Below are 115,343 nucleotides of genomic sequence, written 5' to 3'. Positions count from 1 at the left end.
ATAAATATTCTGAAAATTTTTTATATTAAATTAATTCCTCTAAATGTTGAAAAAAGTTCGGATAAGATACATCGACAGCTTCAATTTCATCTATTTCTACTGGTTGATTAGCCACTAGGCCGGCAATAGCCATAGACATTCCAATTCTGTGGTCCCCAAAACTTGCTACTTTCCCACCCGACAATAGCGTAGGTCCGTGGATAATCATCCCATCCTCGGTTGCTTCAATGTTTGCACCCAATAATTTCAACTGATTTACCACAGTATCAATTCTGTTTGTTTCTTTGACTTTTAGCTCTTGGGCATCTTTAATAATAGTCGTCCCATTTGCTTGTGTAGCTAAAATAGCGATAACTGGAATTTCGTCGATTAGGCGTGGAATGATCTCGCCACCAATTTCAATACCGTTTAGTTTTGATGTCCTAATGGTTAAATCAGCCATTCTTTCTTCGTTAATGATCTTTTCATTCGTTATTTCAAGTTCAGCACCCATTTGAAGTAGTACATCAATAATTCCAGTTCGTGTTGTATTTACACCAACATTCATTAATTTGATTTCACTATTAGGGATAATCGCACCAGCTACTAAAAAGAAAGCTGCTGAAGAAATATCTCCAGGCACAACAACATGTTGTCCTTGCAACGCTTGTCCACCACGAACCGAAACAGAAAGTTCGTTTTCTTCTAACTCGACTCCAAACGCCTTCAACATTCGCTCCGTATGATCACGAGATTTATGTGGTTCCGTTACAGTTGTCACCCCTTCACTTTGCAAACCAGCAAGTAGGATGGCAGACTTTACTTGAGCACTTGCGACAGGTGACATGTAGTTAATCGCTTTGGTTTGTCCCCCCCGTATGGCCAGTGGAGTAAAATCCCCTTCATTGCGACCATCTATTTGAGCTCCCATTTGTTTTAGGGGTGCTGTGACTCTGGCCATTGGCCTTTTGGCAATTGAAGCATCTCCAATTACAATAGAGTGAAAAGGTCGTGTGGCTAAAATCCCTAACATTAAGCGAGTTGTCGTTCCGGAATTCCCTACATCTAATATTTCAGAAGACTCTCGTAGTCCTTCCCAACCTTTTCCATGAACAGTCACACTTTCTTCTTCCTGCTCGATTTTAACACCAAGTTTTTGAAAACAGGAAATCGTACTTAAACAATCTTCACCCGGCAAGAATCCTTCTACCGTTGTTGTCCCATTTGCAATTGCACCAAACATAACAGCCCGATGTGAAATCGATTTATCACCAGGAACTTTAATTGTTCCTTTTAATTGTTGAACACGTTCGACAACTTTTTTTGTCATGATTGACCACCTCTCTATATTTCGAATAATCGATACCATCTATCATTCATTTTCAACTATGTATTTGTGCTGAAAATCATTTTTTATACTATGCTTTACGTTCATACAATAGATTGTCGTTTAATGGAGAAGCTTTAAGAACTTATGTAGCCCTCGTATAAATGCTCCTGTAAACAAGATAATGCACGATCCCGGTCTTGGTCAGATCTAAAGCTCAGTCGGAGCACACCCATAATATCCTCACGAGTTTCTAAAATCCGAATGTTCGTAATACTAATTTCTTGTCTAGCTAATATTCCTGTTACATCAGAGATAACCCCAGGGTGATCAGGAACATCTACATACAAATCATAAAAAGATGGAATTGCTCCTTTTTGTTTTACTGGTAGTTCGTCTCTAAACGTTTTGGCCGCTTGAAAATACTCAAAGATCTGCCCTGCTTCAGCATTATCTATTAATTGCTTCACATAATCCATTTCCTCTTGCCAACGAGTTAAGAGCTTTAACAAGGTCTCTTTGTTATGAATTAGGATGTCTCGCCACATAATTGGACTAGCGGAGGCAATTCTTGTAATATCACGAAAACCTCCTGCAGCTAGATTTGAGAGCTCAGGTTGCTCTTCCTCCATTTTCGCTACTTGGTGTACTAAGCTAGCTGCAATAATATGAGGAAAATGACTAATAACACCTGCAAGTTCGTCATGTTGTTTTGGAGACATTTCTATAAATTTTGCTTTGGTTCCTTTCAGCCAATTTTGAAGCTGAATAATTTTGTTCATATTTGTTTGTGGTGAAGGAGTCAAAATGTAAAAGGCATTTTCAAAGAGATGAGCCCTAGCAGCGTCAACCCCTGTTTTATGGGAGCCAGCCATTGGATGACCACCAATAAATGCCACTTTTTTGTCATTAAAAGCTCTTGCCTTTTCAACGATTTTTTCTTTTGTACTTCCTACATCTGTAATAATCGCTGATGGTTTCAACTCACAGTTTACCAATATGTCAATAAGTTCTTCTGTTTTTGTAACAGGAGTTGCTAATATAATTAAGTCAGCATTGGTAGCTCCTTCGTTTATATCTTCTACATATTCATCAATAACTCCTAAGGATTTTGCCATTTTCAGTTGATCTTCTTTTATATCATAACCGAATACTAGGGCATTGGAATGTTCTTTTTTTATTGCTAAGGCGATTGAACCACCTATCAATCCTAATCCAATGACAAACACTTTCCTAATCAATGTTTCTTCTCCCCCATTTCAATCTATAAATGATAGAGTGTAGAGTTAGTTAAGAATCGGAAACACCAATTCCTTACACCCCACACTCTACACAATTAACTATTTAAAAAATTTTTCAGTTCTTCAATGATAGCATCATTTTGCCTTGCATTCCCAACTGTTATTCTAAGTGATGTAGGAAATCCTAATGCTTCACCTGAGCGAACAATAAAACCTCTAGCTAACAAATAATTAAAACTATCATTTCCTGGTTTCTTTAAATCAATTAAGATAAAATTTCCTTGCGAAGGATAGTAGTCTAACTTATATTCATTGCAAAACGAATAAAACTGTTCAAGCCCTTCACGATTTTGAGACTTACAAGAACTAATAAATTGCTGATCCCCTAAAGCAGCACTTGCAGCAACCTGTGCAAGTAAAGAAGTATTAAACGGTTCTCGTGCCGGTTCTATTTTCTCAATGAATTGTGGATTTCCAACTCCATAACCTATTCGTAACGAAGCCAAACCGTAAGCTTTAGAGAACGTCCTTAAAACCATTAAGTTTTCGTACTCTTTTAGTAAAGGGATCGTTTCCGGGTAGTCTTCAGCCACGACATACTCATAGTAAGCTTCGTCACTCACAACTAGGACATCTTTAGGGACCCTCGCAATGAATTCTTTAAACTTTTCGGCAGATACATATGTACCAGAAGGATTATTAGGGTTACAAACCCAAACGATACGGGTATTCTCGTCAATTTGTGCGAGCATCCCCTCTAAATCATGAACTCCATTAATCAAAGTAACTTCGCGAACTTCTGCACCTTCAATTACTGCATTATGTTTATACTGGGGAAAAGAAGGAACAGCGCATACCGTATTTGTTTCAGGACTTAATAATGCCCGACATAGAATTTGAATAATCTCATCAGAGCCATTTCCAAATATAAGCTGGTCTTCCTTTACTTTCAAGACATTGGCAACATCAGTGCGAATCGTAGCTGCATAACCGTCTGGATAGATCGCTAAATTATCTAATGCTTCGCTAATTGCTTGTTTTGCAAATTTCGAACATCCAAAAGGATTTTCATTTGAAGCAAGTTTAATGACTTCTGCTAATCCAAACTGTTTTTTTACTTCTTCAATCGGCTTTCCAGGTTTATAAGGAGGGAGCCCGATAAGTTGCTGTTTCACTTTCATCTTTTACACCTCAATTCACGAAATTTGATCCTACTTTTCCATCGAGCTTTCTTGTCTAGCTCCCCTGACTAGCCTCTCGGGCAAATAACCTGCCGGAGAAAAAAGGGAAAGTTCACACTTTTTCACCGTCAGAACATTTGCTATTCGGGGCTTTCAAGTCAGGTGAGCTTTTCTTGTCTAGCTCCCCTGACTAGCCCCTCAGGACAAATAACCTGCCGGAGAAAAAAGAGAAAGTTCACACTTTTTCCCGTCAGAACATTTGCTATTCGAGGCTTTCAAGTCAGGTGAGCTTTTCTTTCCATGTTACGACGAAATGAGTGAATAGACAAATGTTTTTATTTCAGAAAACGCTTTCTCTTTCAAATTATTGTCTAACATTTCAGTCTTTTTTGATTCTATCATTTTTACAAGCGCACTACCAACAATAATTCCATTACAGTATGGTTTTAAATTTTCTATCTGTTCACGGTTAGAAATTCCAAATCCTACAGCCACAGGTACCTTACTATGTTTTTTTACCTCATTTAAAAACTGATATATTTCTGCTCCTATTTCTTTTCGGACTCCTGTGACCCCAAGTGATGAAACACAATATAAAAACCTTTAGCTTCCTTGGCAATTTTTTTTACTCGCTGCTCCGACGTTGGTGCCACTAAAGAAATAAGTGGTAATCCTTTTTGATCACAGAGTTCACTAAAATGTCTACTTTCTTCATAAGGTAAATCTGGTATGAGGATCCCATCAAGGTCGTTTTGTTCCATTAATAACAGAACGTTTTCTTCGCCGAATTGCAAGACTGGATTATAATACGTAAATAAAATAACAGGAATGGTTAACCCCCGCGCCCTCATCTCTGGAACTAAATGTATCGCTTTTTCTAAATTCATTTGATATTGCAAGGCTCTTAATGCTGCTTGTTGTATAACTGGACCATCTGCTAATGGATCAGAGTAAGGGACACCCAACTCTAATATATGGGCACCGGCTTCTTCCAACAGTAAAGCTAACTCAATCGTTAGTTCGGGTGAAGGGTCTCCGGCCATAATAAATGGAATAAATAATTGTTCCGTTTTATCCAAAATTTCTTCTAGCCGTCTTTTAACCATTAGCGTTTCCCCCTATTGTTTCCATTAGCGTGTGTACATCTTTGTCACCTCTGCCAGATAAACAAACCAAGATTGAATGCCCAGTCGATAGTTCTTGCGCGTGTTTAAACGCATAGGCTATTGCATGGGCGCTTTCAATAGCTGGAATAATTCCTTCTAGTTGAGACAACAATTGCAGCGCCTCAAGAGCTTCACTATCGGTCACACTTTCATATTGAACTCTTCCAATATCTTTTAAGTGTGCATGCTCAGGACCTACCCCAGGGTAATCAAGACCTGCTGAAATAGAATGTGGTTCAATAATTTGCCCGTCTTCCGTTTGTAATAAATAGGTTAACGATCCATGAATGACACCTTTTGTCCCCTTCGTTAAGGTGGCTGCGTGTAAATTCGTCTCCACACCTTTTCCTGCCGCTTCTACCCCGATTAGGGTAACATCGTCTTCAAGGAATGGATAAAAAATCCCCATAGCATTACTTCCCCCACCGACACATGCAATTATTGCATCGGGGAGTTTCTCTTCTACCTGTTTAAATTGTTCCTTTGCTTCATCACCAATGACTCTTTGGAAATCCCTCACCATTTGTGGATAAGGGTGTGGTCCAACAACAGAGCCTATTAAATAAAACGTATCTGTTACATGGGTAACCCAATAACGTATTGCTTCATTTGTAGCATCTTTTAACGTCTTACTGCCACTGCTAACTGGGATTACTTCTGCACCTAATAACTTCATTCGAAAAACATTTAACGCTTGTCGTTCGATATCTTTCTCACCCATAAAGACTTTGCACTCTAAGCCGAACTTTGCTGCTACTGTAGCCGCCGCTACACCATGTTGTCCAGCACCTGTTTCAGCGACAATTTTTTTCTTACCCATGCGTTTTGCGAGGAGAGCTTGCCCAATGGCATTGTTGATTTTATGAGCACCTGTATGATTTAAGTCTTCACGTTTCAAGTAAATTTTTGCGCCACCGAAATGATTTGTACTATTCTCTGCAAGCGTCAACGTCGTTGGCCTACCAGAATACTGTTTCAGTTGTTTCATATATTCAGAAACAAAACTTTCCTCATTTATGGCATCTTTGAATGATTTTTCAAGATCATGTAAAGCATACATTAAGGTTTCAGGGACAAATTTTCCACCAAATTGGCCAAAGCGCCCGTTATCGTCGGGAAATTGATAGTTCATAGAAATAACCTCGCTTCAAATTGATTTTTAACCTTTTCTGACTTCATTCCATTCACCTCAATCCCGCTAGAGAGGTCTACTCCTAGGGGCTTATATTGTAGAAGGTCTCGAACAGAATTTACGTTTATTCCACCAGCTATAAAGCATAGGACATTTTGCAGGCTTGCCTCTTCTTGATAAAGTGGAATCGCCTCCCACTCAAAGGGCATACCCGTCCCACCTCTTTGTCCTTCCACTTTACTATCGATAACGAACCCGTCAACTAGGTGACGATATGATTTCATCTTTTTTACACCTGACTCACTGTGATGAATGACTTTCCAAACGTTTATTTGAAAGTATTCTTTTATGCGTGCCACAAAATCCGGGGGTTCATCGCCATGGCACTGGATGACATCTAATGGAACATAATTCAACACACGTTCCATTTCTTGTAATGTTGAATTTACAAAAACTCCTACAAGCTTTTGTGTAACGCTTTGTTCAAGTAGCCATTCTTGTACTTCTAAAGGGTCAACACAACGCTTACTAGGCGCAAAAACAAATCCTAAGTATTGTGCTTGACTATTAGCTGTTACAACAATGTCTTCAAAACTTTGATTTCCACAATATTTAAGCAAAGGTTTCATGGTCTACTTCTCCAAATAACGTTTGAATTCCTATTAGGGGAGTTTTCGCCCGCATAAACGTCTCTCCAACTAAGACTGCCCTTACATAGTCTTTTACTTGTTGTAGGTCATCCAAGGTTACAATTCCGCTCTCGCTAATTACAAACTGATCTTTAGGTAACTGTCTACCTATTTCGATGGTTTGGGTCAGGTTTGTCTCAAACGTTTGCAAATTCCGATTATTAATTCCGAGCATCTGTGGCTGAAACTTTGAAAATACATTTTCAAGCTCTTTTTCAGAGTGAACCTCAACAAGACATTCCAGTCCTTTTTCATACGCTTCTTGATAAAATTCATGTAATTGAGTCCTATCTAAAATTGCTGCAATGAGTAAAATTGCATCGGCTCCCATCCGGACACTTTCCTCAATTTGCTTCGAGTCAATAATAAAGTCTTTACGTAGGAGTGGAAGATTTACATCTTTTTTTATCTCCGTTAAAAATGAATGATGACCTAAAAAAAATTTTTGATCGGTTAATACTGACAAAGCGTCAGCACCACCTACCTCATATTGTTTAGCTATTTCTAGTGGATTAAAATTTTCTTTAATAATCCCTTTTGAAGGTGAAGCCTTTTTCACTTCAGCAATGAGTCCTATACTTCGATTTGGATTACTTAGCCTTTCAAATAAGGAATATCGAGTAACATCTTCTTTTTCTCTTAATTTCAAATCAAGAACTTCTTGTTTCTTCACTTCGACGATTTTGTCTAGCATGATAACGCCCCCTTATTTGTTTGCAGTAAGCGTAATTGCTCTAGTCCCCTACCACTTGAAAGGACTTGTTTTGCTTTTTCTACTCCCTCTTTGATCGTTTCTACCTCACTTGCAACGTAAAGTGCCGTTGCACTATTAAAAACAACAATATTTTCAGCCGCTATATTGGCTTTTCCTAAGAAGATTTTTTCGATTAACTCTGCGCTCTCCGCTACACTCGAAACTTGAAGATCTCGTAATTCCCCTCGTTTTAATCCCACTTCCTCTGGCGTAATTTGGTAACGAACAACTTTCCCGTTTACAAGTTCAACAACCTCTGTATAAGACGATATTGAACATTCATCTAACCCTTCGCCACCAGTTACAAATAAAGCTCGCTCAGTTCCTAATTCCCTTAGAGTTTCAGCCATTTTTAACGCATAAGAAGAATTAAATACACCAATCATTTGACGATCTGCTCTAGCAGGATTTACTAGTGGACCTAATAAATTAAAAACCGTTTTAAACCCTAGTTGTTTTCTGACATCACCTACATGTTTCATCGATTGGTGATAAAGTGGGGCAAATAAAAAACAGAGCCCCTTCTTTTCTAAAGCTTCGATAGCTTCTTGAGGAGAAGATTGAACTGGAATATTTAACTGTTCTAAAACATCTGCACTCCCACTTTTTGAAGACACTGCTCGATTACCATGTTTAGCAACTTTCACATTGCTTGCAGACAGTAAAATTGCAGTTGCTGTGGAAATATTAAATGTAGCTAATCCATCTCCTCCAGTTCCACAAGTGTCCAATAATTTCCGCTCGTTATGCTCAACCAAAACACCATGTTCCCTCATCGCTAAGGCGAACCCTACCATTTCATCAACCGTTTCCCCACGTAGACGTAGCATGGCTAACAAACTGGCAATCTGAACTTTCTCAACGTTCCCCATCATCATTTCATTCATAATTTCTTTCGCCTCAGACCTAGTTAACGTCTTTCCTTCGGAGCATTTCTTTAAGATATACTTAAACATTGCTTGCTGCCTCCCTTCCATAAGCAAACATGGTCTCGGCGATAGTAATGGCTTTAAGTAATGCTTTAGCTTTGTTCCGAGTTTCTTCCCATTCCATCTCAGGAACTGAGTCAGCAACAATTCCTGCACCTGCCTGTAGGTAGGCTTTGTTCCCTTTAATCACTAAAGTTCGTATAGCAATACAAGAGTCGATATTGCCATCAAAACCAAGGTAAGCAATAGCCCCAGCATAATACTCTCGTTTAGTTGGTTCAAGCTCCTGCAATATTTGCATAGCTCTAATTTTTGGGGCACCTGAAACCGTTCCAGCTGGAAACGAGGCAAACAAAGCATCGATTGGGTGTACTTCCTTTTGAAGGCGCCCAGTGACTTTTGAGATCATGTGCATAACGTGGGAAAACTTTCCAACCTCCATTAGAACTGGAACTTCTACTGATCCATATGTTGCGACACGCCCAATATCATTTCTAGCTAAATCTACTAGCATATAATGCTCAGCCCGTTCTTTTTGATCTTGTAAGAGCTCTTCTGCAAGAGCTTCGTCTTCTTCTTTTGTATTTCCACGTTTTCTAGTCCCTGCAATGGGGTGAATTTCAATGTGTTGGTCCTGAATTTGTACCAACCGCTCAGGGGAACTCCCTACTATTTCTATATCGTTAAGCTTTAAATAAAATAGGTAAGGTGATGGATTAATCATCCGTAAGATACGATAAATTTCCATTCCAGTAACGGTAATATCCATTTCAAAACGTTGTGAGAGAACACATTGAAAAACATCCCCAGATCCGATGTACTCTTTAATTCTCTCAACGTCACTTATAAATTTGCTTTTTTTATAGTTAGAACGAACCTTGTCAAAGGTTACTTCTTCCTCGGGTGGAGGCTGATAGAGCTTAGACACCACGTTCGTTTCAGTCACCTTCTGAATAAGCAACTCAATCTTTGCTTTGGCAACGGAATAACAATTCCTTAGCTGGGCTTGGGTTTCTTTACCGGTAACATTCACATGATGAATTAAAAATAATTCTTTTTTATGATGATCGTATGCAAGAATGGTTTCACAAAAAATAAAGCTCATTTTTTCATTTTCATCACCACGATCTAGCTTAGGCTCGATAGTTTCTACAACATCATAAGTAATTGCTCCTACAGCACCTCCACGAAATGGAATCGGAATTTCTGCTTCTTTTACTTTTAAGTAAGTAAGCGCATCTTGAAAAGCTTCTTTAAAACTAGGAGTTGTAAAAACGATTTCTTTTCGTTCGTTAAGAAATTGATATTGTTTCTGTTTTTCTATTAAATAAAATTTAGGTGTTAATCCAATAAAAGAAAACCTTGACCAAGGTGATTGCTCATCTTTACTTTCTAGTAGAAAGACAGCATCATCTTCAAGTTGTTGAAAAATTTGTATGGGAGTTAAAGTATCTGCAAAAAAATGGGAAGTAAATGGAATTGTTTTATACTTTGTAGCAGCGTCTAAAAATTGTGCTAATGTTTGGGTTATCATTTTTTTCACCTCTTATGATTAGGTGAAGAAAATGAAACAGAATTATGAGGGTGAGTTGTTAAAACTTCAAAATGTTTTAACATAAAACGGGGTATTTAAGTAAGACGTTCTACACACTGATTGTTGTTTCTTCATTGAAAGTAGTAAGATAAACCTAGCTCTCTGGCTTATTAAACTAAAGTATGTGTCCCCAAAAAGAGTACGGTACACCTGCTTTTCAATTTACAACAACTTCGCCTTAAATAAAAAAGCCTATAACTGTACAGTTATAGGCATAATTAAATAACATACCTCTGCTCAGCTCATCTCAACTATTTTCATTCTCTTCTCTTCTCGACTCTTCTCAATTAACTAAACTATTCTAAACATTCTAAACTATACTAACTCTTATCGGTTATATTACACCTCTTGATGATGATCTGTCAATTGTAAATCCGGCCTTAGATTTACTGCTTCTTCTAAGTAAATATGTTTAATTTCATTTTGTGCAACGTCAGTGTTTACAGTAAGCATAACTCGAATACACATAGGCAAACTGTCTTGAACTGGAATTTCCCGTGAGCACATGACCGGAACATAGGTCCAATCAGCAAATGAACGTAAGGCTTTAGCAGGAAATGCAGCGTTTAAATCTTCTGTAACAGTAATAAATACATGGGCAACCACATTAGGTTCAATTTGATTTTTACTAATCATTTCTTTTAAAAGTCGTTCTGTAGCTATCAAGATTTCTTTCTCATCATTTTTGGTCACTGTAATCGCACCACGCACTCCTCTAACCATGAAACCCCTCCGTCGTTTCTATATTTTAGAAAAACTTGGCTTATGAAAGCAAAGTCCTGATCCTTGATCCTTACACTTTTGGTTTAACTTTCATTCATTACCTAAAGTATAAAAATCGCTTAATATAGCATTTAATCGCTCTTCCGAAACTGAAACGACCTCTACTTTTCCAATCTCACTCAATAACACCATACGTACTATACCCTCTTCTGACTTTTTATCTTTTTTCATTGCCTCAATTAGTTCATTAACACCTAATTGAGAAGGTAATAATACATCATATTTATATTTCTTTAACCACTTGATAATGCTTGGTACATTTAAATCTATTTTATAATGATCTTCACTTACTCTTAAAGCAAATATCATCCCAATTACGACTGCTTCACCATGAGTTATGTTGCCATAGCCAAGCTTTGCTTCAATTGCATGACCCAACGTATGGCCAAAATTTAAAAATGCACGAATTCCTTTTCTGTTTCATCTACTTCAACAATCGCTTTTTTTACGGAAATCGACTTAATTAATAATTGTTCGGCCAAAGCACCTCTAATTTCTGAGAAACTATTAATAGAATCATTTAACCAATTAAGGAACTCAGGATCCCAAATAAATCCATGCTTCAAAACTTCCGCAAATCCTGAGCGCCACTCATGCTCTGGCAATGATTGCAATGTAGACGTATCATAAAAAACTGCTTCCGGTTGATAAAAAGCACCAATCATATTTTTCCCTAAGGGATGATTAATGGCAACTTTTCCACCAACACTGCTATCATGAGCAAGCAAAGTCGTCGGAACTTGAACAAAAGCAATACCCCTCATAAATGTGGCTGCAACAAAACCTGCTAAATCACCAACAACTCCACCACCTAGAGCAATGATTAGCGAACGACGATCAAGCCCTTTTTCCAAGGCAACCCCTTGAATATCATAGAAGTTTTGAAAAGATTTTGAAGCCTCCCCACTTGGAATGACATACTCATAAACATTCTCAAACTCAGTAAGAGACTTTTTCACATCATTTAAATATAATGGTGCAACTTTATCATCGGTAATTATTAAAATGGATGTTACCTTATTTTTTAAAAGATTACCCAAAAGGCTCCCAAGTTTAAAGCGAATGTTCTCACCAATATATAATGGATAATGCTTGGTACTAGTTTCTATTACCATGGTTTCCATTAAAAGTCTCTCACCCGTTCCTTGTAACGCTCAATATTCTCACTAATTTCATCAATAAAATCACTTCCGAATTTATCCAATAAGGCTACTGCAACTTCCCATGCCACACAGGCCTCTGCAACAACAGCCGCAGCTGGAACCGCACAACTATCAGAACGTTCAATCGATGCTTCGAAAATTTCTTTCGTCTCAATATCAACACTTTGGAGCGGCTTATAAAGTGTTGGAATCGGCTTCATAACTCCACGAACAACGATTGGCATACCTGTGGTCATTCCACCTTCAAATCCACCCAAATTATTTGTCCGACGTTTATAACCCGTTGCCTGATCCCAGATGATTTCATCGTGAACTTTACTTCCTGGTTTGCTAGCAGCTTCGAATCCAATTCCTACCTCTACACCTTTAAAGGCGTTAATTCCCATAACAGCACCAGCAATTTTTGCATCTAATTTCTTATCATACTGTACATAGCTCCCTAAGCCAGCTGGTACCCCTTCGATCACAACCTCAACAATTCCTCCGATAGAATCGCCATCTTTTTTCGCTTGGTCAATCGCTACCATCATTTTTTGTTCAGCAATGGGATCTAAGCAACGAACCGGAGAATTTTCCGTTTTCTCTTGGAGTTCTTCAATTGATTCATAGTGTGTAGTTTCTGCTTTAACTCCGCCAATTTCTAGTACATGACTACCTACTTTAATTCCAAAAGTAGCTAATATCTTTTTAGCGACTGCGCCTGCAGCAACTCTAACCGTTGTTTCTCTAGCAGAAGATCTTTCCAAGACATTCCGCATATCACGATGATTGTATTTCATAGCGCCAACCAAGTCGGCGTGGCCAGGACGAGGTCGTGTTATTTTTCGTTTGACGTCCTCTTCTGTCATGGTATCATCTAATGGTTCAATTCCCATGATCGTCGTCCAATGCTTCCAATCATCGTTTTCAACAATCAAAGTTATCGGTGCACCTGTGGTTTTACCGTGTCGGACACCACTTGTGATCTTCACTTGGTCCTTTTCAATTTGCATTCGTCTGCCACGACCATGTCCCTTTTGGCGTCTAGCTAAATCTACATTAACATCCTCTTGTACTAAATTTAAGTGGGCAGGAACCCCTTCTATTATTGTCGTTAATTGTGGGCCATGTGACTCACCAGCAGTTAAATATCTCATTTCTTGGTTCCTCCTAATTTCTTTAGCGCTTTTATGTGCTAAATTATATCATGGTTTACTTCTTTTGTCTTACTTTTACAAAAACTTTTTCATTTTGCAAGCTTTTTTCATAATTTCCTCCAATAAAAAATGCACAACTGTCCTGCATAACACTCTTCTAGCTTTGGACTTATTAAATTAACGCTCTTATCTAAAGGCTCTTTTCGTAAACATTGCTCCTGCGGTTACTCGTCGCACAAAAAACTTGTTGCTATTTATCCAAAGATAATTAGATAAATCCCTTAGTTGAAGAATTCACCCATTAAAATAAGTAAGAAAAGAGCAATGCTTACTAAATAAATAGTGAAATCTTAGTGTTCATGAGTAAAAATCCGGCTTTTGGGATTTTACGAAAGCAACAAAGTTTACGGAAACAGCCTAAATTAAACAAAAGGTAAATCATTAGATCAACCTTTTGAGTATGTATATATACTTATGTGTTGCACTTGATTTAAATCAAGTATTATTTTGTAAAAAAAGAAGCAACTATCTTTTTAACGGGTTCCGTTTCCTGTCGCAAAACCCGAAAATGCAATCGAAAATGTAGCACAATTTGTAGGTTCTTGAAAAAAGGCTCAGTTTACTATTCTGAGCTTTTTTTGGGTGCCTGTTGAAGAACCGCCCCATCCTTTGCTCCTTCCCCAACCATAAAAGAACGGAACCAGTTGAGGGAATTGGCAGGGGTTCATAAATAAGCGGAGAAATTTCCCTTATTTAAAAAATAGCACTAAAAATAGCTTAAATAGTAGGAATAATTCCGACTATTTACTCAAAAAACGTGAAAATGGGTGATTTTGCTTTGCTTAACCGGAAAATCTCCGCTTATTTCCCCTGAACCGAACTCTATTTGCAATTTAACCGGAAAATCTCCGGTTATTTTTAAAATTTTTGTAAGATAAATTGTATCAACTTGAGGCTAAAATTGTAGGGGTACAACAGCCAGTGTACCCCTACATTCTGGTGTGCATTTCACTATACAAAATTTAATGTTATTCCCACTCAAATGGCTTTACACCAATAAAAAATGAGTGCCAATTTCAAGTGTAAATTTGCACTCATTTTGATCTGAATTTTTAATGTTTGTGATAGGAAACGGAACCTGTTACTATCTTTTCAGGTTTTTCGATAAGCCTGTTCTCTCATAAATTGTTTTTTTCATTAGGCCATTACATCAAGTTAGGCGGGTATCTTTTCTAACTTGCCATTCAACAATTAAATAGCAACAAAGTTTACGAAAAGGGCTTTCGATAAAAAAAAGTATCCTCGTTTTCAAATCCATATTCACCTGGGTTAAAGATTTGTTCTGTACTTCCTACGAAAAGAGTTCCACCCGGACGCAATGCTCGACTAAATTTGTGGTAAAGTTCGTCTTTTGCTTCCTCAGTAAAATAAATCATCACGTTTCGGCAAATGATGAGATCAAAGTTCTGCTCAAATTTATCAGCTAATAAGTTCCCTTGTTTAAAAGTTATCATGTTCTTTATCTCATCTTTGACTCGGAAGCCCATGCCATCATTTAAAAAGTACTTTGCAAGCATTTCTTTCGGTACATCTTTCATAGAACGATCTGTATAAATACCAGCCCTGGCTCGATCCAAAATAGATCGATCTATATCTGTTGCAATAATTGTAGTATTATCCGCAACCCCTTGCTTATTCAAAATCATCGCTAACGTGTAGGGCTCTTCCCCTGTAGAACATGCTGCACTCCAGACCCTCAATCGTCTATTCGATTGTAAGAGACGTGGTAGCACTTTTCTCTCAAGTACTTCCCACCGTATTGGATTCCGATAAAATTCTGAAACGTTAATCGTCATCCTTTCAAGAAATTCATCAAATAATTCTTGACTTCTAATCATTGCTTGAAAATAACTTAAAAAATCATTAAACCCACGTTTGTCTCTTAAAGAACTTAATCTCCGCTTCATTTGTGCTTCTTTATATAATGACAAATCGATGCCAGTCTTACTTTTTACATTTAAGATAAAACCCTGATAATCATCCATTAATTTTTCCCCTTAAATCAGTTAGCTTTTTCTTTCTTTATAACATATTCTTCATTTTGTTACTAGATAGTCTTTTTCTTATTCCTTGTTACCATCGCTTTGAAAATACTAGATCTAATAGAGGAAACATCCGGTAGATCATCATTAGTAACGATTAACAACTACTTTTACAAAGATTAACCACAGGAGCAGATGGTGCTTGTACTAGACATCATCATAAATTCAATTCCCTATCTTACTAAAAACACAATATAAAAAGGCTAAGCAACAATGCCTAGCCTTCTAAATAAATTCTATATTATACCCATGTACCAATCGTTTTTTCATAATTATTTAGTTCTTCTTCTTTAAAGAAGATGCCAATCTCACGAGTAGCACTTTCAAGTGAATCGGAACCATGAATAACATTCATGCTTAATTTTGCAGCATAATCTCCACGAATTGTTCCAGGAAGAGCATCCTTAGGATTTGTCGCACCCATCATTTGACGAGCGATACTAATAACGTTTTCACCTTCCCATACCATAGCAAATACTGGACCTGAAGTAATGAAATCAACAAGTTCCCCGAAAAATGGACGTTCTTTATGCTCAGCATAATGAGTTTCTGCCATTTCCTTTGTAACCGTTAACAATTTTGCACCTACTAATTGAAAGCCTTTTTTCTCAAAACGAGATACGATTTCTCCTACCAAGTTCTTTGTACACCATCTGGCTTTACCATTAAATATGTTCTTTCCATTAAAATAACCTCACTCTCAATTATGTATCTATTTGTTGGATATTTCGGCAAGAAATAGCAAACCAACACTGAAAATTATAACAAATATTCTAAACTTATTCAATATTAATAAAAATAGTATCCGTGTTGTTAATTCACAAAAATAAATTTTATGAATGATAGATTTATGAAAATAGAACGCTCTTTTCTAAAAGCAAACAAAATTTACGAAAACAGCCCAATAGAAAAGCAAACACTCTAAAGTATTTGCCTAAAAGTTCCATTTTTATAAGTGGATTTGATTATTTTTTTTAATACTTTCTTGTTCCAATATACTTAGCTATTTGATAGAAGGATTCTTTAGCAGGGATATCAGGAAGCTTTTCAAGTTCTTTAAATGCTTTATTTAAATAACGATCACTGATCTCAAACGAATGGTCAACTCCACCAGTCGCTTTAATCCCTTCAATAATCTCACTCATCACTTTTTTATCAGCACTCTCACTATTAATCAAGCTAACGATCTGCTGACGTAACTTCAGATTGTGACACATACTATATAAGGCTGGTAAAGTTACATTCCCCTGTTGTAAATCACTGCCAGCAGGCTTTCCTAGTTCTTTTTCTGTAGCGATAAAGTCTAAGATATCATCGGTAATTTGAAAGGCCATTCCAACATTGTAGCCGAAGCGATACAAGCTAAGTTGTACATCTCTTGGTGCATCAGCAGCTAATCCACCTAACCTACAACTTACTGCAATAAGAAGTGCAGTTTTTCGCTTTATTCTGCGTAAATACAATCGGAAGTTTTGATTCCAATTATATTGGTCTCGTATTTGTTCTACTTCCCCAATACACATTTCTACCATCGCATCTGATAATATTTGGTGAACTTCTGGTTTCTCACAGTTTGTTGCCATTTCAATGGCTCTTGCAAAAATATAATCACCTGTATACATAGCCACACGATTATCCCATTTAGATTTAATCGTTTTCTTACCTCTACGTAAATCAGCATCATCAATTACATCATCATGAACAAGGGAAGCCATATGAATCAGTTCTAACGGTACAGCAACTTGCTTAATTTTTTCAATATCATAGTTACCAAATTTAGCAGCAAGCAAAACAAATACTGGCCTAATTCGCTTGCCTCCAGCCTTTAGTAAATGAGCCGAGGCTTTCTTCAAGATGGGATGCTTAGCATCAATTGTCGCCTCTAATTCTTTTTCAATTTTTGCTATATCTGAGCGTAAATGCCAATATATATCTGTTAACTTCATGCTTTCCACCTTAAATTAAATGGAATGACAATGATCTAATGCACTCCATAATGATATTTTGTTAACTTTCTTAAGCAACCCTAACTCTGTTGCTTTATCATAAAAAAGATAAAGCCCCTCAATATGTTTGTCAGTTAAGTCATGGTTCAAACCTTGAAAATAATTTTCCCAATATGTTTTTGAACCACTTAAGTCTTTCCTGATTGAGGAAATCATTTCTGAATAATTGTTTTCAAGACATTTATTCTTACTTGTCATAAATCCATCATATAAAATACTGATTCTTTCATTTTCTCTTTCCAAGATCTCATTACGAACAGCTAAAACAGCAAATGTCATCGGTAATTTGGTATGTTCATACCAAATTTGCCCTAAATCATAACGATGGAAATCAGGTGACAATCCCCATAATGTTACAATTGCATCATCGCCAATTAACAAACAAGCATCATGGTCTTTTAACATTTCATTAAAATCAGGCTTCATCACCGTATAACTTACATCCATCTGATAAAATGTTTGCAATATGATTTTCAATAAATTTACAGATGTAGCTGAACTTGATGTTAATGCTACTTTTTTTCCGTCCAATTGGGTAATTGGTACCTTAGAGAAAAGAAAGATAGATCCAACATTTTTGGGTGCAGATACAGACAAATTAGGTAAGAGAGTATACTGATCTACATGTTCACCGTAAGAAAACGAAGATATCCCCCCAACATCTATGGCCCCTTTTGACATAGCCTCATTCAACTGCGCGGGTATTTGTGGAATGAACATGCATCCAATACGATTTAAATAATCCCGATCCAAATAATAATAAAGTGGAAGCATGTTTGTATAGGAAATTTCTCCAATAACTAAACCCATAAGTTAATCCCCCCATCGGGTAAAGAGTTGATGATCAACACCGATATTATCTAGTACCTTACCAACTACAAAATTAATTAGATCATCCATTGACTTAGGTAGCTGATAAAAACCTGGCATAGCTGGAATGAGCTTTCCTCCTACCTTAGAAACTTTTAGCATGTTTTCAAGATGAATCTGATTAAATGGGGTTTCTCTAGGAACAAGAATAAGTTTTCTACTTTCTTTTAGCATTACATCTGCAGTTCGCTCTAAGAGGTTCCCAGAAGCCCCATTCGCAATACCTGACAAGGTCCCCATCGAGCAAGGAATAATGACCATTCCTTCATTACGATAAGAACCACTAGCTATTGGTGCTGTAAAATCACGTAATGTATGATAATGAAGCTTTCCTACAGCATGAGGAAAAAGTTCGTTTAAGAGTTTTTGACGATCACTGGTCTCTAAAAGAAGTTCTTCTTTAAATACCTGCCATCCTGCTTCAGTAACAATTAAATGAACTTTATAATCGGCTTTTAATAGTTCTTGAACAAGTCTTACACCATAAATTGCACCGCTAGCCCCCGTAATTCCTACTGTAAAAATCTTCTCTGTTGATATCATAGAATTAAATCTCCAATCGTGAAGACTAGCATAACCACACTTAAAATACCGTTCATTGTAAAGAAGGCAACATTTACCTTCGAGAGATCATGCGGTTTTACCAAAGAGTGTTCATAAACCATGATAGCTCCTGAAATCAAAACTCCTATTAAATAAACCCACCCTAGTGGTGAAATAAAAAACAGACTAATAAGAGAAATAAAACTTAAAATATGAATGCCTTTTGCTATGATCAATGCTTTTGCTATTCCAAAGTGACTTGGAATGGAATACAATTTCACTTTTTTATCGTAATCTGCATCTTGTGTTGCATAGATGACATCAAATCCTGCTGTCCATAAGGCTACACCTAGAAATAAAATGAGTGCATCAATTGTTAACGTTCCAGTTGCACCTACCCAACCACCTAAGGGAGCTAGTCCTATCGTAATTCCTAATACCAAATGACACGCCCATGTAAAACGTTTCGTATATGAGTAAATAACTAAAAGAAAACAGCTAGTGGTAATAAATATACTGCTAACATATTTAACTGGTATGCTGAATAAAAAAGTAAGGCAAAAGAAACAATAATAAAAATGGCTGATTCAAAAGTGGAAATTAGCCCTGCTGGTATTGCACGGTCTTTTGTTCTTGGGTTGGCTCTATCAATCTTCGCATCAATGACACGATTTAAGGCCATGGCAGCGCTTCTAGCTCCAACCATAGCCAACGTAATCCAAATCCATTGAGAGGCTGTTGGCCATGTATTGTTAATCAATAGACTTCCTAACACTGCCCCTAAAAATGCAAACGGTAATGCAAAAATCGTATGTTCGAACTTTATCATCTCAAGTATAATTTTTATTTTTCTAATCACAGTCCGCTCTCCAGTCTATCTCGTTATTTCACTCCAAGATGCATGGCAGCAACTCCGCCTGAATAAGATTGATTTGAATATCTTTAAATCCTGCTTCTTTAAACATCTCTGCTAGTTTTTCTTTATTTGGAAAGGACATCGTTGACTCCTGCAGCCAAGAATACTCCTCATAACTCTTCGCAAACAATTTACCAAATAACGGCATTACGTTTTTGAAGTAAAAATTGTACAGTTGTTTAAAACCAAAAGAAGTAGGTTGTGAGGTTTCTAAACAAACAACTTTCCCACCAGGTTTTAAGACACGATGCATTTCCCTCAGCACCTGCATATAATCTGGTACATTTCTTAATCCAAAACCAATCGTAACAAAATCAAACTGGTTATCAGGAAAAGGTAATTCCATTGCATTTCCGTGAATAAGTTCGATTGAGGTATTGTTCGCACTTTTTCTTTTCCTACAGAAAGCATATTTTTACTAAAATCTAGGCCGTAGACCTTGCCTTCTTCCCCTACAGCTTGTCCTAAAGCAATCGTCCAATCCGCAGTTCCACAACACACATCTAATGCTTTATTTCCTTTTTGAACATTCATTCGTTTCATCGTATCTTTACGCCAAGCAATATGACGTTGAAAACTTATAATCGAGTTCATCGTATCGTACTTTTTATAAATGGTCTCAAAACTTGATGTACTTTTTGCTCTTTTGATTGCGCCATTTTCTAACCTTCTTCCGCAACTTTTTCTTTTAAAAGATCAGCCTCAATAAGCATTTGATCCATTCTCACTAAAATAAATGAATTTAATGGAGACGCTTGCTTACATAACGAATGTAGCTTACTTTTTGAAAGATAAACATATTTATCACACATTTCTAAGCAGTGTTTCAACCTTGCTTCTTCGGTTAACTTTAAGAAGCTTGAACTGTTACCATTAACAATCATATTAATTAATGGGACATCTTTACCTTGCAAGAGAGATTCTCTGTCAGTCATCAACCGCTTAAAAAAGAAAAACTCACTAGCGATAGCCTTCCAATTTGGTAATTTAAAATGGTCAGCAATTTTTTGAATAAGCGACGATTCAATAATCTTTATATCTTCGATTGATTGTGATATGTTTCCATGAGTACTTTTGTAAAAACTCATCTTTGACTCGTTAATTTCTTGAATAGAATTAGCTAACAAGCGGATCATTGTTATATCATTAATTTTTGCGAGCAAAAATAATAAAGACTACTGTAGTAATCTCCCGCTAATACTGATAACTGCCGTTCTTTTTTCACTCTATCTGAACTAACACTTGACGTTGATACTGTTTCATGAGTATCTAATGCCGCTTGAACAAGAAGAGTCGTAATAATATATTCATTTAAACTTTTCTTAGCAAGCTTTTGTTCTTCAAGCATCGAATAAAGAAGAAATAAACGGTCCTCATCTAAATTAGGGTCTTCGATAAACTTATTAATATAAGGATGCTTAATCCGTTCGTAAAACCGTTCTTTTATTTGTTTTATTTCTTCGTTTATATAATTAATCAAAATCATCTTAAGTCCCCCAGAAAACAAAACAATTTTCCCCTGCAAATTACATCATGAGTAGATCTAAATAAAAATCACCATACTTGAAGTTATACTTTCTCAAGTGTAAAAAGAACATTACTAGTATAACATAATATTAAAAGAAGGTTAAAGTGCGACATTTGAATTAGAAAAACTTGGTTTGACAATAAATGATAAAAAAGCAGGCTTCGCCCTGCTTTTTAGCTATCAGTCTCAACTTCACCGTGTTTCGTTTGGATGATTGCTTTGCCTCGAATTTTTATAGCAGAAGTATGGTCTGTAAATTGGGCGATCATAACCTCACCTTTATCTAATTTCTCTGAATGGTGAAACCGTGTGTCTGAACCCCTAGTTAAGCCGATAACATTGACGCCGTTTTCTTTTGCTTTAATAACAATAAAATCATCATTACTTGTCATCGTAATCCTCCCCCTGTAACCGCCGTTAATTAAAGTCTCTCTTTACTATTACCTAAGGATAAATGATTGTCAATAAGGTACTACATGATCATTATGTACGCTACATAAACCCCGATTAAAATGATTACCATTGGAATGATCCAACTTAAAAGTTGAGTTTTCGTATTATTTCTCATTAAGATCACCTCTACATTAAGTTATCCATTTATTGAAAAGAAAATGTAGAATGAAAATTGCTTATCATTCGCAATAGTTTTATCTTGCATTAATTAATGATAACACTTCTGCCCGCGCAGCTGGATTGTTAGCAAATGCTCCACGGACTGCAGAAGTCACTGTTGATGAGCCTGGCTTCTTAACTCCACGCATTGTCATGCACATATGCTCAGCTTCTACGACAACTATGACACCAAGTGGTTGCAAGGTTTCAACCATTGCATCAGCAACCGTTGACGTAATTCTTTCTTGTAGTTGTGGGCGCTTGGCAACTGCTTCAACGGCTCTAGCTAATTTACTTAAACCAGTTACCTTTCCCCCTTTAGGAATATAACCAACGTGAGCTTTACCAAAAAAAGGAACCAGATGGTGTTCACACATTGAATAGAATGGAATATCTTTAACAAGAACTAACTCTTCATGATCTTCACTAAATACTGTAGCAAAATGTTCTTTAGGATCTTGTTGTAACCCTTGAAAAACTTCTTCATACATTTTTGCTACTCGTTTAGGTGTATCCAATAATCCTTCTCTGCTAGGATCTTCTCCAATCGCTTCTAGGATCATGACAATCGCTTCTTCAATTTTTTTGTGATCAAATTTTTCAAAACAAATATCCTCCAGTCAATACAAAACTTCGTATAAAAAAAAGCATAGCATAGCAAACATTACCAAAGCAATTAAAAAATTGGATATTCTTCGCTAATAGGATACCCAGATTGTATTTCTTTACTAACTTCAGAAACATTTATTATTACTGGTGAAAATTTTACAGCAATTACTTTATGAGTCTCGCCTAACATTATCATTCAAATACATAAGTAAGACATTCCTTACATTCTTAAAATAGCCAAAGTTTACGAAAGATAACGAAAAAAAAAAGAAGAGATGTTTGCACATCTCTTCTTGCCCCATATGTATGAGATTATTTTACTGCATCCTTAAGGGCTTTACCAGGTTTGAATGCTGGTACTTTGCTAGCAGCGATTTCAATTTCTTCACCTGTTTGAGGGTTACGTCCTTTACGAGCCGCGCGCTCACGCACCTCAAAGTTACCGAATCCGATAAGTTGTACTTTATCCCCACTTTGAAGAGAGTCAGTAATTGCTTCGAATACAGCATCAACTGCATTAGTTGCGTCTTTCTTAGAAAGACTTGACTTCTCAGCAACCGCATTAATTAATTCTGTTTTGTTCATGGAATTCACCTCCTCCCAAAATTTCACGTTATTCAATTTCTTGCACATTTTCACAAATTTTATACTTGTTTTACGGAAATACTTGAATAACAAGCCTTATATTAAACGATCATCAGCAATAATTCAATATGTTTTCATCAATTCTTTGCATTTTTAAGACTTTTTTCCCTAAATTTTCATCAAATCCCTTAAGAATTTTATTACAGTTTAGGGAATTTTATCATATCTGCCAAACATTAGCAAATAATATATAATTTTATGTTTTTTCGTAGTATTTTGTCATTATCTCACTTCTACTAATTCTTCGCCATTCAATAGTGACTACTTCTTAACTGATTGATCTTCAATTCAACTCTTTTGGAACATAAATTTTATAGTTCTTACTGGTTTTGGTTCCAACCACCACTATTGGAACATATTTTTATAGTTTCTTACTGATTTGTGTTCCAACCCGATTACCGAAACCACCCTGCTTCTCACTAATTCCACGTTCCGCTCTTTGATACTTAAATCTTACATTCCCTTGCAAAACACACTTCTTTAACAACTTTATAAACTCAGCTTTCATCTCAAGATTGAATTCCATGAGCGGTTCCATACAGAAGAAAAAGCCCCACAGATAACGAAAAATACCATAAACAAAAATAAAGCAAAAAACTCCCTAAGAGAGTTTTTTGCTTTATTGTGAACAACTATAAAATGATGGCAATTAAACCGCCTGAGCCTTCATTAATAATTCTTTCTAAGGTTTCTTTTAGCTTATATCGCGCATTTTCTGGCATCAGTGATAATTTTGCTTGAATGCCTTCACGCACGATTGAATTTAATGAACGTCCAAAGATATCAGAGTTCCAAATTGATAATGGGTTGTCTTCGAAATCTTGCATTAGATACCTTACAAGCTCTTCACTTTGCTTTTCAGTACCTATGATAGGTGCAAACTCTGATTCGACATCAACTTTGATCATGTGAATTGAAGGAGCAACAGCTTTTAAACGTACTCCAAATCTAGAGCCTTGGCGAATAATTTCCGGTTCATCTAAACTCATATCGCTAATTGTTGGTGCAGCAATACCATAGCCTGTTTGCTTAACCATCTTTAAGGCTTCTGCTACTTGATCGTATTCCGATTTCGCATGTGCAAAATCTTGCATTAACTGTAAGAGGTGATCTTTCCCTCTTATTTCGACGCCTACGACTTCTTTTAAGATTTGGTCATATAGATCGTCTGGAGCGTATAAGTCGATTTCAGCAACTCCTAGGCCCATTTCAATGCCAGCTAAGCCAGCGTGATCAATGAACTCAAATTCACCGAATAAACCTACCACACGGTCTACATCACGAAGACGCTTGATATCCTTAACAGTGTCACGTACAGCTTCCTCATAGTTTTGTCGTAACCAGTGTTCTTCTTTTAACACCATTACCCAGCTAGGAAGGTTAACGTTTACTTCGTGAACAGGGAATTCAAACAACACTTCACGGAGAACACTATTAATATCTTGCTCATTCATACTTTCAACACTTAAAGCTATAACCGGTACATCATGTTTTTCCATGAGTGATTGTCGGAGAGCTTCCGTATCAGGATGTTGCGGGCGTACTGAGTTAATAATAACGATAAACGGTTTTCCTACTTCCTTTAACTCATTAATAACTCTTTCCTCAGACTCAATGTAGTTTGAGCGTGGTATTTCACCAATTGAACCATCAGTAGTAATCACAACACCTAATGTTGAATGCTCTTGAATACTTTTCTCGTTCCAATTTCAGCTGCTTCTTGGAATGGAATTGGCTCTTCATACCAAGGAGTACTAATCATTCGAGGTCCATTTTCATCTTCATATCCCGTTGCTCCTGGGACTGTATAGCCCACACAATCAACGAGGCGAATATTTACATCTAGACCTTCATCAACATGAATTGTCGCAGCGTGATTTGGGACAAACTTTGGCTCTGTCGTCATAATTTGTTTACCAGCAGCACTTTGTGGTAATTCATCTTTCGCTCTAGCTTTTTCAGATTCATTCTCAATATTTGGAATGACCACTAGTTCCATAAACTTTTTAATAAAGTCGACTTACCCGTTCTAACGGAGCCCACCACTCCTAAATAAATATCGCCACCCGTTCTTTCAGCGATATCTTTAAAGATATCAACTTTTTCCACGTGATCCCCTCCCGAATCATTTGTTTAAATTATTTCATCCACGATATTAGGAATGTTGCTTAATCTATTAGTACATCAATTAATCGTGGAAGCTTCCAATTGCCGTTGTTCTAATCTCGGACATTATATACTTATGATGTTGTCCAACAAATATGACACTAGTTTCCAAAAGTTATTAGATTAAGTTCAATTTGGTAAACTTTTTCATGTTTTTACACTCATCACCTACTCATTTATATTAATTTTTCATAGAGTTTGGCTTTATGTATCTTAAAAGTGAACACAAAAAAGCCCCTTCCTTTTTGTATATATATGTGGAGAGAGGCTTTATATAACTATTTATTTAAAAATATTTAAAATTAACTTTCAATAAAGATAGCGTTACCTTCAAAAATCGTATATGGAACAGAGTAAGCTGGAACAAACGGAAAATGCTCTACTAGCAGCCCACGAATATCATCCCCTGGTTTAAAGTTATGCTCAAATTTACTTAAAGCATAGTTTAAATCAATTGTATAATCTACAATTACTTGGCCAGCTCCATCGATATATAGCGGGAGACGGTGGTCAGGATGGAATGGACTTTTCACAGTTGGCGGTTCTTTTAACCTAATTTTTTCGTGATCGACCAAAAACACTCCATTGGCAATGACTTCTTGAACTGGGGCAAACCGGTGTTTTCTTCGGTAGTCATTAACAGTCCTCTGAAACTCTTGGATTGCCCTTGTCATTGTTAAGTCAATAAGCTTAACTTGGGGATTTTCTTCAACGTCAACCAAGACATATTGATAAACCCCACCACTTTCAAAGGAATTACCTGGTGGTTGCTGTAAATATCTTGGTACGAGTTTTTGGAAATCTACTAAGTACCTTTGAAAACTATTTGGTTCTGTTTCCTTATAATGAACAGGTAACGCTTGATTATCAAGTCTAAACTGAACAATCGCATGTTGGACAGAAAGGATTTGATCTTCATAGGGAATTTGATTTTCTACTTTTTTCTCATCTGGATAAAGACATCCTGTCAATAATAATAACAAAAAAGTAATCGGTAATAACCTCTTCATACAATCAACCTCATTATCCAGTTTTTTAGACGGTAGGAACATTTACGACTAGTAATAAAATAATAATGCCCGCAAAAACGATACATATAAAAGCTATTCCTAATACTATTTTCTGGAAAATACCTGATAATTTTTTTCTAGCAAAAACTGAACCAAAAACAGCAAAAAACATTAAACCCATAGCTATAAACGAAACCCACATTTTTAACAACCCTTCAGTCATAGTTATCCTCCATTTATTTATATAATAGAATTAGCAATAAGACAATTGCCGGATTATTATAGCACAAAATAAATCCACTTTACATTAATAACACCTCCACGGTATTAATATATTACTTTCACAAAAACGAAAAAAAATGGTCACTCTACTTGAGCAACCATAAAAATGAAGCATTTTCGTTGTATCCAACTAACAATTATTAGACTACGCAGCCTATACATGAGGTTTTAAGGACTACTATTGACTAACGTAAGAAGGGGCATTTCCTTAAGTTAGCTAGCTAAATACTAATTCCCTAAAAAGAGCCCTTGTTAATGTTGGTTCCGTTTCAGTATATGCAAATGTAAATTAAAGCGTAGATAGCACTAGCCTAGAAATTCACTATTTTTTCCCAAACATTTTTGCAAGAGATGCGAAATCTACTGGCATGTTATTATTTACAATTGTCTTAACAAGTTCATCCTCTTTTTCTTTTGGGACCGATCTATTTGCTAATTTCGCTACTTGTTGAATCAGGTTACGTACTGTTTGTTCATCCTTAAAGTTAGCACCGCTAACTGAATTTGCCAAATTAAAGATATCCTGTTGTTTTACGTTTGTTTTCTTTTCCAAGTTATCAAAGAAGTTGTTGTTGTTTCCCACAGTGATGTCCTCCCTAAAAGTAAGTTTCAACATATCATATGCGGGAGGGGGGCTATTGTGAAAAACTATTGTATTTATAATAGGCTTTTTTCGTAAACTTTGTTGCTTTTAGGTCGTCTATTAAGAATAAATAAGCTTTTTAGGACAAATTTATTTGTCCCAATGGCTTATTTATTCTCAAAAGCTTCACGCAAAGCGTGAAGAACCAAGCATTCAATTGGTTACGACCTAAAAGCTAATAGCAACTATCTTTTAGATAGGCTGTTTTCGCAAAGTTTGTTGCTTTCGTAAAAATCCCAAAAGTCGGATTTTTACACAAAAATACTAAGATTTCACAACTTATTTAGCAAGTAGCGCTCTTTTCTTACTAAATTTATTGAGTGATATCTTCATCATAAGGAATTTTTCCAATTATTTTACGTTAAAAAGCCACAATGTTTACGAAAAGAACCTTTAGAAAAGAGCGTAATAATAAGAAAAGCACAAGGCGCCCTAGGAAAAAGCGTAGTGCTTTTTCCTAGGGCGCCTGAAGGTAGACATCAACTACTAAAAACGTTTAAATATTTTAGTCTTTCTAGAAAAGTCAAAATAACTCGTCTTACAAACGCAAATCTTCTACCTCATGAGTTTTCACTCGCCCCATAAGCTCATCAACAGCTACCTGTGGCTGTTTATTATTAAACAATACATCATAAAGAACAGTTGTAATTGGCATTTCTACACCCTCACGAATGGCTAATTGGTAAGCCGCTTTAGTTGTTCGGACACCTTCTACTGCCATTCCCATATTCTCTAGTACCTCGTCTAGTGACTGCCCTTGTCCCAATAGATTACCTGCTCGCCAATTACGGCTATGAACACTCGTACACGTTACAATTAAGTCTCCTAACCCCGATAAACCTGCAAAGGTTAATGGGCTAGCTCCTAATTTTATTCCTAAACGAGCAATCTCAGCTAAGCCCCTTGTCATTAGCGCCGCTTTTGCGTTATCTCCAAAACCCAAACCATTTGTTAAGCCAGCTCCAAGAGCTATTATATTTTTTAACGCACCTCCGATTTCAACTCCAATTAAATCTGGATTTGTATAGACGCGAAAATGCATATTCATAAATAAATCTTGAACATATTCAGCTGCTTCCATTTGCAAAGAAGAACTAGTAACTGTAGTTGGTTGACGCAGACTTACTTCTTCCGCATGGCTTGGGCCAGATAAAACGACTACAGACTTTCTAAATTTTTCAGGTATTTCCTCCTCTATCATTTCAGAAATACGTTTCAAACTGTCAGGTTCAATACCCTTACTAGCATGAATAAACGTTACTGATGATTTAAGAAAAGGTCTTATTTCCCCTAAAACCTCCCGCATTGCTTTCGTAGGGACTACTAGTAAAATCGCTTCGACTCCAGCAATTGCTTCTTCTATATTTGTAAAGCCTAAGATATTTTGAGATAAGGTAATTCCAGGTAGATACTTTTCATTTGTATGATTTTCGTTAATTTCGCGCATCTGCACTTCGTCACGTCCCCAGAGACTAACCTGGTGGTTATTATCAGTCAAAACTATACTTAAAGCACTTCCCCAACTTCCTGCACCAATAACTGCAACTTTTGCCATCTATTTCCCTCTCCCTATTATTTTACTTTTTTCCCAATCTTACTTTCATTTCCTTTACTAAGTCTTACTATATTTGCCCGATGTCTCCATATTGATAAAATGGTAACAATGATAAGTAAATATACATACTCAATTGGATAAATGAAATAATCACGAAACATACTCGTTATTAAGGTTGTTAAAAGCAAAAATAGTAATGAACCAAGAGACACAAAACGTGTAATTGCAATACTGATAATCGCAAGAACTCCAGCAATTAGAGCCGGCCAGAATACAAGGGTTGCAAGTACTCCTATTGTCGTTGCAACCCCTTTTCCACCCTTAAAACGTAAGAATACAGGCCAATTATGCCCCACAATAGCTGCAAGACCAGCTAAGGCAGGTGCAATTCCTTCACCAACTAAATAAAAGCCTAGTAAGACCGCTAGAATTCCTTTTATTGCATCTAACAGCAAAACAGCAATCGCGGGACCAACGCCTAAAACCCTTAGTGTGTTTGTCGCTCCTGCATTTCCACTTCCATGTTGACGAATATCAACCTTTTTCAGTCTTTTTCCAAATATATAACTAAAACTAATTGATCCTAGTAGGTATCCTACTAAGACGGAAACAAATATAGCCATCTTTTCTTCCCCCATTTATACCTTTTTAAGATGCTTTGCATTAGGAGAAAACGTTTAGTCGTTCTTTTTCCTAGGAATGATTTTAATTGGTGTTCCTTTAAACTCAAATGTAGCTCTGATCCGATTTTCTAAGAAGCGTTCATATGAGAAGTGCAGCAATTCCGGTTCGTTAACAAAAAGTACAAACGTTGGTGGTTTAATAGCCACTTGAGTAACATAATTAATTCGTAAACGTTTGCCTTTATCAGTTGGCGTAGGATTCATAGCAACAGCATCCATGATTAAATCATTTAGAACGTTTGTCGGTACACGTAAGCTATGATTTTCTGCCACAACATTAACCATTGGTAGGATTGTATTTAACCGCTGTTTAGAGTGAGCTGAAACGAAAAGGATAGGTGCATAGTCTAAAAATAGGAAGTGATCTTTAATCTTCTGCTCAAACGTTTGTAACGTTTTATCATCCTTTGTGATTGCATCCCATTTATTAACTACGATAATGACCGCTCTTCCGGCTTCATGTGCGTAACCAGCGATTTTTTTGTCTTGCTCTAAGATCCCTTCTTCTGCATTTAAAACAACTAAAACAACGTCTGAGCGTTCTATTGCCTTTAAAGCTCTTAGTACACTATACTTTTCGGTACTCTCATATACTTTTCCTCTTTTTCTCATTCCGGCTGTATCAATTAATACATATTGTTGGTCATCTACGGTAAATGGAGTATCAATCGCATCTCTCGTTGTCCCGGCAATGTTACTAACAATGACTCGTTCTTCCCCTAACAATGAGTTTACTAAGGACGATTTCCCAACATTTGGTCGACCAATTAGTGATACACGAATGGTATCTTCATCATACGCATCTTCCTCACCCTCTGGAAAATGTTTGATGACTTCATCTAATAAATCCCCTAAACCTAAACCATGGGAACCAGATATCGCAACTGGATCACCCATTCCTAATGAGTAAAACTCATAGAGTTGCTCGCGCATTTCAGGATTATCAATTTTGTTGACAGCTAAGACAACAGGCTTTTTTGAACGAAACAAGATCTTTGCAACTTCTTCATCTGCATTAGTGATTCCTTCACGGCCGTTTACGATAAAGACAATCACATCTGCTTCTTGTATCGCTAACTCTGCTTGATGTCTCATTTGCGTTAATAACGGCTCATCACTTATTTCAATACCACCTGTATCAATTAAGTTGAAATCTTTATTTAACCATTCTCCAGAGCTATAAATTCGATCTCTTGTCACTCCTGGCATATCTTCAACAATTGAAACTCTTTCTCCAACAATTCTGTTAAAAATTGTAGACTTTCCTACGTTTGGTCTTCCTACAATTGCTACTACTGGTTTTGTCATAATATAATTACCTTCCTTTTTCTTACCTATTAATTTGTTATAAAAATGAGTGAATTTCATAATCACCTTAATCAAGCTATATATTGAACATATCGCGGAAGTAATGAATGATGAAATCCATAAGAGTGTAAAAAAAACACCTTTGATTATTTTTCACACAATTTCACTCGGGAAAAATTTAACGAAAATTATAGCAAAACCCTTCTATTTAGATAGAAGGGTAAAGTTTCCTTTAAATCTTAGCTTATCCATTTTATCAAAAAACAATAGAAAGAAACAAGATTTTTCTAAAAGAAAGAGAACAAGGTTGCTACTCAGCCAATAAATGGAATATTTTTAACACTTTCCCTAATAAAATGACTCCGCTTATTCATTATGGTCTTTTTGTAGAACCGACTACGGCAGTTCTTTGTTTTACATATTCATCTAACATAGCTACAAATTTTTCAAAGGCAAACCACACAAAGCAAATGCTTGCAGTAAATGCTACAATGTCCAAGCTTTCTAATTGCCCTATCACTGGTTGGGGAACGATACTGTTTAAGAAAACCGTATAGAAAATTTCCCCCTGTGCGATCGCTATAAATAATAAGCCAATTCTAATTAATTGCTCTCTTATCAAAAAAATTGTCATTAGGCCTAATATTAAAGATAATTTCAATGTGGGATGGAACATCACCCAAACAGGGTCATACAATTGAAACAATCTAAAAGTTACATAAGATGTCGTTAATATTAAGCTAATACTTAAAGAGTAGAGAATTGACTTCTTTTTAATATGAGAGATTAGATAATAACCGTATCCTAGACAAAATAAGATGCCACTATTTACTTCCATAGCACCAACATTAATATACTTATTTGAAAATATTATGAGCAATAATAGTGCAATTGTAATCCTTATACGCTTCTTCGTTTTATCTAACATAAAGGTCGTATAAATCCAACCTATCCAAAAGATCCAGTAAAAGTAAACACCTTCCATAATGCAACTCCTCCACATCCATTATAGGAAAATAATAGAGAAAATAATCAAAGTAATAAAAATTTCTGATAATTCATGGTTTTTACTCATTAATCAACTGTATAGACTCCCTAATATTACAAACTATAGATAATGGAAGGATGGTGATAAAATGGGTAAAGATCGTCAAGAGAAAAAATTGCGGAAAGCAGGAAATGTTGAATCCGACCGTGATCAAAGTCTCGAAAATGCAGGTGCTACTAAGTTAGAGGGACCAGAAACTGCAAAAAAACGGCAACGCTAACTGCATTTAAGAAAAGCGCCTATCGGCGACAAGCCAATGTTCTGTCAGATTAAAAGTACGCTCTCCACTTTTATATCGAGGAAAAAGTGGTGTTACTTTTTCTCTAGCAGGATATTTGACCTCGAGTCTACTCCTTTACACCTTTTGACGAGTAACCGCAGGAGCAGATAGCGCCTGAAGCTAAACATCAACTACTAAAAACGGTTATGCTCTTTTTAAAAAATGCAAAAAAAGAGGTAGACAACGTCGTCACCTCTTTTTTTTGATATGCTTACCCAAAAATGCATACTGTATTTTCTAATGTGGATAGACTCTTTGAGCGTAATTTTTTGTAGGGATTCCTCTTTGTTTTAACCAATGGAATGTTTCTCCACTAATTATAAGTGGCACTTTTCTTAGATCATCAATTTTCTTTATCCCTAAGGCAGCCATTACCATCTTTAATTCGTAATGTAATTGCTCCACTGTAAACTGTAACCCTTCAGGACCATTTTGATGTAACTCTTTTAAAAACATACCAGCTACACCTACCGCAGACGAGCCTAAACTTAGTGCTTTTGCAATATCTAAACCAGTCTTAATTCCACCTGTCCCGATAACAGAGATAAACGGTTGTGAAGTTTTCACTTCACAAATCGATGCTGCAGTTGGGATGCCCCAATCGTTAAAGAGTTCAAAGGACTGCGCTCGGCGATGGTTTTCTATTCTGGCAAAATTTGTTCCTCCAGAGCCACCAACATCGATTATATTTATTCCAATGTTAGCTAGCTTTGTCGCGGTTTCTCTACTCATTCCAAAACCTACTTCTTTTACGATAATTGGAACAGAGAGGTGCTCGACAATATCCCTCAGTCTATCTAGCACACCAGAAAAATGACGGTCACCTTCAGGCATAACAAGCTCTTGAACGACATTTAGATGAATTTGCAAAGCATTAGCCGCAACCATTTCTACTGCTTCAATCGCTTGACTAACTGTTGTCTCACTTCCAATGTTACTTATTACAATTCCAGAGGGATTTTCTTCTCGTACTACTTCAAAGCTAGCCCGTTCCTTAGAGTCTTTAATCGCCGCCATTTGCGAACCAACAGCCATTGGCATATTATACTTCCGGGCAACCTTTGCAAGCTCACGATTAATATCACTTGTACGTTCGCCGCCCCCACCCGTCATCGCATTGATAAAAATTGGCGAACTCAGGAATAGTTCGCCAACTTTTGTCTCAATTTCTACGTTATCAACATCAATGTTAGGTAGGCTTTGATGAACAAACTTAATATCATCGAACGAATGAGACTCCTCGCAGGAAAGCTTTAAAGTATGCTCAATATGTTCAATCTTTCTTGATGTTCTATCCAAAACATTCACCTACTATTTAAACTTTTTTAGTTGGTCCCCAATGACATCAGCTAGAGAAAAGCCACTAGTTTCTTCATCACGCTGGTAATTTTCTGTAGGAATATCCGCCTTTTCCTGAGCTTCTAAAAGTTCACGAATACTCAAAGAAATTCGTTTTTCGCCAACATTTACATCTAAAACCTTTGCTTTAACAACTTCACCTTCTTTTAGCGCTTCACTAGGAGTCCCGATGTGACGGTTAGCAATCTGAGAAATGTGTACCAGACCCTCAACCCCTGGCGCCACCTCTACAAAAGCGCCAAAAGAAACAAGGCGTTTTACTTCTCCCTCTACAACATCTCCAGGTTTGATATTTTGGGCAACTTCTTCCCATGGACCTGGCAACGTGTCCTTAATAGATAATGAAATACGGCCATTATCAAGGTCTATCGATAGTATCTTTACATTAACTTTATCACCCTCGTTAAGTATTTCTGAAGGAGATTCAACACGGCGATGTGCCATCTGGGAAATATGTACTAGCCCATCAACTCCACCAATATCAATAAAAGCACCAAAATTAGTTAAACGTTGTACAGTACCTTCGACAATCTGACCTGGCTTTAATTGCTCTACCGCTGATTTCTTTTGTACTTCTACTTCTTCATCTAAAACTGCACGTTGCGATAAATCAACTTATTAGCATCTTTTTCTAATTCAACAACTTTCAACCTTAACGTTTTCCCTTTATAATCTGAAAAGTCTTCTACAAAATGCCTTTCTACCATGGAAGCTGGAATAAATCCTCTAATTCCTACATCGACAACCAGACCACCTTTGACAACATCAGCAACCTGAGCCTCGAATACCTCTTTCTTATCAAACTTTTCTTGAAGTTCTGACCATGCTTTTTCCGCTTGGACAGCACGCTTCGATAAAACGATTTCCTCGTCAGAAACCTTAATCACTTTTAATTCTAACTCTTCCCCAACAGTAACAGCTTCAGTTGCCTTTTCAACATGAAGACTAGACAGCTCACTGATAGGAATAATTCCATCTACCTTATAGCCAACGTTTACATAGACAACCTTGTCTTCTACTTTCGTCACCGTTCCTGTAACTACTTCGCCTTCATTAAACATTTTCACTTGAGTCATTTCTTGATTCATTTCTTCTGACATCAACAACTACCTCCCTCAACCCCTGTAAATTTAGATCATTTTAAAAAAGCTAGTGCACCAGCTTTTCTTATACTTTAATTCTTTAATAAAGGCTCTTTTCGTAAACATTGTGGCTCTATAGACAATTTATTCAATAAATAACCCATATATCAGCGATTAAAACAGGTTGAATGTTAGAAAAGATGTCCGAGACCTTGATATATCATGTCGCTACTACTAGTTTATAAGCAACAATCTTTGATAAAAACAGCCTTAATAAAATATTTTAAAGTATAAAAGTTTTATAAATATCTTTCAGATTTTCGAAAGTTATTTAGTTAGTTATTTATTGTTTATGATCTGTAATTAGTTGTGCAATTGCTTCCATTATATAATTAGTAGCTTCTTCTGAAGAAGCTTTCGCAGCTCTTAGTTCATCAAATTTAGAGGTTTTCCATAGACTACTTTTAATGGCTGAAACAGCTTATATGGACCAATAATAGCGCTAGGAATTACCTCCGCCTCTGTTTTAAAGCAAAGAAACCGACGCCTGCTAATCCCTTTTGCAATACACCAGTTTTACTTCTAGTTCCTTCAGGAAAAATCCCGAGGATATCGTTTTCTTTTAGGATCTTTAACCCCTGTCGTAACGCTTGTTTATCACTCATTCCGCGTTTTACAGGGAAAGCATTGAGCTTCGGGATTATTGACTTTAAAATAGGTGCTTCAAAAAGCTCTGCTTTTGCCATATAATGAATCGGCCTCTCAAGAAAAGACCCTAAAAAAGGAGGATCCAATAAGTGAATATGGTTACAACAAAGTAACACACCTTTATCCTTTGGGATATTTTCTTTCCCAATTACCTCGACTTTATAAAGAGAAGATATATAACCTCGACATAGGGCCTGTCCTATTCTGTATAAATTCATGATAATTTTGTCCTTTCGTCAACGATCTGTAAAATTGACGAAACAACTTCGGGAATCGATAAATTTGTAGAATCAATCTCAATAGCATCCACAGCTTTTTTTAAAGGAGCTGTTTCCCTTTCTGAATCACGTTTATCCCTTAACGCAATCTCCTGTTTTAATTGCTCAAAATCTGTGTCAAAGCCCTTAGCAATATTTTCTTCATATCGTCTTCTTGCTCTTTCTTCTACAGTTGCTGATAAGAACACTTTTACCTCTGCATTAGGTAAAACAGCGGTTCCGATATCACGACCATCCATGACTGTTCCACCATAAGCAGCCATGATTCTTTGTCTCTCCAACATCTCAAAACGTATCAAACTATGACTAGCAACAAATGAAACAGAATTCGTTACTTCTAAAGACCGTATTTGCTCTGAAACATCCTCGCCATCAAGATAAACCTTGGCTGTTGAGGTAAGTTCAATCTTTGTGTTCTCAAGTAAATTAGCAAGCAATTGCTCATTTTGAAGGTCGACTCCATTTTCAATTGCCTTGTAGGTAAGGGCTCGATACATTGCTCCAGTATCTATATAAATAAATTGAAGCTTTTCAGCTACAAGCTTTGCTACTGTACTTTTACCTGCACCAGCTGGTCCATCAATTGCTATATTAATCTTATTCTTCATTAGTACACCTCTATTTCTGCATAACAGAGATACTTCCCCTCAAGGTAGTCTCTACTCTATCGTTATTATTTAGTTGAAGTTAAATACGTGCTCACAATGTAGAGCTCTTTTCTTTTGACCACAGCCTAATACAACTAAGGTAAATATCACTCTGAGCAAACTACTTTTCTCCTAAATACCTTTAAATATAATACCATATTGTAGTAAGTTGGTCTAATGTTTCCATCGTGCGCATTGCGTACTCGAGAAAGACTCCTTCTGAAAAAATCGTCCTACTTAAATAGGGCGATAGTTCTTTTTTATAAAGAAGGATTTGAGCCAGAATTAAAAAGAAAAGTTGTACAAAAGTTACCTTAACTAGAATAGATTCGTACTTTTTTAAATAATCCCTCACTTAAACTAACTCCTTTACATACCAAGTTATGGATATTAATTAAGGGTAGTTTAATTCAGATAACGTTGTTTTATTCTGGTATTCCTTTTTTTCGTAAATAAAGTTGTCGTTCAAAACAATATCGAATAATTGTTTGCCGATCATTTTCATTGATATCAATAAATTGAATAGATGCTTTTTCACGTGGACTATCTTTCGTTGAGATTATCCGGATTACATGGCAATTAACTTGTATGTATTTCATCTCTCCCGTTGACATTTGTAAAGAAAGCCAGCATTTTATTTCTTTTCCAACTGGGAGGTTATGATTTTTTGGCAAAACAAGAGCTAAACCGCCACCACTAATATCAGCTGTCATTGATACAAAAGGTGGAAACTCATGATCCTTTGGATGGACGGCAACATCTAATGAGGCCTCTACCCTTACATGCTGTCTTCTTTGAATTCTTAGATATTTATCTTTACCAGGGTCGTTAATAATTAGCATCGGTATTTGGCCTTTTTTTCTTGCTAATAATTGCGTTTTAAATAAGTAAACAGCCTGATCCTTCCCTATGAATGATGCATTAAATTCTGTACCATCATGAAAAAAACCAACTTTTTTTGTCCGATCGTTAATTGGATAATCAATGAAAAGGAAGTCTTTGACACGATCAACTAATCTACATTTAAATCGCTGCTTTTCCTCTTCACTATGACCCTCAATATCTAAATAAATCGTATCACCGATATTTAGCAAGGTTACTACTTCCCTCCACCGTTCTATTTGCTAGATAAAATATTTCTACTTAATATTAGCAAAAAAATCCTGATCCGAATAGAAGGAAAGATACTTTTTTCTACTTTAATAAATTTTTCAACTCCTTATTCCCGCTATAAATTTCTATATGCAGTAACGTAAAACAAGTTTAAAACTACATATAGATAACACAGCTTAATTTAGATCATTATGAAATTCATTCACTTTATAGTAAGAAAAAACCATTAGTAAGCCTAATGGTTTTTTCTGAACTTTTTTATTCTGATTTATAAACCGGTTCTGCATTTTTTAGCTTTTCAATTTTTTCTTCATTACCAGTTTCTGCATTAATAAATATTCTGTAAGTATCATTGTTAATTACACCAAAGAATTCATAAGTTAATACTTCCTCACCCAAATCATTCTTGATTATCGCTACATGATGCTCCATGACCTCAAGAGAAGGATTTAAGTTTTCTTTAGCTTCTTCCATGGTGAGTTTCGGTGCAGGAACATCTCGTTCTTGATGGTTTGTTAGATAAGCAGATGCCTCATAACCAATAATCTCTCCATCCTGTAAAGATACTTCTACGACAATCGCATCAGGATAAATTCTTACGTTATCTTTTAGGTAAGCGAAATTAAATACACCAACAGCGTTATATTGCTTACTATCTACTAATTGCATATCACTAATATCATTTTTTTCCAACAATTCTTTTGCACGTTCAGAGGCTTCATTTAAGCTGATATTTACTTCACCAATCTGACGGTCTTGTAACAGCCAAATTGGATGGCCACCTTTTTTGGAAATGTCCATAAAGATGTTTGCCTCATGCTCAGGATCATCTATTCTCACAGCATATGCTTGATAAGCAAGCCCTTCACCCGTTTCTTCAACCTCTACTTCTACGTTTTCTAACTCACAAAATCTTAAAGCAATTTCTTTTGCCTCTTCTGCAGTGATCTCTTCACCGTTCAATCTTTCTTTTAGCGCTTCATCATTTGCCTGTAATTGTGGTAAATCAGCGCCCCAATCAACTTCACTGAACCCACCTACCTTTTCATTGACAATGTGAAATCCATTAACGATCGCATTATTTAAAGGTTCATCCTCAGAGGCGAGTGCTAATTCTACGTCCATCCAACGTAGATTATCATTTAAAACCATTGACTGAACCTTTCGCATTTCATTCTGAATTTCCCCACTTTGGTCATATAGGCTTTGCAGCGTCTCATACTCACTTTCTGATAATGGTTCATTGTCCAAATCTCTAACAGCATTCCGATAACTAAAGTTACCAACTTTATAAAGATATTCTTCCGTTTTGCTAAAAGGCATTAACGTTAGTGGCAGTTGCCCCAAGTTTAGTTGTGCCATAGAAGTTAATCTCCACACATCTGCTAAAGAAGGTGAAAGATGTTCTCTTGAATTCATGGCCAGAGTGGCTCCAATTTCGTCATGAAGTTGATCTAAATTATAGGTTAAGTCGTGGAACGCTCTCTGATAGGTGTTTTCAGCTTTAATTAATATTGAATTTTTCTCTTGATGCTCCTGGTAACCCCAATAGCCTGTTGAAACAACAGCTACTGCTAAAAATGCTAATAAAATCGTTCGTATCATCTATCTCACCTCCAATTATTTACAGAAAATATGTTTGCCTATTTTTTTAATCTGTGGTCTAGTCCAAATCCAACCAGAAGTTGCGGTATCTGGGTTAAAATAATACAAAGCATTCCCAGATGGATCTTGGCCATTAATAGCGTCTAATACTGCCCGACGTGCGGTTTCATTTGGCTCTAAATAAATCTGTCCATCGGCAACTGCTGTAAACGCTCTTGGCTCAAAAATGACACCAGATGGAGTATTCGGAAAGGTTGGACTATTTATCCGGTTTAAAATAACAGCAGCTACAGCAACTTGACCAATATATGGTTCTCCACGAGCTTCCCCATAAACTGCTTGCGCCATTATTCTGATATCATTTTCCGAAAATCCTGGTGGTACGTTGATCGCTTCTTCAACATTTGGGCCCTCGTCTTCGATCTCAGTTAAAGGTTCTTCCTCGGGTACAGGATCAGTCTCAGGTGTAGCTCCTGGTGAACCTGGTGCTGGTGTTCCTTCAGGTGTTCCTGCTTGCCCTGGTGCTGGGGTTCCTTCAGGTGTTCCTGTTTGCCCTGGCGCTGGGGTTCCTCCAGGTGTTCCTGCTTGCCCTGGTGCTGGGGTTCCTTCAGGTGTTCCTGTTTGCCCTGGTGCTGGGGTTCCTTCAGGTGTTCCTGTTTGCCCTGGCGCTGGGGTTCCTCCAGGTGTTCCTGCTTGGCCTGGTGCTGGGGTTCCTCCAGGTGTTCCTGCTTGGCCTGGAGTTTCTGTAGGAGCTCCTCCTTGGCTACCAGGTGTTGGGCTAGGTTTCTGTTTTTGTTTCTGCCTTCTTGCTTGTTCTAATGGTGGAATACTACTTCCTTTAGGACCACTTTGGTTTTTCCTTGGATCTGGTCCATAGTGAGTAAATTTCCTACCCTCATAAAATTGTTTGTGTACCCATTCATAGTCATACTCAGTACTTTTCTCTAACATTGCTTTCATTTTAGGTCCAACAAGACCATCTACTTCTAAACCAAATTCATCTTGATACTTTCTTACTGCCCAATATGTTCCCCATCCGTAAACTCCATCTATGGTTCCATTATAAAACCAATAAATTGAAGTCTCGATTGTAGCTCTACTACATCATCTCCAGTTGCGCCTCGTTGAATAATTTGATCTGAAAAGGCGTGGACTTGTGTTGCTGGATAAAATGTCGAGAATGCAATAAAGCATATCATGATTATAAGAGGAATTCTTCTTACGGTCTTATTCATGTAGTTATACCTCCCTATAAAATTACATTTTTTCATTTTGCTGAAAGATAACGATAGTGTTTGTCTTTTACCAAGTTTTATACAAAAAACCCTTTTTTCCTCATAAAATGAAAAAATAGAAAAGCAGATACACTCGTTAACCATAGCGAATTTCATTGTAATTCTCTGAAAAGAACTATAGTAATGCCCAGTCAAAACAAAAAACGTCACTTCAAGTGACGTTTTTATTTTGATTTATTCTACATTAAAATAACGACCTTCTGGATGAGCAAAAACCATTGCAGACACAGATGCTTCTGGGTCCATCATGCATTCCTCAGAAAGATTAATTCCAATTTCCTCAGGCTTTAGTAACTGAAAAAGTTTCTTTTGGTCTGATAGTTCCGGGCATGCCGGATACCCAAATGATACCCTGATACCTTCATACCTAGCAGAAAATCTATCCTGCATCGTTAGCTCTGGATCATCTGGAATTCCTAACGAATTTCTCATTAAATGATGAAGATGCTCAGCAAAACCCTCAGCCATTTCTAGAGCTAAAGCTTGAAGAAGATGACTTTTTAAATAGTCCCCCTTATCCTTCCAATCTGTTGCTCGTTCCCTTACACCAATACCAGCAGTCACCACAAAAAATCCGACATAATCCATTTCGCCACTTTCTTTAGGGCGAATAAAATCAGCTAAACATAGATACGGATGTTTTTTTTGCCGTGGAAAGGTAAATCGCTCAATTTCTGTCGAACTATTAAGTGGATCAAAAATAATAATATCATTCCCCTCAGATTGAGCTGGGAAAAATTGATATATCCCTCTGGCAGTAAGCAATTGACGATCGACAACTTCTTGAAATAATTCATCAACTTTTTCTTTTAATTGAACCGCTTTTTCATTTCCTTCTTTTAATAATCGCTCAACTTTCCCTTTTAAACCAAGATGTTTTCCTAATAAGGTTTGGAAATTTATATAGGGTTTGATATACGATAATTTATAATCCATATAGGAATGCTTGTTCAGATCCTGTGGAATTGAGACACTATTATTCATTGAAACGGCAGACCGCTTTGGAATCGTATAGCCTTCCTCTTGGTCATCTATAATTGGTAACGCTGTTGGTTCTATGTCAGTTTTAGTTGTATTTCTCTTCGGTACAACCGTTTGGTGAAAGAGCTTGTTGGCGATCTCTAATCCATTCATTGCGTCTTTTGCATAAAATACATTCCCATCATATTGATCCTGTATTTTCGTTTCCGTAAACTTTCTCGTGAGGGCTGCCCCACCTACTAAGATTGGGATTGAAATTTTCTGTTCCCTTAGATCGGCTGCTGTTAGGACCATTTGTTGTGCAGACTTTACCAGCAAACCAGATAATCCGATTGCGTCTGGATTCTCTTTTTTAACAGCTTCTATTAATTCATTGGATGTCACCTTAATTCCGAGATTCACAACTTTAAAACCATTATTACTTAAGATAATTTCAACCAAATTTTTGCCAATATCATGGACATCGCCTTTAACAGTGGCTAGTAGTATTTTTCCTTTACCACTGTCATCTTTCTTTTCCATAAACTGCTCTAAAAATTGGACTGAGGCCTTCATGACTTCAGCACTCTGTAAAACTTCTGCAACGATTAATTCGTTATTGTTAAATAGCTTTCCAACCTCGTCCATTCCTGCCATTAATGGACCATTAATAACCGCTAACGGTGATTCGTATTTTCGTAAGGCAAGCTCAAGGTCAGGAATTAACCCTTCTTTTGTCCCTTCAATAACATAACCTTGTAAGCGTTCTTCGAGCGATAAGTTTGTTTGAGGTTGCTTCGCTACTTTCTTTTTTCCTCGATAAAACGCGGTGAATTCTGCTAGCACATCATCATTTGTTTCAAATAATACTTTTTCAGCTAGCGATCGTTCTTCTTCTTTAATCGATGCAAAACGCTCTAATTTTTCTGTGTTGACAATCGCATAGTCTAATCCTGCCTGCGTACAGTGATAAAGAAACACAGAATTCATGATCTCTCTTCCTAGTGGTGGTAATCCAAACGAAACGTTGCTTATCCCTAAAATGGTCAAGCACTCTGGAAGCTTTTCTTTTATCAATCGAATTCCTTCGACTGTTGCTTTGGCAGAGCCTATATATTGCTCATCACCAGTTCCAACAGGAAATACAAGTGGATCAAAAATGATATCCTGTGGTCTAATTCCATAACGATTTACAAGAAGATCATACGATCTTACAGCTACTTCAAGCTTGCGCTCTGCAGTTACTGCCATACCTACCTCATCTATTGTTCCAACAACGACCGCTGCCCCGTAACGATGAATGATCGGTGTAACACTTGCAAATCTTTCTTCACCGTCCTCCAAATTAATCGAGTTTATTACTGCTTTTCCTTGGGAGTATGTTAACGCTCGATCAATTACCAACTCATCAGTAGAATCAATCATTAATGGCACTTTCACCTTGTTCACAACATAAGGCAAGAAGTTTTCCATATCTGTCACTTCTTCACTATCAGGATCTGCTAAACAAATATCGATGATATGAGCACCTTTTTTAACTTGGGCTCGAGCAATTTCTGAAGCTTCTTCAAATTTCCCTTCTTTAATTAATGTTTTAAACTTTCGTGAACCGATAACATTTGTTCGTTCACCCACAAATAGCGGGCGCATCGTTTCGTCATAAATTAAAGGCTCAATACCACTTAATGCATGTGTGTGCTGATTGGAAATTTTTCTTGGCTTAATACCTTTTATTGCTGCACGGATCGATTTGATATGTTCAGGCGTTGTTCCGCAACACCCACCAACAACGTTCAGCCAGCCCTTTTCGGCAAATTGTTTAAGCTTGCGAGCTAACATCTCAGGGGATTCATGATAATGACCTTCCTCATCAGGTAAGCCTGCATTTGGGAAACAAATCACAGCTGTTGAGGAAAGATTAGCTAGAGAACGAAGATGGTCTTGCATGAATTCTGGACCTGTAGCACAGTTTAAGCCAACGACACTAGGGTTCATATGTTCAATTGACAAGTAAAAGGCTTCGATATTTTGTCCAGCTAATGTTGTCCCCATCGGTTCAATCGTTCCTGAAATCATTAACGGTACACGCTTTTCTACCGTTTCAAAAGCTTGTTCAATCCCTATATAGGCAGCTTTAACATTTCTTGTATCTTGACTCGTCTCTACAAGAAGAAGATCGACGCCTCCTAACAGCAACCCATATGCCTGTTGTTTATACGCTTCAATTAAATCTTCAAATGTTGCCCCACCTGTGACAGATAATGATTTTGTTGTTGGCCCCATTGAACCTGCTACAAAACGAGGCCAAGTTGCTGTGGAATAGGTATCAGCAGCTTTTCGAGCAATTTCTGCAGCTTTTTGGTTTATCTCTACAGCTAAATGTTGAAGATCGTAATCAGCTAAAACGATATTTGTTGCACCAAATGTATTTGTTTCTATAATGTCTGCACCCGCTTGTAAATAAGCTACATGAATATCTAAAATGACCTTAGGTGAAGTTAAATTTAAATATTCATTACAACCTTCGTATTCTTCACCACCAAAATCATCAGCATTTAAATTTTTATTTTGCAACATCGTCCCCATTGCACCATCTAAAACTAAAATATGACTTTGGAGACGTTCCTGAAATGTTTGAACTATCATCTAATCTATCCTTTCATGCTCGCCTTTTTAATTGGTGATCTTTTTGGGTTCTAGTTGCAGGTTTTTCCAATTCCAATACTTTGTTAATTCAACAGTCATTTCATAACGCAAAAATGGTGTAATTAAATACAAACCGTTAAAATAACGATGAACCTCATCAATTAACTCTTTCGCTATTTGTATTCCTTCATAATGCGAAGCTTCGAGATCACCTGATACACGCGCCATACGTTCTCTTGTTGTTTCGGTTAATTTTATACCTGGAACTTCATTATGAAGAAATTCCGCATTTTTACTACTTGTCAAAGGCATAACTCCAAGATATATCGGTACTTTAATATGTTTTGTTACCCTATAAATGTCTGCAATCTGTTCTTTAGAAAATACCGGTTGGCTCAAGAAGTAATCAGCACCGCACTCTACCTTTTTCTCCATTCTCTGAACCATAGGCTCAAGATGATTAACATTTGGATTAAAGGCAGCTCCTATAGAAAAATTCGTCTTCGCCCCGAGATCTTTGCCAGAAAACGAAACACCGGAATTCATTTGTTTAATCAGCCTAATAAAATCAAAAGAAGCAAGATCATAGACAGAGGTTGCCCCAGGAAAGTCACCAATTTTTGTTGGGTCACCAGTTACAGCTAGTAACTGATCGATCCCTAGGGTGTGAAGCCCCATTAAATGTGATTGTAAGCCAATTAAATTACGATCACGACAGGTAATATGCACTAGTGGTCTGACGTTGTAATCTCTTTTAATGATTGAGGCTAAAGATAAGTTACAAATTCTTGGAGACGCTAGTGAATTATCAGCTAATGTTACAGCGTCAACACCTGCCTCCTTTAACTCCTTAGAACCTTCTAGAAAGCGCTCCGTATTTAGTTTTTTCGGCGGATCGAGCTCAACGATTACTGATTTTCTAGTGCTAGCAATACTAGCAAGTGATGCTACTTGCTCCTTATGAATAACAATTACCGACTGCTTTTGTTTCACTTTTACTCTTTTTTCTTTCATTGGCTCTCTATTTCGCACAGCCTCGGCAGCTGCTCTAATATGATCAGGTGTCGTCCCACAACAACCACCGATCAAGCGAACGCCCTGCTCTACAAACGACTTAGCGCTATCACCAAAATACTTTGGATTCGTTTGATAAACGAGTCTACCATCTTTATAATCTGGCAAACTTGCATTAGGGTAAGCTGATAGAAAGGCTTTTTTCAATAATGGAACTTCTTCAAAGGATTGAAGCATATGAAAAGGTCCCATCCTACAATTCATTCCGACGACATCAGCTCCTAAGTTTTCTAAAGCTGTTAATCCATCTTTTAAGGAAATTCCACCATGTAAAACTCCTACTTCATCGAGAGAAACATGGGTAATAATCGGCAGCGTTGTTTTTTTTCTGGCTATTGATAAACAAGTAGAAAGTTCTTCAAAATCGTAGAATGTTTCAAATAACAAACCATCAATCTCAGACTCTAAGAGATTATTCATTTGTTCTTCAAAGCTTTGAACAATCTCTTGTATGGATTGTGCTCCTTTTTGAAATCCTCTAATCCCACCGATTGTTCCTACAACGTAAACAGCCTTCTCTCCTGCCGCGGCTCTAGCACAACTGAAAGCCGCTTCATTTATACTAGCTACTTTATTTTCTAATCCATATCTAGACAACTTTATCCTATTAGCTGCATAAGTGTTAGTTTGAATAATTTGACTTCCCGCTGTTATATAAGCCTCATGAACTTCTTGAACTCTTGTTGGATCGGATAAATTTAATTCCTCAAAACAGCGATCTAATCCTTTTAAATAGAGAAAGGTTCCGATAGCTCCATCACCTATTAACGTTTTTGTTTCCAAGTCTTGCAAAAAACCCATCGATCTCTTCCTCTCTCTATCTTAATTAAAGGCTCTTTTCATAAACATTGTGGCTTTTTGGACAACACTCAAAAATAAACCACATTCTTGGTATCCAACCTTTTATGTTAGAAAAGACGCCACAAAAACCTTGATTTTAACTATTTTATAGGCAGCAATTTTTGAGAAAATAACCTTGTCGAAAAAATTGACTTCATCATTGCGGCAAAAAGAAGTTCTTGAAGTATTCAAAAAGAGTTATCTCTACAGTTTCAAAAAATCACCTATAAACGATCAAGAGCCTGCTCAAAGTCAGAAATAAGGTCATTCACATCTTCTAACCCCACAGATAGCCTTAACAATCCATCAGTAATTCCACGCTTTAGACGTTCTGCTTCCGGCATTGAACCGTGGGACATCGTGGCTGGATACGACAAAATCGTTTCTACAGCCCCTAAACTCACTGCAAAAACAGGAAGTTTCACCTTTTCAACAAAAGATTTCGCCTGTTGTCTAGTAGAGAACTCAAACGATAAAACAGCTCCATGACTTGAAGACTGTTGATCTTGAATGACTTTTCCAGGGTGATGTTCTAATCCGGAATAATACACAGTCTTTATCTCTTTACGTTCATAAAGCCAGTTGGCAAGTATTTGCGCCGATTGTGAACTTGCTTTCATTCGTACATGTAAAGTCTTTAGACCACGTAAAACTAACCAACTATCTTGGACACCTAAAATAGCTCCAAAAGAATTTTGCAAAAATGCTAATTGTTCACCTAGCTCCTCGTCTTTTACAACTGCAAGCCCAGCAACAACATCACTATGTCCCCCTAAAAATTTCGTGGCACTGTGAAGAACTACATCAACCCCTAGCTCTAATGGTTTTTGGAAGACCGGAGTTAAAAATGTGTTGTCACAAAACGTTAAACACTTATTAGTCTTGGCAATCTTAACGATAGATTTGATATCTGTAATTTTTAAGGTTGGATTTGAAGGAGTTTCAATATAGATTAGTTTCGTATTTGCTTTTAGCTTGCTTACAACTTCCTCTAGATTTGTCATATCAACAAAAGTATGCTCAATCCCAAATTTTGATAAAACTTGAGTAACGAAACGATAAGTCCCTCCATAGACGTCCTCGGTAATTAACACGTGATCTCCTTTCGACAGGAGCATAAAAGCAGTTGAAATGGCTGCCATCCCTGAAGAAAAAGCAAAGCCACGGATGCCGCCTTCTAGATCAGCAATGACTTCTTCAAGTGCTTTTCGAGTCGGATTAGAACCTCTTGCATATTCATAGTTTCCGAACTTATCGAAAGAATATTGATGAAATGTTGATGAATGGTGAATCGGTACACTTACCGCTCCCGTTTCCTGATGCACTTTGTGCTCATTGTGTAAAAGCTTAGTTTGAATTCTATATTGTTCACTCAAATGTAGAACCTCCTTCTTGAAGACTTGCCAAGCCTTGTGCTAAGTCATCTATTAAATCTTCTTTATTTTCAATCCCTACAGAAAATCGTAGCAGTCGTTTACAAACGCCGTTCTTTTCACGAAGCTCTTCAGGAATATCTGCATGCGTTTGAGTTGTTGGGTAGGTCATTAAGCTCTCAACCCCCCCGAGACTTTCAGCAAAAGTAATTAACTTTAAACTTTGCAACAATTGATTTACCCATTTGGCATCTTTAATCCGAAAAGACAACATACCGCCCCGTCCAGGGTATAAAACGTCCGTAATTAAAGGATGTTCACTTAGGAATTTGGCAATCGCTTTTGCATTTTCTTCATGCTTCTCCATTCTTAACGCTAATGTCTTCATACCTCTAATTAATAACCACGAGTCAAATGGAGATAATGTTGCGCCAATCCCGTAATGAAAAAAACCAATTCTCTCGCATAACGCTTCCCCTTTAGCAGTGACTAAGCCGGCCAAAACATCATTATGCCCACCTAAATACTTGGTTGCACTATGAATGACAATGTCTGCCCCTTCCGCTATTGGTCTTTGAAGATATGGTGTATAAAAAGTATTGTCTACGATCAGTAATAAATGATATTTTTGTGCGAATTCACTCACTTGGGCAATACTCATTTCCTGCATTAGAGGATTTGTTGGGGTTTCAATGAAAATTGCTTTCGTCGCCTCAGTAACCAAAGAATCTAATTTCTGGTAATTTTCCCCGTCCCAATAACGAAACGATATCCCCCAGTGCTGCCATCCTTGCTGAAAAAGTCGATATGTACCACCGTATAAATCTTGACATACGATTATCTCATCACCTTGCTTAAAGATAGACATAACTGTTTGAATGGCAGCCATACCAGAACTACATGCAAAGCCACGATCACCGCCTTCTAAAAGTGCGATTCCTTCTTCTAAGATATGTCGAGTCGGATTACCAGTTCTACTATAATCATACCCCGTTGATTGCCCTATACCTTCATGGCGGTAGGCAGTCGAAAAATATACCGGTGGATTGATTGCACCTGTTTTGTTATCACTTCTATTTCCTAGTTGAACTAAATCAGTTTCCAAATGCTTATAACCCATTGCTGACTCTCCTTCTCCTGTTACCGTTTTAACTATTAAATAATTTTAATAGGCTGTTCTCGCAAAAAAGCTGTTTAACATGCACCACCTAGTATCTCTTGACCACCCTTACTACGTTTTCATTCATCCTTAAACCAGTTCAGATTTGCTTTAATAAGAGGGATCTAAGTATAAAAAAAACTTCTTCCTAAAATTAAGAAGAAGTTGCTGAATACAGTAGGCTCCTTCTTATCTTCCAAGCTTGAAAACCACTTGATGGATTTAGCACCTGACCTTTTAGGCTGGTTGCTGAGATTTCATAGGGCCACGTCCCTCCATCTCTCACGATAAGAATTGTTAAAATTTTTAATTATGTGATTATTAAAGTACACTATTTTTAAAATAATTGCAAACATTTTTATTCAAGTCTTGCATCTACTTGTAAAGTTTCTTCATTTCCACATATACAACGTTTAAATCCAGTTTCATAATTCCCCTCTTTATTTAACTTTCCTCGCAAAATAAACTTCTCACCACAATCATGACATCTAACAGTTACTTTATATCTTTGTTTTGTTTGAAACAACGCCCTCACCTCATTATTAATCAATGTCCTCTACCTATTTATGCCCATTCTAGTAGATTTTTTTCACTTTCCCGAGAGTTTTTTTGAGGTTGTTTTATTAGCTAGCTTTACTTTTTTTAAGGCCAACCACCATAAAAAAATCATAAACGGTAGCATCATGTACACCCAGTATCGTTGAACATATAGAATATAATCATACGTACCGTGTAATAACCAAGGGATGATAAAAGAGAGTACCAAGAGCTTTCTCCTCTGTTTTTGATGACTAAATTTTGCCTTTCCTAAATAATAACCCATTATAACCCCAAATAAAGCATGGCTTGAGACTGGCAATAAAGCACGGACAAACGCTTGATCAACACCATAAGCTAATAAATAAAAGACATTTTCCATTGTCGCAAAGCCTAAAGAAACACTCACTCCATAAACAATCCCATCATAGTGCTGATTAAATTCGGCGTGTTTATAGGCAATATAAAATAAAATAAACCATTTAAAAAATTCCTCAAATAACCCAGCAGAGATAAAAGCCTGTGAAATCGGGGTTAATAATAACCCTTCTTCCTTAAAGGCATATTGGATTACAAGGACAGGAAATACTAATAAAACCCCAAAGATAAAGCTTCGTAATACCATTCCAAGGGGCTCAGAATTGTATTTATCTTTTAGATAAAAAAAACAAAGTAGAGATAGACTAGGAGCCAAACTTGCAAAAATGATACTAAACATTATCTTTAGCTACCTTCCTTCTTTTCTTTCTATTCCCCAATCGTAACATGTTTTGTTTTCAGATGAGAAGTAAAAAAATAACAAAGTTCTCCCGAATTTATCATTTTTGGCCAGAAGACCCCCAACTTCAAGGAGTTTACGAGTATGTGGGGGATGAATGGCTATTTTTTTCAAAAACAGAACATACGATCTTATTTTGTGGTATAATATGGTTAGAGAGTGAGGTGAAAAATATGGTTGTTAAGAAAGCCTATAAATTTCGTATCTACCCAACAAAGTCACAACTAGAGCTTATCAATAAAACCATTGGAAGTGCGCGTTTCGTGTTTAACTTCTTCCTTGCCAAGCAAAAACAGAAAGATGCCTATTGGTACATCGTGGAAGAAATGAAGCAATCCGGGCAGCTTCCTACAAATGCTTGGAAAGGTGAATTCTTTTAAAAATACGACTCGGTAAAAATGGTTCGTTTGTTAAAGAAACAGTACCCATTTCTAAAAGAAGTTGATAGTATTTCTCTCCAAAAATCCGTAGAAAACTTAAATAATGCGTATACTCGCTACTACAAAAAACAAGCCAAAGCGCCTCGGTTTAAGTCAAAGAAGAACAAGGTTCAGACATACACAACAAAACAAACCAATGGGAACATCATGGTTTTGGATCGTTGCATCAAGTTACCAAAACTAGGACTCGTTCGTTTTGCGAAAAGTCGTGAAGTGAACGGGCGAATTATAAATGCGACGATTCGGCGCAATCCAAGTGGTAAATACTTCATTAGTATTTTAGTAGAAACAAAGGTCGAAAAGCTGCCTGAAACCTATTCATCTGTCGGTATCGATGTCGATCTTAAAGCTTTTGCGACTCTTTCGGATGGTACTATCTATCAAAATCCGAGGTGGTTTCATTCGCTTGAACAAAAATTAGTAAAGGCTCAACAAATCCTTTCCAGACGAAGCATCGGTTCATCGAACTGGTACAAACAACGAAAAAAGGTCGCTCTGATTCATGAAAAGATTACGAACGCTCGTACAGACTTCCTACACAAACTTTCAACCATTCTTGTCAAAAACCACGACATCATAGGGATGGAAGATCTTTCGGTTCAAAACATGGCAAAGAATAAAAACCTTTCCAAGGCCATTAGTGAAGCTTCATGGCATCAATTTCGTCAAATGCTTGAATACAAAGCAAGGTGGTATGGCAAACAAGTAGTAGTAGTCGCTAAAAACTTCCCAAGTAGTCAGCTGTGTTCGTGTTGTGGCTACAAGAATAAAGACGTGAAACATCTGGCGTTACGTGAATGGGAATGTCCATCATGTAAGAGCTATCACCAAAGAGATGTAAACGCAGGAATGAATCTTCGTAATGAAGCATTACGATTAACTGTCGGGACGACAGGGATTGCCTAATCAATTAGATACCATTAGGTGTCTTTACTTAGGAAGCCCCCACTTCAAATTTTCGTTAGAAAATTAAGTGGCGGGTAGTTCACAACACAATTACGAAAACAGCCTTACCGAAAACATAGAATGGTCTATGCTTTCGGTAAGGCTGTTTTCAAAATTCGTGACCTTAATAATAAACTGACTTTTCACGTCTAAGTATAGAGAAAATCATCATGTAGCAACGAAGTTTTTGTACTTCCTATTGGAATTTACCGACAATATTTTCATTGGCCAATAGCAAAACAAATAACTTTATTCGCGCTTTTTTGCTATCCAAATCTCCACCTAAAATAACTCCAGCTTTATAAAGATCATAGGCACTACCAAGATATTCATACGTCGGATACACATAGCCTTCCTCACTCGCTGTCGTAATAACAATAGTAATTCCACTATGTACTGCTTCAATTATCGCGTTCATCATTAATGGCGAAACTTGTCCTCTCCCTGTTCCTTCAAGGACAATTCCATTTACATTGGCAGCAACCGCAGCCCGGATAAATTTATCATCGGCATTTAGGTAGCTCTTGATTATATCTACTGTAGGTAAGTCTTTTCGATTTACAATTTGATATACTTCTCTTGTTGTCGGTTTTTGATATAAATAGACTTTATCATTGTCAATAATTCCTAGATAACCAAATCCAAATGCATTAAACCCTTGGATATTTGAGGCATGTTCTTTTTTTACATATTTAGCAGCAAAAATACGTTCATTGAAAACAACAACCGTTCCGACACCGATAAGTTGATCATTACACGCAGTGTAAATGGCATGTCGTAAATTTATAAATGAATCGCTCCCGATTTCATCTGGAGACCGTTGAGAGCCAGTAATGACTACTGGGCGATCATCTGTTACGGTTAAATCTAAAAAGTAGGCAGTCTCCTCTAGGGAATCAGTCCCATGAGTGATCACCACTCCATTAACCGCCTTGTCCTCAAAAATTTGTTCAATCTTAACCTTAATATCCACCAAATCCTCAATGGTAATGTGCATACTAGGCTTTTGCAGAATAGAGATTACTTCTACTTCTATATCATTTGGTATCCCACATATCTTTGCTAATTCATTTCCTGTTAGTTCCCCGGCGACTAGTCTACCTTCCTTATTAGGCTTACTTGCTATCGTTCCTCCAGTGGCTAATAACACAACTTTTTTCATTGGCCCACAACCTTTTATATGATTTCTCTGTTATTATAACAAAGACTAAAAATAAGGTAAAACCCCATCTAGTTACGAGCGTTTTGTTAGAGACGCACACCTAAAAAACGAGACTGCAATTAATTTTGCAGTCTCGCTTTATTGTACAGTAATTTAGATCCAACCTCTAAAACGTGAAGCTTCTGCCATTTTTCGTACACCGACCATATAGGCGGCTAAGCGCATATCAACCTTACGGGATTCTGAAAGGTTATATACATTATTAAATGAGGTAACCATTACCTTTTCCAGCTTCTCTTCAACTTCTTCTTCTGTCCAATAGAAACCTTGGTTATTTTGCACCCATTCAAAGTATGAAACAGTCACGCCACCAGCACTAGCTAATACGTCTGGCACAAGAAGAATTCCTCTCTCAGTTAAAACCTTCGTTGCTTCCAATGTTGTTGGACCATTGGCTGCTTCTACAACTATTTTTGCTTTAATGTTATTTACATTCTCTTCTGTGATTTGATTTTCGATTGCTGCAGGAACTAAAATGTCGCAATCTAATTCTAATAACTCTTTATTCGTTATTGTATCTTTAAATAGTTTTGTCACTGTTCCAAAGCTATCACGACGATCTAGTAAGTAATCAATGTCTAATCCTTCTGGATCATGAAGAGCACCATATGCATCTGAAATACCAATTACTTTTGCTCCAGCATCGTGCATAAATTTTGCCAAAAAGCTACCAGCATTACCAAATCCTTGAATAACTACCCGAGCTCCCTCAATCGAGATGCCTCTCTTTTTCGCAGCTTCACGAATGCAAATTGTAACACCCTTTGCCGTTGCTGATTCTCTACCGTGTGAACCCCCTAGTACAATTGGTTTACCTGTAATAAAACCAGGGGAGTCAAACTCTTTAATTCTGCTATATTCATCCATCATCCAAGCCATGATTTGTGAGTTTGTGAAAACATCTGGTGCAGGAATATCTTTCGTTGGCCCTACGATCTGGCTTATAGCTCGTACATATCCACGACTTAAGCGTTCAAGTTCACGGAACGACATTTCACGTGGATCACAAATAATTCCACCTTTTCCACCACCATAAGGTAAATCAACAATCCCCGCCTTTAAACTCATCCAGATTGAGAGTGCCTTTACTTCTTTTTCTGAAACATTCGGATGAAAACGAACGCCACCTTTTGTAGGACCAACCGCATCATTATGTTGAGCACGATATCCTGTGAATATTTTAATCGAATCATCATCCATTCGAACCGGAATTCGAACTGTTAACAATCTTAATGGTTCTTTCATTAGTTCATATACTTCGTCTGAATAACCTAACTTATCTAGTGCAAGCTTAATTACAGTTTGTGTTGATTTTAAAACATCTGTAGATTCATGATTATTATCAGTGTTGCTTCCCATGATTTTCACCTCTAATTTTTTCTCTATCTCTGTTTTATATGAAAGCACTTACAAGTATAACTATAATGAATTACGCCGATTTTTTCCACTATACTTTCACATTTCTGAGAAATATTTTTTTGGTTTTTGCTATTTACTTTTTCAAATTTATCTGTTTTCAAGTCAGGTTCCATAAAAAGCGTTTTTACTAAAATGACGTACCCTTAAGTAACCCAGATCATTTTTACCTCCGAGTCCATATTAATAAATATTCTCTTCCTTGTAACCATCTATGTAGGAAAAGCAAAATTTTCAGTGTGGATTAAACCAAAAAGCTATAATCAAATAGAAAAAGGTACCCACATGTCATATTTAGGTACCTTCTTCTATTTTTCATTGATTATTTTTTTAAGGATAATTGAACTAACTTTTCAATCATATCTTCATAAGACAAACCAATCTCTCTAGCAGCATCAGGGTAAAGGCTTGTCGGTGTCATTCCAGGTAAAGTATTAACCTCTAAAATGACCGGCTTCTCCCCATTATGTGGAACAATGAAATCAACTCGAGAATAGACATCGCAACCTAATGCAATATGCGCGAGAACAGCTTGTTCTTGTAATAATTTAGTAATCTCATCACTAACTCTAGCAGGAACAATATGCTCACTCATGCCAGGTGCGTATTTAGACTCATAGTCATAATACGCATTTTTCGGAACGATTTCTACAACTGGTAGTGCTTTCACATCACCCTTATTGCCCATTACTGCTACTGTTACCTCTTGACCTGAAATAAACTCTTCTAAAAGGACAACATCATCGTGTATAAACGCTGACTTAATCCCATCCATTAGTTCCGTTTCATTTTTTGCAATCGTTAATCCAATGGTTGAACCCTCATGATTCGGCTTAACTACAACAGGATAAGCTAATTCATGAGAAAAGTCCTTTTCAATGAATAAATGCTTTTCAACGAGCTTCTCATTTGCCACTCGAATTCCTTTTAGAGCAAACATTTTTTTCGATCTAGCCTTATCCATTGCTAACGCAGAACCAAGTACATTTGAGCCAACATATGGGATTTGCAATAAGTCTAACATTCCTTGAATTCTACCGTCTTCTCCAAGTCGACCATGTAAGCCAATAAAAAAAAGATCAACATCTAAATTCATGATTTTTTGTAAGCAATCTTTTGACCCTTGAAAATCGATTCCAATCACATCATGGTTTTTTTTCTTTAACGCTTCAATTATTCCTTTTCCACTCGATAACGATACTTCTCTTTCAGCAGATGTCCCACCATAAAGCACGCAAATTTTCATTTTTATAAATCACTCCCACATCTGAGTTATGTAAATTAGTATATTCGCCTAGTAGGAAATTGTGTCTTTTCTACAGAATGCTCTTGTCGTAAATAATATTTAAAAATAACTTATTTTATGTTTAACACTTTATACAAAACACAAATTTGTTACGTGAACATACTTACAGACAAACTAGGCAGAACCATTACAAACTTTATTGTCTTAAGTCTACTATATGATAACATTGTCGCTTAAAAAATCAATTACAGTCTACTACAAAATAGAAAAAACCTCTAGTTGAGGTTTTTCATTTATTTATAAAAAGTTTGATATATTTTTTCAATCGCGTTACATTCAATAATCTCTTTAGCGTATTCAACTAATCGATAAATGGTAATCGTCGATGGATTGCCGTATTCGGATAGAAGGGCAATAAACGCATCCATATCGACTCCAAATAAGTCTTTTTCTTCAAATGTTAAGAAATAGTGGTTTTCAAAATGTAGTAAGCTTCCTGTAGGTACACCAAAACCTATTAATCTTGGCGATAAAGAAATAACATCCTCGATACTTTGAAATTCATAAATAATTTCTTCACTTTCATCTAACGTTACTTGCATTTCAATAAACCCATCATCGAATTCTTCGTCTATATCATCATCTTTTTTGGATTTTGTGACGATCACAACCATCCCTTGAGCTGGTAGTGAAAACACTTCTATAGCAATCGGTCCATCAGCTTCAAACCCTAGTTCATCACTAGCTTCAAGCATCATATCCCTGAAAAGCTGATGAACCTTTGGGATATCTTGCCACATTTCTTCTTTAGTAATGCCTCGTTCACTGAGATCATCAAAGGTAAGAAAGATTTTTATTTTATCATAATTAAGCCTTTCTAAGCGCATAGTATTTCCCTCCTTTTTACACAGTTAGAAAAAACTTGGCTTTTCGTCAGTAGACAACCTTCGTTTTTTTCATTTTTCACTCTGGGTAAATATGGCTTAAAAGCCTCTACAGTTCATAACTAACTTTCTCTATTGATAGGTAATATTAAGATATGAAAAAAAGTGCCAATAGGTTCATTCATTTTTATATCATTTTGCCTTCTGTTACATTTTTCCGAATCTATTTTTTAACCAATTATCCCACTCATCAATTGTTTGTCCAACAAGATTTTCGCTAAATTCTATTTGTTTACGTTTAGGTAACATCTTAACCGCATGCCCACCTAAACCAATATTTAAATTTGGTTCTAGTTTCTGTAGATCACGAATTACCCCTATAGTTTCCGTTAAATTTTCTGCGATGGTACAAGATAAGAAAAGATACTTTGCCTTTACCTCATTCACTACTTGTTCTAAATCTTTGCTAGGGACACCTGTCCCTAAGTAAATAACTTCGAAACCCTTTTTTCGCAAATATAAGGTAAACATTAATAAACCAAGCTCATGCCGTTCGTTTGGTCCACATACAGCGATTGCTTTAGGTAACAACGGATCAACTTGGAGACTGTTAAAAATCATGCCAATTCTCGTTCTTAAATATTGGGATGCATAATGTTCATGAGCTACCGTAATATTATCAGTTTCCCATAATGAGCCAATCTCAATAAGAACAGGAGCAATTATTTCAAGAAGAACTTTCTCCACCGAAAACATACTAAATGCCTCATCTAGAATGGCATTTGCTCTTAATTCTTGGAACCCTAATAAGCTACCACGTAATTCAGCAGCATACGTTTGTAATCGATTTGTTTGCTGTGTCTCAACTTGCGACTCTAAATTCACACTACCTTTTTCTAAGAGTCCTACAGCTTGTCCAATCGTAAACCCTTTATTTACTTTATCGAGTAACCAACGTAAAATTGCCAAATGTTCGTCAGAGTATAATCGATGTCCAGATTCATTGCGAATTGGTTCAATAATATTATATCTTCGTTCCCAAGCACGCAAAGTTCCTGGTTGAATTCCTAACATATTTGAAATTGCTTTTATATTATATTTTGCTTTATCATCTGCCATAACCTTAGCCCCCAAACACTATTGAAACAAGACTAGCTTTAAATAGTATATACATAAAAGGGTTCTTGTGTAAAATTTGTATAACCTTTGTGAAACAAGTTACCCTTTTTTTAATGTGATCACGTGAACCTCAGCTGGGGCACCTAACCTTAATGGTAGCCAATTCGTTCCATAACCGTTACTAATTACAAGAAACATGTCCTTATCTAACTTTTTAATCCCACCTCTTTCAGCTATTCCCCAACCAAATACTCTTATTTGTCCACCATGAGTATGACCACTAAGAATCAGCTTTATTTGATGATTACAACGTATTTCTTTTCTAATATCGGGATTATGACTTATTAGAATTTGAAAGCCATTATCGTAATCTTCTAAAGCTTTATCTAGATTAGCCAAATGATTCCCATAATCGTCAACCCCAACTAGGTAAATTGATTCGCTTCCATCCCTAATAACGATTGATTGATTTACTAAAGGTGTGACTCCTGAGTCTTTTAACAACTTTTCAAATTCTAAACGATGTAACTCATAATCATTATTACCCCAGACAAAATATGTCGGAGCAATTGCAGTCAGTGCTTTTAAATTTTTCGAGATTCGTGAAAAAGGGACCCCTTTTTGAGCCAGGTCCCCACCAATAATGATGAAATCTATCTTTCCTTTAATCTCGTCTAAGATTAATTCACTAACCTCACGCTGATGTATATCAGAAATAAAAAAAAGCTTTATTCCAGAGAAGTTTTTTGGAAGACTAGGGTATGCAAGCTCTGTATAGGTTATCTTGTCTTTTTTTCCTTCTAGCCACATATAAAACAACAAACTAATACCTATAGCCATAATTAAAACGATGACTCCCACATTTATCTCTCCTCATTTTTTAGCTATTAAAATAACGACTTTTCCGTTGAATGTTAGCATCCATTATACCATAAAAAAGCGAAAATCCGACTGACACCAAAGTAGCTAGAACACTTTCTAAACTAATGTACAAAAATAGTAAACCGATAACAATAATCCATAATAATTCTTTTTTGATGCTATTTGAAACCATAATCTGCTCATATATTCTTTTGATCACCCTTGCAATGGCTAAAAAACCTAGGATATAAAGAACGGTTGCTCCTAACAATTTAAATGGTTCAAAAAGTAATACTTGTAAAATAATATCTAATCTATATTGTTCAAAGGAAGGAAACATACTAAGAGACTTTTTTAAGCACCAAAATCCGATGATTAACAAAACTATTCTTTTTTTCATGTTAGACTCCTTACCCTGGAATAGTGATTATTATATGATATTTAACTATCCTTCAATATATTAATTGATTTGTTTTTTACTCAATAGTTCTTTTTCTTTTGCTGTTTTCGTAAACTCTTTTTGCTTTTAGGTCGTCTTTTGAAAATAAATATGCCATTGGAAATATATTTTTTTCCCGATGGCTTATTTATTCTCAGAAGCTCCACGAAAAGCGTGAAGAACCAAGCATTCGCTTGGTTACGACCTAAGAGCTAATAGCAAATCTATTAGAAAGGCTGTTTTCGCAAAGTTTGTTGTTTAAGTAAATACTAAGATTTCACTACTTATTCAGTAAGTACTGCTCTTTTCTTACTCAATTAATCGGGTGATATCTTCATCTAAGGAATTTTTCGAGACCTTAGAGACCCCGAGTTTACTAATCTGTGCTTAGCTATCTAAAAAAAAGAAACGAACTTAATCTAGTTCGTTTCTTCGTTATGTTTAAAATAATCCGATTGCTTTCCCGTCTTCTGATACATCCATGCGTAATGCCGCTGGCTGTTTTGGTAGCCCTGGCATCGTCATGACATCACCTGTTAATGCGACGATAAACCCTGCTCCTACTGAAGGACGTAATTCACGAATCGTAATTGTAAATCCTTGTGGTCGACCAAGAAGAGCTGGGTTATCGGATAAGGAGTACTGGGTTTTTGCCATACAAATTGGCAACTCCCCCCAACCTTCTTTTTCAAATTGCGTCATTTGCTTTTTGGCTTTAGGAGAGAAATCGACTCCGCTTGCACCATATACCTTTTGAGCGATTGTTTCAATTTTTTCTTTAATTGAAATATTTAACGGATAAAGATGCTCGAATTTATTTTCTTCTTCTTCAATTAATGACACACACTTTTGTGCTAACGCTTCTGCACCCTCGCCACCTTTGGCCCATACTTCAGCAAGAACTGCTTCAACACCATGTTCTTTGCAAAGTTCTTGTAATTTCGCCACTTCTTCATCAGTATCTGTAATAAATTTATTTACTGCTACTACAAGTGGTAAACCAAAGGCTTTAATTGTATCAATATGTTTAAGTAAATTGTCAATCCCACGCTCTAATGCAGCAACATTCTCATTCTTAAGTTCATCTTTCGGAACACCACCATGCATTTTCAAAGCTCTAATTGTCGCAACGACAACAACTAAACTTGGTTTGATGTTGGCATATCTTGCTTTTATATTTAAGAATTTCTCGGCACCTAAATCTGCCCCGAAACCTGCTTCTGTAACGACATAATCCCCAAGCTTTGCTGCCATTTTTGTCGCGATGATACTGTTACAACCGTGAGCAATATTAGCAAAAGGACCACCATGAATTATTGCTGGTGTATTTTCTAGCGTTTGTACTAGGTTTGGCTTAAGAGCTTCTTTTAACAATAAGGTTAACGCACCTTCAACTCCTAAATCCTTTACTGTTACCGGCTGCTGCTCAAAGTTATATGCTACTACTATTTTTGAAAGTCGTTCCTTTAAGTCTTGTAGGTTATTAGCCAAACAGAGGATTGCCATAATTTCAGAAGCAACCGTTATGTCAAAGCCGGTTTCACGTGGCACCCCTTGAATCGGACCACCAAGACCGATCACTACTTGTCTAAGCGCTCGATCATTCAAATCAACGACTCGTTTCCAAACAACTCGTCTAACATCAATATTCAAATGATTACCTTGGTGAATATGGTTATCAAGTAATGCAGCTAACGCATTATGCGCAGTTGTAATTGCATGAAAATCACCTGTAAAGTGAAGATTAATATCCTCCATTGGGACTACCTGAGAATAGCCACCACCTGCTGCGCCACCTTTAATACCCATCGTAGGACCTAAAGATGGTTCTCTTAATGCGATAATAGCATTTTTGCCAATTCTAGATAAGCCCTGACCAAGGCCTACTGTTACTGTCGATTTCCCTTCTCCAGCAGGTGTTGGACTAATTGCCGTAACTAAAATAACTTTACCATCTTCCTTGTTATGTAGGCGATCGAGAACATCAAGGGATATTTTCGCCTTATATTTTCCGTAAGGCTCCCAATCATCTTTTGCAACATTTAATTGTTCAACAATCTCTTCAATTGGTTTCATTGTACATTCTTGAGCAATTTCTATGTCCGATTTTACTTCCTTCATTTTTACAGCCCCCTAGGTATTTTTTCATTTACAAACTAAGAAAACAATATATCTACTCCAACACTTTCCATTTTAACGAAAAATGAGGAATTTTACTATTCTGTTTAAACTAATCGTAGAGTTAGTCAAATGATGCCTCGGTGCTTAATTTCCCCCAAAAATATTATATGGTGGAAAAGGATGAACTAAAGCTTTTTAGCCACCCTTTTCAGATTTAAATTGCTGATTTATTTAAATGAATCCTTTGTACTAATGCCCCACCTTTATTTAAGGCTTCTTCGTTAGCTGGGATTAGGTATTGCTTTCTTTCCGACAAAACTTTTTTAAGCGATTCGATTACAGACTCTTTGGAAACGGCTCGAGAATATTCTAGAAAAGCTCCCAAAATGACTGAGTTTGCGACACGAACACTACCGATTTCGGTTGCAATTTCAGTAGCAGGTACTTCAATAATTGTTATATCTTCACGAGTACTCTTTAAATCAATAATTGACTTATTAACAATGAGTACTCCTCCTGGTCGTACTGTTTGCTCAAATTTTTGGAAAGAAGGTTTATTTAAAACAATTGCAACAGTGGGATTTTGAATGACTGGTGACCCAACAGGCTCATCACTAATAATTACCGAGACATTAGCGGTTCCACCACGTTGTTCAGGTCCATAGGATGGTAACCACGACACGTGAAGGTCCTCAATCATCCCTGCATAAGCTAATAACTGCCCCATTGACATGACTCCTTGACCACCAAAACCTGCAATTATGATCTCATGTAACATTAATTAGCGCCTCCCCGATCTTTCTTAACTCCCAGCGGGTAATAAGCAACCATTTCATCTTCTACCCATTTTAAAGCTTCCTCAGGATCTAGTCCCCAATTCGTTGGACAGGTGGAAAGAACTTCAACGAAGCTAAAACCAATTCCTTCTTTTTGATAAGTAAACGCCTTTTTAATTGCCTTTTTTGCTTTCATGATGTTAGCAACATTATGCGTCGACACTCGCTCAATATAGGCTACACTGTCAAGCGTAGCTAACATTTCCGAGACGCGGATCGGAGCTCCTTGAATTTTTTCATCTCTTCCTAATGGTGTCGTTGCAGTTTTTTGGCCAATTAAAGTAGTTGGAGCCATTTGCCCCCCGGTCATACCATAAGTCGCGTTATTCACAAAGATAACGGTGAAGTGCTCACCCCTAGCCGCAGCATGGATAATTTCAGCCATTCCAATCGAAGCTAAATCACCATCTCCTTGATACGTAAAGACAATCCTATTCTTAGGGACGACACGTTTGATTCCTGTTGCTACAGCAGGAGCACGACCATGTGCCGCTTGGGTCATATCACAATTAAAATATTCGTAGGAAAGTACTGAACAACCAACAGAGGCAACACCGATTGTGTCCTCAATAACATCCAATTCCTCTAAAGCTTCTCCCACTAAACGATGGATGATTCCATGAGTACACCCTGGACAGTAGTGGGTCTCCTTATCTTGTAGACCTAACGTTTTTTGAAAAACGACCTTCATTACTGCTCCCCCCCTGCTAAATTGATAATAGCTTCCAAGATTTCTGATTGACTTGGAATTACTCCGCCTGTTCTACCAAAAAATGAAACAGGAGCTCTCCCGTTTACAGCTAGGCGAACATCTTCTACCATCTGCCCGGTATTCATTTCTACTGTTAGAAATGATTTTGCCAGTTCGCGATATTCAACAAATGGTTGTTCTGGGAATGGCCACAAAGTTATCGGTCTGATCATCCCAACCTTAATCCCTTGTTTTCTTGCAGCATCAATAACATTTTTACAAATTCGCGAGACTGTGCCATAGGCAACTACGAAATATTCAGCATCTTCGGTTCTGTATGTGTCAAAGCGTGCCTCGTTTTGCTTAATTTCTTCATATTTTTTCTGTAATGTATAATTGTGATTCTCTAAGTTAATATCATTTAACTGCAAGGAGGTAATTACCCGTGGTGGCCCATCTCCCCTCGTACCAGTGGTTGCCCATTCTTTCTTTATTGGTTCCTTCAACTCATGATCAGAAAACTCTACAGGCTCCATCATTTGACCGAGCATACCATCTCCCATCAAAATGACAGGAGTACGATACTGGTCAGCTAAATCAAAAGCCACTTCAGTTAATTCTACAATTTCTTGAAGGGTACTAGGTGCTAGGACTGGAGTATTGTAGTCTCCATGCCCACCACCTTTCGTTGCTTGAAAGTAATCTGATTGCGATGGTTGGATATTTCCTAACCCTGGACCTCCTCTAGCAATATTAACGAGAACCGCTGGAAGCTCTGCGCCAGCTAAAAAGAAATCCCTTCTTGCTTTAAACTAAAACCTGGACTTGATGATGACGTCATCACTCTAACTCCAGCTGATGCGGCCCCATAGACCATGTTGATTGCAGCAACTTCACTTTCTGCTTGTAAAAATAAACCATCTACTTCTGGTAAGCGCCTAGCCATGTACGCAACAAGTTCACTCTGTGGTGTAATCGGATATCCAAAAAAGTATTTACAGCCAGAGTGAATTGCTGCTTCGGCAATGACCTCGTTCCCCTTCATTAATACCTTTGTCATTGTCTTTTTCTCCCCTCTAAAGTTCATTCTATTTCCCTCTTTTTTATGAGGCGTTTTTTCTCTCTATCGGACGATATACAGTGATAACTCCATCCGGACAAATTCGACCACATGCTGTACAGCTAGTGCACGCCTCTTGATCTTCAACATACGCCGGATGATAGCCTTTTAAATTAATAGTTTCAGAGATTTTGATAATATCTTGTGGACAAACATTTACGCAAAGCGCACAGCCCTTGCAAATATCTTCATTAAAAATGACTCTCTTCTCCATCGTTTCTCTCTCCTCCTTATTTTTCCCATGGTAAAGTCATGAAACGCTTTATATAGTTTATATTAGTAAATGCTTCAAACTCCTCAGGGTCGCTAATATTATCTGACAATGTTGTGTATAAAAATGGTATATTTAATCTTTCACTTACTTCCTCGGAAACTTTTATACCTTGTAGAAGATTAGCTGCAGTCGTTTCTTGACTTCCTAGGTTTGTATTATTTATTAAACCTGTGACTGTTAGCCTTGATACAGATTCAATTTCGCGAATTGTATTTATTACACCCTCTACTGAACTTACATAAGGTCGATTCGTATTAATAACAAATAAAAGCTCGTAATCTTCATCTTTTAAGTGATGATAATATTGCCCTAATGCTGTGGCTCCATCTTTATCGCCACCTACATCAATGATTACACGGTAGGATTTATCCTGTAAGACTCGATAAATTTCTGGTGAAACAATTGGTAGATCTGCCTGTGCTAAAATTCCTTTAGGAGCTATAAGCTCAACACCCAATTCCTTAAGATGCTCCCCAACATCTCTCGATCTAAAATATGGGTTTATCACATCAAGATCATTTAAGGCCACTTTTGAAAATTGCTTCGCTTCTTTTATCGCTAAATTTATTGAGATCTCTGTCTTTCCACTACCAAAATGACCTGTTAAGATTTTTATCCTTTTTTTATGATCCATCTTCCTCCCCCTTTCAAGAAAAGTACAACTTCCTACTTACCTAAGCACCTTTCTCCAAATACTTTTCTAGCTCTCACAGAGTAATCACAGATTCAGTATTCTCCCTATTAGTTATTTGACCTTAAGGGAATGGCACTATTTTTTTCCATACTTCTATTATACAGTGCTTGAAAACGCTTTCAATAACTGTTAACTATTTTTAAAAAGTTTAAATAACATGAACTTTCTGATAACATTTTTTTAGGGTTACTACACTCGATTCCTGCCTACATTTGGATCTCTCATAATGAGGGTCAACTTTAGCTTTTGGAATCGTAGTAACCCCAAAAACAACACTCTTCACAAAAACATTAATTGAAAAATAACTTGTACTATTTCTTAAACTTAATAATAAATATGTAATTAAAGGTGGTTCTTCTTATAAAGCATTAATGGTTACCGGAGCGGCCATAAAGAAGATGTGAGGTGATGAGATGAAGGAGTTAGAGGAGTTTTTAAAGCAAATAAATATTACTGATCTATCAAAAGCCACACTGCTATCGCTAATGAAAAAAAAGGAAAAAGAAAATAAAATGCAAACAACCCTTAATTTTATTGGCGGTTTCACAATTTTTGTCATACTAATTTTTGCAGGGTATTTCTATTATAAAATGAAAGTAACTGGTGGTCTTGGTAGTTCTGCCTTAACGTTTATAGTGAGTGACATCATTATTGTCACCCTCCTAGGCATTCTTGCTTTTTTAATTTATTCAATGTTTCACTTTAAACGAAAATTTGATAAAGCAGAAAAAGATGTTGATAAGATAAGAGAAGATATTATGGATAGAAGTTACGAATTTTGGAGGACTCAGGAAGAATTACAGGAACGCTATAAAGTATTTAAGTATCTTAAAGATAGCCAAGATATTAATTTATTTCATAAATAATAAGGATGGAGCCGACACTCAAGTCAGCTCCATCCTTATTATTTATGGCAATTGAGCAGGAAAACCAAATAGAACATATTGGTCTCGACTATAATGATTACCATTTATACAAACTTGACAATCTGTAAATGATTGAATTTTTCCAAAGGCAATTGTTTGTTTTCTGTCTAAACAAAAAACCTCAATAGGCATCCCTATCCGTTGATTATATCCAAGATCATCATCAGTAATTACCGTCTTGTTCCTAAGCTTCGTTAAAGTCATACTGATCACTCCTTGCAGGTTATTTTTGTTAGCTAAGAAATAGTTACTACATTACAAAAATAGAATGTTTAATTATTAATCTATAGAACATTGATTATTTGAATGGAACGTAAGCGTTTTCTTGTTATTATTATAAAGGAAATAATTTTAATTTTCAATCAATTTTACATTAAAAGGATGTTACAAAACTTCTCAAATGAAATCTAAATTAGAAAAGCGCTAGCGGCCTAGGAAAAATAAAGTGTGCTTTTCCCTAGGAAAATGTATACTTTTTCCCTGCTTATTACTAACAAGCAACCTCAGGAGACGATGAGGCTTGTGCCAGAATCAAGTACTCAAAACAGTTAAACTAGTTTCGGAATACTTTTCTATTTTTCAACCTGAACAAGTCCGAACTTGGTCTAAGTTCGGAATACTTTACTATTTTTCAACTTGAACCTATCCTAACTTCAACCACATGCGTTTACACCACGTAACAGTCGATAGAATAGTGATCGTTCATACAGAATTATAACCACTTGAAAAAGAGGATATGTAATTTGTACATTCTTAAACGGTCAAAAATGTACAACGTTAACTTGGCATCCATAATTTCCTAAAAAAAAAGAAAGCTTATAAAAGCTTTCACAAAGAGAGAAAAATAAGAGGTCATTTACATTTATTACTTTACTACATATTCGTACTAAAGTAAATATAAATATTAGAAAATTCAAAAATCATTTTAAGTCCCATTTTAATAAACTCCTGTAAACAAAAAAGTATTAAATCCCCCTATTACAATAAGAGTATCTAATACCATTATTCCAGATTATAAATTTAGCCTTTCAATCCAACTTGGATATGTAAGTACTAAAATAACAAGTAGGAAGAATAACATCAATAAAATTCTTACCAACGGAAACCTAACTCTTTGTTTTTTTCGCTTGTTTCGTTTTTCATCGATTTCTTTTTGCTTAACTTCTGGTTCTGCTGTCTTTTTTTTATATTTCTCTTTCCTTGAAGGAAGGCTCAATACGTCGATTTCCTCATTCTCATTATTAACATTTTCTTTAACATCATCAAAATGCTTTCGCAGCTGCTCGGCCTGATCTTTTTTTAAGTCTGATGGCATGTCTCATTATCACCTCAACTATCAAACTACATAAAGTTATTATAATGCAATTATACCTGATTTTTTCTTTTACGAAAGCGTAAAATACATCCCAGCACCAAATCGATCGTAAAATGTGTAAAAATTGGTACGAGTAGATTTTCTGTGATTAAGTAAAGCCACCCTAAATAAAAGCTTAAACATACCGTAATAACAAATAGAACAATTTTTGATAAATAGCGCACATGGATGAAGGCAAACAGTATACTTGCGGGAATGATGCCAAAATGAGTTTGTAGAACACCTCTAAAAAGGATCTCCTCAGCAAATGCGATAACAGTGACTAATAGAATGATGTGAAGAACACTTCTATTTTGAAAAACTCGCTCATTAATCCCGCCATCATCTAACATAGATTTAGGTAAATATTTCTCCAGAACCATTTCAAATAGAATAATAAGTACGGCGGATCCACCACCAAGAACAAAAATATAGAAGGGATCCCACTTAAATAATCGAAAAAAGTCACTCCAGCTCTCAAAAAGATACCAACCAACTACTAATGCAACTACAAGCATGAAGAGCTGAGTAATATATAAATTCAACAAGATCTCCCTGTCAGTCATTTTTTTTATCAAATCAGCCTGCCTCATACTATATCAACCTCTTTTTATATATGGAATATACTCTTTAGTTCAGTTTGCCATGAATGAAAACGATACTCTTTGTATGAGTTCTCTGTAGCAAAATATCCTTCGAGTTCTACTCCACAAATATCACAGCAATGATCATTTTTTTCACTTATACTTTCCCCAAAGTGCTTTAAAACCAATTCTCTACGACAATACTCTTTTTCTCTTAGCCATTCCTGAAATAAAGTTAATTTAGTTTGCTTTGATTTTATCCTTGTTGTAATTTTCTCACTAATATGCTGAAACGCCTCGTTTAATCTATCATTTCCAGGACAGTATTTTAGGTCAACTATAACACCTTGTTCCTCTAAATGAAAACGTATAAACCTCCACATGATTTCAGTAATTCCAGTTTCATTAATTAACGCTAATTCATTTATACGTTCTTGGTTTGTTTTTAGCCGTAAATATTTTGAGATTTCATTCAATTGCTGAAAGCTCGGAAATTCTCTCGTAATTAAGGAAGATTGTAAGACAGATTCTTCCTCACTAAACAAAGTAACTGCAATGCTTTTTTTCCATCGCGCCCTGCTCTGCCTATTTCTTGTAGATAAGATTCGAGCTGCAATGGAAAATGAAAGTGGATAACATAGCGGATATTCTGCTTGTTAACCCCCATGCCAAAAGCACTTGTGCAACAAATTAATTGGAGTTCATCATTAAGAAATTGTTGTTGTATTAATAAGCGATCTTCATTACTCATCCCACCATGATAAGCAGCTATACATTGTATCCCTTTACTTTTTAAGACGTTAACTAAATCTTCCGTCCATTTCTCGTTGAAGCATAAATAATCCCCGGACCTTGAAATTTCTGAACAAAAGTGACAAGTGTTTCTACTTTCTCTTGAACAGTATTCGCATCTCTATGGATAACCATTGCAATATTTTCTCGATCCATACTATAAATATGGGTTTGATAATCTGTTAACGAAAGCTTCTCCGTTATGTCTTTTTGAACCTCCTTAGTAGCCGTTGCTGTAATGGCTAGACAAGGTGGATTCCCCAATTGATGCCTTGCTTCTTTCAACTTTAGGTAATCTGTTCGAAATTCATGACCCCACTGTGAAATACAATGAGCTTCGTCAACAACAAACAGAGAGACCTTTAGTTTATTTAATTTACCCATGACAAATTTAGACTGTAAAATTTCAGGAGATACATATATAAGCTTTTGTTCATGTAATTGGCGAAGTGCTAAATCCCGTTCCTCATAGCTTAAGAAACTATTAAGAGCAATCACTTTTTTTAAGCCTTTGCTTTTTAACTGCTGAACTTGATCCTCCATTAATGAAAGTAAAGGTGATACTACGACAGTTAACCCAGGTAGCATAAAAGCTGGTAACTGATAGCACAATGACTTCCCTGCACCAGTAGGTAGCATTGCTAAGACGTCTTGACCTCTTAAAAGATCATGAATTATCTCTTGTTGCCCTGTACGGAATGACGTTAACTTAAAGAAATTGTATAAAGCTTTTTTAACGTTCATTTAAGAAACCTCTCTTAGCCAAAATTAAACGAATTTGAAAATAAGTAATCGTATGCCCAAGCTTGTCTTTTATTTCTTTTAATCTTTTGGTTTTAAGTTCAGACATGACGGCTAAAATCTCTGTTTGAATTTCTTTGGAAACGAAAGAATCGATCGAGAAATCTTCATAGTTTAAGCAAATTTCAACAAGATGATCCTCAATTGTATTTTGTTTTAAAGAACGTAATCTACTTATCTCCTCAATATTTAACCCCCTTACTAAACAGGCATACGTTTTTTGTGCCGTTTCAGTTAGGAGATTTGTTGTTTCGATTCGATCTAAAATACTATAAATAAGCGGGAATTCATCTTGATGGTCGTAAACCTTTGATATAAGCCCATGAATGACTCCAATATAAAGTAACCTTGTATAAAAACTTTCTATTTTTAGTTCCTGAGCAATCTGATCGATTGTCAGACCCACACGTTTTACTCCACTTAGTCGTAAAACAAAGATAGTTGCTTCAAGATTAGAAAACTGTTTTAACATCGTTTCTAACTCTAAAAAAAGTCGATCCGCAAACTGAGAAGGAGACATGCCACTACTCTGCAGTTTCTCTTTAACCCAAGCTTGCGTTCTGGCATCTTTACTTACCGGTATGAATTCAGAACGATTGAGTTTAAGGAATGATAGACACTGAATTAGTAAAACCATTCTTGTCCAAAAAACATCCGTAATATCTTTATAGATGAAACCATTTAGGTAAGTTGGGAGTGGGGCTTCAGTTAATCTGCTTTGTAAGAATTCTTCTCCTTTTTTTGTCACTATATAGCGTTGTTCACCAGCATCAATCAAATATTCTTTTTCTAGGAGTAGGTTTACTACTTTTAGGGCGGTCGATCTCTCTAGTTGTTTGTAAACACCAAATAATGTTGAGATGTGAAAAAGGCGACAATCTTGCACAGTTTGAGCGGTTTTTTTCCCTTTTAAAATGTGATAGGCACCAAAAACGCTTCTATTTCCATTAAATTTTTTTAAAATTAATAGAAAAATAATTTGTAAATAGTCCAAAGTAAACAGCCCCTATGTAAAATTCAAAAGATATGGAATTTTCTCTTAAACTTAAAAAGTGAGTAATATCAACAATATGGCAACTTTTTCAAACTTTTAAAACCATATAATTATATACCAAGTTTATACAGTTGCAGTTAAAAAGTCTTATAAGCTGCCAAAACCCTTATATGATAAGCATTCTCAATAGATTTTCCTATTGAAATATACCGAATTTATTTATACAATATGAGTAGAAAGATTAATTCCTTTTCAAAATGTTTTATCTTTACCAATATACATACTCATTTTGTAAAAGGGCCTTTAATATTTCACAAAAATTTGGGAGGTTTTTGTTTATGGCAAAATACACAATTGTAGACAAAGATACTTGTATCGCATGTGGAGCATGTGGAGCTGCAGCTCCAGATCTTTATGATTATGATGATGACGGAATTGCATTCGTAATTCTTGATGACAATCAAGGAACAGCAGTAGTACCAGAAGAGCTATATGATGATATGGCTGATGGTGTTGAGGGCTGTCCTACAGACTCAATCAAAGTTGCTGACGAGCCATTTGACGGCGACGCATTAAAATTTGATTAATTAAGTTTAAAGCTTCCACACTTGTGGAAGCTTTTACTTTTGTCTATTTACTCTTCTACAAGTAGGATATGGTCCTTTTTTATCTTGACTCTTCCCTGCTGTTCTAATTTTTTTAATTGCCTTGTAACTGTTTCTCTTGAAGCACCCACAATGTTGCCTAATTCTTGATGTGTTAAATGAATCAGTTCTGATGTAGACAAATTGTTCATTTGTCTTAACGTTGATAATAATCGTTCCTCTACATTCAATGACTGCATTTCATTTAACTTTTGTTGCAAGGAATAGACCTTTTTACTCATTTCTTTAATAATTCGAAATGCTAAATGCGGATGCGCCTCCACAAATCGTTCAAAGGCGCTAATCGGTATCATTAATACCTCAGCTTGTTTCTTTGCAGTTGCTGTTCCTGGATATGGTCGATCGTCGAAAAAGCCTGTATGAGGAAAAATCTCTCCTGTTGTTAATACATTAATAAAAGATTCTTCGCCATCCTCACTTAATTTACTGATAAGGACCGTTCCTTTACCTAATACATACAAATAATTACGCTGGTCCCCTTCAGAAAACAAAACTTCTTTATCATCAAAGATCTTTTCTACAGCTTGTACCAAGAGGGGTCTAATTTCCTCCGATGTTAAGCCTACGAAGAACTCCATTTTCTTTAGTAACGCTTCCCAGTTTCTCATCTGTCATCTCCTTATTCTAAGTTTAGCTCGTTATACTCTATATTACCATTCTTCAATACGACATTCAGAATCCATTTTAAGTAAAGGCTGTTTTCGCAAAGTTTGTTGCTTTCGTAAAAATCCCAAAAGCCGGATTTTTACACACACTTACTAAGATTTCACTACTTATTTAGTAAGTAGTGCTCTTTTCTTACTAAATTTATTGGGTAATATCTTCATCTAAGGAATTTTTCCAATTATTTCAGGTTGAAAAGCAACAAGTTTTTTTGTGCGACGAGTAACCGCAGGAGCAATGTTTTAGAAAAGAGCCTAAGTAAAAGATATAAGCATTTAAATCTTTAGAATGGCAATTATCTAATTAACCAGAAATTGCGCCTTTCCTAGAACAACTCAACCTCTACTCCGACGATATGCTCTAACATTTTGTCATAGGCCAATCTTGAATCTTGATTCTTAATCGCAAGAAAAATAGCGAAATGTTCATCATACAATTGCTTCATTTTTTCGTCATTTGTATATAGAAATAGCTGTCTCGCTTCCCGCATTGATTCTTGCATGGTTTCTGAAATCGTTGCCATTAATCTGTATAGCATATCATTTTTTGAAGCTTTAACAATTGCCATATGAAATTCTATATCTGCTTTTTCACCTAGTTCTCCATCACCTTCAGCTTTTTTCATTTCTGCTAATAAGCCTTCTAGTTCAAGTAAATCCTCTTCCGTACGATTTACAGCTGCTAGTGAAGCTGCACCGGTTTCGTTAAACTTCCTAATTTCAAATAACTGACGAATATCTTCTTTTTGTAAAATCTGAGGCATCATTTGTGTTGCCACATCAAAGTCAACTTTCTTTACAAACGTTCCTTCACCTTGTCGAATTTCAATATATCCCATTGCTTTTAGGGCACTTAAAGCTTCCCTAATTGCAGACCTTCCTACGTTAAAATCCTCTGCTAGTTGCTGAACTGAAGAGAGACGATCCCCCGGCTTTACTTCGCCACTTAAAATCAGTTCTGTTAATTGTTCAGCAACGATCTCATATATTTTTTTTGGTTTTACTTGCTTAATCACATTCCCCAGTCCTTCCATTTCACGTAATAAAACGACATCTAAAAATAACTCTATTTAATATATTACTAGATTTATATTATCGTTTATTTTATCAAGTCATCAGATGACCCAGTTACCTAATTTAAATTGTACCAAAGTTTCAAACAAATAAATAGTTTATCCCTATAGGAATTAGAAGAATCTAATTTACGAAAGAAACAAAACAAAAGAGATGGCGAATAGTAAATTATTTGAACAACACCCAATATAACGGCAGCTGTATTCAACAAATACTATACGTCATCTCCAAAGTTTTTTAAAGGACTAGCCCTTCTAAGGCCAATAAGCTATTATTTGACCATATTTCTGAAAATGCTGAAAATGGAAGTGGATTAGTTCCGACACCTACTTCAATTGTAAAGCCGGGTCGTCCTGTTTCCTGGATAAACCAATCCTTAAACCCGCCATCACTATCAGCGGTTCGGACTGGCTCATAAGAACTAACAAGAGACAACTGTTCAACCATTTCTTTACTTTTGGATGGTTCTAGATTTTTATAGCCCCAATAAATCACCTGTCCTTGAGAATGAAATGCCAACACGTAGGAAAAGTTTTGTTTTTTTGTTAAATGGTAGACAGCCTTAGCTTCTGGCTCAGTTAACGGAGCTTTTCCGCTATAATGTCTTGGCCAAGGAACCTGAGGGCTTTCTTTGGCCTCTACATCCCATCCAGCTGGCCACTGATGGTTTAAATCAACGCCTCTTATATTACTTGACCAGTGTTCAAAGCGTCTTGACCCTTTATTAATAGTTAACACAGAATGGAAAAATGGGTGGTTTTCATATATACCTTGATGCACAAGCTCAATTCCATCTGGATTAACCATCGGCACAATGTAGAGCTTTACATCTTTAAGGATTTTGCTTATTTGATAATGAAAAAACGGCAAATTGGATTGGTAGTGCTGCAGGAGTTGTTTTATAAAAACCATTAAAAACTTTGACGTTAACCATTCATTTGCATGCCAACCACCAGAATAGAAAACTTCCTTTTTTCCACTTCCAATGACTAAGGCATAGATTGGTTTTCCCATGACTGAATGGCCAATCTTTTGAACTGAGACCTGGGAAGAATAATACTTCCTTAAATACTTGACATCCTCTTCAAGATCGGTAGGTCCATATTCTGTAGTACATTCAAATGGAGATTCGTTCGTATTTTGAATGGTTTCTACTTTTGGAATCAAGATTTGTGCCCCAGGGTAAATATACTGTTTTTCATTTTGCAAATGCTGATTTTTGAGTAATAAATCAATTGGTCGAATCTGAAAAGACTTTGCAACCTTTGCGATTGTATCCCCTTCTCTTACAACATATTTTTGCAAAATGTTATTCCCCCTTTTTGAGTATCATATTTCTCCTATATATTTCAATATTTCCTTGGTTGAGTGAATTTCATAATTACCTTATCAAGCTATATCAAACTACATATAGAACTTAATAGCTAAACAAATGTATTATGAAATCCATTAAGCTAGATGAGTAAAAATTTCCATGCGATCTCCTCTAAATACTACGAGTTTAATAAGGAGAACTTCACATACCTCGAACTAATGTTTATTCAATTTTTACTTCAATTATGTTTAGTTTAGAAAACTGAGGTATGATTCTAGAAACGTGGTCGTGTCTTCCCCTCTTCACTATCGACGTTTCGTGTAGAGTGAAACGTCGATCTAAAAACTATGGAGGGCACAATGTTTTCAATCTACAAAGCTTGTTCGAGAAGAAGTTTACATACAATAATATTAAACAAAACCTTTGTTGCTAAAACAGCCTCCATCTGTTGCTTCAAAAAGAAAAGGTCAAGGACTCTTGTAACTTTCACAACGTCCTCGACCCTATTTCTATTGTTTTTCACACATTATACATTCTAGCCTAAAGGAACTTCCTTCCGCTCGCCTTTTTGAAAGGTCATAATTGAAGAATATCCGACACTGCTAGCTAACGCAATTGCCTTATCAAAATCTTTTCCTACGTCTTCAGGAACATGTGCATCGGATGACAGAACGATTGGAATTCCTTTTTGATAACAAAGCTCTAAAAGCTTCTTGTCCGGATAAATCTGTCCAACATGCTTTCGAAGCCCAGCAGTACTAATCTCAACACACGTCTTTGAATTGGCTAGAGCAGTAGTAGCTCGTTCGTACTGAGCGAATAAAAATTCATCATCTTTAGGTATATAATTAAATATTTTTACTAAGTCAATATGGCCAATAATATCAAATAGATTAGACTCCGCTAAGGTGACAACTTGATCAAAATACTTGGTATAGGTTTCATGTAAATCTCGGCGCTCCCACTCATGCCTATATTCGCCTAAGTCAATTCCAAAATCATCGATCCAATGAATAGAGCCAATTACATAATCAAAATCATAATTTTTTATGAATTGCTCCATTTCTTGATGTTTCCCTGGGGTATAATCCATCTCAATCGACATTTTGACATCAATTTGAGCATCCCATGCTTGTTGAAACAACAATATGTAATCTTCCATATCGTAGTACCTACGCTCGTTTACCCATGAATTGCTTAAGATGTTTTTCGTTTGATAAAAATGATAGGCATGTTCTGAGATTCCAAAATGTTCAATACCTTTTGCTTTAGCTTGAGCGGTAAATTGTTTCAAATAATCTAACGTTAACGTTCCTCTTTCAAGATGATTGTGATAATCTGTTAACATTAAAAAACTCCTTTCAAATAATAGAGCGCAAGGCATACTTAGAGCATATTCTGCCGCTTCAGACTTCAAGCCGCCAAGCTATACTGGCAGTAGCCTAACAAGTCGCTAGACATTCACACCCTAAATAACTAATTATTTTAACTATTATACCTGTTCCCTTTGATATAGTGAAGCGTTAAATCACCAAATCTTCCCTAAAAGAAAACTTAACTGTTCATCATTAGGCATCTTTAAGAATTCAATTCCTCGATCTGTAATTCTGGCAAGTCCATTTTCAAAACTAATAAAACCTTCCGAAACTGAAACTGCGTAGTAAAATTGATAAAGAGATAAAGTCATATTCTTTTTTTACGATGTAACTGATAATTTAGGGTTCTGTCTAAACTTTTCCAGAAACGCTGATGAAAGACCTCTTCTTTCGTTAGACGAACTGATCCCTGTAATTTTATTTTCAAAAGCATAAAGCTAAAACCATCTACTAACACAACTCTATCATTGGAGGATGCTGTTTTTTTGTTTAACCATTGAACTACTTCTGTATTTATTTCAGCTTTGTTCGCGTTGAGCATATTCTAAAACCACTTTCAGTGTAATGTTAATATAAATTCAAGAATTATTTTATCATATTACCGGTGCACCGTATTTAAAAATTCCCGTAAAAAAAGACTATTTTTTAAACATTTATGCTTATAGGTTTTCCTTGTAAGAAATCTTAATAAGCTACCTTACAAAAAAAGGCTGTTCAAAAATCTCGAAAATCGAAGTGACGATTTTCTAAGATTTTGAAACAACCTTTAATCATTACACTAATTATCTACAGTTAACAACACACCTACTTGAATGTTGTCTCCTTTTAGTCCATTCATTCGCTTAATGTTTGAAACCGTGGTTCCAGATTGTTCAGCTATTTTCCACAAAGTATCACCACTTTGAACCACATACTTACCTTTAGGAACAATTTTAAGCTTTTGATCAATTTTTATTTTGTCAGAAGATAAATTGTTCCACTTCTGAATTTGCTCAATTGTTACATCGTGCACTTTTGCGATACTCCATAGACTATCTCCTTCTTTAACTTTTATATATAAAGTTTGTCCACTTTCAATGGTCGCTTCGTCATATATAGAATTTGAGACCGAGGCTACTTGTTTGTCACTACCCTCTAAGAGTTGCATAGGATCAACAGCATATTTTTTGGACATTGTCCAATTTCCTTCGTGTATTTCAAAATGTAAATGATCTCCTGATGATCTACCTGTATTCCCTACTATACCAATTTCTTCACCTTGTTTGACAACTGCTCCTTCTTCTACAAAACGTTTATGTAAATGGGCATAAACTGTTTCGTACCCATCTGTGTGACCAATAAATATTACATTACCATATGAACTAGAGTTATATGATTTTGTGACAATTCCATCACTTACTGAAACTACTGTTGTCCCTCTTGGAGCTGCAATATCAATTCCATAATGTTTTCCATTTCTTGTTCCAAAGGTGTCAGTTACGACACCAACAGTTGGCCAAATATAGTTTCTTTCTTCATAGTTAGCGTTTGATTCAGCGAAAGATACTGTAGCACTTACAAACAAAATACCAATTGAAAGGGCAACAGCCATTACAATTAAAAACCGTCTTAAATAGTCGTACATGTGATCCTCCTGTTTAATAAATCAATTTTCCCCCAATGCTATCCTATGGAAGCATCCCAGAATATATAACAATTAATTTATATTCTTTTTTTGACGAAACGTTTATAAGATTTTCCAAATAGCTGCCTAATTATTCATTGAAATGTTCTAAGCCACTAAATCACTCCATCTAATTTTTCAACTATGCATAATCTAGTGGCTAATTTTCATCGATTTAAGGATTTTACTTAAGGTCTATTTATATGTTTATACATTTACAGTAATTCGAAAGTCAAAGCTTACTATACTAGACACAATATCCTTAATTCATTTGTGGTCATTAATCAGTCGTCACCAACAACTTACCTGGTACAGATGGTCCATATACCTGAACCTCAATTTTCCCTGTTTGGAGATTGGTTTCTGTCGTTATCAATAGGGGAATGTCATAATTGTTTCGGAACTTGAAATCTGGCCCCCCCCATGAAACTGTAGCATCACGATTTGCAGGGACGTACCCTATTTCTCTTGAGTGACTGTATCTTTCAACAACTTCTAAGCCGGCTCCGTCAATTGCATTAAATAACGTTGATGATGTCTGACATATGCCACCACCGATGCCGGTTACAAATTCTTTATTAATAATCTCGATGGCCTCTTGATAACCTCTTTCTTTTGTTCTTTGACCAACAACTTTATTAAAAGAAAATATTTCATTAGGCCCAATTACATAATGATCAATAGCTTGCGAAGATAATTTAATATTTACAGATCTCCCGACTACGTTCGGGTTAAAATTAGTTGAATAGGTGCTTAGCAACGAGTTCTTAATTAACTCTAAGTCTTCTACTGTTACTTTTGGCTCTTCTGTATAGATAGGCAAAAGTAGTCTTTTATTGGAATAAGCTAAACTTAGCAACTTATCTACTAACTCCTGCTCAGATAAGATCACTCTATTTCTTCCAGGTTTAATTATTCCCTCTCTTGTAATACTCGGGTTAATTAGTGATTGATCAATTCCTAATGCTAATTCTTTTGCAAGGCGGGCCGCTTTCTGCTTATCAATCCCTTTACCAACCTGATAATCCAACTCAGATAAATGTATGGATATTACTTCTTCCCCTGTACGATCATCTATAAGCGTCCAAAGAAGGTCTTGTTCTTTTTTTTCATATAAATATACATCACGCAGTAAGTGTGCTCCTCTACTTTCTATTGCACTATCTTCTCCCTCGTTGTTAAGGATTAAACACCCGCTTAAAAGAAAAAGTGAAGTTAATAAAGTGATTACTTGCTTCATAAATCTCCCCCTTCTAACTGCATACGAAATAATATATGGATGTGGACATAGTTTTGATAACATAATTTGGAAAAAAATTTTCACTGAAAAATAAGTGATCTAACTGCTAAATTATTGCTATTTATTTCTCAAAGGTCCTTAGGTTTTTAGGTGGCAGAAAGAAATGATTAAAGCACAAAAGAATAGCTTACGCAAAAAAAAGAGATGTAGACGTGTATAAGTCTACATCTCCCATATCCTATTGTTCCTTCTTTGAGGGTTCATCACGGAAAACTAAAGCACTGCGCTCATATTCTACATCTTTCACTCCATAGCGAAAGTTAATAACCCTCGCAATAGCAAAGAAATAGTCAGATAAGCGATTTAAGTATTTTAATACTATTTGATTTGTATCGGCCACTTTTTGTAATTGAACGACTAAACGCTCGGCTCTACGAGTGACAGTACGACAAATATGAACTGTTGCTGCTGCATTTGAACCACCCGGTAAAATAAACTTTTCAAGTTGTGGCGCTTCAGCGATATAGGCATCGATACGTTCTTCTAAAAAGTAATCATCTCGGAAGAAGCTTTATAAGGATATTTAGTCGAAAGAAGTGCTAAATCACCACCGCAGTCAAAAAGCTCATGCTGAATTTTTTCCAACTCTTTTAATATATCTGGAAACAGGTCTGTATTAAGCTGTGTTACCGCAAGACCAACAAAGCTGTTAACTTCATCAATCGTACCATAGGCTTCAACACGAATGTCATCTTTATCCACCCTTCCACCAATAACACTCGTTTTCCCTTCATCACCTGTTCTTGTGTACAATTTCATAGTAAGCCCTCCTTTTTAATATGGATTTAGTTTGTTTTCCTAATGATGTTAATATTTTTTTTAAAGACTTTAAAATATATTGGGTACATTAGAGTAAAAAACACAATATTACCAATGGAATGACTTATATCAAACGGTAAGCCAGACAAATAATAAGCCCAAAAACTTCCCACAAACTTTGACATAGGTATTGAGATAATTAATCCATAAATCAAACCGCAGAGCCCCGCATAAAGAGATAGGATATATATAGGTATCCTAGTATGAACATTTACCAAGCTTCCAGTAATTAAAGCTATCACTGACCAAGCGGCAATTTGCCAAACCGTCCACATTCCGGCCCCTAGGAAAAAGTTAGTTACAACTGTACTTACTATTGCAATGACAACTCCGGCAATCGGTCCAAAAGATAATGCTGCTAATAGTATAATTGTAGTTGCTGGTTGGATATTAGGCAAAAAAGAAAAGGCTATCCGACCGACAACTGCCAAGCTTGAGAGCATTGCAAGAGTAGTCAAAAGTCTTGTTGATGAGCTACTCCCAAGATTCATACTTGAATTCGACTGTATCGCCATCTTCTGGTGTATACTCATTCGCGCCTTTCATAGCGAATTCCCCGTTAATCGTATACATCCAACCCATTTTGGCAGAGTCATCAGCTAGCAAACCATTAATTCCGATGATAAAACTATCCTCAAAAGCTGTTTCAACATCAAAATTTTCTTTCATGATTTCCATTAAACTTAAGCCTTCAACAAATTCCACTTCAAAAACTTCACTTTCTTCATCAACCACAAGGATGATTTGTGCATTTGCAGCTGAAGTGCTGCTTTCTTGCTTAACCTCATTAGAACACCCCACAGTTAACAAAGCAAAAAAGATTGTGACCAAAAATAATAATTTTCTCATACTACATTCTCCTTTTCCCTTATTTCGCAAATCAATAAACTTAAAGAACTTTGGAAAAAAGAAAAAGTTCCCAACAACGGGAACTTTGGTTAGTCAGATATATGCAAAGTTATTAAAAACAACAATGTACATAACTGCTTGACCTTTTCCTCGAAGGCATCACATGTTTCTTTAAGGCAGGTCTCCTGACTTACGCATTGCAAATGTTTTTCCTTCCCATCAATTTGATGACAGTGGATATTAAAACATTCTAGCGTTTTACAGTGGCGGGACCGTGCTGGACTTACACCAGCTTCCCTTTTAACACTCTACTAACATAAAGTGACCTTAAAGATTATTGATTTACTGATTTATATTATACATAATAATTGCTAATTATGAACAGCATTTTGTCTTATTTTTTAAAATTATGCTATAATTTACATGTTAGAAACAATTTTTTAGGAGGTTATGTAGATGGCAGTAGAGGAACATCGAAAAGAAGCACCCAAATCAGTTAATGTTATGATTATCACTGTTTCAGATACACGAACAGAGGAAACAGATAAAAGCGGGCAACTAATAAAAGAATTACTTTTAGAAGATGGTAGTTATCAAGTCATAGACTACCATATTGTTAAAGATGAATATACACAAATTCAATCATTGATCCGAGAGGCTTCTGAACGGCCAGAGGTAGAAGCCGTTTACTTAATGGCGGAACTGGGATTACATTTAGAGATACTACATACGAAGCGGTACGAGATATGTTAGACAAAGAAATGCCTGGTTTCGGTGAGATCTTTCGTTACCTAAGCTATGCAGAAGACATTGGTCCAGCTGCTATTTTAAGTCGTGCCATTGCTGGAGTTCGTGGTGCAACCGCTATTTTTTCAATGCCCGGTTCAAGCGGGGCCGTAAAGCTGGCCATGAGCAAACTTATCGTTCCAGAATTAGCTCATGTCATGCGTGAAATTTATAAGGATGCGAAAAAGTAGTAAAAAAAGGAAAAATTCCGCATCGGAATTTTTCCTTTTTGTTTTGAGATATGAGTGTTGAGTTAATGAAAAATTTGCTCCGAAGCTAATCTCTCCGCAACTCGACACTCATAACTCCGAACTCAATACAACAAATGTTTCATAAGAAACAATCTTATTCGTTAAAAAAACTTATCATTCTTCATTCTTCGAAGGAATAAAGAAGGAAAATGTCGTTCCTTCACCTAATTTGCTGTGTACCGACACGTGACCGTTATGGGCCTCTACGATATTTTTAACTATAGCTAGTCCAAGACCTGTACCTGATCTTCCTCTTGTTCTTGCTTTATCAGCCTTATAAAACCGTTCAAAGACAAATGGTAGATCTTCTTCAGGAATTCCTGAACCAGTGTCACGAATATCAATTTTTATCCCGTCTCTAAGTGGGGAAACGGCTAAAGTTACTGATCCTTGAACACTCGTGTGTCGCATCGCATTATCAATTAAGTTTGTTAGAACTTGCTCAATTCTGTCAGGATCAACCATGATTTCTGATTCTACTTCAGCTATTTCCGCTTTCAACTGAATATTATGGTCTTTGGCAACCCCTTGAAATTTTCGTAAGACTCTTCTAGCGAACTCTCTAATATTTATTGGCTCAATATTCAACTGAATATGACCAGCCTCCATACGGGCTAAGTCAAGAAGTTCATTTACTAGCCGCCCCATCCTTAATGATTCATCATAGATAATTTGCGCTAGCTCTTTCTTCTCTTCTTCAGAGCCTGCAATATCGTCAATAATAGCTTCACTATACCCCTGCAACATCGCAATTGGTGTCCGTAATTCATGCGAAACATTAGCAATGAAATCTTTTCTAAGTTTATCGTGCAGTCGTTCTTCAGTCATATCACGAAGTACGGCCACAGCACCACGAACAAAACTTTCGTCATATAATGGAGTCATTAAAACAACCCATGTTCGTCCCTGAACATCGACTTCGGCCATTTGCTCTTTTTCTAAGGCTACGACTTGCTGAAAAAGCTTTTTAATCGCTTTTGGCAAATCATCCGTAGCATCAGGATTCACTTCAATGCTTTGTTCAAAATACCATGCTTGAATAAATTGTTTTGCAGGGGGATTTGTGACAACAATTGACCCTTTACGATCTAACGTTATTACTCCATCTGCCATACTACTTAAGATACGGGATAGTTGTTCTTTTTCCTGATTTAATGCCATTAAGTTTGTGTTAAGAACTCTCCCCATTCGATTAAATGCCATAGCAAGGGAACCAATCTCGTCTCTAGATAAAATTGGTACTTTCGTATCGAAATTACCTTTGGCCACCTCCAAAGCAGCCTGCCTCATCTTTCGTAGTGGTGCTGTAATCCTAGTTGATAAAAAGAAGGCAAAGATTGTCGTCAAAATAAAGGCAATTCCAGCAGCTAAAAGGATAATATTCTTCGTTTGCGATAAAGCTTCATCAACAACCTCTAAATATTGATATACATAAAGAATTCCCGTCCGGTTTTGGAGCAAATCCACTGGCATACCTACGACTAATACTTCATTATGAATTTGCTCTCCATTTAAATAAAACGGAAAATCACCTCTGGTAATAACCACTTCTTCATTTAAAATTACTTTTCCAAGTTCTGGATTGGTTTGGAATATTTCTACGGGGATTTTTTCAGATTCGTACGGATAATACAATACTTCATCCCCGTCTAATACAAGTAGTAAATTCATTGAGTAATTATCAATCAGTCGTTTACTAGTCGAAAGTGCAACATCCTCAGTCTCATATTCCTCCAAAATCGTAGCGATCATATACGCATGATTTGTCAGTTGATCTTCTGCTTGATCAGTATGAAACTTTTCAAAGTATTGTAAAAGCATAATTGTTAGTATCGTTAACACTACCGATACTAACAATAATATTGTAAACCAAACCTTGCCTACCACACTTCTCCAGAACATTACTCTTTCACTGCCTCAAACTTATAACCAACACCCCATACAGTTGAAATCATTGCTGCTGCTTCTGGAGAAATTTTGTTTAACTTCTCACGGAGACGCTTAATATGGGTATCCACAGTACGTAAATCTCCAAAAAATTCATAATTCCAAACATCTTTTAATAATTGTTCACGGGCAAAAACTTTATCTGGTGATTGCGCTAAATAAAATAATAACTCATATTCTTTCGGCGTTAAACTAATTTCAGATCCATCAACAGTTACTCGATGTGCATCATTATCAATTGTTAAATGTGGGAAAACTAACACATCTTTTGATGAAGTTTCTGTTTGTAAGAACTTTGTTGAAGATGATCTTCTTAGCAGTGCTTTTACACGTAAAACAACTTCTCTAGGGCTGAAGGGTTTAACAATATAATCGTCAGTTCCTGCTTCAAAACCTTGAACACGATTTGCTTCCTCACCTTTAGCGGTGAGCATTATAATCGGTGTCGCTTTTGACTTTCTAATTTCCTGACAAACTTCAATTCCATCCATACCTGGCATCATGATATCTAATAAAATTAGGTCATAATTATTTTCAACAGCCATATGAAGTGCAATTTCACCATTTTCAGCATCTTCAACTTCATAGTCTTCTCTTTCTAGATACATTTTTAAAAGACGACGGATACGTTCCTCGTCATCAACAACCAAAATTTTTGCTTCCTTTGCCATCAATAACTCCCCCTCAAGCTAAAAAATACGAATCAAATATTATTATACTTACTATAAGTATATTACATAATAATATATTTTAACATAACATCTAATTTTGACTATATTTATTTGCAGTTCCTGACATGTTTTGCAAAAGGCTGTTTTCATAAACTTTGTTGCTTTTAGGTCGTCTTTTGAGAATAAATAAGCCATTGGGACAAATAAATTTGTCCTAAAAGTTTATTTATTCTCAAAAGGTTCACGAAATACCTAAAGAGCCAAGCATCGCTTGGTTACGTTCTAAAAGCTAATAGCAACAGTCTTCTAGAAAAGAGCGTTGCAAAGACCTAAGGTTTGCACCTTTTTGACAGAACTTTTTCTAACAGAATAAGTAACAATATTACGAAAATAAACTACAAAAAGAAGACTGTCTCAATATTCGACAATCACTCACATAGAAAACGTAATACCGTGAGTAACCGACCGTTCGCTATCGAGACAGCCTTTTCACCTTAAAATTTTATGCGTAAGAATGTAACCCCGCAATGACTAAATTCACAAAAATTAGATTAAACATGATAATTGCAAAACCAATTACACATAACCAAGCCGACTTGTCACCATGCCATCCTCGTGACAAACGTAAGTGAAGATAAGCGGCGTAGAATAAAAATGTGATTAACGCCCAAACTTCTTTGGGATCCCAAGCCCAAAACCTAGTCCATGCAATTTGTGCCCAGATCATCGCAAAGATTAATCCACCTAATGTGAAAATAGGGAACCCAATTGCAATTGCTCGATAACTAATTTCGTCGGCTGCTTGTGGACTAACTCCACGCAATAATGGTTGAAATAATTGTCCTACTTTTCTACGCGTTAAAAGTCTAATTAAGTAGTACAATACTAATCCTGTTAATAATGACCATATAACTGTATTTAAATCACCACTCTTAATGTTCGGATGAACATTAAAGAAAGGTGACATTCTCCCCTCAGTTAGCAACACACTTTCATTTGGTCCAACAAATGCTGGTAAGTTATAGACCATTTCAGTTTCTATTCCTTTTTCATTAACATAAGAAAATTGAGCTTCATAGTCTAAGGCATTGAAAGTAGATGTAATTAAAATAAAACCAATCACGCTGATTAGTGAATACATCACAAATTCAATCGCTTTTACTTGCTTGTCATTCTTTTTAAAATCAATAACTCTTAAAAGATAAATTAATCCTCCAGCAAAACCAATTGCTAAGATACCTTGACCTAACGCTGTTGTAATAACGTGAATTTTTAACCAATAACTTTGTAAAGCCGGAATTAACGGCGAAATCTCACTTGGAAACATTGATGCATATGCAATAATTAGCATGACAACAGGCATTGAGAAAAAACCAAGTACATTTAACTTATAAATAGGATAAATAATGACAAAAGCAAGCGACATCATAATCCCAAAAAAGGTTGTGTATTCAAACAAATTACTAACAGGTGCATGTCCTGCGGCAATCCAACGTGTTACAAAATAACCAAGTGCAAATATTAATGCCACAATGGAGGTTAAATAACCTAATTTTCCTGATTTATTATTTTCTTCACCCGTTTTATCCTTAAACTTCTTTCCTGTTAAAGAAACTGCAAAAAAGATAGTAGCACCCAAATATAAGAAAAAAGCTATTAATAATAAATTACTACTTAACTGAGCCACTTCTTTACCTCCCTTTTCTTTTCAAGTTTTGAGGTATGAGTGTTGAGTTATGAGTTATCCTAATTTTGTTAAACCTAATTTTTTATTCACTCAAAACTCAAAACTCATCACTTTAAACTGTTTTCTCTTCCTCTTCCACTTTATCAGTAGGCATTGAAAGCTCTGTCGAATTAACGACTGTTTCAATATCTTTCTTTAAGCCATACCAGTTTTTATTTGTATGGGCAGATACCCAAAGTTCATCGTTTACCTTCTGGATCCATATACGTCGATGCGTCCAATACATACCTTGGATTAAGCCGATCATAAAAATAATACCACCAACAATTAAAATACCAAGTGTATGATCTTTCCGGACTACTAAATTGGTAACATTATTCATATCAATGTCAACAAACCTCATTCGGTGTGTATTTTCACCGTTAATATCCTGATTTGTCTGTATTCCTACGAACGATATTTCACCTTCTTCATTTTCAGGCGTAAACATCTTAAAAATGAAAGCTGGATTATTAGGAACTCGTGACAAAGATGCTGGCGTTCGATTATCATCAAAATGAAAGTCTGGAAAGTATTCAATGATCTCTACTTTATAACCGTTACCTAAATCATAAATTGAACTAGGATCATAGGTTGATACATCAATTCTTCCAAAACGTTCCCCAGTTGCAATTTCCTCTAACTCAAAACTCATTTCACTTATTTCATTTTGCTTAAATGCATATTGATATAACGCATAGTTATTGAACTTGAATGGATCATTAACTCTGATGTCATGTCTCGCTATTTCGACTAACTCAGGTTCTCTACCAACAACACCATCATCGACCCTTTGAAACAACGTAGCAGATGTTTGGTAGGTCTTTACAACTGGACTTCCCACTCTGGTTAATGCATCTTGAAACCTCGCATCAGTATCATCATAAAACTCCACAAAAAATTGGTCATTTCTAAGAAAAAACTCACCTTCTGTTCCACGAATTACAACAGTCTCGCCTTCTCTTACCCATATGTTTTCATCAACGTACATTCCAGGGAAAAAGCGCAGCATACTTCCAATTAAGAAGATAATGAGTCCAATGTGGTTTACATAAGGACCCCATCTTGAAAAACGGCCTTTTTCAGCTACAATATTTCCATTTTCTTCAGTTACGTTATACTTTTTATTTTTTAAAAGGTGTTTTGCTTGCTCAAGAGTTTCATCAGTATGATCCACCTTAGAAACTCCATGTACTCTTTGCCTTCTTAAAAAACTTTCATGACGTGTAACACGTTGCGTCTTTAAAGCACGGTGTAGCGGTACTACACGATCTAAACTACAGATTATTAATGACACCCCTAAAGAGGCAATTAGCAGCATGTACCACCATGAGTTGTATAAATCGTGAAAACCAAATGAATAATATAATTGCCCTAAAACTCCATATTCTTCCTGATAAAATAGGCTAGGATTTGCTCCAGGTGGGATATACATTTCCTGAGGGAAAATTGTTCCAATACTAGAGGCTACTAATGTAATAACAATAATCCATATGCCAACCTTAACACTAGAGAAAAAGTTCCATATCTTATCAATGAATGTTTTGTTATACGTTTGAGAACGCCTGGCCACACCTTCATACCGCATATTAAGCAAACCTTTTCTTCTTCAAAAAAAGGTTTCCCACATGATTCACAAATAACAGTGCCGTGTGGATTTACGTGCCCACACTCGCATTTTACATTTTCCATATCTCACACCTCATTGGGAAGTTGGAAGGATTTTTTGAACATAGTTTTCTACCATTTGTTCTGTTAAGCCACCAATCCTACGTTCAATAACAATTCCGTTTTCATCTATTAGAAAAGTTGCAGGTAATTCTCGAACACCGTAAACTTGGCTAACTTGTACACCTTTATCCAATAGAATCGGAAACGTTAAACCATAACGTTGAACGAATCTCTCGATTGCTAATGGTGCTTCATCAAAGTTTACAGCAAGAATAACAATGCCTTGGTCTTTATATTCTTGGTAGCTTTTTTCCATATAAGGCATTTCATCACGACACGGGGGACAAACGGTAGCCCAAAAATTCAAAAAGACCCCTTTTCCTTTTAAATCAGCTAATTCAACTTCATTTCCCTCTAAATCTGTTAATACAAAATTAGGGGCTTTGTCCCCGACACTAACAATGTCTTTTTGATTTAAAAAACTTGTATAGAACGTATAACCTAAAGCAGCCGATATCCCAAGAAGTACGATGAGACGGGTAATAAAGCGACGATTTTTCATGTTGTACCTCCCCCAATTTTTTATCTTAATCTCTTTTTTATCACAATCCTTTTCTATATTAACACTATTTTTGCATTAGAAACAATTTAAATGTACTTGTTTTTTTCTGCTAATTCTCGTAACTGTTTTATTTCATGTGGCCTTAATTCTCTGGCTTCACCAGTATTTAAGCCTTTCAAAGTTAAAAATCCATACATTTCGCGCTTTAGTTTTAATACAGGGTGACCGATTGCCTCAAACATCCGTCGAACTTGGCGATTTCTGCCTTCATGGATAGTAATTTCAATAATTGAAGTCCCTGTTTTCGGATTTCCAGAAACAAACTTAACTCTGGCTGGTGCTGTTTTTCCATCCTCGAGCATGATCCCTTTTTCAAGCTGCTTAAGTTTCTCACGGCTAGGTACACCTTGAACCTTAGCTACATACATCTTTGATATTTTATATTTGGGATGCATTAGTAAATTTGCGAATTCACCATCATTTGTTAGTAACAGTAGTCCTGACGTATCATAATCTAGTCTTCCTACTGGAAAGAGTCGGTGCTCATTATTAAAAAAGTCTGTTACGACTTTGCGACCCTTGTCATCACTCACACTCGAAATTACGCCAGTTGGTTTGTATAGCATATAATACACCGGTTGTTCTCTATCAATAGGTACACCATTAACTTCCACCTTATCTTTTCTTGGTGTTACCTTCGTCCCTAACTCAGTAACTACCTCGCCATTCACTGTAACTCTCCCTTCAGTGATTAACTCTTCTGCTTTTCTCCTTGAAGCAACCCCTGCTTGGGCAATAACTTTTTGTAAACGTTCCATACTTTCCACCTCATACATATCATAAATTTTTTTTATTTCATTTTTCAAGCAAACCCACTTATAACTGTAAAATGTAGAATGATCTGAAAGTATAACTTCGATGTTACTTTCAGCAAATACTACACTCGACATTTTTACATTCTACATTAAGAGCAGCATTACCTATTATAAGCAATACTACCATGTTTTTAACAACTTTATTTTTATTTAGGCTGTTTTCGCAAAGTTTTTTAGACATAACTACTAAGATTTCACTACTTATTTAGTAAGTAGTGCTCTTTTCTTACTCAATTTATTGGGTGATATCTTCATCTAAGGAATTTTTCCAATTATTTTCGGTTAAAAAGCAACAAGTTTTTTTGTGCGACGAGTAACCGCAGGAGCAATGTTTTAGAAAAGAGCTTTTTTTGTTATGATTTTCGTTCAAAAAAGAAAGGCTCACATAGTGTGAGCCTTTCTGATCTATACATTTCACTTACATTACACCAAAAACAATAGTTACAACAACAATAGAGGCGATAATCCCTACAATGTCTGCTAGCAATCCTACTTTTAGGGCATCACCCATCTTTTTAATTCCTACCGCTCCAAAGTATACCGTTAATACATAAAAAGTCGTATCAGTGCTACCTTGCATAGTTGAAGCTAATCTTCCAATAAAGGAATCAGGACCATAAGTAGCAATTAAATCCGAGGTCATTCCTAATGCTCCTGTACCTGAAATGGGACGAATAAATGCTAATGGTACAATTTCTGTTGGTATTCCAACTGCATGTAAAATCGGTCTCAATAAATCTATGAAAAATTCCATCGCACCAGAAGCACGAAAGACAGAAATTGCAACTAACATCCCTACTAGATAAGGGATAATTGATACTGCCATACCAAATCCCTCTTTTGCTCCCTCAACAAATGTTTCATATGTAGGAACTCGTTTTATCGTCCCATATAATAATATTAAGACAATAAGTAGTGGTATCAACCATATTGAGATGGTACTAATCCAAGCCATTACAGATCCCTACCTTTTCTGACCCGTCGATAATAAAAGAAACGATCAATCATTATCGCTGCTAGCGTCGAACAGAAAGTGGCAATTAAAGTAGTGCCCACTATCTCTGTGGGATTTGCTGAGCCGTAATTCATCCGAATAGAAATCACAGTGGTAGGGATCAGGGTTATACTTGCCGTATTAATAGCAAGTAATGTTATCATAGAACGACTTGCTGAATCCTTGTCCCCGTTCAACTTTTTCAATTGCTCCATTGCTTTGATTCCCATTGGAGTTGCAGCATTTCCTAAGCCAAATAGATTTGCAGTCATATTTGATAATATATACCCCATTGCTGGATGATTACTAGGAACCTCAGGAAATAATCTAGTTGCTATTGGTCTCATAATTTTTGCTAATCCTTCTAATAAACCTGATGCTTGGGCAATTCGCATCAACCCTAACCAAAATACGAGAATGCTAATCAAACCTATACAAATCGTTACCGCATCTTGGGCACCTTTAAAAATAGCTTCGTTGACGGAACCCATTGTTCCATTAATTGCTGCAAATATTACTCCAATGATTAACATTGCCATCCAGATGATATTAACCATCTTTATTCACTCCCAAAGTGAGAAACACCAGGTCTACCAACTTTGACCAAAAACTCTTTTTCTCTATCGTCACCTCACCAACAAAAGATAAAGGTACCTCCCCGATTGTTGTTCCATTTAAGTCAATTGTAATTTTTCCCACAGGATTCGGAACACCATTTTCCTGCCATTCATTTCCTTTTGGTGGATTGTAAAGTGTAATTTTTTTGCTGAGAAACTGTTTTTCTTCAGAAGTGACAGGGTATTCAAACGTATAGTTTGCACTTACTTTATTCTTATAGAAATTATCTTTTAGATTATCGATAATCCCTTCTTCGACAACGGGGAATACTTCAAACGAGTCAAATCCCCAATTAAACATATTCATATGATCTTGCCAGTCACTAGGTGCGTTTAATGTTACTGCAATTAAATGTACATCTTCTTTGGCCGCTGTTGAAACTAGTGTACGTTTTGCTCTCTTTGTATAACCTGTTTTCCCCCCAGTTGAATACTTGTAAAGTTGGGTAAGCAAGCGGTTTTTATTTTGCCAAATACGATCCCAATTTTCTCCTTCTTGTGGGGCACGGTAGCTTTTTGTTGCAGAAATCACTCTAAATTGTTCATTTTTCATTGCATAACGGGTTAATAACGCCATATCGTAAGCAGTAGAATAATGTTCTTCGTGGTCATCTAATCCGTGTGGATTATTAAAAACTGTTTTCGCCATTCCAATTTCTTTCGCTTTTTCATTCATTAAATAAACAAAGCCATCTAAACTTCCACCAACATGTTCTGCGATAGCTACCGCAGAATCGTTTCCTGATCGAAGCATTAACCCATAAACTAAATCTTCAAGTTTTATTTTTTCCCCTAGCCTTAAATACAGAGAAGAACCTTCTGTTCCAAAAGCATTGCTACTAACTGTTACAATTTCATCCATCTTTCCTGACTCTATTGCAAGTAGAGCTGTCATAATTTTCGTTATACTCGCAATTCGTAACTGTTTATGAGCATCCTTCTCATAAAGCACTCGTCCACTTTCTTGTTCCATTAAAATGGCAGCTTGGCCAGAAACGGAAAAATTGTATGCACCTACTGTTGTTGTCGATATTGAAAATAGCAACAAAAGCACTATTATGACGACGTTTAACTTTATTACAGCTTGTTTGACCATTTTCTATACCCCGTCCTTTTTCATGTTTTGTACAAGTGTATGCACAAAAAAAAGCGTTATGATTGGAGTTTGAATTATTTTAACTATTTATCAACCTGTCCATTCTGAACTTGGCCTAGGTTCGGAATGCTTTTCTAGCGTCCTCCTGTCCGAACTTTAACCACATTCATTTACACAACGCAACAGTCGTTAGTATTGTGGTACTTCATACAGAAGAATTATAAAACACTTGAAAGTGATGATGAGTTACTTTGTACATTCTTAAACGGTCTAAATGTACATCGTTAGCTTGTATATCTTACTCAATAAAAAAGCGATAAATCGCGCCTTATAAGGCTGATTTTATCGCTTGTGACTAATGTAAAGTTCTTTTTCCTAAACTTGTTCTCATCATCATTATTGTTCTTCATTACTTATGATTTTTAGCATACATAAATTTGCTGTTTGAGAAGCCTACAATTTCAATAGTATGGCGTAAACACCATCATCGAGAATCCACTAGAAGTGATACGAACTAATGTAAGTATTTCGTAACTCTTTTTAGCACTTCATCCATTTCAGATGCACAATTAGCAAATAAATCTTTTGCTTGTTTATTATCTGTCTGAAAAGAAAAAATCTCCAAGTCTGCTTGTACTTTCTTAATAGATGCAAGTAGTAGTGGTTTTTCTTTCGGCTCAGGAACTTTTATTTTATCGTCAAATAGATCTATCGTTAACTCCCCAAAGCTATCTACTTGTGCTAGAAACACATTTTCAATTGCTACCCCTATTTTCTCTAATTCGCCTTCTAACCACCCTCGGTTTAACCCAACTGTTGATAATGCTTCATCCATGATCTTTCCGTCCATCACTACTGTTTGCGGTTCCTTAGTTGGGGCAACAGGAATTAACATATCCTTAGCCGTTAGTGGCTGGTTTTCTTTTTTCAGAAGAACGTTAATATCTCCACTTGATTCTAGGACTGCAAATTCAACATCCGCAACTTTAAAAACATTTTTTGTTCGCAGTTGCTTTAGTAAATCATCAGTCGTATAACGTTCTTTCTTTAAGTTGTCTTCTAATATTTTCCCATCTTTAATTACTGGAATTCCTTTGCCATGAATAAAATTACGAAACGATACACTTTTTAAGGAAATATAATTTACTAGCCCAACAACAGTCAACCAAGTGATTAAAGCAATAATTGAGTAGCCTACGGGAACACCAATATGAAAGGACCCAATAGCTAAAATAACGCCAATGATTAACATTGTTGTAGCTTCAAAAAACGAAAAATGTGCAACAGATTTTTTTACAAAGAGCTTTGCTGCGACTAATAATACCAAGAAAGCTACCATTGACCTAAGAATAATTTCTACCCAACCAGGTATAATCATTTTTGTCCCTCCTTTCAATTGTTTCAGAGGTAATTTAAAATCCTTTATATTGTGGTTCTTCAATTTCTAATTCGTCAACCCTAGCTTCCATTTGTTGTATGACCTTACGTGTTTTTAAGCATGTCTCATGAAAGGCACGTCTCGCCTCATCCTCATCTGTCATTATTGCAAAACTATTTAATGTAGCTTCTATACTCTTTAAGCTTGATAAGCATTGTTTTACCTGTGAGCCAACTGTCATCAAACTCCAACTCCTTATCCTTTAGGCTTAAATATCAAGGCTGCAATAAAACCAAATATGATCGCTGCTGATATCCCTGCACTTGTTACTTCAAATATCCCTGTGATTACACCAACGAGACCATGTCTTTCTGCTTCAGCCATAGCTCCGTGTACAAGGGAATTCCCAAAAGAAGTTATTGGGATTGTTGCTCCAGCACCAGCAAAATCAATTAATGGTTCGTATAAGCCTAATCCGTCTAAGATCGCACCACTAACGACTAACGTACTCATCGTATGTGCCGGAGTGAGTTTCACTACGTCCATCAAAATCTGTCCAATCACACAAATGATGCCCCCAACAACAAAAGCCCAAAAAAAGATCATGACTGAGCACCTCCTGCTTCAATGGAAACTGCGTGTGCTATACAAGGGATTGTTTCCTTTTGTTGAAAAGATAGTGGAGATAATAGAGCTCCTGTTGCAACGATTAGCATCCTTTTAATTTCACCGTTTTTCATTCGATTTAGCAAATGACCATATGTAACACCTGCTGAGCACCCCGCACCACTTCCTCCTGCAAAGATTGGCTGATCCTCTTTGTAAATCAGCAAACCACAGTCTTGAAATTTTTCTTTTTCGATCGAAATGCTATGTTTTTTCAATAAATCAAGGGCAATCTCACGGCCAATTGTCCCTAAATCACCAGTAAAGATATAGTCATAGTAAGAAGAATCGATGTTACGATCTTTCAAATGAGCCGTTATCGTATCAACTGCTGCTGGCGCCATAGCGCCCCCCATATTAAATGGATCACTCATTCCCATATCGATTACTTTTCCAAGGGTAGCAGATGTAACAATCGGACCTTCCCCTTCACAACTAACAATAGCAGCACCTGCTGCTGTTACAGTCCATTGCGCTGTTGGAGGCTTTTGACCACCATATTCTGTAGGATAGCGAAATTGTTTTTCAGTAGCAGTATTATGACTAGCGGTACCTGCTAAGACATTCTTCCCGTGTCCACTGTCAACGATTAAAGATGCTAAAGCCAATCCTTCCATTGAAGTAGAACAAGCGCCAAACAATCCAATATAAGGTGTACTTAATGTTCGACTAGCAAAGCTTGTCGGAGTGATTTGATTAATTAAATCACCAGCTAGCAAGAAATCAATTTCTTCTTTAGTCAAGCCAGCTTTTTCAACTGCTTTAGTACAAGCTTCTTCAAACATAACCCTTTGAGCTTTTTCATATGAATCTTGTCCCAACCAAAGATCGCCGTGAATAGTATCAAAATCATTAGCTATTTTCCCTTTTCCCTCAAAAGGCCCGCAGATTGTACCAGTAGCGATTATTTTAGGTTTGTTCTCAAAAAGCCATGTACGATGACCTAATCGCATTTACAGTCCACCCCACTTGATAAGAATTGTTTTGATAATGGCTATTACGAATGCCGAAAATGTACCAAACACAATGACAGATCCGGCTAACTTAAACATGTTCCCACCAACACCTAAGACGTAACCTTCACTTCGATGTTCAATAGCTGCTGAGGCGACGGAATTTGCAAACCCAGTTACCGGAACAGCCGTGCCAGCTCCTGCAAATTGCCCTAGACGGTCATAAACACCAAAACCTGTTAATAACACAGCAATGAAAATCATAGTAGCGACAGTTGGATTCCCCGCTGTTCTTTCATTAAATTCGAAAAAATGAACATAAAAGACTTGGACAAACTGTCCAATAAAACAAATAAAACCTCCTACCAAAAATGCTTTAATACAATTTTTTACTACTGGCCTTTTTAGTTCGTGCTTTTTAGCTAAGCTCTGATACTCTTGCTGAATTGGTGTTAAATTCTTCTTTTTTTGATCAGACATTCTCCCACCCCTTACTTATTTAGCCTTTCATAAAGTCCTCTATTCTTGTCCATTGCTTTTCAATATCTGCTTTTTTAACCTTATTGTTCAACAATTGTTGTTCTAACTTTTCTAACTCGAGATACACTTTTTTATCAGTAGAAACATGAACTTTTGAATCTGGAAATCTCTTCTTAATCTTATTTTGAGCTTCTTTACGAATTCGATCTAAAAAAAATCGGTCAAATTGCTTTACTCTTACCGCTACATAAATATCCTCCTTATATGTGGCACCAGTAACGGCAATAACTTCTTCCATCGAAAGAACAATTTGTTTTGCTTCGTCAGCCATTGTCTGGTCACTAACACTATTTTTTCCAATATAACGAGGTGAAGTGTCTCCTTGACCAACTAGATTACAACCAGTGATTAGAAATAAAAAAATAAAGAAAAAGGCAATAATTTTTTTCATAAAATCATCCCAATCTTTGTTTATTATCTGTCTTAGTATGTTAGTTTTTTACAAATTATATTTTTTTTATGTAGGATCTTTTTGTAAGTTGGGCTTTTGGATAAAATTTGAGAGGAGATGCGGTATCGGTTTAACTATTGCAAAATTAAACCATGCTTCCCCTCCCTTTTATTATTAATTTTTGTATTGCGGCTCTTCTTGTTCGATTTCTTGAACTCTTGGTGACAACGTATCAACAATCATTTGGGTCTGTTGAGCACAATTTTGGTACATTTGTTTTGCTTGTTGATTATCGGTTTGCAAAGCGAATGCTTCGAAACTTGCTTGAGCACTTTTTAATCCTGCAAGTGTTTGTTTTACTTGAGCTGCTACTGTCATAGTGGGACACCTCCAATTTTATTAAAAATCAAATGAACTCATTTAAGCCCATCCATTATTTTTCTTTTTAATCGCGCTTCCTATTCTGTTAATTAATCCCGCGTAAACCATTCTATATTGCATAAAATAAATTATCTTAAATTGAAGGTTTTGAGTAGAAATGAGTAATAAGACAGATTTCAGAACACAATAAATTAAGATTTTAGTAAAACTTGGCTAATTTCTTAGTCAAAATCATTTTTACCAGAAGGAGTTTTTTTACCATGAAGAAATTCGTGTCTTTAATCGTTTTCTTACTGCTATTTGCTGCATGTCAGCAACAGACTGAAAATAATGCGTCAATAAAGAGCCTTGAAGCAGAGGATAAGGACCCGCGTAAAAAAGTTATCCTCGTGATGATCGATTCAATGACAGGCTCTGTTATAGACCGTACGAAAGAGAAAGGAAGCATCCCAGCCTTACAATTCCTAATGGAAAATGGACAGTATTATAACGATTTAGTCGCTCCATTCCCTTCAATGTCCGTAGTAATTGAAAGTACATTACTAACTGGAAAAATGGCGGACGGGCATGGAATTCCAGGGTTAAATTGGTACAAAACAGATGAAGATCGTTATATAGATTACGGAACGTCAATCGAAAAGACACTAAAATTATCACCGAAACAATCGATCTTGGACTCCCTATATCATTTAAATAACACTCATCTTAATTCGAATGTAAGTACCATTCATGAGGAATTACACAAAAGAGGTTACACTACTGGTTCAGTTAACTTCATCATGTATCGAGGACATAAGTCTCACCCTGTCAATGTTCCACTTTATATTCAAGAAATGCTTGATCTTCCAGAGGCAATGCAAACAAACGGACCAGACCTTTTAGCTTTTGGCCAACTAGTAAAACCAAAAGCATTGCAAGATAAAAATCTACCAGAGTCCATCTTTCGCAAACTTGGACTAAATGATGAATATTCTGTAGAAGCCACTAAGGCATTAATCCAAGCTGGAGAGCAGCCTGATTTTTTAACTGTATTTTTACCTGATTTTGATAGGGCGGCTCATGAACATAGCATTCAGTATTTAAAGGGCTTCGAGCGGGCTGAAACATTTTTTCAAGAAATACTTAACAGCTATGAAAGTTGGGAGAAAGCACTAGAAGAAAATATTTTTATTGTTTTAGGAGACCATGGACAGGACAAGTTGCTTGAAGACGATGTTAAGTTAACTATTGATCTAGACGAAATTTATGAAGGTTTTGCAGTTGCTCCTTTAGGGGAAAAAGTTAGTGATTTTGAAATAGCTTTCGCTAATAATCACCGGATGACATACGTTTATGCACCAAACAATCCTGAATCTTTACCATTTCTCGCGGAAATGGCCATGATGGATAACAGGATTGCTCTAGCTAGCTGGATCGATGGCGATTGGATTTACGTTACTTCTCCTGATTACAGTTCTTTTTTTCGGTTTAAACCAGGTAACACTTATCGTGATCGATATGACCAAGGGTGGGATATAGAAGGAGATGAGAGAGTTGTTTCTATAGAATTAGATAATAACAAAATAAAATATGTTAGCAATCCCGATGTCCTAAATCAGCTACAATCGGCTTTAAACAGTCATGATATTCAAACCTTAGTTCTTACTGCTAAACCAAGCCATCAATTTTATTCGGAGGGTGCCCCTGTTCACGAAGCAGGAGGTGAGCATGGAGGAATTCATGCAAATGACACACTTGCAGCATTAATCATTGCAGGAACTGAAAAAAAACCAGCAAAGCTACGCATTGTTGATTTAAAAGAGTACATTATCGACCTCTTTGAATAGGAAATGAAAATGGCAGTTTCCAGGAATAAATGATGTAATTTCATTCCTTGGAAACTGCCTTTACTTGCGTTTAGAAAGGTTGCCATTGCAACTTTTGTGCAGCTACGAATCGTTCTTCGGCATGATTCCAATTTACAACATTCCACCAATTATCGACATACAAATCACGTTTATTTTTATATTGTAAATAGTAAGCATGTTCCCACACATCTAAAGGTAATATAGGAACAACATCCCACTGGCTTAAGTTTTGATGTTTCTCAGCCTGTAGGATTTCTAACCTTCTTGATCGAGGGGCCCAAACCAGGATTGCCCATCCGACTGCCTCTACCTTTTTAGCAGCTTCAGAAAAATGCTGCTTAAACAGTTCAAAACTACCAAAATCAAGTTCTATTTGCTTAGCTAAAGCACCTTTAGGATTCCCTCCGCCTTTTGGACTCATGACATTCCAAAAAATTGTATGCAAATAATGACCTGCTCCATTAAAAGCGGCCTCCCTTTGCCAATGTTTTATTAGGTCAAAATCTCCTTTTTTTCTGGCTTTCTCCATTTCTTTTTCAGCTTTGTTTAAGCCATCTACATAACTTTTGTGATGCTCAGCGTGATGTAGTCTCATAATTTCTTCATCTATATAAGGTAAAAGTGCATTGTAAGCGTATGGAAGAGGTGGTAATTTATGTTGTCCGATTGGAACTCTTCTAACGTCTTCCTTTCTTATCTCCTTAGAAACAATAATTTGCTGATATAACTCATTTGCATCTCTTGATAGCTTAGTCAGATCCACGTTAGAAATGTTTCCTGAGTTGTTTAATTTTTTTTCAAATTGATCTAGTCTTTCTTGGATAGTATCTGAAATAGTTGTTCTTTGTTTTAACTCACGTGACCATTCCAATAAAGTTTCAATATATTGCTTTTTTTCAATTTGTTCCATAAATTCCCCTCCGTATTTATCTCTGGCTCAGAACCATTCGCTTGGTTACGACCTAAAAGCAAAAGCAACAAGCTTTTAGCAAAGAGCGTTCAATAAAGATAATTCTTCTACATCCACTATATGCCTAGTAAATTTTTTCGTGCTTACTAAGTTTCAGGTAAACGTTTTGACATGAATACTTAGCCTCGAACATAAAATGAACATTAGATTGAAAGTAACCCTAGAAAAGGAGATGGTAACAACTAATGAAGAGTTATGTAGAAGTATCTCTGTTTGAACATCAGTTTTGGCTTCAAGTACTAGGGGATCACGCAAGATTTATTCGAGACGCTCTTTCTCCACTTGAGACAGAAGAAATTGAAAAAGCAAAAACCTTTATTACTATTTTTGACCAACTGTTGACTCAAACTACTCCGACAATTACAAACTCGAAGTTAACTTGGCTAAATAAACAAGCTTTTGAGTACGCAAATCAGATTAGGCAGTTTAAATTGAACCTCATTAAACAGCATTTGATCGGTGACATTTCAATTGATTTACCTCCAACTTTTATAAACCATATGGTAAATGAGGTTGAGGAGTATTTAAGAATTCTACCTTACCTAATCGAAGGAGAAAAACCACCAGTATCACACCCACTCCATCATCATCTTGTATGGCTTTTAGACGCAGCCGGACATTCAGACGCAATAACGGGTTCATTAGACTTAGTAGAAAAACAACTGCGTGAAAAAGGAGAAAATTTTACGAAGCGATTTGAAAATTTCTATATAAAAGCAGTAGAACTTGCTGGATATTTAAGAGCTAATATCGAACAGTTCCCTGCGCTAGCTAGATTTAATAATCAAGTTGAATTAGAAATCGAAGTTTTTAAAGGATTTTTAAATGAGCTACTTGAAATGGAAATGGCCAACGTGACCTTGAGTACACTATCGCCCTTAATGGCTGACCATATGGCTCGTGAGGAATGCTATTATATTACAAAATTAGCTGAAAGTGCGAAGGAAGTTTATCTACCAGAATGTAACCCGACTAAACCACGGGTGGAAGAGTAAGAAGCATGACAAATTGTCATTTCAGGCTGTTGAGAACGTCTCAACAGCCTTTTTTATTTACAATTTCTTTATGATCACATTAGCTTTCATAATGAGTTGCAATTAGGTAGCTCATATTTATTATCAAATAAAAAAACCCCTATTTTTGTTTAAAAACAGGGGGTACTCTTCACTCTGAGGATGAAAATTTAGTTTATTTAGTTTGGATTACTTTTGTCCGATAATCGGTTTCATAATATTCAAGTTCTTCACGAATGGTTTGGAAAGGTCCCTCAATACTTGCAACCATTTCCTTTAATGACTGAGGCACGTTATATGCAAACTTTATTGCATTTTTTCCAGTGTAAGCGGCACGACTATCCTCATACCAATTTTCAATTCTTGGATTGAAAAACTCTTCAACACAGTTATGATAGATCCAAAATAACGTTTTTTCTGCCGCAGCTTTTCGAAACGTATTTCCATTCAATATAACCTCACAGGAGTTTTTACCTTCGTCGCAAAAAACATTTATTCTTCTCAACGATCCAAGTAAGTCTCCATAATAACCTAATTTTTCTTCAGCTTTTTCAGCCTTTAGATTAGTAACAGTAGCTTCATTTAAAAATTCACTTACTGTATTACTGATCTTACTTAGCTTTTCAAGTGTTATTGTAATTTGACCTTTAACAAGGCTATCACCCATAATGATCCCCCTATATTTTTTCAATTTGAGAATTCAAAAGAACTCTCTCTCAATATTTATGTTTGTTTATACTATTATACGCTAAAATAAGTGCAAGCTGTGAACCTTTTTGTAAATTATCTCACTTTTCTTATAATTTTTCCTCTTCATTTCCGATTAACTCCTGCTGAAAGCGTTCAAAAAACAAATCTGCTTCTTCAAGCTCTAATTGCTGTTCAGGGAGTGGCGGTAGTTCTTGAAGTGATTTTAAACCGAAATGATCTAAAAAATCTCTGGTTGTCCCATATAGAATTGCTCTTCCAGTTCCCTCAACCCTACCAACCTCCTTAATTAATAGCTTTGCTATTAATGTTTGCAAAGGTCGTTCGGATTTAACCCCTCTAATTTCTTCTATTTCAGCTCTAGCAATCGGTTGTTTATAAGCGACAATCGCTAAAGTTTCTAAGGCCGCCTGAGATAATGTAGCAGAATTGGGCGAATTTATTAGGCGCTTAAAATATACTGCATGCTCTTGCTTAGTCGTAAACTGATACACGCCTGCTAACTGAACTATTTGCAGTCCCCGTGAATCCTGCTGATATTCTTCGATTAATTCATTTAAAATATCCTTAATCCAAAGCACTTCCATTTGCAGCACTTCAGCAATTTGCTTTTCTTCAATACCCTCTTCACCCGAGATGAATAAAAGTCCCTCTATTATTGCCTTCACTTCAAATCTATCCAACAAATGTGTTCTCCTCCCAGCGACAAACCGATATATCATGAAAGTTCGCCTCTTGCTGACAAACAATTTTTTTTGCTTTCATTAATTCTAGGATTGCTAAAAAAGTAACAATTAACTGACCACGTTCCTCGTAATCAAATAACTGAAAGAACGACGTTTTCCCATTGCTTAGATTAATTCGATCAATGATTTCTTCCATTCTTTTTTCTAGCGGAAAATCTTCGCGATGTATTTTCGTTTGTTTTGGTATTTTCAAGATTTTTCGTTTCAAAAGCTGATCAAAGGCATCTAACATATCATAGAGGCTTGCATTAATACGTTGTGGCTCTCTTTTCACCTCATCTAAGTAAGGACTTAGATCACTTGGGGTTTTACTAAAGATCAACCCCCGGTCTTTTTCACGCTCTTTTAACGTTTCTGCAGCTTCCTTATACCTACGATACTCAATTAACCGTGTAATTAATTCTTCTCGCGGATCATCCTCATCAATATATTCGTCATTTTCATCAAATAATTCCTCTTCGTGTTTCGGTAGAAGCATCTTGCTTTTTATCGCAAGTAATGTTGCAGCCATAACTAGATATTCACTAGCAACATCTAGCTCTAGCCTTTGCATCGTATGAATATAATTCATATACTGATCTGTTATTTTTGCTACTGGTATATCATAAATATCAACTTCAGCTTTATTAATTAAATGTAAAAGCAAATCTAATGGTCCTTCAAATGCATCTAATTTCACATTATATTGAGTCATAAACTTCACCATTTTCCGCTAGCAGTTTAGAATACCTAAGATAGTAAAGACTAAGTTATTCTTAAACAAAATGTAATCAATATGAAATTATATCATATTTTTAGATAAGATACGTGTCTTTTTAAGAACTAATGCTTTCTAATGCCTATTAATTTCTTCCTATGTTAAAATTAGTTCAAAGTTTAAGAAAGGTGGAAAAACTATGTACCCACAAAGGTTTATTGACTATTTAGTTTATTTTCATAGCTACCGTGATTATTTTGAATGTCATGAAGTTTTGGAGGAGTATTGGAAAGAAGATGGACAAAAAAATAAGCTTTGGGTGGGCTTTATTCAACTAGCAGTATCAATGTACCATCATAGAAGAAAAAATTTTGTCGGGGCAGAAAAGCTAATGAAGCAAACGATTGCTATTCTCAAACAAGAAGAAATACAATTATCCAAGCTCGGTTTTGATAATACTACACTTTTCAATTTATTAACAAAAAAATACGAAGCTATAAAAAAACGCAATGCTTATACACCCATTACGCTTCCAATTGTAGATAAAGTTGTTCTAGACGAATGTCTGAAAAAATCCAAAGAACAAGGTGTCATCTGGTGTGATGAAAAACCAATAGTTGATAAAAGTATTATTGATAAGCATAAAGTAAGAGATCGCTCAGCTATTATCACTGCACGAGAACAGCAACTAAAAAAGAAGCGTGGCAGTTAATTATTCGGTTTCTGTATCACACTTAACAAAAAACAATGCTGTTTGTACACTTGGGACAACTTTCTTTTTAACATAATGGTCCTTAATTGCACTTATAATTTTTTTTCCTAGACCTTCTTCTCGGAAAGAAGGTGATACAGATAGATGATTGAGCTGGACCGTTTCATCCTCTAACATTGATACTCCGACTAACCCAACCATGTCTTCCTGATCTCTCCATAGGAATAGGTGCCATCTTGGGTCTTCTTCGTATTTCTTGATTGTTAGTTGCAGCTTTTTTACATTCTTCTCCTCTGGCATAAAAGCAAGGAGGCCCATTGCTATTTTTTCATAACAAGTTTTATACTTAATTAACATATTGCATCCCTCACAATTCGTGAATTTCTATGGTTGCACACAATTCATATTATACTACGAAATTAAACAATTGTTATCTGAAAAATGAAAAACAAAACTTTTGGAAATAAGACTAAAAAAAGATTGTTCAAGCTTAAGCTTAAACAATCTTTTTTTCATTTATTCAAAGGATTTTGAAAGATTTGCCATCTCAATCGCCGACGCTGCTGCTTCCCAACCTTTATTACCAGCTTTTGTTCCAGCTCTTTCAATCGCTTGTTCAATTGTGTCCGTTGTTAATACACCAAAGATCACAGGCACTTCATTTTGTAAACTAATTGAAGCAACTCCTTTAGCAACTTCACTACAGACAAAATCAAAGTGTGGAGTTGCTCCACGAATAACTGTTCCTAAAGTTATGACCGCATCATATTTCTTTGAACTTGCCATCTTCTTAGCGATTAATGGGATTTCAAAAGCACCAGGTACCCAAGCGATATCAATATCTGCTTCGTTTACTCCATGACGTTTCAGAGCATCTTCAGCTCCTCCTAATAACTTGCTTGTAATAAACTCATTAAATCTTCCTACAACAATCCCTACTTTAAGACCTGTACCAACTAAATTTCCTTCAAAAAGATTTCCCATAACTAATCTCCTCCAACATGTCTATTATTTTTCTTAAATTCTACATTAAAAATGAAGTAAATGCCCTAGCTTTTGTTGCTTCACACGTAAATATTTTTCATTATCATCGTTGTGTGGTAGTTGTAAAGCTACTCGATCGACTACTTCTAAATCATAGCCTTTCAATCCTTTTATCTTTCTAGGGTTATTTGTTAATAACTTCATTTGTCTAACACCTAGGTCACGTAAAATTTGTGCACCAATTCCGTAGTCACGGAGATCAGGAGCAAAGCCAAGCTTCTCATTGGCCTCAACTGTATCGTAGCCTTCTTCTTGAAGCTTATATGCTTTCATCTTATTTAGAAGACCAATCCCTCTACCTTCTTGACGCATGTAGAGGAGGATACCCTTGCCTTCCTTCTCAATTTGCTCTAACGCAGCATGTAATTGAGGACCACAATCGCAGCGGAAGGACCCAAATACATCACCGGTTAAGCACTCCGAGTGTACTCGAACTAATACAGGTTCATCTGGTGTTATTTCACCTTTGACTAGAGCAACGTTCTCTTTTCCATCAATGACGTTTGAAAAGCCAATTGCTTTAAATGTCCCATATTCAGTTGGTAGATTAATTTCAACTTCGCGATTTACAAGTTTATCTTTACGGTTTCGATATTTAATTAGATCCTTGATCGTAATCATCTTTAAGTCGTGCTCATCGGCAATTTTTCGCAAATCAGGAACTCTAGCCATAGTTCCGTCTTCATTAATTATTTCACAAATGACTCCTGCTGGTTTTGCCCCTGAAAGTCTAGCTAAGTCAACGGCTGCCTCAGTATGACCAGCCCTTCTTAAAACACCTCCGTCTTTAGCTACAAGAGGAAATATATGACCGGGTCTTTTAAAATCCGTCCCTTTTGCTTGTTCATCAATTAGTGCGAGAATTGTTGCTGAACGTTCATGGGCCGAGATACCTGTCGTCGTTGTTTTATAATCTACACTAATCGTAAAAGCTGTGCCGTGTGGATCTGTATTATGATCAACCATTGGCATTAAGTCTAGTTGCTTAGCTCTTTCTTCAGTTATCGGGGTACAAACTAACCCTCTCCCGTGAGTAATCATAAAATTTATTACTTCCGGGGTTGCCTTTTCGGCTAAAGCAATAAAATCTCCCTCATTTTCTCGATCTTCATCATCACAAACGATGACAATGTTTCCTTGCATTAACTCATAAATCGCTTCTTCAATTGGATCAAACATTACATTCCCTCCTCTGTTTACTGTTCCCCTCAAATATCATTATTTTTCTTTGAAATAAGCTGTTTTCGCATGGTATTGGTTACATCAGCTATAGTCGATTAAAGTGTTCATATAAGAAAAGCGCAAGCGCCCTGTTAAGCCCCGACTAGCAAATGTTCTTCGAGAAAAAAAGTGTGCTCTTTCACTTTTATTCTCGAAGGTTATTTGACCTCGAGGGGCTGGGCGGTGGAGCTAGACAGTTATTACGTTGAAATTTTATACATTCTTATCTTTTAAAAAAGAAAAATAATTAAGTATCCCTCTTCTATATAAGTATTGCTTATAACCAAATCTATAAAAACTTATTTAAAGCCATGCTCTTCTAAAAAACTTGCTGAAAGAGACGAATTGCTTCTACCTTGTCTTTGTTCGATAAACTGCTCAATATATTTCCCTATCATATCACATTCAATATTCACTACATCACTAGGACCTTTCAGCCCAAGAATAGTCTCAGAAAGAGTATGAGGAATGATTGAAATTGTAAAAGTATCTTCAGTAACGCCGAAAACAGTTAAGCTTGTTCCATCAACAGCAACTGAACCTTTCATGATGATATATTTCCTAATGTTTTTAGGAATTTTAATTTCATAATATATAGCATTATCTTGGCGATGTTTTTTGAAAATTTCACCAACTCCATCAACATGTCCTGATACAAAATGTCCGCCAAAACGTCCACCAGCAGCCATTGCTCTTTCAAGGTTCACCTTGGATCCTCTCGAAAGCTGCCTAAGGCTAGTGTTTCTGACGGTTTCAGGCATTAAATCAACCGTAAAGCGCTCTTTATCAAACGAAGTAACTGTTAAACAAACACCATTTACTGCGATGCTATCTCCCAAATGAGCATCAATTAATAATTTCTTTGATGCGATCGTCATGACAATCGCATCCCCTGATTGTTTTATTTGCTCAATTGTTCCTACTTCTTCAATTATTCCAGTAAACATATTATTCCCCTTTGGAACAGAAACAATTTTCAAATCATCACCTAATTGCTTTACTTCTTTTATTGAGAGCTGATAAGCATTACCTAATTGCGGAAAGCCAATCCCTGAAAACGAGGTAGGTGCTTCTTTCCCACCAATAAGTTTTGGCGCAATATATGTTATAACTTCATTTATACAACGTGCCCGAAGAAAGCTATCATTTACCATACTACCACCCTCAACAAGCAAAGAGGTTATCCCTTCTTTTCCCAAAACCAAGAGTAGTTCGGTGATAATAATGTCACTTTGATCCATCCGAATTATTTTCACTCCTAAATTACTTAATTCCATTTGCTTAGTTTTGGGAGCATCTTTTCCGGTAATAATCCATGTTGGAGCCTTTCTATCTGTCACTAGCTTTGATTGAATAGGTGTACGTAGATGATGGTCTAAGATAATCCTAACCGGATTTTTCCCACCTTCTTTCCTTCTAGTCGTTAAGGAAGGATCATCGGCTAAAACAGTACCTACTCCAACTAGAATTGCATCGTGCTCATGGCGAAGCTGATGCACATCTTCTCTAGCGATCTCACCTGTAATCCACTTACTTTCACCAGTAGATGTAGCAATTTTCCCATCAAGTGTAGTTGCTGTTTTCAATGTGACATAGGGTTGTTTTGTTTTAATGTAATAAAAAAATACTTTGTTTAATTCTAGCGCCTCTTCTTCTAAGACACCAATCTCTACTTCTATATTAGCATTTCTAAGCTTTTCAACACCTTTACCTGCAACCAATGGGTTTTGATCAAGACAAGCAATCACAACTCTCTTTAACCCTTTTTCAATAATTAAATCGGCACAAGGAGGAGTCCTACCATGGTGACTACAAGGCTCTAGAGTAACATAAATTGTCCCACCCTTAGCTTTATCGCCCGCCATTTTTAGGGCATGTACTTCAGCATGTTCTGTACCGGCTTTTAAATGTGCACCCATACCAACGATTTCCCCATTATTTACAACAATTGATCCGACATTTGGATTCGGTGATGTTTGCCCCATAGTTCCTTTAGCTAATTGTAAAGCAAGTCTCATGTAGGCTAGGTCATTCATTTACGCTCAATCCTTTTAAAATAAAGTGTATAGTCCTTCATATAATTTCCCATATTGGTGTGCTATCTATAAAAAACAAAAATAAAACCCCAAAAAAGATAAAGGTATCCTTTCTGGGGTAAAATGCATAATTAAATAAACAGGTCATCGGTCATTTTTTTGAACGTTAAGTCCGGTAAGTAAAGTCCGAAACCCTAACATCTAAAAAATATAGATTTCACCCATTGTTTATCAATTAATCCTTCTCCCATCCAGACTATACTGTCGGCTTTGGTTTCTCACCAAATCCACCGCCTTACGTTACATAAAGCGGGTCACGGGCTTAGAAGCTTTGCTTCATCACCGCCGGTTGGGAATTTCACCCTGCCCCGAAGGATATTACTTATTCGTTTGTTTTGTTTATTATATCACAAAAGGAACTAAAGTTGTCTAGTATTAATTCCTGAGACCTTGATATATCTTGTTCTTCTAGCTATTTTAAAGCAACCTATGAGTAATCAGGCCTATAATAGAAAAGAACTTACAAGAGGGAATCTCATGTAAGTTCTTGTTAAAGATAAATTATTCTTCCCAGACCTTTACTTCACTCATTACATCATTTTGGCGAATACGATCAACTACATCCATGCCTTCGATTACGCGACCGAATACAGTATGCACTCCATCTAAATGAGGCTGTGGTTCAAAAAGGATAAAGAATTGACTTCCGCCAGTATTACGACCAGCATGAGCCATTGAAAGGTATCCACGACCATGTTTATGTGGGTTCCCTTCTGTTTCACATTTAATTGTGTAACCTGGACCACCTGTACCATTACCAATTGGACATCCACCTTGAGCTACAAATCCTGGAATTACACGGTGAAAAGTTAATCCATTATAATAACCTTCGTTAGCTAACTTTTCAAAGTTCTCTACAGTACCTGGTGCTTCCTCTGGGAAGAACTCAACTACAATTTTTTCACCATTTTCAAAAGCAATACTACCTTTTTTCACGTATGTATCCTCCTCAAAATATATTACATATTTACTCAAGTCATTTTACTACACTTTAACAAGAAAACACAAACATTGTCATTATGTTTCTTACTAGTCAAGGTAGCAAACTTATAGATGCAACTAGGCTTAACCATGTTTAATTCTTTCTCAATAATAGAAAAGGCTGCTCGAAGATTTGACCTCCAAGACAATATAAAGCACTGAAACACCAAGCACCATATTGTCCAAAAGCTGAACTTGAGCTAGCCTATTTATTATAAGTTAAGAAATTATAAACGTTGTTAGTACTTGATGTCTAGCTTCAGGCGCTTTTCTTAGTTTTCTAATGAAGTTCCGTTGAGCTGTAAATCAAGCTGAACTATATCTTTATAAGTTTCCCTTTTTACTACCAATGTTGTTTCGCTGTTTTCAACGAAAACTACTGCTGGTCGAGGTATTCGATTGTAGTTGTTAGACATCGAATATCCATATGCCCCAGTACAAGATACCGCTAATACATCACCATGTCTAGCAAAAGGTAATGCAATATCCCAAATCAGCATATCTCCACTTTCACAACATTTCCCGGCAATAGAATAGATTTCCTGATTAGCTTCATTACTCCGATTAGCAATCATTGCTTCATATTTTGCCTGATAAAGAGCAGGGCGCAAGTTATCTGTCATTCCTCCGTCAACTGACAAATAATGACGCACTTCTGGAACCTCTTTTTCAGATCCAACTGTATATAATGTTGTTCCAGCATCTCCAACAAGAGAACGTCCTGGCTCAATCCAAATCTCTGGAATGTCAATTCCAAGTTTTCTTGACTCGGTTTCAACCGCATTTATCGTCGCATCAACATAGTGAGAAACTGGAAGTGGTGTATCTCCTTCGACATAACGAATCCCAAATCCACCACCAAGATTTAAAACTTGTGGAACATAGTCTAATTGGGTTTTCCACTCTGCTAGATAAGCAAACACTTTTTCTACAGCCATAATAAAACCGGTTGTTTCAAAAATCTGTGAACCAATATGACAATGAAAACCTAACATTTCAATTTCTTTTGCATCTCGAACTTTTACTATCGCTTCTTGGGCTTGACGACTGATTAAATCAAAACCAAATTTAGAATCTTCCTGACCTGTAGAAATATATTCATGAGTGTGGGCCTCTACCCCAGGTGTAATCCGTAACAGAACTGAAACCTTTTTCCCGTATCTTTGGGCCGTTTCTCTAATTAGCTCAATCTCTAAAAAGTTATCTACAACAAAACAACCGATGCCTGCTTCAACTGCCATGTCGATTTCCATAGAACTTTTATTATTTCCATGAAAATGAATTTTTTCTGCAGGAAATCCAGCTACTAGCGCTGTGTGCAATTCACCACCAGAAACAACATCTAAACTTAAATTCAGTTGTTTTGCAAGTTGAACCATCGCTACACAACTAAATGCTTTACTAGCATAGGCTACCTGAGCCTTAATTCCACGTTTTTGAAAAGCATTTACAAACTCATTCGCCCTTTCTCTAATTAAAGCGACATCATAAACATATAATGGTGTGCCAAACTGTTCCTTTAAACTGACAGTATCAACTCCACCAATTTCTAAATGACCTATGTCATTAACTCTGCTCGTACCGTGTTTGTACATTCACATGATCTCCTCTCGTTTGTGTGAATTTAAGTACAGAAAATAATAAGTTTACTTAAAATTCATTCTTAAAATTTCGCTCTTTCCTAATAGATTGTTTCTATTAGCTTTTAGGTCGCAACCAAGCGAATGCTTGGTACGACCTAAAAGCAACAAAGTTTACGAAAACAGCCTAAAATTTAGAATATAGGATATAAAAAAGGCGGAAATGTAAGTTACATTTTCCGCCTTAATAGCTTTTTCGTAACCTCAAGTAAAAAGTAGTCCTCCACTGCGAACAGTGACAGTCCGTTATTTATTCAATAACGACCCAGCAAAGATTGATAGGGCTCAATTCTCCACTTCGGCAAATTGACCTTTCAAGCTGCTTCAATGCTTCCCAAGCTCCACAGTTTACTCATTCGCTTTGCGCCTCTACCCCATTAATCAATGAGGGGTTTTATTAATTTATCTTACCTTTAAAGAATTTTCATAATTCCAACATCTATTATGAAACTCTTTCAAATGATTACGTAAAACTTTATCATAAAAATGATAATATCGCAATACGTTAGTTAGTTGATTGTTTTGTTGAGTTTTGTGGATTAACAATTTTTGGTCTTTTCTTCTTTAATGGAACTGAAAGTCTAAACAGAATATCCGCAAACGCTCTCGGATAAAACGGGATAAACGGCCATAAGTAGGGTGTATTCATCGGCCTTATGCTAGTAAGGAATATAAAGAATACTGTGAAACCGATGATAAAGCCTGGAACTTTAAAGATAAATACGGCCAATAATAATACTAAGCGAGAAAGCTTTAATGCTATACCTAATTCATAACTAGGTGTTGCAAATGTTCCAATTGCCCCGAGCGCTACATAAAGAATAACCTCTGGAATAAATAAACCAACATTAATCGCGATTTCCCCGATAAGCAACGCTGCAACTAACCCGAGAGCAGTCGCCAACGGTGAAGGCGTATGGATGGCTGCCATCCTCAACAACTCAATCCCTATTTCAGCTATGACTATTTGGGCAAAAACAGGAACATTGGTCGTCTCATTTGGTCCGATAAAGTCTAAAGCTGCAGGGAGCAAGCTTGGCTCCATTACCATTAACAGCCACAACGGTAATATAAGTAAAGCAAAAATCATCCCTGAAAAACGGACCCAGCGTAGGAAAGTCCCTACAATCGGAGCTTGTCTAAACTCTTCCGCATGTTGTACATGGTGAAAAAATGTTGTAGGCAAGATGATAACACTTGGCGAAGTATCTACATAAATCACGACATGCCCTTCTAGTAAATGGGTTGCCGTAACATCAGGACGTTCCGTGTATCGAACTAACGGGAAGGGATTTATGCCTTGTTTAACAATAAATTCTTCGACAACTTTATCAGCCATAGAAATTCCATCAATTTTTATTCCATCAAGCTCTTTCTTTACATTCTCAATAAATGCCGGGTCAGCTACATCCTTTATGTAAGCAATACATATGTCAGTTTTTGAACGTTCACCGACTTGTACAATTTCATGTCTCAGTCTCTCATCTTTAATTCTTCTTCTTGTTAAAGCTGTATTTACAATTAGATTTTCTGTAAAGCCATCCCGTGCACCTCTAACCACCCTCTCTGTATCTGGCTCATCTGGCCCTCTGCCTGGATAACTACGAACATCAACAAGGATAGCTTCTGTTTCATCTTCAATAAGAATAATAATAAGACCTGCTAATAACTGATCAGTTGCTTCATCTAACGTTTTAACGCGTTCAACTTGAACATGAGTTAGGCGATTTTCAATTTGTTCTTTAACGCGCTGTTTTTGTTTTTCAGTTGCATCCAAAAACATAAGCTCTTTTAATAATTCAATAATAAATTGACTATCACAGAGACCATTGAGGAAGTAAATCTGTAATTCCTTTTCAAGTACTGAAAGTTTCCTCACACCAATATCGAAAGTAATTCCAATTCCTAATTTTTCTTTTAGATATCTTTCATTTTCAATCATTCGACTGGAAACTTTCTGTTTGTCCACACTTGCTTCTTCAAGTATTTCATTACTCATCTATTTTTCGCTCCTTTCCAATATCAATTCAACCGCTTTTCTCGTCACTGGAGCCCCCTTCTCTACTTCATCTTTCCCTGCCATTTTGCCAATATCCCCAATTCCCACGATAAATGGGATGTCAAGCTCATCTAAATTATAGACAGTATCACCATTTATTCTGCCGAGTTCTATATCAGGAAGACCATATTTGTCGACTCCATACTCAGTTAAATTTCCATTACGATCAATACTTACATTAACTTTTGTCCATTCACTATCATGTGTTTTTGAGGCTACTGCAATGGCACCGATAACCTCTAAATCCGGATCGGTTGCGACAACCCGCATCGCTTCCTCCCCCGGTCCTTCTTCTGTATATCCACAATCATCAAACATGACTAAAACAGGATCACAGGGAGCCTTTTTTATGAGTTTAACTAGCTCATTTCCAGTCAAACGGCTTGGGTTGCCACCCGAACTACTGATACACCTTCCACCGATCTCTTTGGCAACTAATTCTACTGCTTTTCTCGCGGATTCATCACCATCGGTAATTAGAATAACCCTTTTTTTGTATTCCATGGTTTCATCCTTTCGGTTTAAAAAATATCGCTACTAAAAATCCAAATAATATTGCTGATGATATTCCCGCAGAAGTTACTTCAAAAATCCCCATACCTATACCTAAAAAGCCTGATCTTTGTGCTTCAATCATCGCTCCATGAACAAGTGAATGTCCAAAACTCGTGATCGGAACGATCGCTCCAGCCCCTGCAAAATCAATAAGCCGATCATAAAGATGAAACCCATCTAAGAGAGCTCCAATTACTACTAAAGAACTCATGACATGAGCGGGAGAAAATTTAAGGAAATCCAACATTAACTGTCCAATGACACAAATAAACCCACCAACAGTAAAAGCGACAACATATTCCACCACGCTCACCCCCTAAAAAATACTTACTCGAATAATTCTTACTCAACGCACTCAAAGGAAACACCATGAGCTATGCAAGGTATTGATTCATTTTGTTGGATCATTAAGGGATTTAATAATGCCCCAGTGGCCACAACTAATATCCTCCGTAGCGCCCCTCGTTTCATTTCACCAAATAGATGATTAAAGGTCACGACGGCAGAACAAGCACAACCACTACCACCTGAAAAAACATGTTGATCGGTGCTAAAAATCAATACTCCACAATCTTGATGGACCTTAGCAATATCAATCCCTTGTTCTGACAATAAACTTTTTAATATCGGTGTTCCAATTCTAGATAAATCACCGGTTACGATGGCATCATAATCGCTTGGACTTCGTTTAAGGTCATTTAAATGGGTTTTAATTGTGTCGGCAGCTGCTGGAGCCATTGCTGCACCCATATTAAAAGGACTTGTAATCCCAAGATCAATAACCTTTCCTACTGTTGCAGTTTCTATCCTTATCTTGGATTTTTTTCTACTTAAATATGCAGCGCCTGAACCAGTGACTGTATACATCGAAGTTTCAGGCTTCTGTCCTCCAAATTCCGTTGGAAAACGAAACTGTCTTTCTGCTGTAGCAAAATGACTACTTACAGCAGCAACAACATGATCTGCAAAGCCAGCTTCTAGTAAAACTGCGCCAAGTGTTACTGCTTCCATTGACGTTGAACATGCATTAAATAAACCAAAGAAAGGAATTTCTTTTTCTCTTGCTACATAACTAGCTGTTATGTTTTGGTTTAACAAATCACCACCAAGAAAAAAATCAATTTCTGAGTTTTTTTTATTCGCTTTCTGAAGACAGAGATCGATAGCCTCTGACATCAACTTTCTTTCTGCTAACTCCCAAGTAGCTTCTCCACAATATAAATCATCATAAGATTTGTCAAAAGTTCCCTTAAGAGGGCCTTGTCCTTCCTTCGGCCCAACGACAGTTGCCGTACTATCAATAAAAATGTCGCTTTTAAACATTAATGTTTGCTTACCCATTCGGTCTCCTCCTTATTTCAAAAAGCCTAGAGCCCTAGGTACTCTTCCGAGCCGCTGGTGCTTGAAACTTGACTGGGTTTAATTAGGTTGATTTCTTATCTATTAAGAAATTAGCGTTTGTACAAGTAAGCGAATCATGCTTACGATATAAGCTGAAACTACTCCAAAAACAATCACAGCACCAGCTATTTTAAACATATTTGCCGCGATCCCCAATACAACACCTTCGCTTTTATGTTCAAGTGCACTACTCGCAATTGCGTTTGAAAACCCTGTTACAGTTGCGATTGAACCCGCACCTGCAAACTGGCCAATCTTGTCATATACACCAAAACCCGTGAGTAATGCAGCTAAGAGAATTAATGTACCTATCATCGCACTAGCAACTGTTTGTTCAGTTAGGTCAAGATATGAGATATAAACATTAGCTAAACCTTGTCCAAAGGCACAAATGGCACCACCAACAAGAAAAGCTTTAAAACAATTTTTTACATATTGAGGTTTTGGCTGAAAAGGTTCAATTGCTTTTTTGTACTTTTTCTTATTCTTCTCTAGCTGCTTTTGATCCATAGCTCCATCCCCTTTATTTGTCTACGAAATATATCCAATGAAATAATGAACCGAATATTTTCCCAAGAACTATAGCCATTAATAGGTAAATGATTTTTTCTGCTACACCCACTCGCTTAGCTAGTATTGGGAACACATTTAACACTTCAGTTAACGCTGCAGCTAACATTCCAACAAATATCCCTGCAAAAAGGCCAATAACTATTAATGTATAACTAGGTAGATTAAAACGTGGTTCTGATAAACTAAACCAAGAACCAGTGATCGCCCCTAAAATTACACCCCACTCATATAGTTTTATATAATTTTTTGTTTTTGTTAGTTGAGTTAGTCTTGGGACTATTCCTAATACGGTTAAAAAGGCTACAAGTCCACTTCCAACAGCTAACCCTCCACTTAAGCCAATGACCATAACAACAAAATAATTAACGATCATTTAATTTCGTTTCGCTTTCACTATTCTCATGAATAGAGACATAATGATCTAGTGCTTGTTGATAGTTAAACATTTCTACTTCCATTGGGCTTGGCTCCTCGTTAATTCGCTTTTTAAATAAATGATTAAAAAATAAGATCATCCCAACACCTAGCCCGATAGAATAGGGGATTTGTAACATCAAAGGTTTAGCATTTTCTTCACCTGTAATTATTTCATATATTTTTTGGTGAACTTCTCTCATGCTCACATCCTCATGAAAATTCATAACCGCCAGACCTGCCCCAATAAAAAGTAAGATCCAAACAGCTACAAAAAAAGCGGTTTAAACGTTTTTTTAGCAAAATAAACTTCAACGATTGTTTGTGCTGCTCCCATAGTTTGTACTTCTATATACGGAGATGACATACGGATCGCCTTTACAACCTTCATTACATCAATCACAATAAATTTTTTATCCTTTGGTTTGATTTGATGAATGGGGATTTTACCTACTAGGTCTCGAAGTTCATCGTTGGCAACAATTTGTGCTACATCTCCAATTGTCATTTTTTGCTCAGGATTAGCCTGGACACGGTGCCGCATTCTTAAATATACTATGTCCTGTTTCACTTTGTTCCCCTCCTTAATTAAGTAAGAAGTTGGACATTATTCTTTTATTTTGGCTCTTTTCTAAAACATTGCTCCTGCGGTTACTCGTCGCACAAAAAAACTTGTTGCTTTTTAACCTAAAATAATTGAAAATTCCTTAGATGAAGATATCACCCAATAAATTGAGTAAGAAAAGAGCACTACTTACTCAATAAGTAGTGAAATCTTAGTTTTTACTTAAGCAACAAACTTTGCGAAAACAACCTTTATTTATATAGTATGGGATGATTAAACGTTTCTCATGCACTTTTAAGAGTGTTGAGTTTTGTGGGGAAGAACCTAGTTGGAATTGCTTTGGAGAAGTACCCGTAAAAGCCAAAAGACCAAATGGCTAATCCACCATTTGGTCTTTAATTTGCTGCAATATTTTCTTTTCCAATCTTGAAACCTGCACTTGAGATATCCCTAATCGATTTGCCACCTCAGATTGAGTCTGGTCTTTATAATAGCGAAGGTAAACAATTAAACGCTCCCGTTCATTTAAATGGCGAATCGCTTCTTTCAATGCAAGCTTATCAAACCATTTATGCTCCGATTGGTCAGCAATTTGATCTAATAGCGTTATTGGGTCTCCGTCATTTTCATAGACAGTTTCATGAATTGATGATAGACTGCGGCTTGCCTCTTGAGCAAAAACTACTTCTTCCGAAGAAATTTCTAGTTTCTCGGCAATCTCCGCAACTGTAGGGACGCGACCTAATGTTTTAGAAAGTTCATCCTTCATTTTCCTGATTTTATTAGCCGTCTCCTTTAGAGAACGACTAACTTTAACTGTCCCATCATCTCTCAAAAATCTCTGAATTTCACCAATGATCATTGGAACAGCATATGTGGAAAACTTAACATCGTATGATAAATCAAATTTATCGACAGACTTAATTAAACCGATACAGCCAATTTGAAACAAATCCTCTGGTTCATAACCTCTATTTAAAAAACGTTGCACCACAGACCAGACTAATCTAGTATTGCGGTTTACAATCATATCGCGAGCATCTTGGTCTCCTTCTTGGCTTCTAGCAATTAATGCTTTTACTTCTTTATCCGTTAAGTATGCTTCCTTCTTTTCGTTCTTAACCTCCACATCCATAAGCAGAACCCCTTAATTACATAAAGCTTTACTATTAGATAAAAGCTTCGTTAAATGAACAGTTGTTCCTACTAACGGATTTGAAACAACTTTAATATCATCCATAAAGTTTTCCATAATTGTAAAGCCCATGCCAGATCTTTCCAACTCTGGTTTGGTTGTATACAATGGTTGTCTCGCTTCATCGATGTCGTCGATACCAATACCTTCGTCTTTAATTGTGATTTGTACAACATCATTTTCTAACGTAACAGAGATATAAACAATTCCTTCTGGATTATTATCATAACCGTGGATGATTGAATTTGTTACCGCCTCAGAAACAACAGTCTTGATTTCTGTTAACTCATCCATTGTTGGATCAAGTTGAGCAACAAATGCTCCAACAGTTACACGTGCAAACGATTCATTTTTACTTTGAGCTGAGAATTGAAGTTCCATAAAATTTTTCATCTTAGGCCACCCCCAATGTTTCCAATGCAAACTGCTCGTTGTCAGCTAATCTTATAATCTTGAATAATCCTGACATATCCATCAATCGTTTAATTGGAGGTGTAATTGAACAAAGAACCATTTCTCCGCCGTTATTCGTTATTTGCTTATAACGCCCTAAGATGACGCCTAATCCAGAACTATCCATAAACG

At 36.4% G+C, this 115,343-nt stretch carries 104 protein-coding genes, 18 pseudogenes and 4 riboswitches (1 of these 126 cut by a window edge); of the genes and pseudogenes, 8 read left to right on the top strand and 114 right to left on the bottom strand.

Features of this window, described 5'->3' with window-relative positions; translation table 11 throughout:
- Window positions 1-25: 25 nt before the first annotated feature.
- The 31 genes and pseudogenes from aroA to H1D32_RS15135 all read right to left on the bottom strand — a co-directional run bounded on the left by aroA (window position 26) and on the right by H1D32_RS15135 (window position 31,537).
- Window positions 26-1,309 carry a 3-phosphoshikimate 1-carboxyvinyltransferase gene (gene aroA / locus H1D32_RS15290; protein ID WP_261179140.1) on the bottom strand — a complete coding sequence of 428 codons (1,284 nt, stop codon included), beginning with the start codon at window positions 1,307-1,309 and terminating at the stop codon, window positions 26-28.
- A gap of 134 nt (window positions 1,310-1,443) precedes the next feature.
- A complete protein-coding gene (locus H1D32_RS15285) occupies window positions 1,444-2,547 on the bottom strand; it encodes a prephenate dehydrogenase (RefSeq protein WP_261179139.1) in 1,104 nt (367 codons plus the stop codon).
- Between the two features lie 95 nt (window positions 2,548-2,642).
- Window positions 2,643-3,728 carry a histidinol-phosphate transaminase gene (hisC, locus tag H1D32_RS15280; protein WP_261179138.1) on the bottom strand — a complete coding sequence of 362 codons (1,086 nt, stop codon included), beginning with the start codon at window positions 3,726-3,728 and terminating at the stop codon, window positions 2,643-2,645.
- Window positions 3,729-4,031: 303 nt separating this feature from the next.
- A pseudogene (trpA, locus tag H1D32_RS15275) lies at window positions 4,032-4,834 on the bottom strand (tryptophan synthase subunit alpha).
- The gene (trpB, locus tag H1D32_RS15270) at window positions 4,827-6,026 is read right to left on the bottom strand and encodes a tryptophan synthase subunit beta (RefSeq protein WP_261179137.1); all 1,200 of its coding nucleotides are present in this window, start codon (window positions 6,024-6,026) and stop codon (window positions 4,827-4,829) included. The pseudogene trpA and the gene trpB overlap by 8 nt, the downstream one beginning before the upstream one ends.
- Complete coding sequence (locus H1D32_RS15265) at window positions 6,023-6,655, bottom strand: phosphoribosylanthranilate isomerase (protein WP_261179136.1); 633 nt, start codon at window positions 6,653-6,655, stop codon at window positions 6,023-6,025. The genes trpB and H1D32_RS15265 overlap by 4 nt, the downstream gene beginning before the upstream one ends.
- Entirely contained in the window at window positions 6,639-7,409 is a 771-nt protein-coding gene (gene trpC / locus H1D32_RS15260) for an indole-3-glycerol phosphate synthase TrpC (protein WP_261179135.1), read from the bottom strand. The genes H1D32_RS15265 and trpC overlap by 17 nt, the downstream gene beginning before the upstream one ends.
- Window positions 7,403-8,425: an anthranilate phosphoribosyltransferase gene (gene trpD, locus H1D32_RS15255; protein ID WP_261179134.1), complete on the bottom strand. Its 1,023-nt coding sequence runs from the start codon at window positions 8,423-8,425 to the stop codon at window positions 7,403-7,405. The genes trpC and trpD overlap by 7 nt, the downstream gene beginning before the upstream one ends.
- Window positions 8,418-9,932, bottom strand: coding sequence for an anthranilate synthase component I (gene trpE / locus H1D32_RS15250; protein WP_261179133.1), 1,515 nt, complete (start codon window positions 9,930-9,932; stop codon window positions 8,418-8,420). The genes trpD and trpE overlap by 8 nt, the downstream gene beginning before the upstream one ends.
- 399 nt (window positions 9,933-10,331) lie before the next feature.
- A complete protein-coding gene (aroH, locus tag H1D32_RS15245; RefSeq protein WP_261179131.1) occupies window positions 10,332-10,715 on the bottom strand; it encodes a chorismate mutase in 384 nt (127 codons plus the stop codon).
- 90 nt (window positions 10,716-10,805) lie between these two features.
- Window positions 10,806-11,899 (bottom strand): annotated as a pseudogene (aroB, locus tag H1D32_RS15240) (3-dehydroquinate synthase).
- A complete protein-coding gene (gene aroC, locus H1D32_RS15235; RefSeq protein WP_261179130.1) occupies window positions 11,899-13,074 on the bottom strand; it encodes a chorismate synthase in 1,176 nt (391 codons plus the stop codon). Before aroC ends, aroB begins: the two are co-directional and overlap by 1 nt.
- A gap of 1,268 nt (window positions 13,075-14,342) precedes the next feature.
- Window positions 14,343-15,119: a CheR family methyltransferase gene (locus H1D32_RS15230; protein WP_261179129.1), complete on the bottom strand. Its 777-nt coding sequence runs from the start codon at window positions 15,117-15,119 to the stop codon at window positions 14,343-14,345.
- Window positions 15,120-15,417: 298 nt separating this feature from the next.
- Window positions 15,418-15,860, bottom strand: a pseudogene (gene ndk / locus H1D32_RS15225) (nucleoside-diphosphate kinase).
- Window positions 15,861-16,150: 290 nt separating this feature from the next.
- Window positions 16,151-17,122 carry a heptaprenyl diphosphate synthase component II gene (gene hepT / locus H1D32_RS15220; RefSeq protein ID WP_261179127.1) on the bottom strand — a complete coding sequence of 324 codons (972 nt, stop codon included), beginning with the start codon at window positions 17,120-17,122 and terminating at the stop codon, window positions 16,151-16,153.
- Window positions 17,123-17,137: 15 nt separating this feature from the next.
- Window positions 17,138-17,992, bottom strand: a complete 855-nt coding sequence (locus tag H1D32_RS15215; RefSeq protein WP_261179125.1) for a menaquinone biosynthesis protein — start codon at window positions 17,990-17,992, stop codon at window positions 17,138-17,140.
- A 3-nt stretch (window positions 17,993-17,995) separates the two neighbouring features.
- Window positions 17,996-18,595 carry a UbiX family flavin prenyltransferase gene (locus H1D32_RS15210; protein ID WP_261179124.1) on the bottom strand — a complete coding sequence of 200 codons (600 nt, stop codon included), beginning with the start codon at window positions 18,593-18,595 and terminating at the stop codon, window positions 17,996-17,998.
- Window positions 18,592-19,424 (bottom strand): annotated as a pseudogene (locus H1D32_RS25460) (UbiA-like polyprenyltransferase). The gene H1D32_RS15210 and the pseudogene H1D32_RS25460 overlap by 4 nt, the downstream one beginning before the upstream one ends.
- 53 nt (window positions 19,425-19,477) lie before the next feature.
- Window positions 19,478-20,170: pseudogene (locus H1D32_RS15195) on the bottom strand (demethylmenaquinone methyltransferase).
- 3 nt (window positions 20,171-20,173) lie between these two features.
- Window positions 20,174-20,997, bottom strand: a pseudogene (locus tag H1D32_RS15190) (heptaprenyl diphosphate synthase component 1).
- A gap of 215 nt (window positions 20,998-21,212) precedes the next feature.
- Window positions 21,213-21,431: a trp RNA-binding attenuation protein MtrB gene (mtrB, locus tag H1D32_RS15185; protein ID WP_261179122.1), complete on the bottom strand. Its 219-nt coding sequence runs from the start codon at window positions 21,429-21,431 to the stop codon at window positions 21,213-21,215.
- A 255-nt stretch (window positions 21,432-21,686) separates the two neighbouring features.
- Window positions 21,687-22,262, bottom strand: coding sequence for a GTP cyclohydrolase I FolE (gene folE, locus H1D32_RS15180; RefSeq protein ID WP_261179277.1), 576 nt, complete (start codon window positions 22,260-22,262; stop codon window positions 21,687-21,689).
- Between the two features lie 310 nt (window positions 22,263-22,572).
- Window positions 22,573-22,845, bottom strand: a complete 273-nt coding sequence (locus tag H1D32_RS15175; protein WP_071308989.1) for an HU family DNA-binding protein — start codon at window positions 22,843-22,845, stop codon at window positions 22,573-22,575.
- 692 nt (window positions 22,846-23,537) lie between these two features.
- A pseudogene (gene spoIVA / locus H1D32_RS15170) lies at window positions 23,538-25,014 on the bottom strand (stage IV sporulation protein A).
- Window positions 25,015-25,373: 359 nt separating this feature from the next.
- The gene (locus tag H1D32_RS15165; protein ID WP_261179121.1) at window positions 25,374-26,081 is read right to left on the bottom strand and encodes a hypothetical protein; all 708 of its coding nucleotides are present in this window, start codon (window positions 26,079-26,081) and stop codon (window positions 25,374-25,376) included.
- 25 nt (window positions 26,082-26,106) lie between these two features.
- Window positions 26,107-26,304: a DUF2768 domain-containing protein gene (locus H1D32_RS15160; RefSeq protein ID WP_261179119.1), complete on the bottom strand. Its 198-nt coding sequence runs from the start codon at window positions 26,302-26,304 to the stop codon at window positions 26,107-26,109.
- A 381-nt stretch (window positions 26,305-26,685) separates the two neighbouring features.
- A complete protein-coding gene (locus H1D32_RS15155) occupies window positions 26,686-26,946 on the bottom strand; it encodes a stage VI sporulation protein F (RefSeq protein ID WP_396126208.1) in 261 nt (86 codons plus the stop codon).
- Window positions 26,947-27,544: 598 nt separating this feature from the next.
- Window positions 27,545-28,561 (bottom strand): NAD(P)H-dependent glycerol-3-phosphate dehydrogenase, encoded by a 1,017-nt coding sequence (locus H1D32_RS15150; RefSeq protein WP_261179117.1) that lies wholly within the window; start codon window positions 28,559-28,561, stop codon window positions 27,545-27,547.
- Window positions 28,562-28,578: 17 nt separating this feature from the next.
- A complete protein-coding gene (gene plsY / locus H1D32_RS15145; RefSeq protein WP_261179116.1) occupies window positions 28,579-29,184 on the bottom strand; it encodes a glycerol-3-phosphate 1-O-acyltransferase PlsY in 606 nt (201 codons plus the stop codon).
- 54 nt (window positions 29,185-29,238) lie between these two features.
- Window positions 29,239-30,552 carry a ribosome biogenesis GTPase Der gene (gene der / locus H1D32_RS15140; protein WP_261179115.1) on the bottom strand — a complete coding sequence of 438 codons (1,314 nt, stop codon included), beginning with the start codon at window positions 30,550-30,552 and terminating at the stop codon, window positions 29,239-29,241.
- Between the two features lie 373 nt (window positions 30,553-30,925).
- Window positions 30,926-31,537, bottom strand: a complete 612-nt coding sequence (locus tag H1D32_RS15135; RefSeq protein WP_261179114.1) for a YphA family membrane protein — start codon at window positions 31,535-31,537, stop codon at window positions 30,926-30,928.
- Window positions 31,538-31,688: 151 nt separating this feature from the next.
- Here H1D32_RS15135 and H1D32_RS15130 point away from each other — a divergent pair, with 151 nt between their 5' ends.
- Window positions 31,689-31,820 (top strand): YpzI family protein, encoded by a 132-nt coding sequence (locus tag H1D32_RS15130; RefSeq protein WP_261179113.1) that lies wholly within the window; start codon window positions 31,689-31,691, stop codon window positions 31,818-31,820.
- A 297-nt stretch (window positions 31,821-32,117) separates the two neighbouring features.
- On the opposite strand, the gene fni is transcribed toward H1D32_RS15130, so the two are convergent.
- The 16 genes and pseudogenes from fni to prsW all read right to left on the bottom strand — a co-directional run bounded on the left by fni (window position 32,118) and on the right by prsW (window position 49,274).
- Window positions 32,118-33,179, bottom strand: a complete 1,062-nt coding sequence (gene fni, locus H1D32_RS15125; protein ID WP_261179111.1) for a type 2 isopentenyl-diphosphate Delta-isomerase — start codon at window positions 33,177-33,179, stop codon at window positions 32,118-32,120.
- Window positions 33,180-33,191: 12 nt separating this feature from the next.
- Window positions 33,192-34,339: pseudogene (gene rpsA, locus H1D32_RS15120) on the bottom strand (30S ribosomal protein S1).
- Between the two features lie 325 nt (window positions 34,340-34,664).
- A pseudogene (locus H1D32_RS15115) lies at window positions 34,665-35,247 on the bottom strand (lysophospholipid acyltransferase family protein).
- On the bottom strand, window positions 35,244-35,915 hold the full coding sequence (cmk, locus tag H1D32_RS15110) for a (d)CMP kinase (RefSeq protein WP_261179108.1): 672 nt from the start codon (window positions 35,913-35,915) through the stop codon (window positions 35,244-35,246). The pseudogene H1D32_RS15115 and the gene cmk overlap by 4 nt, the downstream one beginning before the upstream one ends.
- Before the next feature lie 181 nt (window positions 35,916-36,096).
- On the bottom strand, window positions 36,097-36,309 hold the full coding sequence (locus H1D32_RS25455) for a DUF5359 family protein (protein ID WP_396126205.1): 213 nt from the start codon (window positions 36,307-36,309) through the stop codon (window positions 36,097-36,099).
- A gap of 70 nt (window positions 36,310-36,379) precedes the next feature.
- The gene (locus H1D32_RS15105; RefSeq protein ID WP_261179107.1) at window positions 36,380-37,048 is read right to left on the bottom strand and encodes a flagellar brake protein; all 669 of its coding nucleotides are present in this window, start codon (window positions 37,046-37,048) and stop codon (window positions 36,380-36,382) included.
- A gap of 277 nt (window positions 37,049-37,325) precedes the next feature.
- Window positions 37,326-38,672 carry a germination protein YpeB gene (ypeB, locus tag H1D32_RS15100; protein WP_261179106.1) on the bottom strand — a complete coding sequence of 449 codons (1,347 nt, stop codon included), beginning with the start codon at window positions 38,670-38,672 and terminating at the stop codon, window positions 37,326-37,328.
- 15 nt (window positions 38,673-38,687) lie between these two features.
- Window positions 38,688-39,632, bottom strand: a complete 945-nt coding sequence (locus H1D32_RS15095; protein ID WP_261179105.1) for a cell wall hydrolase — start codon at window positions 39,630-39,632, stop codon at window positions 38,688-38,690.
- Between the two features lie 42 nt (window positions 39,633-39,674).
- Window positions 39,675-39,725, bottom strand: a pseudogene (locus H1D32_RS15090) (hypothetical protein); the annotation flags it as partial.
- Window positions 39,722-39,907 carry a peptidoglycan-binding domain-containing protein gene (locus tag H1D32_RS15085; RefSeq protein WP_261179104.1) on the bottom strand — a complete coding sequence of 62 codons (186 nt, stop codon included), beginning with the start codon at window positions 39,905-39,907 and terminating at the stop codon, window positions 39,722-39,724. The gene H1D32_RS15085 and the pseudogene H1D32_RS15090, both read right to left, overlap by 4 nt.
- A 234-nt stretch (window positions 39,908-40,141) precedes the next feature.
- Window positions 40,142-43,573 (bottom strand): methionine synthase, encoded by a 3,432-nt coding sequence (gene metH, locus H1D32_RS15080; protein WP_261179103.1) that lies wholly within the window; start codon window positions 43,571-43,573, stop codon window positions 40,142-40,144.
- A gap of 27 nt (window positions 43,574-43,600) precedes the next feature.
- Entirely contained in the window at window positions 43,601-45,448 is a 1,848-nt protein-coding gene (locus H1D32_RS15075) for a bifunctional homocysteine S-methyltransferase/methylenetetrahydrofolate reductase (protein ID WP_261179102.1), read from the bottom strand.
- A gap of 263 nt (window positions 45,449-45,711) precedes the next feature.
- Window positions 45,712-46,863, bottom strand: coding sequence for a cystathionine beta-lyase (gene metC, locus H1D32_RS15070; RefSeq protein WP_261179101.1), 1,152 nt, complete (start codon window positions 46,861-46,863; stop codon window positions 45,712-45,714).
- On the bottom strand, window positions 46,856-47,980 hold the full coding sequence (locus tag H1D32_RS15065; protein WP_261179100.1) for a methionine biosynthesis PLP-dependent protein: 1,125 nt from the start codon (window positions 47,978-47,980) through the stop codon (window positions 46,856-46,858). Before H1D32_RS15065 ends, metC begins: the two co-directional genes overlap by 8 nt.
- Before the next feature lie 225 nt (window positions 47,981-48,205).
- Window positions 48,206-48,313, bottom strand: a riboswitch (SAM riboswitch).
- A 64-nt stretch (window positions 48,314-48,377) separates the two neighbouring features.
- Window positions 48,378-48,545 (bottom strand): hypothetical protein, encoded by a 168-nt coding sequence (locus H1D32_RS15060; protein WP_261179098.1) that lies wholly within the window; start codon window positions 48,543-48,545, stop codon window positions 48,378-48,380.
- 63 nt (window positions 48,546-48,608) lie between these two features.
- The gene (prsW, locus tag H1D32_RS15055; RefSeq protein WP_261179096.1) at window positions 48,609-49,274 is read right to left on the bottom strand and encodes a glutamic-type intramembrane protease PrsW; all 666 of its coding nucleotides are present in this window, start codon (window positions 49,272-49,274) and stop codon (window positions 48,609-48,611) included.
- A 233-nt stretch (window positions 49,275-49,507) separates the two neighbouring features.
- Between prsW and tnpB the strand changes: the two are divergent.
- Window positions 49,508-50,680, top strand: a pseudogene (gene tnpB / locus H1D32_RS15050) (IS200/IS605 family element RNA-guided endonuclease TnpB).
- Window positions 50,681-50,915: 235 nt separating this feature from the next.
- On the opposite strand, the gene H1D32_RS15045 reads toward tnpB, so the two are convergent.
- From H1D32_RS15045 to H1D32_RS14980, 14 genes and pseudogenes are all read right to left on the bottom strand, one after another.
- Window positions 50,916-51,881 carry an asparaginase gene (locus tag H1D32_RS15045; protein WP_261179095.1) on the bottom strand — a complete coding sequence of 322 codons (966 nt, stop codon included), beginning with the start codon at window positions 51,879-51,881 and terminating at the stop codon, window positions 50,916-50,918.
- A 153-nt stretch (window positions 51,882-52,034) separates the two neighbouring features.
- Entirely contained in the window at window positions 52,035-53,300 is a 1,266-nt protein-coding gene (locus tag H1D32_RS15040; RefSeq protein WP_261179094.1) for a Glu/Leu/Phe/Val family dehydrogenase, read from the bottom strand.
- A gap of 379 nt (window positions 53,301-53,679) precedes the next feature.
- Window positions 53,680-54,603 (bottom strand): D-alanine--D-alanine ligase family protein, encoded by a 924-nt coding sequence (locus tag H1D32_RS15035; protein ID WP_261179093.1) that lies wholly within the window; start codon window positions 54,601-54,603, stop codon window positions 53,680-53,682.
- Between the two features lie 293 nt (window positions 54,604-54,896).
- Complete coding sequence (locus H1D32_RS15030) at window positions 54,897-55,490, bottom strand: genetic competence negative regulator (protein WP_261179092.1); 594 nt, start codon at window positions 55,488-55,490, stop codon at window positions 54,897-54,899.
- 204 nt (window positions 55,491-55,694) lie between these two features.
- Window positions 55,695-56,606, bottom strand: coding sequence for a MerR family transcriptional regulator (locus H1D32_RS15025; RefSeq protein ID WP_261179091.1), 912 nt, complete (start codon window positions 56,604-56,606; stop codon window positions 55,695-55,697).
- A gap of 99 nt (window positions 56,607-56,705) precedes the next feature.
- Window positions 56,706-57,467, bottom strand: a complete 762-nt coding sequence (locus tag H1D32_RS15020; protein WP_261179090.1) for a metallophosphoesterase — start codon at window positions 57,465-57,467, stop codon at window positions 56,706-56,708.
- Between the two features lie 19 nt (window positions 57,468-57,486).
- Window positions 57,487-57,867, bottom strand: a complete 381-nt coding sequence (locus H1D32_RS15015; protein WP_261179089.1) for a hypothetical protein — start codon at window positions 57,865-57,867, stop codon at window positions 57,487-57,489.
- Window positions 57,868-58,347: 480 nt separating this feature from the next.
- The gene (locus H1D32_RS15010) at window positions 58,348-60,027 is read right to left on the bottom strand and encodes a formate--tetrahydrofolate ligase (RefSeq protein WP_261179088.1); all 1,680 of its coding nucleotides are present in this window, start codon (window positions 60,025-60,027) and stop codon (window positions 58,348-58,350) included.
- A gap of 214 nt (window positions 60,028-60,241) precedes the next feature.
- Window positions 60,242-60,805 carry a 2-oxoacid:ferredoxin oxidoreductase subunit gamma family protein gene (locus H1D32_RS15005; RefSeq protein ID WP_261179087.1) on the bottom strand — a complete coding sequence of 188 codons (564 nt, stop codon included), beginning with the start codon at window positions 60,803-60,805 and terminating at the stop codon, window positions 60,242-60,244.
- Entirely contained in the window at window positions 60,805-61,554 is a 750-nt protein-coding gene (locus H1D32_RS15000) for a thiamine pyrophosphate-dependent enzyme (RefSeq protein ID WP_261179086.1), read from the bottom strand. Before H1D32_RS15000 ends, H1D32_RS15005 begins: the two co-directional genes overlap by 1 nt.
- Window positions 61,554-61,985: a transketolase C-terminal domain-containing protein gene (locus tag H1D32_RS14995; protein WP_261179276.1), complete on the bottom strand. Its 432-nt coding sequence runs from the start codon at window positions 61,983-61,985 to the stop codon at window positions 61,554-61,556. Before H1D32_RS14995 ends, H1D32_RS15000 begins: the two co-directional genes overlap by 1 nt.
- Window positions 61,983-62,599: pseudogene (locus tag H1D32_RS14990) on the bottom strand (3-methyl-2-oxobutanoate dehydrogenase subunit beta); the annotation flags it as partial. The gene H1D32_RS14995 and the pseudogene H1D32_RS14990, both read right to left, overlap by 3 nt.
- Before the next feature lie 58 nt (window positions 62,600-62,657).
- Complete coding sequence (locus H1D32_RS14985; protein WP_261179085.1) at window positions 62,658-62,888, bottom strand: 4Fe-4S dicluster domain-containing protein; 231 nt, start codon at window positions 62,886-62,888, stop codon at window positions 62,658-62,660.
- Between the two features lie 16 nt (window positions 62,889-62,904).
- Window positions 62,905-63,582 carry a hypothetical protein gene (locus H1D32_RS14980; protein ID WP_261179084.1) on the bottom strand — a complete coding sequence of 226 codons (678 nt, stop codon included), beginning with the start codon at window positions 63,580-63,582 and terminating at the stop codon, window positions 62,905-62,907.
- 473 nt (window positions 63,583-64,055) lie between these two features.
- Between H1D32_RS14980 and H1D32_RS14975 the strand changes: the two genes are divergently transcribed.
- Window positions 64,056-64,508 (top strand): YpbF family protein, encoded by a 453-nt coding sequence (locus H1D32_RS14975; protein WP_261179083.1) that lies wholly within the window; start codon window positions 64,056-64,058, stop codon window positions 64,506-64,508.
- A gap of 42 nt (window positions 64,509-64,550) precedes the next feature.
- Here H1D32_RS14975 and H1D32_RS14970 read toward each other — a convergent pair whose 3' ends face one another.
- The 7 genes from H1D32_RS14970 to H1D32_RS14940 form a co-directional block, all read right to left on the bottom strand.
- A complete protein-coding gene (locus tag H1D32_RS14970; protein ID WP_261179082.1) occupies window positions 64,551-64,772 on the bottom strand; it encodes a hypothetical protein in 222 nt (73 codons plus the stop codon).
- A gap of 808 nt (window positions 64,773-65,580) precedes the next feature.
- Window positions 65,581-65,883, bottom strand: a complete 303-nt coding sequence (locus H1D32_RS14965; protein ID WP_261179081.1) for a hypothetical protein — start codon at window positions 65,881-65,883, stop codon at window positions 65,581-65,583.
- Between the two features lie 50 nt (window positions 65,884-65,933).
- Entirely contained in the window at window positions 65,934-66,515 is a 582-nt protein-coding gene (locus H1D32_RS14960; protein ID WP_261179080.1) for a CPBP family intramembrane glutamic endopeptidase, read from the bottom strand.
- A gap of 17 nt (window positions 66,516-66,532) precedes the next feature.
- Window positions 66,533-67,051 carry a RecQ family zinc-binding domain-containing protein gene (locus tag H1D32_RS14955; protein ID WP_261179079.1) on the bottom strand — a complete coding sequence of 173 codons (519 nt, stop codon included), beginning with the start codon at window positions 67,049-67,051 and terminating at the stop codon, window positions 66,533-66,535.
- The gene (locus H1D32_RS14950) at window positions 67,012-67,365 is read right to left on the bottom strand and encodes a helicase-related protein (protein ID WP_261179275.1); all 354 of its coding nucleotides are present in this window, start codon (window positions 67,363-67,365) and stop codon (window positions 67,012-67,014) included. The genes H1D32_RS14955 and H1D32_RS14950 overlap by 40 nt, the downstream gene beginning before the upstream one ends.
- Window positions 67,311-68,042, bottom strand: coding sequence for a RecQ family ATP-dependent DNA helicase (locus H1D32_RS14945; protein WP_261179078.1), 732 nt, complete (start codon window positions 68,040-68,042; stop codon window positions 67,311-67,313). Before H1D32_RS14945 ends, H1D32_RS14950 begins: the two co-directional genes overlap by 55 nt.
- Window positions 68,032-69,093, bottom strand: a complete 1,062-nt coding sequence (locus H1D32_RS14940; protein WP_261179077.1) for a YpbB family protein — start codon at window positions 69,091-69,093, stop codon at window positions 68,032-68,034. The genes H1D32_RS14945 and H1D32_RS14940 overlap by 11 nt, the downstream gene beginning before the upstream one ends.
- A 338-nt stretch (window positions 69,094-69,431) precedes the next feature.
- Here H1D32_RS14940 and H1D32_RS14935 point away from each other — a divergent pair, with 338 nt between their 5' ends.
- Entirely contained in the window at window positions 69,432-69,680 is a 249-nt protein-coding gene (locus tag H1D32_RS14935) for a ferredoxin (RefSeq protein WP_261179076.1), read from the top strand.
- Between the two features lie 47 nt (window positions 69,681-69,727).
- Here H1D32_RS14935 and H1D32_RS14930 read toward each other — a convergent pair whose 3' ends face one another.
- The 9 genes and pseudogenes from H1D32_RS14930 to H1D32_RS14890 form a co-directional block, all read right to left on the bottom strand.
- Window positions 69,728-70,366: a Crp/Fnr family transcriptional regulator gene (locus tag H1D32_RS14930; protein ID WP_261179075.1), complete on the bottom strand. Its 639-nt coding sequence runs from the start codon at window positions 70,364-70,366 to the stop codon at window positions 69,728-69,730.
- Between the two features lie 380 nt (window positions 70,367-70,746).
- Window positions 70,747-71,436: a FadR/GntR family transcriptional regulator gene (locus tag H1D32_RS14925; RefSeq protein WP_314733420.1), complete on the bottom strand. Its 690-nt coding sequence runs from the start codon at window positions 71,434-71,436 to the stop codon at window positions 70,747-70,749.
- Window positions 71,437-71,731: 295 nt separating this feature from the next.
- A complete protein-coding gene (locus H1D32_RS14920) occupies window positions 71,732-72,799 on the bottom strand; it encodes a M14 family metallopeptidase (RefSeq protein WP_261179074.1) in 1,068 nt (355 codons plus the stop codon).
- Between the two features lie 545 nt (window positions 72,800-73,344).
- Window positions 73,345-74,157 (bottom strand): histidinol-phosphatase, encoded by an 813-nt coding sequence (locus tag H1D32_RS14915; RefSeq protein ID WP_261179073.1) that lies wholly within the window; start codon window positions 74,155-74,157, stop codon window positions 73,345-73,347.
- 806 nt (window positions 74,158-74,963) lie between these two features.
- A complete protein-coding gene (locus tag H1D32_RS14910) occupies window positions 74,964-75,809 on the bottom strand; it encodes a M23 family metallopeptidase (protein WP_261179072.1) in 846 nt (281 codons plus the stop codon).
- A 319-nt stretch (window positions 75,810-76,128) separates the two neighbouring features.
- Complete coding sequence (locus H1D32_RS14905; protein WP_261179071.1) at window positions 76,129-77,088, bottom strand: VanW family protein; 960 nt, start codon at window positions 77,086-77,088, stop codon at window positions 76,129-76,131.
- A 238-nt stretch (window positions 77,089-77,326) separates the two neighbouring features.
- A pseudogene (locus H1D32_RS14900) lies at window positions 77,327-77,907 on the bottom strand (cob(I)yrinic acid a,c-diamide adenosyltransferase).
- 26 nt (window positions 77,908-77,933) lie between these two features.
- A complete protein-coding gene (locus H1D32_RS14895) occupies window positions 77,934-78,482 on the bottom strand; it encodes an ECF transporter S component (protein WP_261179070.1) in 549 nt (182 codons plus the stop codon).
- Entirely contained in the window at window positions 78,442-78,816 is a 375-nt protein-coding gene (locus H1D32_RS14890) for a DUF4430 domain-containing protein (protein ID WP_261179069.1), read from the bottom strand. The genes H1D32_RS14895 and H1D32_RS14890 overlap by 41 nt, the downstream gene beginning before the upstream one ends.
- Before the next feature lie 158 nt (window positions 78,817-78,974).
- Window positions 78,975-79,161, bottom strand: a riboswitch (cobalamin riboswitch).
- 111 nt (window positions 79,162-79,272) lie between these two features.
- On the opposite strand from H1D32_RS14890, the pseudogene H1D32_RS14885 reads away from it, so the two are divergent.
- Window positions 79,273-79,793 (top strand): annotated as a pseudogene (locus H1D32_RS14885) (MogA/MoaB family molybdenum cofactor biosynthesis protein).
- A 174-nt stretch (window positions 79,794-79,967) separates the two neighbouring features.
- On the opposite strand, the gene H1D32_RS14880 reads toward H1D32_RS14885, so the two are convergent.
- The 16 genes and pseudogenes from H1D32_RS14880 to H1D32_RS14805 form a co-directional block, all read right to left on the bottom strand.
- Window positions 79,968-81,755, bottom strand: a complete 1,788-nt coding sequence (locus H1D32_RS14880; RefSeq protein ID WP_261179068.1) for a cell wall metabolism sensor histidine kinase WalK — start codon at window positions 81,753-81,755, stop codon at window positions 79,968-79,970.
- Entirely contained in the window at window positions 81,755-82,471 is a 717-nt protein-coding gene (locus tag H1D32_RS14875) for a response regulator transcription factor (RefSeq protein ID WP_261179067.1), read from the bottom strand. The genes H1D32_RS14880 and H1D32_RS14875 overlap by 1 nt, the downstream gene beginning before the upstream one ends.
- Window positions 82,472-82,973: 502 nt before the next feature.
- On the bottom strand, window positions 82,974-84,158 hold the full coding sequence (ccsB, locus tag H1D32_RS14870) for a c-type cytochrome biogenesis protein CcsB (protein ID WP_261179066.1): 1,185 nt from the start codon (window positions 84,156-84,158) through the stop codon (window positions 82,974-82,976).
- Between the two features lie 112 nt (window positions 84,159-84,270).
- Window positions 84,271-85,889, bottom strand: a pseudogene (resB, locus tag H1D32_RS14865) (cytochrome c biogenesis protein ResB).
- Window positions 85,890-85,899: 10 nt separating this feature from the next.
- Complete coding sequence (resA, locus tag H1D32_RS14860) at window positions 85,900-86,430, bottom strand: thiol-disulfide oxidoreductase ResA (RefSeq protein ID WP_261179065.1); 531 nt, start codon at window positions 86,428-86,430, stop codon at window positions 85,900-85,902.
- 86 nt (window positions 86,431-86,516) lie between these two features.
- The gene (locus H1D32_RS14855) at window positions 86,517-87,248 is read right to left on the bottom strand and encodes a pseudouridine synthase (RefSeq protein WP_261179064.1); all 732 of its coding nucleotides are present in this window, start codon (window positions 87,246-87,248) and stop codon (window positions 86,517-86,519) included.
- 475 nt (window positions 87,249-87,723) lie between these two features.
- Window positions 87,724-88,260, bottom strand: coding sequence for a spore maturation protein (locus H1D32_RS14850; protein WP_261179063.1), 537 nt, complete (start codon window positions 88,258-88,260; stop codon window positions 87,724-87,726).
- Window positions 88,260-88,856 carry a nucleoside recognition domain-containing protein gene (locus tag H1D32_RS14845; RefSeq protein ID WP_261179061.1) on the bottom strand — a complete coding sequence of 199 codons (597 nt, stop codon included), beginning with the start codon at window positions 88,854-88,856 and terminating at the stop codon, window positions 88,260-88,262. The genes H1D32_RS14850 and H1D32_RS14845 overlap by 1 nt, the downstream gene beginning before the upstream one ends.
- A complete protein-coding gene (locus H1D32_RS14840; RefSeq protein WP_261179059.1) occupies window positions 88,849-90,012 on the bottom strand; it encodes a D-alanyl-D-alanine carboxypeptidase family protein in 1,164 nt (387 codons plus the stop codon). Before H1D32_RS14840 ends, H1D32_RS14845 begins: the two co-directional genes overlap by 8 nt.
- Window positions 90,013-90,526: 514 nt before the next feature.
- On the bottom strand, window positions 90,527-91,384 hold the full coding sequence (locus H1D32_RS14835) for a DUF421 domain-containing protein (RefSeq protein WP_261179273.1): 858 nt from the start codon (window positions 91,382-91,384) through the stop codon (window positions 90,527-90,529).
- Between the two features lie 40 nt (window positions 91,385-91,424).
- Window positions 91,425-91,631, bottom strand: a complete 207-nt coding sequence (locus tag H1D32_RS14830) for a DUF1657 domain-containing protein (protein WP_261179057.1) — start codon at window positions 91,629-91,631, stop codon at window positions 91,425-91,427.
- Window positions 91,632-91,645: 14 nt separating this feature from the next.
- Complete coding sequence (gene spoVAE, locus H1D32_RS14825; protein WP_261179056.1) at window positions 91,646-91,996, bottom strand: stage V sporulation protein AE; 351 nt, start codon at window positions 91,994-91,996, stop codon at window positions 91,646-91,648.
- Window positions 91,993-93,009 (bottom strand): stage V sporulation protein AD, encoded by a 1,017-nt coding sequence (gene spoVAD / locus H1D32_RS14820; protein ID WP_261179055.1) that lies wholly within the window; start codon window positions 93,007-93,009, stop codon window positions 91,993-91,995. The genes spoVAE (H1D32_RS14825) and spoVAD (H1D32_RS14820) overlap by 4 nt, the downstream gene beginning before the upstream one ends.
- Window positions 93,010-93,489 carry a stage V sporulation protein AC gene (gene spoVAC, locus H1D32_RS14815; RefSeq protein WP_261179054.1) on the bottom strand — a complete coding sequence of 160 codons (480 nt, stop codon included), beginning with the start codon at window positions 93,487-93,489 and terminating at the stop codon, window positions 93,010-93,012.
- Between the two features lie 19 nt (window positions 93,490-93,508).
- Entirely contained in the window at window positions 93,509-93,940 is a 432-nt protein-coding gene (locus H1D32_RS14810; RefSeq protein ID WP_261179053.1) for a YhcN/YlaJ family sporulation lipoprotein, read from the bottom strand.
- A 174-nt stretch (window positions 93,941-94,114) separates the two neighbouring features.
- Window positions 94,115-94,318, bottom strand: coding sequence for a DUF1657 domain-containing protein (locus tag H1D32_RS14805; RefSeq protein WP_261179052.1), 204 nt, complete (start codon window positions 94,316-94,318; stop codon window positions 94,115-94,117).
- A 263-nt stretch (window positions 94,319-94,581) separates the two neighbouring features.
- On the opposite strand from H1D32_RS14805, the gene H1D32_RS14800 reads away from it, so the two are divergent.
- Entirely contained in the window at window positions 94,582-96,147 is a 1,566-nt protein-coding gene (locus H1D32_RS14800) for an alkaline phosphatase family protein (RefSeq protein WP_261179051.1), read from the top strand.
- A gap of 70 nt (window positions 96,148-96,217) precedes the next feature.
- Here the strand turns inward: H1D32_RS14800 and H1D32_RS14795 are convergent, their stop codons facing one another.
- Window positions 96,218-97,078 (bottom strand): superoxide dismutase, encoded by an 861-nt coding sequence (locus H1D32_RS14795; RefSeq protein WP_261179050.1) that lies wholly within the window; start codon window positions 97,076-97,078, stop codon window positions 96,218-96,220.
- A 245-nt stretch (window positions 97,079-97,323) separates the two neighbouring features.
- Between H1D32_RS14795 and H1D32_RS14790 the strand changes: the two genes are divergently transcribed.
- Window positions 97,324-98,133, top strand: a complete 810-nt coding sequence (locus tag H1D32_RS14790) for a DUF2935 domain-containing protein (RefSeq protein ID WP_261179049.1) — start codon at window positions 97,324-97,326, stop codon at window positions 98,131-98,133.
- Window positions 98,134-98,326: 193 nt separating this feature from the next.
- On the opposite strand, the gene H1D32_RS14785 is transcribed toward H1D32_RS14790, so the two are convergent.
- The 3 genes from H1D32_RS14785 to H1D32_RS14775 all read right to left on the bottom strand — a co-directional run bounded on the left by H1D32_RS14785 (window position 98,327) and on the right by H1D32_RS14775 (window position 100,299).
- Window positions 98,327-98,818 (bottom strand): YpuI family protein, encoded by a 492-nt coding sequence (locus tag H1D32_RS14785; protein WP_261179047.1) that lies wholly within the window; start codon window positions 98,816-98,818, stop codon window positions 98,327-98,329.
- A 130-nt stretch (window positions 98,819-98,948) separates the two neighbouring features.
- Window positions 98,949-99,542: an SMC-Scp complex subunit ScpB gene (scpB, locus tag H1D32_RS14780; RefSeq protein WP_261179272.1), complete on the bottom strand. Its 594-nt coding sequence runs from the start codon at window positions 99,540-99,542 to the stop codon at window positions 98,949-98,951.
- Window positions 99,535-100,299, bottom strand: coding sequence for a segregation/condensation protein A (locus H1D32_RS14775; RefSeq protein WP_261179045.1), 765 nt, complete (start codon window positions 100,297-100,299; stop codon window positions 99,535-99,537). Before H1D32_RS14775 ends, scpB begins: the two co-directional genes overlap by 8 nt.
- A gap of 202 nt (window positions 100,300-100,501) precedes the next feature.
- On the opposite strand from H1D32_RS14775, the gene H1D32_RS14770 reads away from it, so the two are divergent.
- Entirely contained in the window at window positions 100,502-101,014 is a 513-nt protein-coding gene (locus tag H1D32_RS14770; RefSeq protein ID WP_261179043.1) for a DUF309 domain-containing protein, read from the top strand.
- Here H1D32_RS14770 and H1D32_RS14765 read toward each other — a convergent pair whose 3' ends face one another.
- The 17 genes and pseudogenes from H1D32_RS14765 to spoIIAA all read right to left on the bottom strand — a co-directional run.
- On the bottom strand, window positions 101,015-101,371 hold the full coding sequence (locus H1D32_RS14765; RefSeq protein WP_261179042.1) for a GNAT family N-acetyltransferase: 357 nt from the start codon (window positions 101,369-101,371) through the stop codon (window positions 101,015-101,017).
- Window positions 101,372-101,530: 159 nt separating this feature from the next.
- Complete coding sequence (gene ribH / locus H1D32_RS14760) at window positions 101,531-101,998, bottom strand: 6,7-dimethyl-8-ribityllumazine synthase (protein WP_261179041.1); 468 nt, start codon at window positions 101,996-101,998, stop codon at window positions 101,531-101,533.
- A gap of 45 nt (window positions 101,999-102,043) precedes the next feature.
- On the bottom strand, window positions 102,044-103,237 hold the full coding sequence (locus tag H1D32_RS14755; protein ID WP_261179040.1) for a bifunctional 3,4-dihydroxy-2-butanone-4-phosphate synthase/GTP cyclohydrolase II: 1,194 nt from the start codon (window positions 103,235-103,237) through the stop codon (window positions 102,044-102,046).
- Between the two features lie 341 nt (window positions 103,238-103,578).
- Window positions 103,579-104,214: pseudogene (gene ribE / locus H1D32_RS14750) on the bottom strand (riboflavin synthase); the annotation flags it as partial.
- Window positions 104,215-104,244: 30 nt separating this feature from the next.
- A pseudogene (gene ribD / locus H1D32_RS14745) lies at window positions 104,245-105,315 on the bottom strand (bifunctional diaminohydroxyphosphoribosylaminopyrimidine deaminase/5-amino-6-(5-phosphoribosylamino)uracil reductase RibD); the annotation flags it as partial.
- A gap of 235 nt (window positions 105,316-105,550) precedes the next feature.
- Window positions 105,551-105,695: riboswitch (FMN riboswitch) on the bottom strand.
- Between the two features lie 181 nt (window positions 105,696-105,876).
- A complete protein-coding gene (locus H1D32_RS14740; RefSeq protein WP_261179039.1) occupies window positions 105,877-106,311 on the bottom strand; it encodes a peptidylprolyl isomerase in 435 nt (144 codons plus the stop codon).
- Between the two features lie 317 nt (window positions 106,312-106,628).
- Window positions 106,629-107,951: a diaminopimelate decarboxylase gene (gene lysA / locus H1D32_RS14735; RefSeq protein WP_261179038.1), complete on the bottom strand. Its 1,323-nt coding sequence runs from the start codon at window positions 107,949-107,951 to the stop codon at window positions 106,629-106,631.
- Between the two features lie 253 nt (window positions 107,952-108,204).
- A riboswitch (Lysine riboswitch) is annotated at window positions 108,205-108,376 on the bottom strand.
- A 125-nt stretch (window positions 108,377-108,501) separates the two neighbouring features.
- The gene (locus H1D32_RS14730) at window positions 108,502-109,995 is read right to left on the bottom strand and encodes a spore germination protein (protein ID WP_314733419.1); all 1,494 of its coding nucleotides are present in this window, start codon (window positions 109,993-109,995) and stop codon (window positions 108,502-108,504) included.
- Window positions 109,996-110,559 (bottom strand): stage V sporulation protein SpoVABEA, encoded by a 564-nt coding sequence (gene spoVAEA / locus H1D32_RS14725; RefSeq protein ID WP_261179037.1) that lies wholly within the window; start codon window positions 110,557-110,559, stop codon window positions 109,996-109,998.
- 4 nt (window positions 110,560-110,563) lie between these two features.
- A complete protein-coding gene (gene spoVAE, locus H1D32_RS14720) occupies window positions 110,564-110,914 on the bottom strand; it encodes a stage V sporulation protein AE (RefSeq protein WP_261179036.1) in 351 nt (116 codons plus the stop codon).
- Between the two features lie 38 nt (window positions 110,915-110,952).
- Entirely contained in the window at window positions 110,953-111,951 is a 999-nt protein-coding gene (gene spoVAD, locus H1D32_RS14715; protein WP_261179035.1) for a stage V sporulation protein AD, read from the bottom strand.
- Between the two features lie 102 nt (window positions 111,952-112,053).
- Complete coding sequence (spoVAC, locus tag H1D32_RS14710; protein ID WP_261179033.1) at window positions 112,054-112,521, bottom strand: stage V sporulation protein AC; 468 nt, start codon at window positions 112,519-112,521, stop codon at window positions 112,054-112,056.
- 13 nt (window positions 112,522-112,534) lie between these two features.
- A complete protein-coding gene (locus H1D32_RS14705) occupies window positions 112,535-112,957 on the bottom strand; it encodes a stage V sporulation protein AB (RefSeq protein ID WP_261179032.1) in 423 nt (140 codons plus the stop codon).
- Window positions 112,947-113,542, bottom strand: a pseudogene (locus tag H1D32_RS14700) (stage V sporulation protein AA). Before H1D32_RS14700 ends, H1D32_RS14705 begins: the two are co-directional and overlap by 11 nt.
- A 397-nt stretch (window positions 113,543-113,939) precedes the next feature.
- Complete coding sequence (sigF, locus tag H1D32_RS14695; RefSeq protein WP_261179031.1) at window positions 113,940-114,698, bottom strand: RNA polymerase sporulation sigma factor SigF; 759 nt, start codon at window positions 114,696-114,698, stop codon at window positions 113,940-113,942.
- A gap of 12 nt (window positions 114,699-114,710) precedes the next feature.
- A complete protein-coding gene (gene spoIIAB, locus H1D32_RS14690) occupies window positions 114,711-115,151 on the bottom strand; it encodes an anti-sigma F factor (RefSeq protein ID WP_261179030.1) in 441 nt (146 codons plus the stop codon).
- 1 nt (window position 115,152) lies between these two features.
- Window positions 115,153-115,343: the 3' portion of an anti-sigma F factor antagonist gene (gene spoIIAA / locus H1D32_RS14685; RefSeq protein WP_261179029.1), read on the bottom strand. Its footprint extends 160 nt past the window's final position; only the last 191 of its 351 coding nucleotides appear in the window; the start codon falls outside the window, past its right edge — the gene reads right to left on this strand; its stop codon occupies window positions 115,153-115,155.

Origin of the sequence: Anaerobacillus sp. CMMVII, from assembly GCF_025377685.1 — a bacterium.
In the GTDB taxonomy this organism is placed as follows: Bacteria; Bacillota; Bacilli; order Bacillales; family Anaerobacillaceae; genus Anaerobacillus.
The sequence above is the reverse complement of the archived record's forward strand: the minus strand, read 5'-3'. Positions and strand labels throughout refer to the sequence as shown.

What these genes read in the sequence shown, in the direction of transcription:
- spoVAD (WP_261179035.1), bottom strand. Translation starts at nt 111,951, where the DNA reads ATGGGTAAGCAAACATTAATGTTTAAAAGCGACATTTTTATTGATAGT.
- der (WP_261179115.1), bottom strand. Translation starts at nt 30,552, where the DNA reads ATGACAAAACCAGTAGTAGCAATTGTAGGAAGACCAAACGTAGGAAAG.
- plsY (WP_261179116.1), bottom strand. Translation starts at nt 29,184, where the DNA reads ATGGCTATATTTGTTTCCGTCTTAGTAGGATACCTACTAGGATCAATT.
- H1D32_RS14935 (WP_261179076.1), top strand. Translation starts at nt 69,432, where the DNA reads ATGGCAAAATACACAATTGTAGACAAAGATACTTGTATCGCATGTGGA.
- H1D32_RS15175 (WP_071308989.1), bottom strand. Translation starts at nt 22,845, where the DNA reads ATGAACAAAACAGAATTAATTAATGCGGTTGCTGAGAAGTCAAGTCTT.
- hisC (WP_261179138.1), bottom strand. Translation starts at nt 3,728, where the DNA reads ATGAAAGTGAAACAGCAACTTATCGGGCTCCCTCCTTATAAACCTGGA.
- H1D32_RS14985 (WP_261179085.1), bottom strand. Translation starts at nt 62,888, where the DNA reads ATGGAGAAGAGAGTCATTTTTAATGAAGATATTTGCAAGGGCTGTGCG.
- H1D32_RS14800 (WP_261179051.1), top strand. Translation starts at nt 94,582, where the DNA reads ATGAAGAAATTCGTGTCTTTAATCGTTTTCTTACTGCTATTTGCTGCA.
- cmk (WP_261179108.1), bottom strand. Translation starts at nt 35,915, where the DNA reads ATGAAGAATAAGATTAATATAGCAATTGATGGACCAGCTGGTGCAGGT.
- trpD (WP_261179134.1), bottom strand. Translation starts at nt 8,425, where the DNA reads ATGTTTAAGTATATCTTAAAGAAATGCTCCGAAGGAAAGACGTTAACT.
- H1D32_RS14850 (WP_261179063.1), bottom strand. Translation starts at nt 88,260, where the DNA reads ATGGCTTGGATTAGTACCATCTCAATATGGTTGATACCACTACTTATT.
- H1D32_RS15025 (WP_261179091.1), bottom strand. Translation starts at nt 56,606, where the DNA reads ATGGCAGATGATAAAGCAAAATATAATATAAAAGCAATTTCAAATATG.
- H1D32_RS14805 (WP_261179052.1), bottom strand. Translation starts at nt 94,318, where the DNA reads ATGACAGTAGCAGCTCAAGTAAAACAAACACTTGCAGGATTAAAAAGT.
- hepT (WP_261179127.1), bottom strand. Translation starts at nt 17,122, where the DNA reads ATGAAGTTAACAGATATATATTGGCATTTACGCTCAGATATAGCAAAA.
- H1D32_RS14875 (WP_261179067.1), bottom strand. Translation starts at nt 82,471, where the DNA reads ATGGCAAAGGAAGCAAAAATTTTGGTTGTTGATGACGAGGAACGTATC.
- H1D32_RS15045 (WP_261179095.1), bottom strand. Translation starts at nt 51,881, where the DNA reads ATGAAAAAAGTTGTGTTATTAGCCACTGGAGGAACGATAGCAAGTAAG.
- H1D32_RS14975 (WP_261179083.1), top strand. Translation starts at nt 64,056, where the DNA reads ATGAAGGAGTTAGAGGAGTTTTTAAAGCAAATAAATATTACTGATCTA.
- aroA (WP_261179140.1), bottom strand. Translation starts at nt 1,309, where the DNA reads ATGACAAAAAAAGTTGTCGAACGTGTTCAACAATTAAAAGGAACAATT.
- spoVAC (WP_261179054.1), bottom strand. Translation starts at nt 93,489, where the DNA reads ATGTCTGATCAAAAAAAGAAGAATTTAACACCAATTCAGCAAGAGTAT.
- H1D32_RS15005 (WP_261179087.1), bottom strand. Translation starts at nt 60,805, where the DNA reads ATGTTACATGAGATCATAATTGCAGGTTTTGGTGGTCAAGGAGTCATG.
- H1D32_RS15085 (WP_261179104.1), bottom strand. Translation starts at nt 39,907, where the DNA reads ATGAATAAGACCGTAAGAAGAATTCCTCTTATAATCATGATATGCTTT.
- H1D32_RS14915 (WP_261179073.1), bottom strand. Translation starts at nt 74,157, where the DNA reads ATGTTAACAGATTATCACAATCATCTTGAAAGAGGAACGTTAACGTTA.
- H1D32_RS15035 (WP_261179093.1), bottom strand. Translation starts at nt 54,603, where the DNA reads ATGAAAATTTGCGTGCTTTATGGTGGGACATCTGCTGAAAGAGAAGTA.
- H1D32_RS14930 (WP_261179075.1), bottom strand. Translation starts at nt 70,366, where the DNA reads ATGAGAAACTGGGAAGCGTTACTAAAGAAAATGGAGTTCTTCGTAGGC.
- H1D32_RS15015 (WP_261179089.1), bottom strand. Translation starts at nt 57,867, where the DNA reads ATGAAAAAAAGAATAGTTTTGTTAATCATCGGATTTTGGTGCTTAAAA.
- sigF (WP_261179031.1), bottom strand. Translation starts at nt 114,698, where the DNA reads ATGGATGTGGAGGTTAAGAACGAAAAGAAGGAAGCATACTTAACGGAT.
- H1D32_RS14830 (WP_261179057.1), bottom strand. Translation starts at nt 91,631, where the DNA reads ATGACAGTTGGCTCACAGGTAAAACAATGCTTATCAAGCTTAAAGAGT.
- H1D32_RS14960 (WP_261179080.1), bottom strand. Translation starts at nt 66,515, where the DNA reads ATGAGGCAGGCTGATTTGATAAAAAAAATGACTGACAGGGAGATCTTG.
- H1D32_RS14755 (WP_261179040.1), bottom strand. Translation starts at nt 103,237, where the DNA reads ATGTTTGATCCAATTGAAGAAGCGATTTATGAGTTAATGCAAGGAAAC.
- spoVAEA (WP_261179037.1), bottom strand. Translation starts at nt 110,559, where the DNA reads ATGGAATACAAAAAAAGGGTTATTCTAATTACCGATGGTGATGAATCC.
- H1D32_RS14880 (WP_261179068.1), bottom strand. Translation starts at nt 81,755, where the DNA reads ATGTTCTGGAGAAGTGTGGTAGGCAAGGTTTGGTTTACAATATTATTG.
- trpE (WP_261179133.1), bottom strand. Translation starts at nt 9,932, where the DNA reads ATGATAACCCAAACATTAGCACAATTTTTAGACGCTGCTACAAAGTAT.
- aroH (WP_261179131.1), bottom strand. Translation starts at nt 10,715, where the DNA reads ATGGTTAGAGGAGTGCGTGGTGCGATTACAGTGACCAAAAATGATGAG.
- H1D32_RS14705 (WP_261179032.1), bottom strand. Translation starts at nt 112,957, where the DNA reads ATGATCGTTAATTATTTTGTTGTTATGGTCATTGGCTTAAGTGGAGGG.
- H1D32_RS14855 (WP_261179064.1), bottom strand. Translation starts at nt 87,248, where the DNA reads ATGGAACGTTTACAAAAAGTTATTGCCCAAGCAGGGGTTGCTTCAAGG.
- lysA (WP_261179038.1), bottom strand. Translation starts at nt 107,951, where the DNA reads ATGTACAAACACGGTACGAGCAGAGTTAATGACATAGGTCATTTAGAA.
- H1D32_RS15040 (WP_261179094.1), bottom strand. Translation starts at nt 53,300, where the DNA reads ATGGGAAGCAACACTGATAATAATCATGAATCTACAGATGTTTTAAAA.
- H1D32_RS14895 (WP_261179070.1), bottom strand. Translation starts at nt 78,482, where the DNA reads ATGGCGATACAGTCGAATTCAAGTATGAATCTTGGGAGTAGCTCATCA.
- H1D32_RS14765 (WP_261179042.1), bottom strand. Translation starts at nt 101,371, where the DNA reads ATGTTAATTAAGTATAAAACTTGTTATGAAAAAATAGCAATGGGCCTC.
- aroC (WP_261179130.1), bottom strand. Translation starts at nt 13,074, where the DNA reads ATGAGATATTTAACTGCTGGTGAGTCACATGGCCCACAATTAACGACA.
- H1D32_RS15095 (WP_261179105.1), bottom strand. Translation starts at nt 39,632, where the DNA reads ATGAAAGCAATGTTAGAGAAAAGTACTGAGTATGACTATGAATGGGTA.
- H1D32_RS14905 (WP_261179071.1), bottom strand. Translation starts at nt 77,088, where the DNA reads ATGAAGCAAGTAATCACTTTATTAACTTCACTTTTTCTTTTAAGCGGG.
- trpB (WP_261179137.1), bottom strand. Translation starts at nt 6,026, where the DNA reads ATGAACTATCAATTTCCCGACGATAACGGGCGCTTTGGCCAATTTGGT.
- prsW (WP_261179096.1), bottom strand. Translation starts at nt 49,274, where the DNA reads ATGTTTAGTATCATTTTTGCAAGTTTGGCTCCTAGTCTATCTCTACTT.
- mtrB (WP_261179122.1), bottom strand. Translation starts at nt 21,431, where the DNA reads ATGACAAGTAATGATGATTTTATTGTTATTAAAGCAAAAGAAAACGGC.
- H1D32_RS14810 (WP_261179053.1), bottom strand. Translation starts at nt 93,940, where the DNA reads ATGAAAAAAATTATTGCCTTTTTCTTTATTTTTTTATTTCTAATCACT.
- H1D32_RS15030 (WP_261179092.1), bottom strand. Translation starts at nt 55,490, where the DNA reads ATGCGCTTAGAAAGGCTTAATTATGATAAAATAAAAATCTTTCTTACC.
- spoIIAB (WP_261179030.1), bottom strand. Translation starts at nt 115,151, where the DNA reads ATGAAAAATTTTATGGAACTTCAATTCTCAGCTCAAAGTAAAAATGAA.
- H1D32_RS15075 (WP_261179102.1), bottom strand. Translation starts at nt 45,448, where the DNA reads ATGGGTTTTTTGCAAGACTTGGAAACAAAAACGTTAATAGGTGATGGA.
- ypeB (WP_261179106.1), bottom strand. Translation starts at nt 38,672, where the DNA reads ATGATACGAACGATTTTATTAGCATTTTTAGCAGTAGCTGTTGTTTCA.
- H1D32_RS15130 (WP_261179113.1), top strand. Translation starts at nt 31,689, where the DNA reads ATGGGTAAAGATCGTCAAGAGAAAAAATTGCGGAAAGCAGGAAATGTT.
- H1D32_RS15000 (WP_261179086.1), bottom strand. Translation starts at nt 61,554, where the DNA reads ATGAAGGTCGTTTTTCAAAAAACGTTAGGTCTACAAGATAAGGAGACC.
- spoVAC (WP_261179033.1), bottom strand. Translation starts at nt 112,521, where the DNA reads ATGGATCAAAAGCAGCTAGAGAAGAATAAGAAAAAGTACAAAAAAGCA.
- H1D32_RS14845 (WP_261179061.1), bottom strand. Translation starts at nt 88,856, where the DNA reads ATGGTTAATATCATCTGGATGGCAATGTTAATCATTGGAGTAATATTT.
- H1D32_RS14945 (WP_261179078.1), bottom strand. Translation starts at nt 68,042, where the DNA reads ATGAACGTTAAAAAAGCTTTATACAATTTCTTTAAGTTAACGTCATTC.
- H1D32_RS14840 (WP_261179059.1), bottom strand. Translation starts at nt 90,012, where the DNA reads ATGGTCAAACAAGCTGTAATAAAGTTAAACGTCGTCATAATAGTGCTT.
- resA (WP_261179065.1), bottom strand. Translation starts at nt 86,430, where the DNA reads ATGAAAAATCGTCGCTTTATTACCCGTCTCATCGTACTTCTTGGGATA.
- H1D32_RS14790 (WP_261179049.1), top strand. Translation starts at nt 97,324, where the DNA reads ATGAAGAGTTATGTAGAAGTATCTCTGTTTGAACATCAGTTTTGGCTT.
- H1D32_RS15010 (WP_261179088.1), bottom strand. Translation starts at nt 60,027, where the DNA reads ATGAAGGAAGTAAAATCGGACATAGAAATTGCTCAAGAATGTACAATG.
- spoVAD (WP_261179055.1), bottom strand. Translation starts at nt 93,009, where the DNA reads ATGCGATTAGGTCATCGTACATGGCTTTTTGAGAACAAACCTAAAATA.
- H1D32_RS14730 (WP_314733419.1), bottom strand. Translation starts at nt 109,995, where the DNA reads ATGAGTAATGAAATACTTGAAGAAGCAAGTGTGGACAAACAGAAAGTT.
- H1D32_RS14980 (WP_261179084.1), bottom strand. Translation starts at nt 63,582, where the DNA reads ATGGATCATAAAAAAAGGATAAAAATCTTAACAGGTCATTTTGGTAGT.
- H1D32_RS15230 (WP_261179129.1), bottom strand. Translation starts at nt 15,119, where the DNA reads ATGGATGATTATCAGGGTTTTATCTTAAATGTAAAAAGTAAGACTGGC.
- H1D32_RS14890 (WP_261179069.1), bottom strand. Translation starts at nt 78,816, where the DNA reads ATGAGAAAATTATTATTTTTGGTCACAATCTTTTTTGCTTTGTTAACT.
- H1D32_RS15215 (WP_261179125.1), bottom strand. Translation starts at nt 17,992, where the DNA reads ATGGGTTTAGTTATTGGAGAAATTTCCTATACAAACATGCTTCCACTT.
- H1D32_RS14970 (WP_261179082.1), bottom strand. Translation starts at nt 64,772, where the DNA reads ATGACTTTAACGAAGCTTAGGAACAAGACGGTAATTACTGATGATGAT.
- H1D32_RS15160 (WP_261179119.1), bottom strand. Translation starts at nt 26,304, where the DNA reads ATGACTGAAGGGTTGTTAAAAATGTGGGTTTCGTTTATAGCTATGGGT.
- trpC (WP_261179135.1), bottom strand. Translation starts at nt 7,409, where the DNA reads ATGCTAGACAAAATCGTCGAAGTGAAGAAACAAGAAGTTCTTGATTTG.
- H1D32_RS15165 (WP_261179121.1), bottom strand. Translation starts at nt 26,081, where the DNA reads ATGAAGAGGTTATTACCGATTACTTTTTTGTTATTATTATTGACAGGA.
- H1D32_RS14910 (WP_261179072.1), bottom strand. Translation starts at nt 75,809, where the DNA reads ATGTACGACTATTTAAGACGGTTTTTAATTGTAATGGCTGTTGCCCTT.
- H1D32_RS15150 (WP_261179117.1), bottom strand. Translation starts at nt 28,561, where the DNA reads ATGGCAAAAGTTGCAGTTATTGGTGCAGGAAGTTGGGGAAGTGCTTTA.
- H1D32_RS14795 (WP_261179050.1), bottom strand. Translation starts at nt 97,078, where the DNA reads ATGGAACAAATTGAAAAAAAGCAATATATTGAAACTTTATTGGAATGG.
- H1D32_RS14775 (WP_261179045.1), bottom strand. Translation starts at nt 100,299, where the DNA reads ATGACTCAATATAATGTGAAATTAGATGCATTTGAAGGACCATTAGAT.
- metH (WP_261179103.1), bottom strand. Translation starts at nt 43,573, where the DNA reads ATGATAGTTCAAACATTTCAGGAACGTCTCCAAAGTCATATTTTAGTT.
- H1D32_RS14965 (WP_261179081.1), bottom strand. Translation starts at nt 65,883, where the DNA reads ATGCCATCAGACTTAAAAAAAGATCAGGCCGAGCAGCTGCGAAAGCAT.
- spoVAE (WP_261179056.1), bottom strand. Translation starts at nt 91,996, where the DNA reads ATGATCTTTTTTTGGGCTTTTGTTGTTGGGGGCATCATTTGTGTGATT.
- H1D32_RS15265 (WP_261179136.1), bottom strand. Translation starts at nt 6,655, where the DNA reads ATGAAACCTTTGCTTAAATATTGTGGAAATCAAAGTTTTGAAGACATT.
- H1D32_RS15135 (WP_261179114.1), bottom strand. Translation starts at nt 31,537, where the DNA reads ATGGAAGGTGTTTACTTTTACTGGATCTTTTGGATAGGTTGGATTTAT.
- ribH (WP_261179041.1), bottom strand. Translation starts at nt 101,998, where the DNA reads ATGGGAAATCTTTTTGAAGGAAATTTAGTTGGTACAGGTCTTAAAGTA.
- H1D32_RS14785 (WP_261179047.1), bottom strand. Translation starts at nt 98,818, where the DNA reads ATGGGTGATAGCCTTGTTAAAGGTCAAATTACAATAACACTTGAAAAG.
- H1D32_RS14770 (WP_261179043.1), top strand. Translation starts at nt 100,502, where the DNA reads ATGTACCCACAAAGGTTTATTGACTATTTAGTTTATTTTCATAGCTAC.
- H1D32_RS15210 (WP_261179124.1), bottom strand. Translation starts at nt 18,595, where the DNA reads ATGATATCAACAGAGAAGATTTTTACAGTAGGAATTACGGGGGCTAGC.
- H1D32_RS15065 (WP_261179100.1), bottom strand. Translation starts at nt 47,980, where the DNA reads ATGGGTTATAAGCATTTGGAAACTGATTTAGTTCAACTAGGAAATAGA.